This is a genomic window from Kitasatospora purpeofusca, from assembly GCF_036010405.1.
Taxonomy (GTDB): Bacteria; Actinomycetota; Actinomycetes; order Streptomycetales; family Streptomycetaceae; genus Kitasatospora; species Kitasatospora purpeofusca.
This window is the reverse complement of sequence record NZ_CP108561.1, coordinates 8,072,065-8,187,407: the sequence shown is the minus strand read 5'-3', so window position 1 is coordinate 8,187,407 and position 115,343 is coordinate 8,072,065. Positions and strand designations below refer to the sequence as shown.

Genomic DNA, 115,343 nt, shown 5'->3' with positions numbered 1-115,343 from the left:
GCGGGCGCCCCGCGCGGCCGGGCCACTGGAACTGGAGGACGGTCACCCGGTCGGGCAGGTCCTCGATGTGCTGAAGCCCGGCCCGGTGCCGGAGTACACCGGCCCGGCGGGGCTGTCGGAGCTGTCCCCGTGGTGGCCGCCGACGACGGACGGCCCGGCGGCCGGCGACGCCCCACCACTGCTGGACCGGCACGCCTACATCGCCGGGCTCCCGCGGATCCGGGCCAAGGCACGGACGGTGTTCACCGACCCGGAGGGCCGGGTCCTGCTGGTACGGCTGCGGCCGTGGGACCTTCCCGGCGGCGAGGTACCGCACTGGACGCTGCCGGGCGGCGGTGTCGAGGCGGACCGGGAACTGCCCCGGGCGGCGGCGCGGCGGGAGGTCAGGGAGGAGTTGAGCTGGTCCCGCGAGCCGGGTCGGCTGCTGGCCCTGGACTGGATGCCGGGGCGCGCGGCGGATCCGGCCGCGGACAGCGACACCGCCCGCCTGGTCTACCTGTTCGACGGGGGCACGGTGGACGAGGAGTTGCTGTCGTCGATCGTGCTGGCCCCCGAGGAGCTGGTCGAGTGGCGGCTCTGCGCGCCTGCGGAGGCACGGGCGCTGCTGGCGCCCGCGGTCTGGGCGCGGACGGCGGCCGCGCTGGCGGCACGGAACCGGCCGGGCGGCCCGGCCGAACTGGTCGGCGGGTACCCGGCCGGCTGAGCTCCTGGTCTTGCCCCGGGGACGGGCGGCGTCCCACCGGTCCCCGGAGCCGCCCACGGACGACGCCGCACCGGCGGCCGACCGGACCACTGCTCGGTCCGGTCGGCCGCCGGGGAGCACAGCCACCGGTCGGCCGCCGGGGAGCACAGCCACCGGACGGGCGCCGGTCAGACCTCCAGCTCGGCCTCGACCTTGGTGAGCTGGTGGCGGGCCATCGCCAGGTTCGCCCGGCCCTTGTCCAGTGCCAGGTAGAGGAAGAGACCCTTGCCGCTGCGGCCGGTGAGCGGGCGGATCAGGTGGTACTGGCTGCTGAGGGTGATGAGGATGTCCTCGATCCCGTCACCCAGGCCGAGCATGTCCATGGTGCGCATCTTGGCCCGGACCACGTCGGTGTTGCCGGCGGCGGCGACGTTGAGGTCGAAGCCGCCGGGGCCGTCGAGGGTCGCGAGCGCCATGCCGCTGTTGTAGTCGACCAGGGCCGCGCCGATGGCGCCCTCGATCACGGTCATGGCCTGCTTGAGCGCGCCTGCGGCGTCGGTCATGTCACTGTCTCCAGTTCGTCGGTGCGTCAGTACGCCGAGAAAGTCGGTATATCGGTAGAGCGGTTGAGCGGTTGAGCGGTAGAGCGGTAGAGCGGTGCATCGGTGGAGCGACAGGGCAGTACAGCGGTCGGTCGACGGATCGCCCCGCCGGAAGGCCCGGGGCGGGTGTCAGTACTCCCGGGCGTCCTTGGGCAGGAGCGTGTCGTTCAGGAGCGCGGTGATGCGCTGGGCGGAACGGCGGGCCTCCAGGTGCAGGCGGCCGACGTTCGCGTCCGGGTGGGCGAGGAGGGTGAGCACGCAGCTCCCTCCCGCCGCGTAGGTGGCGACATAGCCGTGCTCACCTCGGACCAGGGACTCGCGGAACTCGCCCTGGCCGGTACTGTCGGCGAGCCGTTGGGCCAGGCTGAGCGAGGCCGCGGTCATCGCCGCCAGGCCCGAGGGCTCGGTCCCGTGGGTGTCGTGGGCGACCAACAGGCCGTCCACGCTGGCCACCAGACCTCCGGCGAGGTGCGGTACCCGGTGCTTGATGGCGCGGAGTTCGGCCAGCAGCTCGGTCTCCAAGGCGATCAGTTGTCTCCTTCCGACACGCTGCTTGAGCGCCCGCCTCATGGCCGTGCGGGGGGCGTCGCGGGCGGGGAGTGGTTCAAAGTCTGGCCTCCAGAAGGGTTCGGACCCGGATCAGCAGCGCTATGTCGGGGTCGGCGGCGGTGAGCGGGAGGGCGGTGGTCCTCGGCCCGGACGCGGCCTGCGCCGGTACGGACGGAGCCGTCGGAGCACGCGGGACCGTCGGAGCGGGCGGGGACGGCGGGGACGGCGCCGCGTGGCCGGTGAGCGCGGCGAGCGCCGCACCGGGAACGCGCCGGTGCAGACCGCGGGGCCCTCTCGGCACCGGCACCGTGCCGACCGTCCCGACGCCCGTGCCCGGCCCGGCCCCCGGCCCGACCCCCGCCGCGCACCCGGCTACGGCTCCGACGGCGGGGCCGGCTCCCACGACGGCTCCGACACCGGCTCCGACGACGGCGCCGGAGCCGGTCCCGGCGAGCAGTCCGGCGGCGGCGAGGCGGCGGACGTCCGCCGCGGTCGCGAACGCGGACCGGCCGAGCAGCCGGGCCAGCTCCGCGGCGGTTCTCCGCCCGTCCGCGCGGTCCAGCAGCTCGTACTGGCGCCGGGTCGGCGGCCGCACCCGGCGGGCGTGGCGCCCGGGCGCGGGGGCCTGGCCGGCGGTCCGGCGCAGCGGGACGGTGTCGAGCTGCTCCGAGGGCCAGATCCGGTCGAGCAGGTGCCGCCGCCGCTCGGCCTCGCGGCGGAGCCGGTGGGCGCCGACCGCGGCCACCGGGCCGAGCCAGTGCCGCATGCCCGGGGCGAAGGTCCAGGAGACGAGGGTGGCTGGGGTGTCGATCAGGAAGCAGGCGGCGTCGTAGAGGGTGCCGAGGTGGCAGAGTTCGAGTTCGCCGCGGGTGAGCCGGCCCTGTTCGACCAGGGCTTCGCCGACCCGGGCGTACGGGCCGAAGCGGTGGACGGCCTCCCGCCAGGTGTCCGGGTCGAGCCGGCCGCTGGTGGTGAGCAGGGCGGCGAGGTCGGGTGCCCGGTCGGACTCGGCGTGGGTGACCAGGCCGTCGACGAGGTAGACGGTTCCGGCGGGGCCGCGCAGGGCCCCGGTGGCCCGTTCGGCGGCGAGCCGTTCGACGGCCGCGCCCGGGGTCCAGTCGGGGTCGACGGCGACCGGGAGCACGGGCGCCACCGGGCCGGCCGGTGGCCGGAAGCCGACCTGGGTGCCGGTGGTGGCGGCGAGGTCGTCGGTGACGGCGGTGCCGGCGGTGCCGGTGGTGGCGGCGGGGGCGTCGGTGACGGCGGTGACGGCGGGGCCGCTGGTGACGGGGTTCGTCATCCGAGCACCAGTTCCTCGGCGAGCGACTGGAGCCGGTAGCGGGCGCCGGCGAGGTTGCCCTCGGCCCGGTCCAGCCAGAGGTGCAGGACGAGACGGCTGTCGAAGACGGTATCGATGAAGCAAAGCAGGTGGTAACTGCGGCCCGCAGTCAGGATGATGTCCTGCAACGGTGCCTTGCCGTCCTCCGCAGCGGTGAAGGTGGCTCCCTCGACGGCCGCCCGGACCAGGTCGGTCGCCTCGGCGGCCGTGGTGTCGTGGTCGCCGGTCGGACTGACTCCGACGCTGCCAAGGGCGAGTCCGCTGCTCCAGTCGATCAGACCGGCGGCGCGGGCCCCGGCGATCGCCATCGCCTGGGACAGGCACTCGTCGATACCCGGCACTCGGGCTCCTTCGGAGGGGTTCGGGGAGGAAGCGGCGCAGGCCACGGCGCAGGGCGCGGCCGTCGGGCGCCGACCGGACCGCCACGACGAGTGGCGGGTTCGACACGGAAGGCTACTGCCGGAACTCGTACGACGAACATTCCAATGGCATATTCACACCACAACCCGGTGTTTTCGGCCATCCTTTGACGTCTCGTCAGATCACTGGACCCACCATCACCGCTGCCCGGACGCCCGTACGCCGTACGAACGGACGATCCACCTGGCACGGCACCTTGGCCGATTGTCGGCCACGCCGATGGGTTTCGAGCCACGAGTGCGATAGGACCGAAGGCAGCCGGACCGCCCGCGCCGCCCGGACCGCCTCGCCACCCGGACCCCCGGGGCCGCTCCGGCGCAGCACGACGAAGCGGCCGCCCCCCGAGGGGGACGACCGCTTCCGTTGGAGCGCCAGGCCCGGGTCGCACGGACTCTCCCTACTGAAAGTAGGGCGTGCTCTGGTAGCACCGCTGACGCATGTTCGATCCGATCCGATCCCCGCTCCGCGAAGATCGTTTCCTTTCGACGTGATGAACAGTAGCAGGCGATCGCACCTGGTCAGAAATCGGTTCACCGACCCCGCCCCGGGTTCCCGCCCACTCCTTTATTCGTATAGATGTTCGATTCCAGGCGTAGGCTGGAGCCATGAGCACCACCGCCGCCGTCCACCGCCAGCCGTCCCTGTTCGACGACCCCGGGCCGGCCGGGCCGGTCCTCGGGCCGCTGGCCGGGGTGCGCCGGGAGGTCCTGGGGGCGGGCGCCTGGGTGGACGTGCTGCCCGGCTGGCTGCACGGGGCCGACCGGCTGTTCGAACAGCTGGCCGCCGAGGTGCCCTGGCGGGCCGAGCGCCGCGAGATGTACGAGCGGACCGTGGACGTCCCCCGGCTGCTCGCCTCCTACCGGGAGGACGACCCGCCGCCGCACCCGGTGCTGGGCGCGGCCCGGGCGGCACTGAGCGGGTACTACCGGCCCGAGCTGGGCGAGCCCTTCCGCACGCTGGGGCTCTGCTACTACCGGGACGGCCGGGACAGCGTGGCCTGGCACGGCGACCGGATCGGCCGCGGGGAGCGCGAGGACACCATGGTGGCTATCCTCTCGGTCGGCGAGCCCCGGGCCCTGCTGCTGCGGCCCCGCGGCGGCGGGCCGGTGGTGCGGCACCGGCTGGGGCACGGCGACCTGCTGGTGATGGGCGGCTCCTGCCAGCGGACCTGGGAGCACGCGGTGCCCAAGACGGCCCGGCCGGCGGGGCCCCGGATCAGCGTCCAGTTCCGGCCGCGCGGCGTCTCCTGACGCCCACCGCAGAACCGCCGCACAGGGCGGCCGGCGTTACGCCCCCGCCAGGGCCGCCCGCAGCCGGGCGATGTCCTCGGCGTCCTTCGCCCGCCGGGGGCGGCGCGGGTCCCAGACCGGCATCATCCGCTTGATCTCGATCTGCGCCTCGGCGGCGACCACCGGGCAGACGAGTCCGTCGAGCCGCCCCGGCGGACCGTCCAGCAGCCCGGCCGGCCAGGCCGTCCCGGCCCAGGGCCCGCCGGCCGCCAGCACCCGGCCGTCCGGCGCGAGGTCCACCAGGGCGAAGCTCGACTCCAGGCCGTCCTTGACGAAGTCCAGCTGCTGTTCCGGCGGGGCGCCCTCCAGCGGCGCGTAGCCGAGGGCGCCGAGGCCGGCGGCGAGCGCGGCGGCGTCGGCGGCCGGGGCGAACCAGTCGATGTCCTCGTGGTCGCGGGTCCGCGCACCGAGGAAGAAGTCCATCGCCCAGCCGCCCCGCAGCCAGACACGTGCGCCGAGACGGCGGGCGAGGCCCACCGTCTCGGCGATCTGCGCGAGTTGCCCGTCGGCACGTTCCCGGTCCATGGACCCCACCTCCACGGGCCCGGACGCTACACCCGCCGCAGCCCCTCCGTCGCGGCGTTTTCCGCCGGAGGACCGACCCTGCCGGGTCCAGGGCGCGTCTTTCGGATCACGTCGGACAAGCGGGCGTCGTTGGGGTGCGTGCATCGGCGGCGCCGAGGAGGGAGTCCATGCGGAGCATCGGCGACCGACGAGAAGCCGGCGAGGTGCGTGCCCCGGCGGCGACCGCCCGGCGCGATCCGAAAGACGCGCCCTAATCCTTGACGGCGCCGGCCAGTCCGGAGACCAGCTTGCGCTGCACCGCGATGAAGAAGATCAGCACCGGCACGGTCATCAGCGTCGAGGCCGCCATGATGCCGCCCCAGTCGTTCTCGTCCGGCTTGAAGAACACCAGCAGCGCGGAGGGCAGGGTCTGGTTCTCGGTCGCGCTGATGATGAAGGTCTTGGCGAAGACGAAGTCGTTCCACGCCGCGATGAAGGAGAACACGCTGGTCGCGGCCAGCCCGGGGGCGACCAGCGGCAGCAGCACCGTCCAGAGGATCCTGGCCCGGCTCGCGCCGTCGATCTGCGCGGCCTCCTCGATCGACACCGGCACCGCGGCGACGAAGCCCCGCATCATCCAGATCCCGAACGGCAGCGAGAAGGCCAGCTGCACCAGGACCAGCGAGGCCAGGGTGTTGAGGCCGATGCCCGGCGCGAACCGGCCCGCGTCGCGGAACATGAAGAACAGCGGGATGGTGAGCGCCTCGACCGGGATCATCTGGGCGATCAGGAACATCACCATGATGGTGGTGCGGAAGCGGAACCTGAACCTGGTCACCGCGACCGCCGCGAGGAAGACCACCAGTGCGGAGAGCACCACCACGGACAGCGCGATCACCAGGCTGTTGACGAAGTACCGCCCGAAGCCGTCCACGCTCAGCACCTGGCGGAAGCTCTCCAGGGTGGGATGGGCCGTCCACGGCCGGGGGTCGAGCGACTGCACCTCGCCCTTCGGCTTGAAGGCCGACAGCACCATCCAGAAGATCGGGAAGGCGGTGACGACGGCCACCAGCAGGGCGGTGGTGTTGGCGCCGAGGCGCCAGCGGCTACGGGCGTTCACAGTTCGTTCCCCGTCCTGCGCAGCGAGCGGATGTAGAGGACGGTCGGGATCACCAGGACCAGCAGCATGATCACGCCGATGGCCGCGCCCAGCCCGTACTGGGAGGAGGCGAAGGCCTTCTGGTAGGCGTAGACGTTGAGGACGAGGTTCTGGCCGGCGATGCCGCCGCCCTCGGTCATCACATAGATCTGGGTGAAGACCTTGAAGTCCCAGATGACCGACTGGATCACCACGATGGTCAGGATCGGCCGGAGCATCGGGGCGGTGATCCGGCGGAAGGTGGTCCAGGTGTTGGCGCCGTCCAGCGCCGCCGCCTCCAGCACCTCGCCCGGGATCGCCCTGATGCCCGCGTAGAGCGTCACCATGACGAACGGGAAGGAGTGCCAGACGACGACGGCGCCGACGATCAGGAAGGCCGTCCACTTGTCGTAGAACCAGTTGAACTCGTGGAAGCCGTCCAGGCCGATACTCACCAGGGTCTTGTTGACCAGACCGAGGTTGGTGTCGAACAGGAAGCTCCACACCGTCGAGCCGGTCATCGCCGGCGCCGCCCAGGCCGCCATCGCGGCGGTGGTCAGCACCAGCCGGGGCACCCGGCCCACCCTGGTCAGCAGCACCGCGAGGGTGGCGCCGACGGCCAGGGTGGCGACCACGCAGAACGCGGCGAAGCCGAGCGTCTGCGACAGCACCGACCAGAACTGCCCGTCGCTCAGGATCTTCCGGTAGTTGCCGAGGCCGACGAAACTCGTCGGCACGCCGCCGGAAGCCTGCGCCTGCCCGAAGTTCAGGACGGACAGCAGACCGAGCTGGTAGATCGGGTAGGCGACCAGCGGGATCATGACGACCGCCGCCGGCAGCAGGAGCAGCAGTGGGGTACGGCGGCGGCCGCGCGGGGGCGCGGCCGCCGCGGCGCCCCGGCGCCGCCCGCTCGGGGAGGGCGGCGCCGCCGGGGCGGTCGTGGTGGGTGCGGACACGTGCGGGACCTGCTCTCTGGATTCCCGGGGCGGGCTCAGCGGGCGGCGAAGGCCGAGGTGATCTGCGTGGCGGCGTCGCCCGAGGCCTTCGCCACGTCCGCCCTGCCGGTGACGACCTGCTGGAGCATGGTCGGGATGACGGCCTGCGCGTCGATCTGCGCCCAGGCCTGGTCCAGCGGGACGAAGCGGGTACCGGCCGCGATGGTGTCGGTGAACGGCTTCAGGAAGGCGTCCTTGGTCGCGACCTTGGCGTTGACCGACTTCAGGGTCGGCAGGTTGCCCATCGCGTCGTACATCTGCTCCTGGTAACCGGGGCCGGCCAGCAGCTGGGCGAACTGCACCGCCAGGGTGCGGTGCTTGGCCGCCTTCATCACGCCGAGGTTGTTGCCGCCGGCGAAGGCCGGGGCGATGCTGCCGGCCTTGGCGCCGGGCAGCGGGACGACCGCGTACTTGTCCTTGGCCGCACCCGCGTCCACCTTGCTGCGGCTGGAGTTGGGCAGGATCGCCATGGCGGCCTTGCCGGCCGCGAACAGGTCGACGGTCTTGCCGCCGGTGAGGTCCGCGCACTGCTGCGCCGGGCAGCCGGCCTCGTCGAAGAGGTCCGTGTAGCGCTTCACCCCGGCCTGCGAGGCGGCGGAGCCGATCGCGGCCTTGAACTTGTCGCCGTCCTTGGTGGCGATGTCGCCGCCCGCGTCCCAGACGAAGGGCAGCGCGCCGAAGGTGTACTTGCCGCCGATCGCGATGCCGAAGGTGTCGGAGTGCGCGGCGTGGATCTTCCGGGTGGCGGCGACCAGCTCGTCGTAGGAGGTCGGCGCGGCCAGTCCGGCCTCGGTGAACAGGTCGGTGCGGTAGTACAGCGCGCGCACGCCGACCCACCACGGCAGGCCGTAGGTCTTGCCGTCGAGCACGGCGGTCTTGGCGATCGCCGGGTCCAGGTCGCCCTTGGCCGCCCAGGTGTCGAGGTCGGCGCCGATCTCGGCGAGGCCGCCGGCCGCGACGTAGCCGGGCAGGTCGGTGTTGCCGAACTCGACCAGGTCCGGGGCGCTGTTGGGGTCGTTGAACGCGCCCTTCATCTTGGCGGCGCGGGCCGAGGCGTCGGTGTCGATGTAGCTGACGTTGACGGTGACGCCCTGGTGCGCCGACTGGAACTCGGTGACCGCCTTGGCGACCACCGCCTCCTTGGCGGCGTTGCCGGCCTCGTTGTACAGCCAGACCTGCAAGGTGCCGCTCTTGTCGTCGGCGGCCTTCTCGCCGGCCGGGACCGCGGTGCCGGGTGAACAGGCGGCGGCGGCAAGACAGGTGGCGGCGAGGACGGCGGCCGCGGTGGTCCGTCTGACGATACGCATGGGTGGGAAGCCTCCCCTCCCGACAGCTGCCGCCGGGACGCGCCGTCGTGGACGGGCACGTCGCAGCAGGCCCTGACCGGGGCCGATGGTGGATGTGGGGGTGGTGACGCGGGTGGGTACGGCAGTGCGGCCGCCCGTCCGGGCGGCGTCGCCTGCTCGATGCCAGGGACGTTAGGCGGGGGCGCGGACGCCCAACAAGAGCCGATTCGGGAAGTTTTGCAGTGCACAACGCTGTATCGAAAACGCGGCCCGCATGCCCGCAGGGGGTACGGTTCGACAACCGCCGCAGTCGGACGGCGGAACGAGAGGGGAACGGACCGATGACGGAGCAGACCGCCGCCACCACCGGGAAACCGCAGAAGGCGGCGGGCGAGCGCAACCAGTCGTCGTCACTGCGCCGCGCACTGTCGGTCCTCGGCTACGTCCGCGACCACGGCGACGGGCGCGGCGTCCCGCTCGCCCAGCTCGCCGAGGCACTCGACCTCAACAAGTCGACCGTGCTGCGGCTGACCGGCCCGCTGCTCGACGAGCACCTGCTCGACCGCGACCGGGAGACCGGCTGGTTCCGGCTCGGCCACGGCTCGCTCCGGCTCGGCCAGGCCTACCTGTCCACCCTCGACCTGCGCAGCGTCGCCGCCGAGCACCTGCGCCGCCTCCAGCGCGAGGCCGGCGAGACCGTCCACCTCACCGTCTGGCAGGCGCCCGGCATCGTCTACCTTGACAAGGTCGAGGACGAGACCAACGTCCGGATGGCCTCCCGGGTCGGCAGCCGGGCGCCCGCCTACTGCACCGCCACCGGGAAGGCGATCCTGGCCTGGCTCCCCGAGGAGGCGGTCACCGAGGTGGTCGCGGCCGGGCTGCGCCCGGTCACCGCCTGGACCATCTCCGACGAGCCCCGCCTGCGCGCCGACCTCGCCCGCATCCGCGCCCGCGGCTACTCCATCGACGACCGCGAGAACGAGCCCGAGGTCCGCTGCGTCGCCGCCCCGATCTTCGACCACACCGGCGAGGTCACCGCCGCCCTGTCGGTCTCCGGCCTCACCTCCCGGATGACCGCCGCCCGGGTCCGCGCCCTCGGCCCGGTGGTCGCCCAGGTCGGCCTGCGGATCTCCCGCGAACTCGGCTCCGACCGCCCGGTCGGGTGACGCGAGCGGGCCCGCGCCGGCGTCCGGACCCGGGAAGGGGCCGGGGAACGCGAACGGGCCCGGCACCTCTTCAGGTACCGTGCCCGTTCGACCGTGGAGCGCCAGGCCCGGGTTGCACGGACTCTCCCCGCTGAAAGCGGGACGTGCTCTGGTAGCACCGCTGACGCCTGACGAGAGATCATTCCCTCGCGACAGGAAGAACAGTACCAGTCCGGAACACCCGCCCGAACCGCAGGAGAACCACCCATGTCCGTCACGATCCCGGCCGAGACCGTCGAGTACGCCCCCGGCCGGTTCATGGACGTCCACCGCCCGCCGACCGGCCCAGCCGGGCCCTGGCCCGTGCTCCTCCTCTGGCACGGGAAGGCCCCCGACTCCCGGTTCGAACTCGCCCCGCTCGCCCGGGAGGCGGCCGGACACGGCCTGCTGGTGCTCACCCCGGACTGGCGCTCCGACGCGGCGGACAGCGGCCGCGCCGACCTGCTGGCCTCGCTGGAGCACACCCACCGGCACGCGGCCGACCACGGCGGCGACCCCGCGCTCGGCCTCGTCCTGGCAGGCTGGTCGATGTCCGGCCGGGAGGCGATAGCCCTCGCCACCCACCGCGACCTCCCCGAGGACCGCCGCCCCACGGCGGCCGTCGGCATCGCCTCCAGCTACGCCCGCCCGGCGGTCACCACCGGCGAGGCACCGCTCGCCGCCCTCGCCGACCGCCCCTCCCCCGTCCCGCTGTTCCTGGTCCACGGCACCGGGGACGACCTCGTCCCCGCCGACACCACCCGGGCCCTGGACACCGCCCTGCTGACACCGGCGGCCGAGTTCCTCCAGCCCGACACCGACCACGCCGGGGTCGTCCTCACCGAGTACGACCCGGCCCTCGGGCACTGCGTCGCCGCCCGTGCACCGCACGCCGTCGAGGCCGGCCGCGCCACCGCCGCGCTGCTGGCCCGCGCCGCCGGACTCCCGGCCCGGGGCTGACGGGAGCGGGCCCGGGAACGGGCCCGCTCCCCGGACCGCTCTCCTCGTTCGGGAGCGCGTCCGGGACGCGAACAGGAACGCGAACGGGCCCGGTACCTGAAGAGGTACCGGGCCCGTTCGACCGTGGAGCGCCAGGCCCGGGTTGCACGGACTCTCCCCGCTGAAAGCGGGACGTGCTCTGGTAGCACCGCTGACGCCTGACGAGGGATTCTGTTCGTTCGCTTCCCTCGCGACAGAGAGAACACTACCAGGTCGGAGCGGGTGCGCCGGACCACGAACGGATGCCGCCGCCGAACCGCCGTGCCATCACAGCTTCATAACGTCACGTCAGCTGAGTGGATGTGACATTGCACATATCACATCATGCTCACCATGAGAAAAGTCCTCACCTTACTGTCCGCCGCCACCGCCATCGCCGTCCTCGGCGGCTCCGCAGCCGTCGGCGTCGAGCCCGGGGCCGACGGGCTCGACGACCGGAGCGTGCTCTCCGACACCGGCCAGGGCACCCTGGCCTGGAGCTCCTGCGAGGACCCGGCCACACCGGCGCTCCAGTGCGCGATGCTCGACGTGCCGGTGGACTACTCCGAGCCGCGCGGCCGCAAGATCAAGATCAAGCTGAACCGGCTCCCGGCCACCGCGCCCAAGGACAAGCGCCAGGGCCCGATCCTGCTCAACCCCGGCGGCCCCGGGAACTCCGGCCTCTGGATGCCCGCCTTCATCGCCGGACAGATCCCGGCCGACGTCGCCTCCACCTACGACTGGATCGGCTTCGACCCGCGCGGCACCAACGGCAGCGAGCCCCACGTCGTCTGCGACCCCGACTACTTCGACGCCGAACGCCCCGACTACCAGCCGGACCAGGGCACCGCGAAGGCCTGGCTGAAGAAGGCCGCCGGCTACGCCTCCGACTGCGCGGCCGACTGGTCCTGGCTGCTCCCCCACATGACCACCGTCGACAACGCCCGCGACATGGACAGCATCCGGCGGGCACTCGGCGAGTCGAGGATCAACTTCTACGGCGGCTCCTGGGGCACCTCGCTCGGCTCCACCTACGGACAGCTGTTCCCGTCCCGGGTGCGCCGGATGGTGCTCGACAGCATCGTCGGCCCGACCACCACCTGGTACGAGCACAACAAGCTCCAGGACAAGGAGCACCAGCGCCGCTTCGAGGCCTTCACCGCCTGGACCGCCAAGGCCGACTCCGTCTACCACCTCGGCACCGACCCCGCCGACATCCAGCGCGCCTACGACCAGGTCGAGGCCGCCCTGCGGACCGACCCGCTGGACGCCGCCCCGGCCGTCGGGAAGATCGGCCCCGCCGAGTTCGAGGACACCTTCTACGGCGGCGGCTACAACTTCCTCCGCTGGCCCCGGATGGCCACCGTGCTCTCCGCGTACGTCACCCAGCACGACACCCGGCCGCTCGCCATCGCCTACAACCGCTACGCGGCCCCCGGCGCCGACGACGGCTCCTTCCCCGCGTACAACGCGGTCCAGTGCACCGAGAACGCCTGGCCGCGCGACTGGGAGTACTGGAAGAAGGACCAGGCCAAGGTGGACGCGGTCGCGCCCTTCTACACCTACAACAACATGTGGTACAACGCCGCCTGTATGTTCTGGCCGTACGAGGGCAACCGGGCCGGCCGACTGAAGATCACCGGCAAGGGCCTGCCGCCCGTGCTGCTGTTCCAGTCCACCGAGGACGGCGCCACCCCCTACGAGGGCGGGCTCGCCATGCGCGACGCACTGCCCAGCGCCAAGCTCGTCGTCCAGGACGGCGGCAGCTTCCACGAGATCCTGTTCCACGGCAACGCCTGCCTGGACGACACCTTCACCGCCTACCTCCGCGACGGCAGCCTGCCCGGCGGAAAGGGCCGGATCGCCAAGACCTGCGCCCCCGGCGCCGAGCCCGCCCCGGTCTACGTGACGCCGCCCCCGGCCGCCAAGTCCCTCACCGGGGCGACGGGTTCGCCCGACGCCGCCCCGCTCTCCCCGACCGACCCCGAGGCCGTCCGGGGCGTGCTCCGCTGACGGAGCGCTGAACGACGGAAACGCGAACGGGCCCGGTACCTGAGAAGGTACCGGGCCCGTTCGATTTGGAGCGCCAGGCCCGGGTTGCACGGACTCTCCCCGCTGAAAGCGGGACGTGCTCTGGTAGCACCGCTGACGCCTGGCGAGGGATTGTGTTTCTCTCCCTCGCGACAGGAAGAACACTACCAGGTCAGAACGGGTGTCCGAACCGCGGGGAAAGGGCGGGTGACTGCGGGTCACTCGTAGACGACGTCGCCGGCGAGCGTGAAGCCGAGGTCCTGGAGGCGGCGGGCGGTGTCGGCCGGGGAGTGCCGGTCACCGCTCAACCGAAGCACGTCGGCCAGGGACAACGGCCGGTCGGGGAGAGACCAGCGGTCGCTACTGGTCAGCATGAAGGACTCGGCGCCGTGTGCCGTCGCCATGCCCGGCGGAAGCGGATGGCCAAGCACAGCCAACCGCGCCGCGACCTCGCCCGGTGGCACCTCCAGATCGCCAGCAGCAGCAAGGACATGCCAGATCCCCGCCGGTTCGTCCGGCTTCAACCATGGCGCCTGGCCGTCCCGCCGTTCACTGAGCATCAGCAGGTCCTCGGAATCCACGGCATCGGGCAACCCGACACCCTCCGGCAGACGGTGGCCGAAACTCACCAGTCGGGCCGCGACCTCGGCCGGTGGCCGCCCCAGCGCTCGCGCGGCCCGGAGCACGTGCCCGATCGGCACCGACTCGTCGGGCAGCAGCCACGGACCCCGCCAGTCGAGCTCGGCGCTGAGGACCAGTCGGTCGTCCGAGAGCACCCGGTCCGGCACCGCGGCGCCGTCCGGCACGGGATGACCGAGCAATGCCAACCGATCGGCCACCGCCAACGGTGAGCATTCCAACTCGGCTGCACACCAGAGGACATGGCCCATAGGCGCCCGCACGCCGAGCACGGTCAACTCCGGCTCGTGCTCGTCGTCCTCGTAACCGTTGAGAAGGACGAGGTCGCCATCACCCAAAGTCGACGGGATCCACACACCGTCCGCCACCTGGTGACCGAGCTCCCGCAGCCTGGAAACGACGTCCCCCGGTGCCCGGTCGAGCTCGCCGGCCACCGCGAGTACGTGCCAAGCCGAGACCGCCTCACCGGCATCCAGCCACGGTCCTTCCGGCGCGAGGTAACGGCTCAGAAGCATGTAGTCGTCATCCTCGACGGTCTCCGGCACCAGCGTTCCCTCGAAGGGGTGCCCGAGCGCGGCCAGACCGTCGATCACCTCACGAGGTCGTCGATTCGTTGCCTGGGCCACCACGAGTACCTTCCAGAGCGGCACGGATTCCCCGGGGGACAGCCATCTCGGGTTCTGCCCCGGCTCGGGCACCAGCAGGCTCTCGGCATCAGGAGGCAGGGGGAACTCCAGATGGTCGGTCCAGCCGACCCCGAGTGCTTCGAGCCGCGCGACCACGTCCTGCGGCGACCATTTCAACTCCCGAGCGGCGAAAAGGACATGCCCGAGCGGCACCGGCTTCGTGGCACAGAGCCAGGGGGCCCTGCCGTTGACGCTGCGGCTCAACACCAAGAGGTCGTCGGCAAGGACCTTCTCCGGTACCGGCTGTCCCTCCCTCAGGAAGTACCCGAGTTCGGCGAGCCTGGCAGCCACCTCGGCGGGACGGCGGCCCATCCATTGGGCAACAGAGAGCACATGCCCGAGCGGCACCGGCTTCGCCGGATCCACCCAGCCGTCCGCCTCCAGCCTCCAGGACCGATCGCCGCCCTCACGGCGGTGCCGTCGTAGGAGTCCCTCGTCGGTAGGCCTGGCAACCGCCAGATCGCTCCCGCCGATCACGGTCACATCGGGGACACCACCGGCGGCGGCCCAGCAGAGTGTCCGCCAGTTCATCAGGTGCTCCGGCATCTCGTACCCCTCACGGACCATGCGCGACAAGGGCCGCCGCCGGTCTTCCGACGCCAACAAGCGAGCGTCCGTCGGAAAGCAACCGAGAACGGTGATGTCCTCCTTTCCTCCTTCCACCAGCCAAGGGCCGTACCGTTCGGTGACCGCCGCCTCCAGAACGGCGTCGGCGAGGTTCGGGTGATGATCGACCAGCTCGGAGAGCCACGTGTGATCGAGCATCGTGCAGCCCTCGCGCAGCAGCGTCGGAATCTGCTGGTGCAGCAACCCGAGCGCGTGGGCCTCGTCGTGGCCCAGGGTCCGGGTACGATCGACGGTCAGTCTGGGTGCCCGGGTACCGCTCAGATCGATCACGGCCCCGAAGAATCTCAGACCCGCCCAGAGCCCGTCGGCCAGGATTCCGCCCCAGGCACCGGTCCACCACACGTCGGCGCGGTCCGTGGCGGCGACCCGCACCTCCTTCGCCCGCACCGCACCATCGGCGTACGGGTCCTCCGCCCCCAAGGGCGCGAACGGCGACAGCACCCCCGCCTCCCACTCCAGCCGCTCCCCCGCGTCCTCCGCCGTCACCTCGTACGGCGCGATCCACAGCAGCCGCCCCAGCAACCCCGTGCACGACGGCGCCGCGTCCGGGTTCCGCAGGTGCAACCGCACCACGGTCCCCGCGTCGTGCCCCCGTCCGAGATTGCGGATGCGGAAGACCGAGCCCGGGCCCGCGATGTCCACCTGGAGGCGGTCGCCCGGGTGGCCGTCGCGGTCCAGGCGGCAGGTGGTGACCGAGATGTCGTCGGCCATCATGAAGTAGCTCAGCACACCGATGCCGAAACGGCTGTTGGGGTGGAACTCAATACCCTCGGCCCGCCACGCCGCCTGCTCGTCGAGGAACTCGGGCAGGTCGGCGAAGCGCATGCCCGCGTACGAGAACACCTCGCGCAGTTCGCGCTCGCCCATGCCGATGCCGTTGTCCCGGCACTCCAGGTAGGCCTGGCCGCGCTCGTCCACGCCCCGGTGGAAGTCGATCCGGCCCGACCACGCCGGCACCTGCGGGTCGTGGCGGCGGAGGTAGGTGGTGCGGGCGTCCCGGTAGCGGCAGGCGTCCAGCGCGTTCTGGTACAGCTCGCGGATCGCCAGCGCCTGGTCCCCGTAGAGCTGTTCCCCCATCAGGAGTTCCTGGATCCGGTCGTCCGCGAGCCGGAACCGCAGGTCGGTGGACTCGTAGATGGGCCGCCCCCGCTCGTCGGCGGCGGCGTGGACCTGGTCGGCGGTCGCGTGGACCGGCAGGTCCTGGAGCGGGGCGAGCTGGGGGTCGGCGCCGGCGTGGAGGTCGATCGCGCCCAGCAGGGTGTCCAGCGCGGCGGCGTGCTGGCGGAGCGCCAGGCCCACCGCGGGGTGGTGGCAGGCGGCGGTGAGCACCCTGGTCCGGCCGCGCGGGTCCCAGCGCGCGCCCTGGATCGTTCCGTGCAGTTCGGCGAGGTCGACCGCGTACGAGATACCCAGGTGCTCCACCACGACGTCCGGCAACCGCAACGGATCGACGGCGAGTTGGTGCGCGACGGCGAGCAGCGCGCCGAGCAGTTCCTCCCGGACGTACTGCTCCGCCTCGGTGGCGCCGGCCAGTTGGCGGACCGGGCGGATCGCGGTGGTGTCGTAGGAGGTCCGGAGCGAGCGCAGCAGGCTCGGGAGGGCGTCCAGGGCGAACAGTTCGGCGACCAGGTCCCGGTCACCGGGTGCCGTGAGGTGCTCGGTGAACGCGCCGACCGGTCCGCGCAGGTCGGTCAGGACGTTCTCGTGGTGGCCGCCCGGCCTGCCCGCGAGCCATTGACGGAACAGCCACCAGGCGATGCCCGCCGCCCCCGCCGGGTCGCCGCCGCGCCCGGCCTGGGCGGCGCGCCGGACCAGCCGCGCGCGGCCGGTGGCGAACTGCTCGTAGCCGGCCCGCAGCGGGGAAGGAGCGGCGGACGGGGCCAGGTCGGTGGGCCGCACGGCCAGCGCCTCGACCGCGACCCGGTTCGCGCAGGCCACATGGGCGAAGGGCGCGACCACCAGCAGCGCCGCCTCGGCCGGGGCGAGCGCCAGCTTCTCGGCGTTGAGCACCTTCGACAGCAGCCAGCCCAGCCGGCCGGACATCCGCTCCGCGAGGTCGGTCAGCCGCCACGGGTCCTCGGCCAGGGCCCGGTCGTCGGCGGCCGCCAGCGGGGCGAGCCGCTCGACCAGGGCGGTCACGGCCGTGCGCATCGCCTCGGCGCCGGGGCCGTCGGCCACCTGCCGCCAGGCCGGGTGCTCCCGGGCCCGGACCACCCAGGGGTGCTCCCCCGCCGCGCCGGCGGGTTCGCGGTCCGGCCGCTCGAACAGCACGAAGCCGTCGAGCTCGCCCTCGGCGCGGACCCTGACCTGCTGGCGCGGGCACTCGTGTTCGCTGGTGAGCGCGTCCACGGCGGTCTGGAGCTGCTCGTGGAGGTCGGCGAGGGTGCTCGGGCCGGTCTCGCTCGCCACCACGGTGCTGAGCGCGCGCGAGAAGAGGCTGAACGTGGTCCCGCCCGCCGTGGCGTAGCGGGCGCGTTCGCCGGGCGAGCAGGCGTAGACGTGGCAGTAGTGCCGCCGCCCGACCCGGCGGACTTTCGCCTCGGACCAGCCGACGGCGTTGCTCGGCGCCATCTCCCGCATGACGATGCCCTCGCGGCAGGCGTCGACGAGGACGGCCACGTCCCCCGCCAGGCTCTGTTCGACGTACGGGGCGAAGTCGAGCGCCAGGCACTTGCCGCGGAAGTCCCGGGCGCTGGTGAGCGCTCCCTTGGGGACCAGGTAGTCCGTGCCGTCGTGGTGGATGCCGTGGCCGCTGAGGTAGACCAGCAGCGTCTGTCCGGCGGCGGCCTGCTGGAAGAAGGTCTCGACGGCGGAGTCGATGCCCTCCCGGTCCGTCTCGTCCGGCTCGTGGACGACCACCTCGTAGCCGGCCGAGGACAGCGCCTCCTCCAGTTCGACGAGGTCGTCCCGGACGAACGGGAGGTCGGTGATGTGCTCGTCACGGTACTTCGGCACGCCGATCAGCAGTGCCCGGAAGGAGCCCTTCACCGTCCGCCCGTCGTCCGCGCCGGCGGGTCGATCGTCACGACCGCATGCTTCGCCTGCTCGAACAACGCGTTCCCCATCCCCGGCGGCTGTCAGCGAGATGACACATCATAGGTCGCTCCGCCGGGGCCGCCGGGTCGTCAGGCCGCGAGGTCGTACCGCCTGCCGGGGCGCGGCCCGCGCGGGGCCGCGAGGAGGGCGGTGGCGAGGGCGGCCGAGGTGAGGAGGAGCACGTGGGCGGCCTCGGCGGCCGGGGCGGCGAGGCCGAGGGCGCCGTGCCGGTGTTCGACGAAGCCGTTGTGGAAGAGCCAGGCCGCCGGGCCGATCAGCGCGGCGGCGGAGGGGCGGGAGCGGCCGCCGACGACGGCGCAGAGGGCCGCGTAGGCGGCGAGCGCGACCCAGGTCGGGCGGAGTTCGCCGAGGACCGCGAGGGCCGGCAGCAGGGCGGCGGACGCGGTGAGGGCGATCGCGGCGGACATCGCCGGAGCGAGACGGGCGGTCACACCGTCACCGTCAGCCGGGTCCGGGGGTGGCGCTCCATGGCCTCCAGTTCGCGCTGGAGCGGCGGTTTCGGGACGGCCAGCACCGGGCAGGCCGCGTGCCGCACGCAGTAGGCGGTGATCGACGGGTGCAGGGTGCGGGCGAGCAGGCCGCGGGGGCCGGCGCCCAGGACGAGCAGGTCGTCCGGCCGGTCGGCGCAGTGGACCAGGGCCTGACCGGTCTCGCCGCGGACGGCGACGCTGCGCAGTCGCACGCCCGGCCAGGTGCCGCCGAAGGCCTGGTCGAGGGCTTCGCGCAGCCGGGTCGCGGCCGCGTCGCGGCAGGCGGACAGGAGCGGCGGGCAGGGCGCGCGGCGGTAGCCGAACTCACCGCCGACCGGGGTCCAGCAGTGCACGGCGAGCACCTCGGCGTCCAGCCGGCGGGCCTCGGCGACGGCGCGGTGCAGGGCGGCGAGGCTGCCGAGCGAGCCGCTGACGCCGACCACGATCCGGCCCCGGCCGTCGTCCTCCGGCGTGCCCGACCCGCTGGGGCTGGCTGTCGGCTCGTCCGCCATGGCGCTGTCCGTCCTTCCGAACCGGTCCCCGGTCGCTGATGACCGGTGTCGTCGGTGCCAGCCAAGCCCGGTGGAGGGGGGAAGGGCGGTTCGTTGACGGAGCTCTGACGCGGGCGGGGCCGGTCCGTACGGGTTCCTGACGCGGGGCCGGTCAGGCGGTGGGTGGCGCCTCCGCCCGTGCGTCGGCCGCCCAGAGCTCGGCGAACATCCGGTCCAGCCGCTCCTCGCCGACCGGCGGGACGGGCAGCGGGTGGGCGGCCCGGGTGCGGAAGCCGTCGAGCAGCAGCGCGAGGTGGCGGCGCCACAGGTCGGGGCGCAGTTCGGTGGCCGCGGGCAGGGACCGGCAGAGCGCGCCGAACACGAACAGCAGGTCCGTGGTGACGACGTCGGCGCGCATGGTGCCCTGTTCCTGCGCGCGGGCGACCAGCGAGCCGACCGTCGCGGCGTTGCGACGGCTGATCCCGAACAGCCCGGGGGCGGTCTGGACGGCCCGGGTGACCAGGTCGTTGATCCCCCGGTCCGCAGCGACCAGTTCGAGGATCCGCTCGAAGTACCCCTCGATCGCGCTCCAGGCGTCCTCGGTGGCCAGCGCCTCCGCCCCGGCCTCGGCGACCAGGTTCGCGGCGTTCGCGAAGACCTCGCCGACCAGGGCGTGGCGGGTCGGGAAGTGCCGGTAGAGGGTGGCGTTGCCGACACCCGCCTCCTTGGCGATCTGGTCGAGCGGGACGTCCAGCCCGTGCCGCGCGAACAGGTCGCGGGCGGTGGCGAGCAGGAGGTCGCGGTTGCGCCGCGCGTCGAGCCGCAACCGCGTGGGGGGACGAGGGCCACCGTCGGGACCGCCCGGAACACCGGGACCGTCGGGAGCGTCGATGCCCGTCCTGCTCACTGCCATGCCCCGACCCTAACAACGCGGGACGCCACCGCCCGCCCGGCCCCGGGCGGGTGGCCGGGGCACCACCGGAGGAAGAACAGGTAGTGGTGAGGGGGCCGGAGAGCGGGCCCGACCTGCGGTGACGCCGGGCATCCCAGAGTGCTGGGGGCTTTCGGGCCCCGGACGGGCGACCCCAGGATGCCGGTGACCGCGCCGTCCCCCGACCGGGAGTCCACCCCATGCTTCGCCTCGCCGCCCGGGCCGCCTCGGCCCTCGCCCTGGCCTCCGCACTGGCCCTCACCGTCACCACCCCCGCTCTCGCCGACCCGCCGCAGCCGGCCGCGACCGACCTCGTCGGGGTGGGTTCGGATGTCACGGAACAGTTGTTCAACCAGTTCTCCACCGACTACAACGCCTCATTGGCCGCCACCGGGGACACCGCCTCGCCACGGCTGTACAGCTGGGACTCGACCGGGTCGTCGATGATCACGACCAAGGCGGGAGCGACCACGATCAACCGGCCGTACAGTTCCAGCACCGGGAACACGGCACTGGCCGGCACCACCAGCAGCACCGTCGACTTCTCCCGCAGCGACCGCGCCCCACAGATCGACGATCCGACCACGACCCTGTTCGTGGTGATGGCGAAGGACGCGGTGAGCTGGGCCGCACCGACGGGCGGCAACGCCCCCGCCGGCCTCACCAGGAGCCAGCTGAACAGCATCTACGCGTGCACGATCACCAACTGGCGCCAGATCGACCCGGCACTGCCCGACGCGACCGTCCGACCGGTCCTTCCGGCCCGCGGATCGGACACCCGGCGGACGTTCCTGCAGGCGCTGGGCCGCTGGGGTCTGCCCGACGCGGCCGGTCCCTGCGTGCTCGACGTCGACCGGGCGAACCAGGGCACGGACGCGGTCCTGCACGACCCGAACGCGCTCGTCCCCTACTCCGTCGGCCACTACGTCGGCCAGGCGTTCGGCGGGCACACGCGTCCCGGCGACGAGCCGGGCCTGCTGGTCCCCCGCGCCATCGACGGGGTCCCCCCGGTGGACCAGGTGAACCACCGGATCAACCTCCCGTTCGTGACCGGCACCTTCGGACACGTCCTGTACAACACGGTCCGCAGCGCCGACTGGTACGCCACGGACGCGCACGGCAACGCACTGCGTGCCGTCTTCGGCCCGAGCGGGTGGATCTGCCGGTCGAACGGCGGCGCCCCGGCCGTCCGGAGCTACGGTTTCCTCACGCTGCCGCCCGGTCCCTGCGGCTCGACCACGCACAGCTGACCGTCGCCCGGACGCCCTCGGCCCCGGACGCTCCGTGCGTCCGGGGCCGAGGGCGTCGACGGCGTACCGCTCAGCGCCGGGCGCCCGGGCGGAGCCAGACGGCCCAGGTGAGGGCGGAGCAGCACAGGTAGGCGACGAGGAAGGCCAGATAGGCGCCGTCGCCGTTGCCGCTGCTGAGGAAGGACTGCCGGAAGGCCAGGTTGACCAGCACCCCGCCGAAGGCGCCGATCGCGCCGGCCAGGCCGATCAGCGCGGCGGTGCGGCGGCGGGAGGCGGCCTCGGCGGCGGCCGGGTCGGCGCCGTCGGCGACGGCGAGGCGGGCCCGGCCCTCGTAGTGGGCGGGGATCATCTTGTACGTCGAGCCGTTGCCGATGCCGCTGAGGACGAAGAGCGCGATGAAGCCGGAGAGGAAGAGCGGCAGCGAGCCGGCCCGGGAGGCGGCCAGGACGACGGCGGTGCCGGCGCCCATCGCGACGAAGGTGACCAGGGTGACCCAGGGGCCGCCCCAGCGGTCGGCGAGCCGGCCGCCGACGGGCCGCAGCAGGGAGCCGAGCAGCGGGCCCAGGAAGGTGAGCGCGGCGGCCTTGACCGGGGTGTCGAAGCGGTCGTGGAACTGCACCTGGAGCACCTGTCCGAAGGCGAACCCGAAGCCGATGAACGAGCCGAAGGTACCGATGTACAGGGTGGAGACGGCCCAGCCGTAGGGGTCGCGGGCGACCTCGCGCAGCGAGCGGTCGGCGGGTGCGCCGGGCTCGCGGGGCGGGGTCGGCAGGTTGTCCATCCGGCGCCAGGCGAGCGCGGCGGCGGCCAGGATCAGCGGCAGGTAGATCAGCGGCAGCAGCCGGGGGTGGGCGACACCGGCGGTGGCGAGCACCAGCAGGCCGAGCAGCTGCACGGCGGGGACGCCGAGGTTGCCGCCGCCGGCGTTGATGCCGAGGGCCCAGCCCTTGAGGCGGTGCGGGTAGAAGGAGTTGATGTTGGCCATCGAGGAGGCGAAGTTGCCGCCGCCGACACCGGCGACGCAGGCCACCGCGAGCAGGGTGCCGTAGGAGACGCCGGGGGTGAGGACGAGCGCCGCCAGGCCGGTCGGGACCAGCAGCAGCAGGGCGCTGACCACCGTCCAGGTGCGGCCGCCGAACCGGGCGACCGCGTAGGTGTACGGCAGCCGGAGCAGGCCGCCGAGCGCGGTGGGGAGGGCGGTCAGGGTGAACTTGCCGGCCGGGTCGATGTGGTACTCCGGGCCGAGGAAGAGCACCAGGACGGACCACAGGCTCCAGACCGAGAAGCCTATGTGCTCGGAGAGGACGGACAGGATCAGGTTGCGGCGGGCCGTGCGGGCGCCGGTGCGCTCCCAGAACTCGCGGTCCTCCGGGTCCCAGTGGGTCAGGGTGGGGGCGCCGGCCGTCCGGGCCGGGCGGGTACCGAGGGCGGTGGTCATGCCCGCTCCTCCTTCGGGGAGTTCCGGGAGTCCCGGGGGGTCCGGGAGGTCCGGGGCTCGGTCGCCGCGGCGCGGACCGGCCACCGGCGGAGCACCGCGGGGGTGCCGTCGGGGGCGGTGTCCTCGTCCAGGCAGCGGCCGTCGGTGAGGTCGAAGGTCTGCTTGTACATCGGCGAGGCGAGCGTCGGCCGGCCCTCGCGGCTGCCGAGCAGACCGCGGGAGAGCACGTGCGCGCCGCTGAACGGGTCGCGGTTGTCGACGGCGTACAGCGCGCCTGAGCGGTCGACGAACAGCGCCACCTGGGTGTCGGCGGGGGGCAGCAGGACGGCGACGCCGCGGCCCGGTTGCAGGTCGTCGAGGCTGCAGACGGGCTGCCAGCGGGTGCCGTCGTGGATCTCCACGGTCACTTGGCGAGCACCTCCAGTCGGGGTCCGGCCACGAGGACCGGGGCGGGGGCGGGGAGGACGTGGCCGTCCTCGTCGGGGCGGGCGGGGCGGATCTGGCCGCGTTCGGGGACGAAGGTGACGGCGGGGTCGGGGGTGCCGGGAGCGTTGACGAAGGAGGCGAAGCGGCGGAGCCGGTCCGGGTCGGCCAGCGTAGCGGCCCACTCGTCCTGGTAGGAATCGATGTGGCGGGCCATCAGGGCGTCGAGTTCGGCGGCGATGCCGAGCGCGTCGTCGAGGACGACCGCGCGCAGGTGGTCGAGGCCGCCGTCGAGCCGCTCCAGCCAGACCGAGGTGCGCTCCAGCCGGTCGGCGGTCCGGATGTAGAACATCAGGTAGCGGTCGATGGTGCGGATCAGGGTCTCGCGGTCCAGGTCGGCGGCGAGCAGGTCGGCGTGCCGGGGCGTCATGCCGCCGTTGCCGCCGACGTAGAGGTTCCAGCCGGCGGAGGTGGCGATGATGCCGAAGTCCTTGCTCCGGGCCTCGGCGCACTCGCGGGCGCAGCCGGAGACCGCCGACTTCAGCTTGTGCGGGGAGCGCAACCCCCGGTAGCGCAGCTCCAGTTCGATGGCGAGGCCGACCGAGTCCTGGACGCCGTAGCGGCACCAGGTCTCGCCGACGCAGGACTTCACGGTGCGCAGGGCCTTGCCGTAGGCGTGGCCGGACTCGAAGCCGGCGTCCACCAGCCTGGCCCAGATGGCGGGGAGCTGGTCGACGCCGGCGCCGAACAGGTCGATCCGCTGGCCGCCGGTGATCTTGGTGTAGAGGCCGAAGTCGCGGGCCACCTCGCCGATCGCGATCAGGCCGTCCGGGGTGATCTCGCCGCCGGGCACCCGGGGCACCACCGAGTAGGAGCCGTTGCGCTGGAGGTTGGCGAGGAAGTGGTCGTTGGAATCCTGGAGGGCGGCCTGTTCGCCGTCCAGGATGTGGCCGTTGGAGAGGCTGGCCAGGATCGAGGCGACGGTCGGCTTGCAGATGTCGCAGCCCTCGCCGGTGCCGTGCCGGTCGACCAGCGCGGAGAACGTGGTGATGCCGGTGACCAGGACGATCTCGTACAACTCGGCGCGGCTCTGCGGGAAGTGCTCGCACAGGCCGGTCCCGACCTCGGCCCCCGCGGCGGCGAGCTCCTCGGTGACGACGGTGGTGAGCTGCTTGAGGCAGCTGCCGCAGCCGGTGCCGGCCCGGGTGCACTTCTTGACCTCCGCGACGCTGCCGCCGCCCTGCTCCCGGACGGCGGCGCGCACGGCGCCCTGGGTGACGTTGTGGCAGGAGCAGAGCACCGCGTCGTCGGGCAGCGCGATCGGGCCGGCGGCGGCGGACCCGGCGGGCAGCACCAGTTGTTCGGGCGGCACGGTGAGCGGCCGGCCGGCCGTCGCCAGCGGGCGCAGGGTGCCGTAGGCCTCGGTGTCGCCGACCAGGACGCCGCCGAGCAGGGCCCCGTCGGTGCCGATCACCAGCTTGCGGTAGACGCCCAGCCGGCCGTCGCTGTAGAGCACGTCGAGCGCGCCCTCGGCGGTGCCGTGCGGGTCGCCGAAGCTGGCGACGTCGACGCCGAGCAGCTTGAGCTTGGTCGAGGTGTCGGCGCCGGTGAAGCCGGGACCAGGGCGGCCGGCGAGTTCGCGCGCCGCCGTCTCGGCCATCTGGTAGCCGGGGGCGACCAGTCCGTAGACCCGGCCGTCGGCGGCCTGGGCGCACTCGCCGACCGCGAGGACGGCCGGGTCCTCGGTGCGGCAGCGCTCGTCGACGACGATGCCGCCGCGCGGGCCGACCGCCAGGCCGCAGTCCCGGGCGAGCTGGTCGCGGGGCCGGACACCGGCGGAGAACACCACCAGGTCGGCGGCGAGTTCGCGGCCGTCGGAGAGGAGCAGGCCGCGCACCGCGCCGTCCGGGCCGGTGGCGACCCCGCTCGCGGCGGCCGCGGTGTGGACGGTGACGCCGAGCTCCTCGATCTTGCGGCGGAGCAGTTCGCCGCCGCCCTCGTCGACCTGGACGGCCATCAGGCGGGGGGCGAACTCGACCACATGGGTGGTGAGTCCCCTCGCCCGCAGCGCGCCGGCCGCCTCCAGGCCGAGCAGGCCGCCGCCGACCACGATGCCGGTGCCGCCGCCCGCCACCACGGCCTTCGTGGCGTCGGCGCGGATCGCGTCGAGGTCCTCGATCGTGCGGTAGACGTGGCAGCCGACGGCGTCCCGACCGGGCACGGGCGGCACGAACGGGGCCGAGCCGGTGGCCAGCACCAGCTCGTCGTACCGAAGTCGGGCGCCGGAGCGGGTGGTGACCGTGCGGGCGGCGCGGTCGACGGCGGTCACCGGGTCGCCGAGGCGCAGCTCGATGCCGTGCTCGGCGAGGAAGCCGGGCGGGCAGAGCGTGAGGTCCTCGGGGGTGCGGCCCTCGAAGAGGGAGCTGAGGTGGACGCGGTCGTAGGCGGGGCGGGGCTCCTCGGCGAGCACGGTGATCCGCCGGCGCCGGGCGCCGGGCTGCTCGGTCCAGGCCTCCAGGAAGCGCTGGCCGACCATGCCGTGGCCGACCAGGACGAGGTCCAGCGGCGGCTCGGGCGGCTCGGCCGTGTGCGACGTCATGCGTGACTCCTCGGGTGGTACGGGGCTGGGGTGCGGAGGGGGCCGGGGGGGGTGCGGGGGCGGTGGGGGCTGCGGGGGCGGTGAGGGTGTGGGGGCGGTGGGCGGCGCGGGTCCGGTGGGCGGCGCGGGTCCGGTGGGCCCGCTCGCCGGTGTCCCGGGGTCGTGCCGAGAAATTTCGCCGGTGGTCGTTTCGCCTCCGGGTCCGCCGTGTTGCGCCCGCGGTACGCCTGCCTCACACCGGGCACCGCCCGACGTGCGGCTTCGGACATCCCCCGTAACGGGAGCGACCGGTTCGCTAACTCCGGGGAGACGGAGGGGCAATCAGCCCGTAACGAGCGACCCGCACCCTTTCGGCCATGGCAACAACCACCCTCACCGGACCGCGCCCCACCCCGCGGCCCGGGCCCCTCACCGGCTTCACCATCGGGGTGACCGCCGCCCGCCGCCGGGACGAGCTGACCGCGCTGCTCACCCGGCGCGGCGCCCAGGTCGTCGAGGCGCCGGTGCTGCGGATCATGCCGCTCGCCGACGACCTCGCCCTGCGCCGGGCCACCGAGTCCTGCCTGACCGGGCCGCTCGACTACGTGGTCGCCACCACCGGCGTCGGCTGGCGCGGCTGGATGAGCGCCGCCGAGGGCTGGGGCCGGGGTGCCGCCCTCGCCGACGCGTGCCGGCGGGCCGTCGTCCTCACCCGGGGCCCCAAGGCCACCGGCGCCGTCCGGGCCAGCGGCCTCGGCGAGGGCTTCTCCCCCGGTTCCGAGGCCACCGACGAACTGCTGACCTGGCTGCTCGCCCGCCCCCTGGCCGGCCGGCGGATCGCCGTCCAGGAGCACGGCGTGCGGCTCGACGACTTCGCGGCCGCGCTGCGCGAACGCGGCGCCGAGGTGATCTCCGTCCCGGTCTACCGCTGGGCCCCGCCGGACGACCCGGCCCCGGTGCGACGGCTGGTCGACCAGACCGTCCGCCGCCAGGTCCACGCCCTCGCCTTCACCAGCGCCCCCGCGGTCGTCGCGTTCGTCGAGACGGCCGCCGCCGACGGCCTGCGCGACGCACTGCTCGACGCACTGCGCGGGGACGTCCTGCCGGTCTGTGTCGGCGCGCTCTGCGCCCGGCCGTTCGCCGACCTCGGACTGCCCGCGGAGTTCCCCGAGCGCGGCCGGCTGGGCTCACTGGTCCGGCTGCTCGCGGAGACCCTGCCGAGCCGGGGCCGCCGCGAACTCGACCTGGGGAGCGTCCGGTTGACCCTCCAGGGGAACGCCGCCCTGGTCGACGGGGAGAGTCGCCTGCTCAGCCCGCGCGGCGCCGCCGTGCTGCGCGCGCTCGCCGAACGCCCCGGGCACGTGCTCAGCCGCGCCGACCTGCTGCGCACGGCCTGGCCGGACGCGGCCGCCGACGAGCACGCCGTCGAGGCGGCGGTCGGGCGGCTGCGGGCGGCGCTCGGGCCGCACGGGAAGCTGATCCGCACCGTGCCCAAGCGCGGCTACCGGCTGGCGGCTGCCTGATGGGGGCGGGGGTAACGGGGGCGGGGACTGTGACGCTTACCGGGACGCGGCGTCCGTCGGACGGGAGCCGACCGGTCCTGCTCGCGGTCGCGCACGGCAGCCGCTCCGCCGCCGGAGTCACCGCCAACCGGGCGCTGCTGAGCCGGGTCCAGGTGCTGCGCCCGGGCCTCGACGTCCGCTGCTGCTTCCTCGACCTCGTCCGGCCCACCCTGCCGGAGGCGCTCGCCGCACTGGACGGGCGAGCGGCGGTACTGGTCCCACTGCTGCTCGGCGGCGGCTACCACCTGCGGGTCGACCTGCCCGGGGCGCTCGCCGCCGCCGGGCTGACCCGCCTTCCGCTCGCCCGGGCGCTCGGCCCCCACCCACTGCTGGCCGCCGCGCTCGCCGACCGCCTCGCCGCGGCCGGTCGCCCGGCCGGCGCCGGGCCGGTGGTCCTCGCGGCGGCCGGCTCCTCCGACCCGGCCGCCAACTCCGACACCGCGCGGACGGCCGAGCTGCTCGCCGACCGCCTCGGCGACGGCAGCCAGGTCGTCCCCGCCTATCTGTCCGCCGCCCGCCCGAGCCCGCGGGAGGCGGTCGCCGCCCTGCACGCCGCCGGCCACCGCCATGTCGCCGTCGCCACCCATCTGCTCGCCCCCGGCTTCTTCGCCGACCGCGCCGCCGCCACCGGCGCCCACTGGACGAGCGCCCCGCTCGGCACCCACGAGGCGCTCGCCCGGCTGGTCGCCCTGCGCTACGACGAGGCCCGGGTCGAATCGCTCGCCGCCGCCCGCTGACCGGCTCACCGGCTCACTGCCTGACCGCCTGACCGGCCCGGCGCAGAGCGCGGCCCACGGAGCGCGGCCCGTCCGCGGCCTCCCCCGGGGCTGTCGGCCTCCTCACACCCGGCGCCCAATCCCCCACCGCACTCTCCCCGCCCCCTATGGTGATCTTCCTCGGCACGGACACGGACCGGACGATGGGGTGGAGCAGTTGAGCATGTCCCTCACGGCACATCAGCTGATCGGACTGCTGGTCGACCCCGGCTCCTTCGTGAGCTGGGACGATCCGGTGACCACCGAGCCGCGCGACCCCGAGTACCGGGCGAGCCTGACCCGCGCCCGGGAGCGGACCGGCATCGACGAAGCGGTCGTCACCGGCATCGGCCGGATCGGCGGGGGGCAAGCGGCCCTGATCGCCTCCGAGTTCGGCTTCCTCGGCGGGTCGATCGGTGTGGCCACGGCCGAGCGGATCACCCGGGCCGTCGAACAGGCCACCGCTGCCCGGCTCCCCCTGGTCGCCCTCCCCGTTTCCGGCGGCACCCGGATGCAGGAGGGGTCGGCGGCGTTCCTGTGCATGCTGCGGATCACCGCCGCCGTCCAGGCCCACCGGGCGGCCGGACTGCCCTACCTCACCTATCTGCGCAACCCCACCATGGGCGGGGTGTTCGCCTCCTGGGGCACCCTCGGCCACCTGGTCCTCGCCGAACCGGACGCCCGTCTGGGCTTCCTCGGCCCGCGCGTGTACGAGGAGCTGCGGGGCGTCCAGCTGCCGCCCGACGTGCAGCGCGCCGAGACCCTCGCCGAACGCGGCCTGGTGGACGCCGTGGTCGCGCCCGAGGAACTGCGCGAGGTGCTTCGCCGCTCCCTGGCCGTCCTCACGCGGCGCGCCCTGCCCTCCCCTTCCGCCGTTCCTCCGACTCCCGTCCCCCCGACCCCCGCCGACCGCCCCGACGCCTGGGAGGCCGTCCTCCGCACCCGCCACCCCGACCGCCCCGGCACCCGCGAACTGCTGCGCCGCACCACCGAGGAACTCGTCCTCCTCGACTCCCCGGGCGGCCGCGACGGAGCCCTGGTCCGGGCCCTCGCCGTCCTCGACGGCCAACCCGCCGTGGTCGTCGGCCAGCAGCGCCGGGCCGGTTCCCAGGAACGCCCCTTCACTGCCGCCGATCTGCGCTCCGTCCGCCGAACCGCCCGGTTCGCCGAACAGCTCGGCCTCCCCCTCGTCACCGTCGTCGACACGGCGGGCGCCGAACTCTCCGTCCAGGCGGAGCTGGACGGCGTGGCCGTGGAGATCGCCCACTGCCTCACCACCCTGCTCTCCCTGCGCACCCCCGTCCTCGCCGTCCTCCTCGGCCAGGGCTCCGGCGGCGGCGCACTCGCCCTGCTCCCCGCCGACCGCGTCCTCGCCGCCGGCAACGCCTGGCTCGCCCCGCTCCCCCCGGAGGGCGCCTCCGCGATCGTGCACCGCGACGGCTCCCACGCCCCCGAGCTCGCCCGCGCCCAGGGCATCGGCGCCCACGACCTCGCCGCCGTCGGCCTGGTCGACACCGTGATCCCCGAGCTTCCCGACGCCGCCGACGAGCCCGCCGCCTTCTGCGCCCGCCTCGGCCACGCCGTCTCCACCACCCTCGCCACCCTCGCGGCCACTCCCACGTCCGACCGCCTCGCCGCCCGCACCGCCCGCCACCGCCGCCTGGGCGACCTCGTCCTCTGAGGCCGGAGGCCGGGCTTCGAAGGCGGCGGCCTTCGAACCGTGGCCCTGTGGTGCCGGTCTCAGATCAACGGCGACGTGGCGTGCCGACGGCGCGGCCCTGGGTGACGGGGGCGGCATTCAAACGGTGAGTGCGCTCACAAGGAATCCGTCGGCACGACGGCCGGTAGTGCTCACGGCCGGTGCGGTGCGGACGCGGAATCGGCGCAGGTCAGAAGCGCCTGCGGGCGGCCTTCGAATCGACGGCGCGCGAGATCGCTACGACGCGGCGTCGTAGCGGAGGGGTCTTGGCGATGGCCGATCCCGTCTGCCAACAATGGCTCTCGTCGCCAGCCGTACCCGGTACCTGTCCCACCGGAGTGCGGCTCTTCACGAACTACTGCCGGTGCGCGCCCCGCGACCGTTAGGCCCCTGTCCGGCCACGGTCCGGGCGGGGCGAGCACCGGCCCAACCTGATTGAGGTCTTGTTCTTCATGCCCACTTTCAAGCTTCGTATGCGTACCTCCGCCGCTCTTCTCGCCGGTGCCGCCGGTCTGACCGCCATCGGCGCCGGTGTCGTGCCCGCCACCGCGTCCGCCGCGACCGCCTCCCCGCAGGCCATCGCCGCGCAGATCGTGCCGGCGAACCAGCTCTCCTCGTTCAACCAGATCATTTCCCACGAGTCCAGCTGGAACGTGACCGCGACCAACCCGAGCTCGGGTGCGTACGGCCTGGCGCAGGCGCTGCCGGGTTCCAAGATGGCCACCCACGGCTCCGACTGGAAGACCAGCGCCAACACCCAGATCCGCTGGGCGCTGGACTACATGAACAGCCGCTACGGCAGCCCGAACGCCGCCTGGACCTTCTGGCAGAACCACCACTGGTACTAAGCCGACCCGAGGAATCCTCCACGGCGACGGCATCCGGACCAACTGTCCCCCCTCACCCCGGGGTCGGACAGGGACCACCGGGGTGACCGAGGCCCGGCCGCGCGCGATCCGCGCGGCCGGGCCTTCGGCCGTTCCTGCTCCTCTCCTCCTTTCTGCCGTTGCCGCCGTTCTGCCGTTCTTCCGTTGCCGCCGATCTGCCGTTCCCACCGGTCGTGTGTCCGCCCACCGTGTCGTGCCCAGCCGATATATTCGGGCCGAGACGAAGTCCCGCCACCGTTCGGGCCGTGCCCGGCCCCGCCCCGCCCCGTTCGAGGAGCACCCGGTGCCCAAGCCCCCGCGCCCGGCGACCGCCACCACCCGGACCGTGGCGCAGGTCAACCAGACCGTGCTGCTGGAGGTACTGCGCCGCAACGGCTCGCTCTCCCGGCAACGGCTGGCGGCCGAGAGCGGACTGTCCACCGCGACCGTGCACCGCCTGGTCGAGGCGCTGCGCACGTCCGGGCTGGTGGTCGTGGAGCCCGAGCGCGCGCCGTCCAGCGGCGGCCGGCCGCCGCAGCTGATCCGCTACAACGCCGGGGCGCAGACCGTGCTGGCCGTGGCGCTGCGACCGCGCCGCGTCGTCGGCGTGGTCACGGACCTGCACGGCAGGGTGCTGCACGAGGCCGAGCGGCCGTGGGCGCCGGCACTGGGCCCCGACCGCACCCGCGAACCGTCCGCCGAGGAACTCACCGGACCACTGCTGGCCCTCGTGGACGGCCTGCACGGCTGGGCCGCGCGCCACGCGGGCACCCCACGCGCCCTGGTGGTCGGGGTGCCCGGGGCGGTCCGGGACCGCGGCACCGGACTGGTGGAGTTCGCGCCGGTACTGGACTGGCCCGGGCTGCGGCTGCGCGCCCCGCTCCAGGAGCGGCTGGGTGTGCCGGTGGCGGTCGAGAGCAATGTCGACCTGGTCGCGCTGGCCGTCCAGCACAGCGAGGCGGGCGCGGGCGTGAGCGACCTCGTCGCCGTGACGATCGGGATCGAGGTCGGCGCCGGGATCGTGCTCGGCGGCCGGCTGCACCGGGGGCGGCTGGGCTCGGCCGGCGCCCTCGGCCACCTGATGACCGACCCCCGGGCCCTGGAGCGTCCGGCCGGGCGCACCGGCGACACCCAGGCCCGGATCGGTGACCGGGCCGTCGACCTGCGGATCACCGAGGCCGGACTGGCCGTGGCCGGGACCTCGTCCGAGCGGGTCGCCGAACTGTTCCGGCTGGCCCGGGAGGGCGTGCCGGCGGCGGTGCGCCTGGTGGACGAGTTCACCGACGACCTGGCCCTGCTGGTGGCGCGGACCATCAGCGTCCTCGGTCCCGAACTCGTCGCCCTGGGCGGACGGCTGCTCCGGGAGAGCGGTGGCGGGATGGTGCCCGCGATCGAGTCCCGCCTCCAGGGCCGGGTGCCGGTGCTGCCGCAACTGGTGACGGTCCCGGCCACCGCCACCGAACTGGTCGGCGCGACCTCGGCCGCCGTCCGGCTCGCCGACGGGGCCACCTTCATCACGCGCTGAGCCGGGTCGGCGCGCTGCCCTGCCCTGCCTGGGGCCGTTCCCCCGAGTATTTCTTGGTGTGACAGAAACCGCCGGTGGCTGTTCACCCCAGGTGGACCGTGTTGGACTGCCTTGGACCGCGTTGGACCGCGGTCGGCACCCCGGGCGCTCGCGCACACCGGCCGGCAGACGACCGACGCGCTGGCCACCGCCCGAGCCCGCTACCGCCGGGCGTACTGCGCCCAGCCGCTCTGCGCACCGTCCCGGACGGCCTGCTCACCGGTCGGCTGCCCAGTGCCACCGGAGGCACTGAAGCCACTGCGGACGGGGCCGCCTCCGAGCCGGCTCCGGGCCGGGTGTTCGCCGAGGCCGGTTACGACTGCGGGTACACCGGCTCGTGGCAACTGCCCGAGCCCGAAGCGCCCGGCGGCCCCGGTGTCGCCGCGGGCGAGGTGAGCGAGCGGCTGGTCCCGGTCGGCGAGGACCTCCTGCCCACGCTCTGCGACCTCACCGGAGTCCCACTGCCGCCCGACCTCGCGGGCCCGACCGGCCCCGAAGGCCCGACCGACCGGACGGGGCCCGCCGGTGCGACTCCTTCGCCTTCGGCCGAGCGCAGAATGCTCGCACCGGAGCCGCAGGAGAAGGTGGTGGTGGAGACCCGCTGGGAGCAACTCTTCGACCTCGCGGCGGACGCCCGGAACGCGGCCCTGCTCGACCGCTTCCGCGTGCTGCTCGTCGATGCACCGCGCGGGGGAGGGGGACCCGTTCGGACGCTTCGTCCCCGTGGCCCCCGTGCGCGACGCCCCCGCGCCCGACGCCCCCGCGCCGAACGGCGGCCGACCCCGGCGCGGGCCGGACCGAGTGCGCAGCGGCGTCAGTCGGACTCCGCTGCCAGGCCCAACAGTTCACGGGTACGGCGGTACTTCGCGGCCAGCCGTTCGGCGGTCGCCGGGTCGAGGCTCGCCAACCGGGCCGGGTCGGAGTTGTGGGCGAGGTCGGCCCGCTTGACGACGAGGGCGCCCGGCGTGGCGAGGATGCGTGCGGTGTACTCCTCCAGCGGCTCGCCGGGGCGCTTGGTGAGCGCGTCCACGATGGCCTTGGTGGTGTCGCTCAGCGCGGCTTCGGCCAGCCACTCGCGGGTCAGCGCGTCGTCCTCGACGGCATCGTGCAGCCAGCCGGCCGCGACCTGTTCGGCGCTGCCGCCCCGCGCCGCCACCCCGTGGGCGACCGCCGCCAGGTGTTCGGCGTACGGGTGCCCGTTCTTGTCGGTCTGTCCCGCGTGCGCGTTCCGGGCGATCCGCTCGACCTCGGCCAGGCTCAGGTAGTCCACGCCACCCATCGTAGGCACCCGACCCGGCCGACCGCGCGGGGGCCTGCCCATCGACGGTGTGCGGGCGACTGATTGACTTCCGAGGTCCCACCACCGCGGGCGGCAGGATCCACGGCCGTCCGCCCGACCAGCATGCCGACGACCGCCCTGACGGCCGCACTGACGACCACTCCGACAACTGCGCCGAGGAAGCCATGCCCAGCCTGCACCCGCTGCTGTCCGGTTTCGCCCCGATCTGGGCCCTGACCGGTGTCGGTTACGTCCTCGGCCGCAGCAGACTGCTCGGCGACCAGGCCGAGCAGGTGCTGAACCGGTTCGTCTTCCACGCGGCCATGCCCGCCGCCCTGTTCCTGATGATCGCCCGTACACCGCTGGACCGGTTCGCCAACCCCTCCATGCTCGCGTTCACCGCGAGCACCGTGGTGGCGGGCGGGCTCGGACTGTTCGCCTCGTACCGGCTGTTCGGCCGAGCGCTGCCGGAGCGGACGCTCGGCGGGATGGCCGCCGGGTACGTCAACTCGGCCAACCTCGGCATCCCGGTGGCGGTGCAGGTCCTCGGCGACGCCTCCTTCGTCGGCCCGGTGGTGCTGTTCCAGATCCTGGTGGTCACCCCTGCGGTGCTGACCGTGCTGGACTCCGGCCGGGCGGGCCTGCGGGCGGCGCTCACCCTGCCGTTGCGCAATCCGATCCTGCTGGCGGTGGGTTTCGGCGTCCTGCTCTCGGCGACCGGCTGGCGGCCGCCGGCCGAGCTGAATCGTTCCTGCGAACTGCTGGGCGGTGCCGCGGTGCCGACCGCCCTCGTGGCGCTCGGCCTGTCGATCTGCCACCCGCCCGAGGTCTCCGGCACCTCCCGCTACCTGGAGGTCGGGACGGCGGTCGCGATCAAGAACATCGTCCAGCCGCTGACGGCCTGGGCGGTCGGCGCCCTCGTGCTCGACCTGCCGCCCCACCAACTGCTCACCGTGGTGCTGTTCTCGGCGCTGCCCACGGCGCAGAACGTGTTCACCTACGCCCGTGAGTACAACCACGGCGCCGTCTTCGCCCGGGACTCCGTGCTCGCCTCGACGCTCGTCTCGATGGCCACCCTGTCCCTGGTCGCCTGGGCGCTCGGCCCGGCGTAGCCGGTCCCCCTACTCCGCCCGGGCCGAGGCCACCACGCCGGTCATCGCCACCAGGAACCTTCGCGCCACGGCGAGTTCCGCCTCCCCGAAAGCGCCCATCGCGGCCATGAGATCGGCGACCAGACCGCCGAAGAAGGCCTCGCCGAGCTCGACCGCACGCTCCTCCACCAGCAACCGGACCTTGCGGCGGTCCTCCTCGTCACGCTCGCGCCGGATCAGCCCCGACCGCTCCAGCCGGTCGACCAGCCCCGTCGTCCCGGCCGAGTTCAACCCCAACGCCGCACCGAGCCGCCCCGGGGTCACCACAGCCCCGGACCGCCCGGCATCGAGCAGATGGACGAGCCCCCGCAGATCCGTCGGATGCAAGCCGTTCCGCGCGGCGAACTCGGCACCGAACAGGTCGAGTTCGGACGTCAGCCCGCGCAGCAGTCGGATCAGCTGCGTCGGCGTCTGCGACGGCTCCACCTCATCGCCCCTTCCCCGGAGTCCCTGAACACGCCCAGAACCCCACCCCTACCCCCACCTTCCCCCACCCACCCCGGCCAATACTCGCCACCACCCCGCCACTCGGCACAGCCGGTCCGACGCCGCTGCCCACCGGGTCCAACGCCGCGAGGAAGGGTCGACAGGAAAGGTCGACAGGAAGACCACCACCGCGTTCCGGGACCGGCCGCACAGGTTCCTCACCCGGACCGGGACTACCGCGGACAAGTCGCACACCCGCTCAAGGGCGGCCCGCCACGCGTGGGGAGAGGACTGCCGCCGTCGCACCCGTGCCTCTCTCCTGCCCCGCGCCCCGAGGTGTCCCGGCAGTCGCGTCCGTCAGGGCGCTCGCCGGGCCGGTGGCGGTGGCCTCCGCCGGGCAAGCGAGCGAGCATGGTCGGCGGAAACCGTCGAGGTCGACACGGAGGTGGCGATGAGGGTCGTGTTCGTGCACGGGGCATGCGTGCGGGACGGGTCGTGGTGGTGGCACCGAACCGCCGGACTGCTGCGGGAACGCGGGGTGCCGAGCGTGGCCCCGGAGCTGCCGAGCTGCGGCGAGGCCGGCCTGACCGCCGGTGCCGACGGCCCGGGGCTGCCCGAGGACGTGGCGGCGGTACGGCGGGTGCTGCAGGCCGACGACGGGCCGACCGTCGTGGTCGCCCACAGCTACGGCGGAATCGTCACCGCGGAGGCCGCCGCGGGGATCGGATCCGTGCGCCATCTGCTGCTGGTCTCCAGCTACCTTCCCGAGATCGGGCAGAGCCTGTCGGACTTCGGGGACGACGGCCCCGCCCCCTTCCTCGAGGTCGATCCCGCCACCGGCACCTTCGGCGTTCGGCCCGAGCTGCTCGTGGACACCTTCCTCCAGGACTGCGCCCCCGAGGACCAAGTGCGGGCAGCGCACCACCTCGCCCGGCAGAGCACGCACGTCATCACGCAGCCGGTCGGCGCGGCCGCCTGGCAGCAGGTGCCCTCGACCTACCTCGTCTGCGCCCAGGACCTCGGTACTCCGCCCCGGCTGCAACGCGACTTCGCCCGCCGGGCCGGCAACGTGGTCGAACTCGACGCCGGCCACCACCCGTTCCTGTCGCGGCCTGCCGCGGTCCGGGACCTGCTGCTGAGCCTGTGACAGCAGCCGTGTCCCGGCCGTTCGCCCGAACGGGTCAGTGGGCCCCGCTCAATAGATCAGGTACCCGGGGCGGTGCCCTTCGTCGTCGATCTCTCCGGTCGCCTGTGCCCGTAGCTTGCGCGAGAGTGCCTCCAGAGCCCGGGAGGCCGCGACCTCCTCGCCGATCCTGGCGAGCGGACGGTCCTCCCCGCTCTTGGTCGCCTCCCCGTGCGCCGTGAGACCCGGCGCCCTGGCGCCCGTCAGCCTCGCCTGGCATCCGGTGTGAACGCCGTCCTCCTCGAAGCTCAGCTCCACATCCCACTGGTTGTGCATGCCACACCTCCTGGCGCCGGCGCACGTCGCGCCCGCTCGGGCCGGCCCGGGCAGTGCTCCCGTGGCGGCCGCTCACACCAGCGTGCGCCCGTCGGCACAGGAGCGGCAAGCGGACCCGGGGCAGGCCCCGCAGGCGGCGGGGGCCGGAGGCGGCCCGGAAGCGGCGGGGGCGCCGGAGGCAGCCCGCAGGCGACGGGCCCGGCGCCACGCCCGGGCCGTTGCGAGGGTCTGCGCCCCACCCCGGCGGTAGGCTGGCCACAGCGCGCCAATGCTGCGGAAACCCTGCTCCGGAACACCTGAACCCGCCTGGGCGCACCCCGTCGAGGCCCCGGAGCCCGGCGGTGCGGCGCGGTCGGCAACCATCGGGCGGTCCATCCGTGGCGGTCTTCCTCCTGGCATTGAGTGCCGCCTGCTTCCTGGGCCTCGGCTTCGTCCTCCAGCAGCACGCGGCACAGCGGGCCCCTCGTGCCGACCTGCTGCGCTGGCGTCTGCTGCTGGACCTGCTACGGATGCCGGAATGGCTGCTCGGCACCGGATTCATGGTCATCGGGCTGATCCTCTCCGCGCTCGCCCTCAACCAGGGCGAGGTCTCGCTGGTCGAACCGCTGCTCGCGACCAACCTCATCTTCGCGATGGCGCTCGCCAGAGTGCTGACCCGCCAGACGCTCGGACGCTCCGGCTGGGCCGGGGTGGTGCTGCTGGCACTGGGCGTGACGGTGTTCATCGTGGCCGGCCGCCCCACCGGCGGAGGCCCGCCGGCGAGCGAACTGCGGCACTGGCTGGTGATCGGGACGGTGGTCGGGCTGACCCTGCTGCTGGTCTCGTTCGCCCGCCGACTGCCGCTGTTCGAGGAGGCGACCCTGCTCGCGCTCGCCGCCGGCCTGCTCTACGGGCTCCAGGACGCGCTCACCCGCACCACCACCCAGCGGCTCGACCATCAGGGACTGGACGCCGTCCTGCGCAGCTGGCAGCCGTACGCCGTGGTCGTGGCCGGTGTGGTCGGCCTGCTGCTGGTGCAGAGCGCGTTCGAGGCCGCACCGCTGCGAATGTCCCTCCCCGCGCTGACCGCCGCGCAGCCGATCTCCGGCATCGCCTGCGCGGTCGGCTTCCTCGGCGACCGCCTCCGGGTCACCCCGGGCGCACTGGCCTGGGAGGTGATCGGTCTGATCGCCATCGTGATCGGTGTCGTGGTGATCGGCCGCCACCCCGCCCTGCCGGGCAGCACCGGAAGCGGCGGCAGCGGTGGCACCGGCGGCAGCGGTGGCAGTCCGGAGCCGGTAGGTCCGGCCGAGCGCCCGCCCGAGGCCTCCACCGAAGACGCCCCCGATCCCGGCTCCAGCGCCGGCCCCAGCGCCGGCCCTGGCACCGGAGGCACCACCGGCACCGGCTGATCGCCGGCCCTCAGGACCGTTGACCGACCGACCCGCCGACCACCGGAGACCTCATGTGCTGGAGCGCCCAGGCGGACCTCGTCGTCGGCAGCGCCGTGACCGCCGTCGGCGTGCTCTGCCTCGTGCGCGCCCACCGCGCCGGCCGACCCGAACGCCTGCCGCTCGCCGCTCTCCCGCTCGTCCTCGGGGTGCACCAGCTGATCGAGGCCGCGGTCTGGTTCGGCACCGACGGCGACCTGCCGGCCGCACCGGCCGGCTGGGCCGCACCGCCTGGGCGGTGATCGCCCTGCCCCTGCTCCCGCTCCTGGTCCCGATCGGCGTCCGCTGCGCCGCCCGGGTCGACCGCCCTCGGCGGAGGCTGCTGACCGGACTGGTGGTACTCGGCCTCCTCGTCGCCGTGCCCTTGGCCCACACCGTCGCCACCCATCCGGTCGACGCCACCGCTTATGCCCACACGCTCGCCTACAGCCTCGGCGCCCCGTACCCCGCCCTCCTTCTCGCCGGCTATCTCCTCGCCACCGTGGGCTCGCTCCTCCTCAGCGGCGACCGCCGCCTGCGCCGTCTCGGCCTGCTGACCGGAATCGGCGCTCTGGTCTGTGCCCTCCTCTGGCAACTCGCCTTCGTCTCCACCTGGTGCGCCCTCGCCGCCCTCGCCTCCGTCCTTCTCCTCCGCTGGACGGCCTCACCACCTCCCGCCCCTCGCCCCCGGAACTCGTAGCCCGTGCGCCCGTGACCGGGGAGCGTCCCGTCGTCCGGTCGTCCTGCGGGGGGCATCCGGCTGGCCGGGTGGCCGGGGGCTGCCCGGCCGTGAGGCCGTGAGGCCGTGAGGCCGTCAGGCCGTCAGGCCGTCAGGCCGTCAGGCCGTCAGGCCGTCAGGCCGTGAGGCACGGCCCCGCTTGCGGTCCATCTCCCGCCACTCGGGCCGCAGGCCTGACAGGGCGGTGGTGGCGATGTACAGACCGCCGCACGCGAGCAGCACCGGTATGAGCCCGACCATGGACACGGCCGCGCCGGCGAGCAGGCCGCCCAACGGGATCCCCGCCCACGAGAGCGAGTCGCCCAGCGCGTTGACCCGGCCCAGCAGGTGGCGGGGCACCCGCTCGAACTGGACGGCACCGAGGACCGGGTTGAGGAAGCCACCGCCGAAGCCGCTGACCACGAAGACCGCGACCACCAGTCCCATCGGCACGTCCATGGCGAGGACGAGGAAGCGTGGGGCACCGGCGAGCAGGAAGCCGACGAAGAACACCGTCCGGCGCGGCAGCCGGTGGGCGACCACCGCCGCGATCAGGCTGCCGACGACCGCCGCGATCCCCCAGGCACTCCCGGTCAGACCGATCGCGGCCGGGCCGCCGCCCGTCTCCCGGGCCCAGACGGGCACCAGCACCGTGAGAAACGCCGCGTCCAGGAGGTTGGTCACCGCGACCGTCACGATGACGGTCAGCAGCAGTGGCTCGCCCCGCAGGAAGGCGAATCCCTCCCGGAACATGCGCCAGTAGCCGACCGGCCGGTCCCCGTCGACGGCTGCGGCGCCGCCTCCCGTCGGCGCGGTCGTCGACCCGGAGGCCTCCGGCGCAGCGGCCGCGCGGCCCATCCCCCGGGGGAGCGCGACGGCGATCACCAGCGAACCGAGTGCGAAGGCGACCGCGTTGACCGTCAGACCGGCCATCGGGCCGAGCAGGGCGATCAGCCCGCCGCCGACCGCCGGACCGATCGTGGTGGCCAGCCGCTCCGTCACCCCGGACAGACCGGTGGCGCGCTCCATCGGGATCCGGCCCCGGTCGGCCGCCTCGGCGACCATGACCTCCTTGGCCAAGTCCCCCGGGCCTCGGGCGGCACCGATCATGGCGACCATGACCAGCAGGAGCCAGAACGGCAGCAGGCCGAACGCGTGCAGCAGAGGGACCAGGCCCGCCGCGACGGCGCTCACCGCGTCCGTCGTCCAGGAGACGACGCGCGGACCGAGCCGGTCGATCACCGGGCCGGTGAAGACCTTGACGAGCACATACGGCGCCAGCTCGACGAACGCGACGACTCCCGTCATCGTGGCGCTGCCGGTCGTGGCCAGCACGAACCACGGCAGGGCGATCGCCGAGACCCGGGTTCCGGTGAGCGAGACGGCCATCGCCGTCAGCACTCCGACGAGTGGCCGGAAGCTGCGCGGCCCGGCGGCCGGGCCCTCGGTGGCCGGGCCGTCGACGGTCGCGGTCGTCGACCCGGGCGACGGCACCCGGGGCGGAATCGTGGCGTCCGAGGTCATGTCCGGTCCTCCGACGTGTCGTCGTCGATGCTCTGCGGCTCGGGAAGCACCTGGACGACCACGGCCACCCGGTCCGTTCCCTCGGGGACGGGACCTCCCGGGTCGATGCGGCGGTAACGGGCGACCACCGCCGACATTTCCCGGGCCAGATCCCGGGCCTCCTCCGGGGTCAGCTGGAGCACCATGTCGCTGAAGTCCATCGCCTGCCGCCACTCCGGCGTCATCGTCTCGTAGGCATTGAGCGCCGTCTGTGCCGTGAGGGTGTGGGCCGCGACGATCGACCGCAGATAGCCGAGCGCGGCCTCCGGGTCCTCCTCCGCCAGGCTGCTGTCCGTCCACCACGTCACCTGGTGGACCGACTTCCACCAGCGATCCCGGGCGTTGCCGCGCTCGGTGTCCTCGGCGACGAAGCCGGACGCCGCGAGCTGGCGGAGGTGGTAGCTGGTCGCTCCCGAGTTCAGCCCCAACTGCTCGGCCAGCTTGGTGGCGGTGGACGGGCCGTTCTTCCGGAGCAGCCCGATCAGCTGCACCCGCACCGGGTGGGCCAGGGCCCGCAGGCCCTTGGCATCGATCACTACATCGGTCTGCGGCTCCGGACTGTGCGGCCACCGGCGGTCATCGGTCATGGCAGTACTGTAGAACCGCAAAGGGTTCTTCGCAAAGGGTTTTTGCGAAGAACCCTTTGCGGTTTCGAGCAGGGGCCGCGCACCACCGCAGGACCGGAGGTCGCCGGCCGCGACCGGGGACGGGGGCCGGGCCGGGCCTCAGTCCCGCGCGACAGCCAGCACCAGGACCAGGGTGAGTCCGCCCCCGGCCGTCTGCTCCACCCTCAGCCTGCCCCCGGCCGCGCGCACCAGCGCCGATATCGACGGCCCGACCGGCTCCGGCCCGCCCGTCCCCCGCCGGGGGGCGGTCGCCTCCCCCGCACCGCCCACGGCCCAACCGCTCCCGCCGCCACTGCCCGGACCGCCGATTCCGCCGCCCGGCGCCCAGCCGGCACCCGGGATGCCCGGCTCGCCGTACATCCCGGCGAGCAGCCACCGACGGGCGTCCGGCGGCTCCGACGCCCCCCGGTCCACCACCCTCAGCTCGACCCGGGCGGGATCGGCCGTCCACGCCTCGGACCCGCCGAACGCTCCCCCGGTGAACGCCCCCTTGCCGAGGGAGCCCTTCCCGGCAGCCCTGCGGCCGAACACCCCTCCCGGCCCGACGCCGCCCCGAGCACCCAGCAGACCGTCCGGCCCCGGCAGCGGATCGGCCCGGACCAGCACCCTGGCCCCCGTCGGACTGCGGCGGATCGCGTGATCGACCAGCCCGGCCAGGGCCGCCTCCAGCCGCGGGGCGTCCGCGATCACGACCGGCAGCCCCACCGGGAGCCGCACCACCACCGAGGCTCCCCGGCCACCGCCCCGCAGCACCCGTCCGACCACCTCGGCCACCTGCACGTGCCTCGCGTCCGGCACACAGCCGCCGGCCCGGTCGATCCAGCGCAACCGCTCCAACTCGGGCCGCGACAACAGCTGCGGCCCGGCCATGCCGCCGACCGCGGACCGCCCCGGACTCCCGGCACCCACCGTCCCGATCGGCGCGGCGATCATCGCCCCTGGCCGGTCCGGCTCCGGTCGGCCGCCCCCACCCACGCCCTTGAGCAACCGCGCGCCCGCCAGCGCCCCGGACCGCCCGAGCGGGCCGAGCCCGCCCAGCACCCGGGCACCCGACGCGACGTAGCCCCAGAGCTTCCCGCCAGCCATCGTCCTGCCCCTCGTCCCTCTCGGACCCGGACCGCCACGCCGTGGCGGACCGGTGCGGGCCGCTTCCCCGGCCCTGCGCCAAGCCTGCGCCCCCGCCGCCCGGGTGACAATCCGGCCCCGGTGCCACACCAGCCGCTGCTACCCCGCCGACCAGCGGGGCCACCCTCCGGCAACCGGCGGGAGCACCACACCGGCGCGCGCCGGTCCGGACGCGCCCCCGTCTCGGCCCGCCGAACCCTTCCGCGCACCTGCCGCGACTCCCCCGCTCCAGCCGACGGACGCCCGCGGACACCCGGCCCGATCCGACCGGCGAACCTAGACTGACCCCATGGCCCGGCTCAACGACAAGGTCAGGGAGCTGCTGCAGGAGTACGCCGATCTGATCTCGATCACCGGCGGCGACGCCTTCCGCGCCCGCGCCTACGAGAAGGCCGCCCGAGCGGTCGGCGGTCACCCCGCGGACATCGACGGCCTGGACGTGAAGGGGCTCCAGCAGATCCCCGGGGTCGGCAGGTCCACCGCCGAAAAAATCGCCGAGTACCTCTCCGGCGGGCGGATCGAGGCATTGGAGACGCTCCGGGCCGAGATCCCGACCGGAGTGCGCGCGATGATGTCCGTCCCCGGCGTGGGACCGAAGCGCGCGCTCGCGCTCTACCGCGACCTCGGCATCGCCTCCGTCGACGAACTCGCCGAGGCGATCCGCGCCGACCGACTGAGCGAGGTCCCCGGCCTGGGCGAACGCAGCGGCGAGAAGATCCTGCACGGCATCGAACTGATCCGGCAGTCCGGCGGCCGGACGCTGCTGGACGCCGCCACCGCGCTGGCCGACCGGATCGTCGCGGCACTCGCGGCCGTGCCGGGGTGCACCCGCTGCGCGTACGCGGGCTCGCTGCGCCGGATGCGCGAGACGGTCGGCGACATCGACGTCCTGGCCACCGCCGAGGATTCGGCACCCCTGATGGCCGCGCTCACGGCGCTCCCCTACACGGCCGAGGTGATCGGCACCGGGCCGACCAAGACCTCGATCCGCACCACGGACGGGATCCAGGTCGATCTGCGCGTGGTCCCGGAGGAGGACTGGGGAGCCGCCCTGGTCTACTTCACCGGCTCGAAGGCGCACAACATCAAGCTCCGGACGATGGCGGTGCGGGCCGGCCTGAAGCTCTCCGAGTACGGGCTGTTCGACGCCGAGGGCGGCGAGAAGATCGTGTCGGCGAGCGAGGAGGAGGTGTACGCGGCGCTCGGCCTGCCCTGGATCGCGCCGCCGTTGCGCGAGGACCGTGGTGAGATCGAGGCGGCCCTGCGCGGCGAGTTGCCGGAGCTGGTGGCCGAGACGGACCTCCGCGGCGACCTGCACACCCACACCGACCTGACCGACGGGCTGGCCACCCTGGAGGAGATGATCGACACCGCGGCCGCCCGCGGCTACGCGTACTACGCGGTCACCGACCATGCCCCCGACCTGGTGATGCAGCGGATGACGGACGAGAAGATGCTCGCCCAGCGTGAGCAGCTGCGCGAACTGGCCGAGCGGCACCGTCGGATGCGACTGCTGCACGGCACCGAGCTGAACATCGGCCCGGACGGCACCGTCGACTGGTCGGCCGAGTTCCTGTCCGGTTTCGATGTCTGCGTGGCCTCCGTCCACTCCCACTTCGGCGCGGACCGGGACGCCCAGACCCGTCGGCTGATCCGCGCCTGCGAGAACCCGCACGTGCACATCATCGGCCATCTCACCACCCGCCGGATCGGCCGACGCGGGCCGATCGACGTCGACCTGGACGCCGTCTTCGCCGCTGCCGCCCGGACCGGGACCGCGATCGAGATCAACAGCTCGCCCCAGCGCCTCGATCTGCGGGACGAGGACGTGCTCCGGGCCAAGCGCCACGGCGTGAAGTTCTCGATCGACAGCGACGCGCACGCCACCCCCCACCTCGCCTATCCCAGGTACGGGATCGGCACTGCCCAGCGCGCATGGCTCACCGCCGAGGACGTGATCAACACCTGGCCGTGGCAGCGCCTCAAGCGGTTCCTCCGCAAGGACGCGCTCCGTACCTGAGCGCCCGACCGACCGGGGCAGCGCGACCAGAATCGGAAAATTGTCTGATTTGTGGGAATTTTTCCCGGATGCCCCTGGTGCGACGGCCACCTGAGGCGCATCATGGTGGTGGACCTGCGAGGTAGCCGAGGAGGTTCGACCGCAGGAGGCAGTGGCGACAGATCGAGACGGATCAGGGTCTGCCGCTGGTACCTCGGTCGACGATCGAACTACTGGCCGGAGGACGGGACGTCCGGAGGCCACCCCCACCTCGCAGGTTCCGCATGTCCGGCCGGACCCCTCACCGGCCGGACATTCCGCGCCGATCCGCCGGTGGTCCGGCAACGGTCCCATCGCTACGGTGCGGTCGACACCGCGTACCCCATCTCCCACGCGTGCACGGCGATGCCCACCCGGTTCTGCACGCCAAGCTTGCGCTGGATGCTTGCCACATGCGTCTTCACCGTGCCGGGGGAGATGAAGAGTTCGGCGGCGATGTCGGCATTGGTCCGGCCGCCCGCGACATGACCGGCGATCTCCACCTCGCGTTCGGTCAACGGCGCGGCGGGGGCCGACCGGCGGTCCACCCTCCGGGGTGCGGTCACATGCTGGAGCAACCGCACGGTGACCGCCGGGCTGATCAGGCTCTCCCCTCCCGCCGCCGCCCGGACCGCCTCGGCGAGCAGGGCCGGACCTGACCGCTTCAGCAGGAACCCGGAAGCCCCGTACCTCAGCGCCGGATAGACGTACTCGTCCAGGTCGAACGTGGTCAGCACCACCACTCGCACGGGCGTGACCGCCCCCGGACCGGCCAGGCGCCTGGTGAGCTCCAGGCCGTCCATTCTGGGCATCCGGATGTCCACGAGCGCGACGTCCGGGCGCAGCTCCGCAGCGAGTTCGAGCGCGGCGACCCCGTCGGCCGCCTCCCCGACCACGGTGATGTCGGGCTGGGCCTCCAGGATCCGCCGCACGCTCCGGCGGACAGCTTCCTGGTCGTCCGCGATCAGGGTGCGGATGGGCTCCGGGTTCGAACTCGTCACGCACGGAAGTCTCGCACGACGGGACTCGGGCGAACCCTGCCCCCTTGACGTCCTGACGTCCGGTCACCGTGCGACCGGTGGAGACCGAGGCGGGTGCGGCGGCCATGGCGGGCCCTCCTTCTGACGCGGGACACGGTCGATCACGACTACGAGCATCGCCGCTCACCGGGCCGCTGCCATCTGCCGAACGGCACCCTTCTACGGCCGATTTCTCCCCGCGCCCCTGCCGTTCGGCCTAGCGAACCGGCAGTTCGCAGCTCGTCCGCCAACCCAGCGGCCGCAACGGAGCGGGCTCCAGCGGTCCGGACTCCAAGGTCCCACCGTGCACAGCGAGGCGTTCCGCAAGGCCCGGCAGACCGCTTCCGCCACCATCTCGAAGGCGACGCAACCCACGAACACCGCCCGGCGCCCTGCCGTCGTTGCTCACCGACACCCGTACCACCGCGCCCGCCCCGCCCTCGGCCGCTCCGGTCTCCACCCGGACGACCGCCTCTGCGGCCCCCGGTGCGTGCCGTCGCACATTCGTCAGCGCCTCCAGCACGACCGCGTACGCGGCGCCCTCCGCTTCCGGCGACAGCAGACCCGTGGCCTCCCGCGCACCTTCAAGTCGGGCCCGGGTCGGACCGGTCCGGTCGAAACGGCCCACCAGCTCCGGCAGGTCGGCCAGCCCGTACACCCGGGTCGCGCCAGTCGCGCCAGCCGGGACCCCGATCGCGCCCGGCGAGTCCGCTCCGCCGTCCCCGCCGCCGTTGTCGCCGTCCTCGTGCGGCTCCCTCAACGCCCCCACCATCGCGTCCATCGAGTCCAGCGCGCGCAGGCCGGCCTCCTCCAGACGCCGCAGCAGCGCCGCCGTCTCCTCCGGTCCATGGTCCCCCGGCAGTTGACCGGCCTGGGCCTCCAGCACGATGCCAGTGATCTCGTGCGCCACGAAGTCGTGCAACCCCCGCGCCACCTCCAGACGCTGCTCACGCCGCGCCTTCGCCACCGCGCGCTCGCGCCGCGCGTCCAGCACCCGCAGGTACAGACTCGCGCCGACCACGACGGCCAGCGGCACCCCCGAGGTCAGGACCGCCAGCACGGAGGCGGTCCAACCACCGTTCGGGGTCCGGACGGTGAAACGCAGCGGCACAACCACCACCGCCGTGACGGCCAGGGCACCCGCCGGCCCGGCCCACCGGCCCCGGGCGCGCCGGACCACCCGGCCCGCCAGGATCAGCAGGGCCGCCCACTCGAACGGCAGCCAGAAGGCCGGCAGCCGGTACGGGCCGGGGTAGACCAGGTCGAGCAGCAGCGAGGCGGCGGCCACCCCGCTCACCGCACCGATGAGCGTCACCCGCCCGCTCGGCCACCTCACCGCGGCCACCAGCACCGCCCCGGCGGCCATGACGGCCAACAGGAGCGCGGCGGCACGCTGACCGGGGTGTGCCAGCAGCACAGGGGCGAGCACGACCAGTGCGGCCACCACCCCCACCGGCCCTCGGAGCGCCGTGGGACGACTCGCGCCGCGGGGCGGGGGGACGGCGGGAACAGCGGACCGGCCGCGGACCGTGTCCACCGAGGAATCAGCAGGCATACGTCCGACCCTAAGGTCGCGGCCGCCGGCCGGCCGACGGCCCCCGACCGGGCCAACTCCTGCCGAAGAGGGCCGAATCCACCACAAGCAAGGTCAAACTCCCTCGTCCGAGGGAGGTACGAGCCCCAGAAAGGGGGGATGTTAGTCCGTGACCGAACAGAGAGCCGGGCCAGTTCGACCAGGACTCACGAGAGGACGCCCTCCCATGCGCTTCCGCATCAGCACCACAGCCGCCGCAGCAGCCGCCTACCGGCCTCCGAGGCACCCGCCCGGGACCACTGCGGCGAGGTACGGTTCTTCGGGACCGACACCGGTACCCCCCGGGCCGTCGCACCGGGCCCACCCGCTGCCGCGCGCCGGTGCCGCCACCGCCCGCTCCAGCTCGCCGCACGGATCCGGAGAACCAAGCCGATGCCCACCCGCCACCGTCCGTCCTCCGGCCCGGTCCGGGCACACATCGCCCCGTCCCCCGCCGCCGGCAGCACGACGGCGACGACGACGGTCGGCCGCCGATGAGTGTCGCGTCCGACCTCGGACAGCTCGCCGCCGTCGGCCCGTACTTCGCCCTGGACACGGCCGAGGCTCCCGGGCAGAGCCCGCCGCCGGGCTTTCGACCGCTGCGGGAGTTCTACGCCCCGGGCCAGGACGGCCTGTTGGCGGGCCGGGTTCGGGAGGTCGGCCGGCGGCTCGGCACGGCCGAGGCGCGGGTCGCGGCCTCGATCCTGCACCTGGGTCTGGCCTCCCGGTTCTGCTCGGTGGGCCTCGCCGCCGCCGTGCTGGTCGGCGATGTGCCCGACCTGACTCCCGATGAAGCGTGGGTCCGCGTCCCCGAGCAGGGGCCGATCGACCTCTGGGCTCCCTACCCGCCCACGTCGACGGCACGGCCCGCCTCGGAGGGCGCGTGGACGTCGGCCGATCCGGGTCGACTCGCCGAGCGGTTCCGCCGGACCGTCGTCGAGGGGCAGTTGACGGAGCTGGCGGCGGCCGTCCGCTCCGCGGTCCCGCTCTCCGACGGGCTGCTCCGGGGGAACGCGGCCTCCGCCCTGGCCGGCGCTCTGCGCATGCTGGAGGCCCACCTCGTGCAAACGGCTCCCGACAGAGCCTCCGCAACCCCGGGGCTGGCCCGGTCCCTGGTCGCCCATGTGCTCGACCACCCGCCCCTGGCCGGCACCGGAACCCTGACCGTCGGCGGCGCTCGGTCCGGCACCGGGTTCCGACGCACCAGTTGTTGCCTCTACTACCGGGTCGGTCCGCAGGCCGGTGTCTGCGGCGACTGCTGCTTCACCCGTCCACCACGCCGCCCCTGAGTCGAAAGGAGCCAGAAGACGGCCGGATGCCCGGACCGTCCGGCGGACCACGCCGCAGCCCCGGCGCCCTACCGCTGCAACGTCGCGGCCAGCAGGTTGGGGTCGCTCCTTGAGAAGAAGGCCGCGCTCGGCACGAACACCCGGTCACCCCGGATCCCGACCGAGGTCGGATTGGAAAGACCGTCCGAGGCATCGAGCACGGTGTGCCGAGTACCGTCACCGCGGAGATAGACGGCCTCGCTGGAGGTGTTGAGCGCTGCGATCAGCTCGTCACCGACCCCCACGAAGGCGAAGTCGTCGAGCCCCGCGAGCCCGTCGGCGCGGACCTCGACCGGGCCGGCGGAGCCGTCCTGACCGATCGGGATTCGCAGCAGCGAGCCACTGTCGGTGTTGCCGACCCAGACGGCGCCGCGGTGCACCTTCAGGCCGTTGGCACCGAAAGCGCCGGTGGGCCTGAGGCGGGCGTCGTCGGACCAGACCACCGGGTCGCCGCCGGCCGTCGGCACGACCCGGACCAGGCCGAGCGCCGAGTCGGCGGAGTACAGCACACCGGCGTACTCGTCCAGCGCGAGGCCGTTGGGCAGGCTGTTCGCGGGGAGGGCCGCGATGCGCTCCGGCTCACCGCCGGGGCAGAGCCTCCAGATCCCGGTGAGGTCCTCGGTGCCGGTGGCGTAGGCGAAGTAGAGCGTGCCGTCGTGGGCGCGGGCCAGGCCCGAGACGGCGGCGGCGCCGATGACCGGGGTCGCGGGGTGTGCGGGTGCGGGCATGTCGGCCAGGACGGTGATCCGGTCGTCGCGGTCGAGGTGGACGACCTGGCGGGCGAAGGACAGGGTGAGGTCCACCGAGCCGTCGGGTTCGACAGCGATGTTCTCGGGCTGGCGGCCCTGGGCCAGATCGAAGTGGGCGACGATCCGGGGATGTGAGAGCGGTGGCGCGACGGCGACAGCCGGCGTCGCGGCGAGCAGCGCCAAGGCGACGGCGGTGACCGGCACTGCTCCCAGCACCCGGTCCGCGAGGACGGCACGGGAAGTACGGGCGACCGAGGACGCAGGAGACGCACAAGAGCCCTGAGGTGCCGGGGACTTACGGACAGAGCGGAAGGGGCGAGGCACAGTGGTACTCCTCGGGGGCGGCGAACGGACGGGGCGGCGTCCCCCGTCGGCAGAGCACGCCCGATCCTGCCATCCGGGAGGCAGCGGACTGTGCCGCCACGCAGATCACCCGACACACCGCACCGGGGACGGGGGCGTGCGTCCCGACAGCTGGGGCCCGCAACCGGCTTGTCCAGGGCCGGTCGCGGGCCGCCGACCCCCACCCGGAGTCGATGCCCCTGTCACCGGGTGACGTTCTCCCACAGAGTTGACGGACAATCAGATCGCGACCGTCGACTCCTCCATCTCCTCCTCCGCGCCGGGCCCCTCCCCGCGCGACGGCCCGACTCCGCGCGCCGCACCGACCGAGCCGACCGGACCACCAGCACCGCCGACAACCCCCGCGCCGACCGCACCCGACGCCACCGCCCGGCCGCGCCGTTCGTTCAGCGCGGCTCCGACCACGAGCACACCGGCGACCGCCAACCACAGTGCCAGCGTCAGGAGGTGACCACCGAAGCCGGCACGACCGTCGAAGTAGAGCAGACTGCGGGAGCCCTCCAGGAAGCCCGCACCGGCCCAGAAGGAGTGCAACCCGCCGAAGAAGCCGTTCTGCAACTCCGGCCGGTACACACCGCCGGAACTGGTGAAGTTCAGCATCACGAACAGCACCATCATCGCCAGCGTGGTCCACCGCTTGAGGAAGGTGTGGAGGCCGATGCCGATCCCGATCACCCCGGCCGAGTAGAGCCAGCCGAGCGCCCAGACCCCGGCCAGGTCGTGGTCCACCACATGAAAGACGGGCCCTGCGGTGAGAATCCCGATCACGCTCACCGCCAAGGACACGCCCAGCCCGACCAGCACCCGGATCCGCATGGCCAGAGCCGCACCCGCCGCGCCGACCACCGCGACACTGCCGTAGGAACCGATGCTGAGCGCGACCAGCAGGAAGAACAGGCCTTGACCGGTGGGATCGCCCTCGCTCGGGGCGGTGAGGTCCGTGACGGCCAGGGGGACGCCCTGCTGCGCGGTCACTCGCTGGAAGACCTTCTCGGCCGCCATCGCGGAGGTGTCCGAGTTGGCCTTCGCGACCAGGAGTTCGGGGCGGCTCGCATCGGGGAGGAAGGCGCCGACCAGGTCCCGGTCGAGCAGTCCCTGTTCGGCGGCGGCCCGGTCCGGCAGCGAGGTGACGTCGAGCGCGTCGCCCGCCCGGCCCTGCACCGCCCCGGCCAGGGCCCGCGCCTCCGGGGTGGCACCGACGACCGCGACCTTCAGATGGTGCGGCTCGGGCTGGTGGAAGGCGCCCTGGTACGCGAGCGCCATGCCGAGGCACATCAGCAGCGGGGTGAGCAGGTGGAACGCCAGGTGCTTGAGCGAGTGCCCCACGGCGGGTGCTGCGGCTGTGGTCCGGGGTGTGCTCATGAAGTTCGGTCCGTCCTCCGGCGGTCGCCAGCGAAAGAGACAATAGAAGATGGTAAATGCAACCATCTGGATGCAGTGTACAACCACTTCGGGGGCAGGCCGAAGCCCGCCCCCGATCGGCCGCACCCCGCAGGGAGGTGGCACCAACGCCGGGCCCGTCACCCCAAGCCGGTCACCCCAGGTCGAAGACCCCGTACGAGAACCCGTCCGCCCGCAGCTCACCGGCCGCATCGACCCGCACGCCCTGAACCTCCAGCGGGGTGACCCCACCCGCCCGACCCGCCCCACCCGCCCGGTCGCCCCGGCCGAACACCCCGACGCCGTCCAGCAGCCCGTCGAGCGGGAGAACCGCCGGCTCCCGCCGCGGGTTGATCACCACCAGGTACCGCCCGGCACGGGTGTACACCAGCGGGTACCCCGCGTGCCGGACCTCCACCGAGCCCCGCGCCCCGAGCCCCGGGTGCTTGCGGCGCAGACCGATCAGTCGCCGCACGGTGTGCAGCAGCGAGGTCGGGTCGGCCCGCTGGGTGGCGACGTCCGGCCGGTGCGGGTCCGGATCCACCGGGAGGTAGAGCCGCTCCGCCGGGGCGGCCGAGAAGCCCGCGTTCGGACCGGGCGCCCACTGCATAGGCGTACGCGAGCCGGCCCGGTTGTACGTCGGGCCGAGCACGCTGCCCTCGACATCGGGGAGGTCCGGCACGTAGCGCATGCCGATCTCGTCGCCGTAGTACACCGCGGGCAGCGTGGGCCAGGTCAGCACCAGGGCGAAGGCCGGGGCGAGTTGCTCGGCGGTGCGCGGGCCGGTCGCGAGCCGGGAGAAGTCGTGGTTGGCGGTGGGGAGGGCGATGTGCCCCACGCCCTCCGTCAGTTGGGCCGCCGAGCGCCAGGCGTCCAGGAACACCCGGGGCGTGCCGCGCCCCTCGGCCTCGAAGTAGCACGGGCCCTGCTTCCAGAACTCCTCCACCGTCCCGGCGTTGTTGTTCCAGAGCGAGCGCAGCGGCAGACCGTGGTCCGTGCCGCCGAACTGGAGCAGGAAGTCCGCATGGAAGCCTGCGGCGACGGCGGCCGCCGGATCGCCCCATTCGGCGAACAGCGCGGCCTGCGGGTGGTCGCGGTCGAGCCAGTCACGCAGCTCGGTCCAGAGCTTGCCCGTCTCGGCGAAGCCCGGATCGTCCTTGACCAGGGAGGACGCCATGTCGACCCGGAAACCCGCCAGTCCCAGGCCGAGCCAGTGCGCCATGATTTCGCGCAACGCGGCGCGGTTGGCGCGGGGCCCCTCGGCGTCGACGGGCTGGCGCCAGGGCTGTTCCGGGTCCTCGCGCCCGTAGCCGAAGTTGAGAGCCGGCTGGCACTCGAAGAAGTTCGGCCGGTACCACCCGGCCCGGCTGCCCGGGGAGGCGACGAAGCCGTCCACCGGCCGGTCGGACCAGATGTAGCGGTGGTCGGACGGATCCTCGGCCGAGGCGCGGAACCAGGGGTGCTGGTCGGAGGTGTGGCCGGCGACCAGGTCCAGCAGGATCCGGATGCCCTTGCGGCCCGCCGCCTCGACCAGGGCGGCGAGGTCGTCGGCCGTGCCGTAGCGCGGGGCGGGTGCGAGGTAGTCGGTGACGTCGTACCCCGCGTCGCGGAACGGCGAGGCGAAACACGGGTTCAGCCAGACCGTGTCCACGCCCAGCCAGGCGAGGTGGTCGAGGTGCTCGGTGATGCCCGCGAAGTCGCCGACACCGTCGCCGTCGGAGTCGGCGAAGGTCTGGGGGTAGATCTGGTACAGCACGGCGTCCGTCAGCCAGTCGGGGCCGGGGCGGGTCGAGGTCATGGGTGGGATCCTCCTACCGGGTGCCGAGGGGCTACCGATTCTCGTCGATTCCCCGTCGCCCCAACAGTCCGGCTCGGCCACTCCTGGACCGGCGCGGGACTCCTGGAAGGAGCCCCCAGCCGTGCCGCGCGCCCTCCCGAGCCTCTCCCACTCCTTCGCGCCCCACGGTTGGCGCCCGCCGAGCCGGGCCTGCCGCCCCACAGCACGTCGCGCATCGGCCATGCCGCGCGTCGCACACCTCGCACGACACGCATCCGGTCCGGACCGGCCGTGCGCGGGGCGGCACACCTCCTCGCCTCCCCGCGCACCGAACCCCCGCGCACCGAATCTTCCCGTGCCAGCCCCCGCCCCACGCCGGTCGCCCCGCTACCGGAGCGCGCAGGCCTCTGTGAACGCCCGGGCCCGACGGGTGATCTCCGCCCAGTCCCCGGCCGCGACGACCTCCGGCGGCACCACGTCAGTGCCGGCGCAGACGGCGAGTGCTCCGTGCGCCAGGAAGTCCGCCGCGTTCCCCGCGTTGACACCGCCGGAGGCGACCAGCGGGACATCGGGGTACGGGCCCCGCAGATCCTTGAAGTAGCCGGGGCCGAACGCCCGGGCCGGGAAGATCTTCACCGCCGCCGCACCGAGGTCGACCGCCTGGGCGACCTCGGTCGCGGTGAGAGCGCCGAGGATCACCGGCACTCCCGCCGCGTGGGCGACCTCCGCCACTTCGGGACGCAGTCCGGGCGTGACCAGGAAGGAAGCCCCGGCGGCGAGCCCCTGCTCGGCCTGCTGGGCGGTGAGCACCGTCCCGACCCCGACCCGGTGGCCGGCCTGTGCCGCCCGGTGCAGGTGGGTGGTCACATCAGGTGTGGTGAAGGTGAATTCGGCCCAGGTGATACCCCCCTCGGCGAGCGCGGCGCAGAGCGCGGCGGCATCCGGTATCCGCGGCGCGCGGACGACCGCGACCACCGGCGAGGCGGCGAGCGCGGCCCGGGCCGCCTCCGCCATGGCGGCAGCGGAGGGCGTGCGGCTCCCCCGGCCCGGGCTCCCGGATCCCGGACCCGCAGGCGTCCGATCCACGAAACCCGCTTCGACCGACTGCGCTTCGACCGACTGCGGCTCGACCGGCCTCGCCTCGACCGGCCTCGGATCAACTGAACTCGAATTCACGGCGTGCGCTTCCATTCCACTCGGATTCACTGGGCACTCGGATTCACTGGAACCCCTGATTCACGGGGCACTCTGATTCACGGGGCACTCGGCACGGAACCCGGCCCCGCCCCGCCCCGCCACCGGCGAGTTCGGCTCCGCGGCACGCGGCCGTCATATCGCCTCCGCCCCGCGCCCCGTCCGGCGCAGCGCCCGACCGGGCCGCGCGCCCGTGGTGCGGCCCTGCTCCACCACGGCCACGCCGTTCACATAGACGTGTTCCACACCGACGGCGGGCCGCCTCGGCTGCTCGAACGTCGCCGCGTCCTGGACGCGCTCGGGGTCGAAGAGGACCAGGTCGGCATGGAACCCGGGGGCGATCCGTCCGCGCCGGTGCAGCCGCAACCGGGCCGCCGGCCGACCGGTCATCCGGGCGACCGCTTCCTCCAGCGTGAGCACGCCGGACTCGCGGACGTACCGGGCCAGGTAGCGGGGGAAGGTGCCCCAGGCACGCGGGTGCGGGCGCGCGCCGACCAACAGCCCGTCGCTGCCGACGGTGTGGACCCGGTGGCGCATGATCGCCCGGACGTTCGCCTCGTGGCCGACGTGCTGGAGGATGGTGGTGGCCAACTCGTCGCGGAGCAGCAGGTCGAGGAAGATCTCCGTGCCGCTCCGGCCCTGCTCGGCGGCGAGTTCGGCGACGGTCCGGCCGACCGCGTCGGCGAGCTCGGGGGCCCGGACGCCGGAGAGTTGGATGGTGGCCCAGTCGGTGACCACGCCGTGGCAGCCGTCGCTGCCCTTCTCCTCCACCTCGTACCGGATCCGCTCCCGCGCGGCCGGATCGCCGAGCCGCACCAGAGTGGCCTGCGGTCCGCCTTCGGTGGCCCAACTGGGCAGCAGGGCGGCCAGGGTGGTGGATCCGGGCAGGTAGGGATAGCTGTCCAGGGTGAGGTCCACGCCGTCGTCGAGGGCCCGGTCGAGCAGGGCCAGCAGTTCACCGGCGCGGCCCTCGTTGACACCGAAGTTCATGGTGGCGTGGGTGAGGTGGAGCGGGCAGCCGGACCGCCGGGCGATCTCGACCATCTCCTCGTAGCCCTCCAACGCACCTGCCCCGTAGGAGCGTTGGTGGGGGGCGTGGAAACCTCCGAAGCCGGCGACGACCCGGCAGAGTTCGACCAGTTCGGCCGTTCCGGCGTACATCCCCGGGGTGTACGTCAGGCCGCTCGACATCCCGACCGCGCCCTCGACCAGCCCCTGCGCCAACAGCTCGCGCATCCGGTCGAGTTCGGCGGCGCTCGGGGCCCGGTTCTCCCAGCCCATGGCGAGCATGCGCAGCGAGCCGTGCGGCACCAGGTAGCAGGCGTTGACGGCGGGGCAGGTCCGGTCCAGCCGGTCCAGGTAGCCGCCGACGGTGCGCCAGTCCCAGTCGAGGTCGTCCGGATCCCCGTTCCAGCCGGCGATCTGGCGGCGGAGCGCGGGCAGGGTGGTGTCGTCGACCGGCGCGTAGGAGAGGCCGTCCTGGCCGAGGACCTCGCAGGTCACGCCCTGGGTGACCTTGGCGGGGTGCTCCGGTTCGCGGAGCAGGGCGAGGTCGGAGTGGGCGTGCATGTCGATGAATCCGGGTGCCAGGACCAGCCCGTCCGCATCGACCGTCCGCGCCGCGCCAGCACCCGACCGGCCGACACCACCGGCACTCCGCCCACCACCCGACCCGCCCGACCCGCCCGGCGCCCCGACCTCGACGATCACCCCGCCGGCGATCCGCACGTCCGCCCGGTACCGCCCGGCCCCCGTGCCGTCCACCACCGTGGCGCCGCGGAACAGCACGCTCCCACCGCCGCTGGTACTCATCAGAAGAACGTCCTGACCAGCCCGGTCACCTTGGGCTCGGCCGCCGAGGCATCGTCCAGCACCGGGATCAGCGTCCACTTGTCGAAGGCGGTGCACGGGTGCGAGATGCCGAGCCGCAGCACGGCGCCGACCGGCGCGAGGTCGCCCGCGTCCCGAAGGAACGCGTGCTGGTCGTTGAGCGCGGTGATCCGCGCCGCCGTGCCCGTCAACTCCGCCCCGCCCCGGACCAGATGCGGTTCCGGCAGTCCCTCGTCGAACGGCAGGTCGCGCTTGCCCGCATCGAGCAGCGCCAGCTGCGGCTCGGGCCGGGACACCACTCGCGCCCACCCGTGCAGCGCCCCGCGCAGCGCTCCTCCCCCACCGGCACCCGACGCCTCCGCACCCCGGGCGAGCGGCGAGATCCCCCGGTAGAAGCCGTCGTCGTGCGCGAGGTAGGCGCCCGAGCGCAGCACCACGAAGGCCTCCGGCAGCGCCCCCAACTCTTCGGCCACCAGGTCGAAGTAGGCGCTGCCACCGGCCGTGACCACGGGCGGGGCGTCCTCGGCGTACCGCCCGGCCAGCCGCCCGTGCAGCTCGGCCAGCGACCGCAGGTACCCGCGCACCGTGCCGAGCCCGCCCTCGCTCGCGTCGTGCGCCAACGCACCCTCGTACCCGCCGATACCGGCCAGCCGGAGGGTCGGCGCGCGGCGGACGGCGTCCGCGATCTCCACCGCCCCGTCGACGGTGCGCGCACCGGTGCGGCCACCGGGGCCGCCGAGTTCGACCAGCACCTCGACCGGACGCTCGGCACCGGCCGCGCGCAGTGCCTCGTCCATCAGTCGGACGCTCTCCACCGAGTCGACCCAGCAGGCGAAGGCGAAGTCGGCGTCGGCGGCGAGCTCTCCCGCCAGCCAGCGCAGGCCCGCCGGGTCGAGCAGGGAGTTGGCGAGCAGCAGCCGCCGCACACCGAAGGCGCGGGCGACCCGGAGCTGCGGCAGGTTGGCGAGGGTGATGCCGTGGCTGCCCGCGTCCAGCTGCGCCTGCCAGAGCGCGGGGGCCATGGTGGTCTTGCCGTGCGGGACGAGCGCCACGCCGGCGTCCGCGCACCAGCGGGCCATGGTGCGCAGGTTGTGGTCGAGTGCGCCCGCGTCGAGCGTGAGCAGCGGGGTGCCGAGGTCGGCCAGGGTGGGTCCGGTGGCGAGGTACTGGCGGACGGTCAGGCCGTCGGCGGCCGGCGGCAGCGCCTTGAACCGCCAGTCGAGCACCTCCTCGGCGAGTGCCGCCACCGCACCGGCGTCGATGCCTGAACCACCACCGCCGGGGCCGCCCGGGCCGCCGGTCCCGCGACCGCCGCCACCACTCCCACTGCCGTCGCTGCCACTGCTCGCGAAGGTCTGGTCCACCGTCTTCCTCCATCTGCCATGTTGCAACATGTGCAATGAGGGTTGCACATGCTGGCAACACGGTTCTAGCATCGGCGCCGGACGAAGGTCAACGACAGCCGCCCGCCGCACGCGGGTCAGCCAGGCTCGCCGCAGCACCCCCACCCGGCCGGGCCGCAGTACTCCGAGGAGCCCAGCAGATGCCACGCCAGGACGCCGCCGCGAGCGAGGCCACCCCGTCGCCCGGCGATCCGACGGCCGCACCGCACCGCACACCGGCCACCCAGGAGCCGTCCCCGACGCCACCCCGGACGCAGACACCGACACCCGCGACACCCACCGCACCCACGACGCCCGCCGCGCCCCCCGCCCCCCTGGCCGTCTGCCTGGGCGAGTCGATGGCCGTGCTCCTCCCCGACCGCGCGGGCCCACTGGAGTCCGTGGAGACTTTCCGGCTCGCCGTCGGCGGCGCCGAGTCCAATGTGGCCGGTGCCCTGACCGCCCTGGGCGTGCCGAGCGCCTGGATCAGCCGGGTCGGCGACGACGGCTTCGGCCGCCGCCTCCTCGGCGAACTGACCGCCCGCGGGGTGGACGTCTCCGCCGTCGCGGTCGACCCGCACCGCCCGACCGGCGTCTACCTCAAGGAGGTCGGCGGCACCACCGGCGACCGCCACGACCTCGGCCCGGGACGGAGCCGGCTGCACTACCACCGGCGGGGTTCGGCGGCGGCCGCCCTCTCCCCCGAACTGCTGGACGACCCGACGGCTGCCCGTCTGCTGGCCGGGGCCCGGCTGCTCCACCTGTCCGGCATCACCGCCGCGCTCTCCGACGACTGCCTCGCCCTGCTCCGCACACTGCTGGCGGAACGCCGCCCCGGCCGACTGGTCAGCTTCGACCTCAACTGGCGTCCGGCGCTCTGGCGCGACCGTGACCTCTCGGTGCTGCCGCCCCTGCTGGACGCGGCCGACCTGCTGCTGCTCGGCGCCGACGAGGCCGAGTCCGCCTTCGGCACCGGGGATCCGCACGCCCTGCGCCGCCTCTTCCCGTCGCCGGCCACCGTCGTGGTCAAGGACGAGGCCCGGCTGGTGACCGCGATCGGGCGCGACGGCACGGCCGTCGCCGAACCGGCGCTGACGGTCGAGGTGGTCGAGGCGACGGGCGCGGGCGACGCCTTCGCCGCCGGCTACCTGGCCGGCACCGTACGCGGCCTCGACCAGCGGCGCCGCCTGCGACTGGGCCATCTGAGCGCGGCCTGCGCGCTGACCACCCACGGGGACCAGGCCGAGCTGCCGCCCGACGCGGTGGTCGACGCCCTGCTCGACGCCTCACCAGAGGCCTGGGCTGCCACCCGGGTGTCGGCGGATGGCATCGTGTCCCCTGCGCTCCCCGCAGCGCTCACCAGCACGGACGCCTCCCCCACCGACCCGCCGCCCCTCTCCCCCGCCCGCTCCCCCGCCCCTTCCCCCACTGCCGCACACGCCCACCGCTCCTCGCCCGTCGCGCCAGGGGGCGGTGCTCCCGACCCTCGACCGGCCGCCACCCCGGCCCTTGGAGCGCCATGAGCCAGACCGTCACCCGCGCCCTGCGCATCCTCGCCGAGCTCGGCGAGGGCGAGCGCTCCCTGGACCAGTTGGCCGAGGTGCTCGGTGTGCACAAGACGACCGTGCTCCGGCTGCTCCAGAGCCTCGAAGAGGAACGATTCGTCTACCGCGACGCCGGGTACCGCTACCACCTGGGCGCCGGCCTGTTCGCGCTCTCGGGGCTCGCCCTGGAACAGCGCGGGGTCCGCCGGATCGCCGCACCGTACCTCGCCGAACTGAACGCCGGCACCGGCCAGACCGTGCACCTGGCCGCGTACGAGGGTGGCGAGGTGGTCTACATCGACAAGTACGACTCCCGGCACCCGGTGCGGATGTACTCGCGGATCGGCCTCCGGGCCGCCCTGCACAGCGCCGCGGTGTCCAAGGTGCTGCTCGCCGACCTGCCCACGCCCGAACGGCGGCGGGTGGTGGCCGGCATCGACTTCACCCCGCACACCGCGCGCACCCTGACCACTCCCGAGGCACTGCTGGCCGAGCTGGAGAAGGTCGCCGCCCAGGGCTGGGCACAGGACCACGCCGAGCACGAGGCGTTCATCAACTGCGTGGCCGCGCCGATCCGCGACGCCAGCGGCCGAGTGGTCGCCGCCGCCTCGATCTCCGTCCCGGACGTCGTGCTCCCGTACGAGCAGGTGCTGGAGCTGCTGCCCCAACTGCTCGCCACCGCACGGGCGATCTCCGCCGACTGCGGCCAGCCCCCGCGCCACTGAAAACCACCGCACCACGACACCACCGCACCACCCACCGCCCCTACCCCCTCCCCCGTCGAGGAAGTGAGCACACATGAGCGTCCAGAACGACAAGACCGAGATCCGTACCGACGGCGCCCCCGCCCCGGCCTGGATGTTCTCCCAGGGCGTCCGCAAGGGCCCGATCCTCCAGGTGTCCGGCCAGGGCCCGCAGGACCCGGCCACCGGCGAGTACCTCCACCACGGCGACGTGAAGGCGCAGACCCGCCGCACCCTGGAGAACGTCAAGGCGATCGTCGAGGCGGGCGGCGCGACCGTCGAGGACGTGGTGATGTTCCGCGTGTACCTCACCAAGCGCGCCGACTTCCCGCTGATGAACGAGGTCTACGCCGAGTTCATCGAGGAGAACATCCCGCCGGGCGGCGTGAAGCCCTGCCGGACCACGATCTTCTGCGAGCTCCCGCAGGAGCCGATGCTGGTGGAGATCGACGCCCAGGCGGTCGTCGCCTGACCCGCACCCACCATCCGTACCGGAAGGGCCCCGACGCCGGGCAGTTTCTAGGGGTCGTTGCAACACGTGGTCGTGTGTCTAGGCCGCGATGAGTTTAGCGAGGCGCTCGGCTGGGGTTTCCCAGCCGAGCGTTTTGCGTGGGCGGCGGTTGAGCTGGTCGGCGACGGCGGCGAGGTGTTCGGGGGCGTGGAGGGACAGGTCCGTGCCCTTGGGGAAGTACTGCCGCAGCAGGCCGTTGGTGTTCTCGTTGGAGCCGCGCTGCCAGGGACTGCCCGGGTCGCAGAAGTAGACCGGGACGGCGGTGGCGACGGTGAAGCTCTTGTGGGCGGCCATCTCGGTCCCCTGGTCCCAGGTCAGTGAGCGCTTCAGTTCGGCCGGGAGGGTCCGGACGGTGGCGACCAGGGCGTCGCGGACGGTCTCGGCGGTGTGGTCGCCGGGCAGGTGCAGCAGCATCACGTAGCGGGTGGAGCGCTCGACCAGGGTGCCGATCGCCGACTTGTGGTCCTTGCCGATGATCAGGTCGCCCTCCCAGTGGCCGGGCACTGCCCGGTCGGCGGCCTCGGCGGGGCGTTCGCTGATCATGACCATCGGGTCGATGAAGCGCGGTTGCCGGCGGTTGGCCTGCCGCTGGGGCCTGCGGCGGGCGCGTCCGGTCCGCAGGGCGCCGGCGAGAGTGCGGCGGAGCTCGCCCCGGCCCTGGACGAAGAGGGCCTGGTAGACGGTCTCGGGCACGACGTGCATCTCCGGCCGGTCGGGGAACCTGGTCCGCAGAGCCTGGCATATCTGCTCCGGGCTCCACTTCTCGTCCAGCAACTCCTGCACCGCCGAGCGCAGTTCCGGGTTCGAGAGGATCTTGCGGGGCTGGGGCGGGGCCGGCGGGCGTCGGCACGGGCCTGGGCCGCGTGCGGCCGGTAGGCACCGCTGCCGAGATGCCCGTTGCGGCGCGTCTCCCGGCTGACCGTGGACGGGCTGCGGCCCAGCTCCGCGGCGATCGCCCGGATCGTGGCCTTCTCCCGCAGGCGGTCGGCGATGTGGATGCGTTCGTCCTCGGTCAGGTACCTGGACGGACCGGAAGGCGGCACCACCGCGTTGATCGGTGGAGCCGCCTTCTGCCGGCGGTCCGCGCTGCGGCCGTCGCGCCACTTGCGGCCGGTCCTGCTGTCGATGCCGATGATCCGGCACGCCTGCACGTTGGTGTGACCCTGCTCCATGAGCCGGGAGTATGCCTCCCGCTCCCGGCTCAGCCTCACAGGCCCCTGGGCTGTCCGGTCCTCACGGATCTCGAAGTCCAATGCATCCCCTGAACTGGGGTGTTGCAACGACTCCTAGAACCTAAGCCGAGTCGGGGCCCTTCGCGCGCTTCCGCGCCACCCCACTCCGACCCCACCCCGACGCCACTCCGACCCCACCCCGACGCCACTCCGCCCCGCCCCACCGACACCCGCCGTGCCGGCACCTTGCCCTCATCCCCCCGATTCATTAGGTTAGGCTCACCTAACTACAAGGTCAGCTCGTCCGCCGGAGGTCCCGATCCCATGAGCCCGCACCCGCAGCACGATGCCGAGATTCCCGAGCCCACCGCCGCCGAACGGATCGGCAGCCTGCTGACCGCCACCTCCTCGGTGGTCCTCCGCGCCGGCGGCGAGCAGCACGAACTCTCCACCCCTGTCTCGGTGCACGGCTCCCGGCTCCGGCTGCGCGCGCCGCTCGACTCCCCGGTCACCTCCGCCACCGCCCGCGAGCAGGACGGCCTCGCCGTCGTGCTCGACCTCACCGACATCGCCCCCGTGGCCGTCCGGGACCGGGTCCGCGGGCGTCTCACCCTGGCCGGCCGGCTCCACCTGGCCCACCTCGCGGACGACGGCCTCAGCGTGCACCTCCGCCTGGACGTCGCGCACGCCGTGCTCTCGACCCCGTACGGCACCACCGCGATCACCGGCGCCGACCTCGCGGCGGCCGCCCCCGACCCGCTGGCCCGCTACGAGGCCGGCCTGCTCACCCACCTCGCCGACGACCACCCCGACGCGCTCGCCGTGCTCACCCGACTGCTCGACCCGGAGCTGCTCGCCGACCGCCCCGAGATCCGTCCGCTCGCGCTCGACCGGTACGGCCTGGTGCTCCGACTGGACCAGCCGCACGGTCACCGCGACGTCCGCCTGGTCTTCCTCGAACCGGCCCGTGACGCCGACGAGTTCGGCCACCGGGTGCACCAACTGCTGTCCGCCGCCGAGCAGGAGCCGGCCGCCCACCGGTCCTGAAGCCCCGGTCCTGACCCACCGGCCCCGCACCACCGGCAGCCGAACCGGCCTTCTCCCAAGCACCCCTGACCCCCGATCAGCCCTCCACTCCCCCGGCACGACGACGGCCGGCCCGGCCCACGAGATCTCTCTCGCGGGCCGGGCCGGCCGGCAGGACGGGCGTGTCCCGCGCCCGTCGATCCACTCAGGTGCGGCGTCCACCCGGTCCAGCGGTCACCCGACATGACCATTCCGGGAGGTCGTTTCGCCCCGCACCCAGCGGTGGCAGTTGATCCGACCGAGGGTCAGATCGCGACGCCGTGCGCCCGCAGGTAGGCGATCGGGTCGATGTCCGAGCCGTACTCCGAGCCCGTGCGGATCTCGAAGTGCAGGTGCGGGCCGGTCACGTTGCCGGTCGCACCGGAGAGGCCGATCTGCTGGCCGGCGGTGACGGTCTGGCCGATGGACACGCCGATCGAGGACAGGTGCGCGTACTCGGCGTACTTGCCGTCGGCGAGCTTGATCTCGACCTCGTTGCCGTAGGCGCCGCCGTTGCCGGCCTTCACCACGGTGCCGGACGCGACCGCGCGCAGCGGGGTGCCGGTGGCAGCGACGAAGTCGGCGCCGGTGTGGTGGCCGGAGGCCCACATCGAGCCGGCCACGCCGTAGGCGGTGCCGAGCTTCGGGTTGGCCAGCGGGGCGAAGAAGCCGGAGGTGGCGGCGACCGGAGCCGCGGTGGCCGGCTTCGCGACCGGGGCGACGACGGCCTGAACGGCGGGCTGGGCAGCGGGCTTGACGGCGGGCTTGGCAGCCGGGGCCGCCGGCTTCGCGGCCGGAGCGGCCGGCTTCACCGAGTCCTGCGAGGCCTGCGCCTTGGCGGCGGGGGCGGCCGGCTTGGCAGCCTCGGCCGGAGCGGCCGGCTTGGCGGCCTCGGCGGCCTTGGCGCCGAGCGCGAGCTGCTGACCCGGGTAGATGAGGTTCGGGTTGGCACCGATGACCGAGCGGTTGTGCTCGAACAGCGCCTTCCAGCCACCCTCGACGTTCTTCGCGTCGGCGATCTTCGACAGGGTGTCCCCGCCGACGACCTTGTAGTCGACCGGAGCGGCCTCGGCGGCAGGAGCGGCCGGAGCGGTCTCGGCAGCAGCGGCCGGCGCGGCGTCGACGCTGGTGGCGCCGGTCCAGGTGCTGGTCTGCTGCGTGTGGCCGGCGGCCGGGGCCTCGTGCGCCTGGGCGGTGACGGTGGTCACCAGCGGGAGGGCGAAGGCGGCGCCGGTGACGGCGGTGGCGATGCCGATGCGGACGGCGCGGGGCATGGCGATACGACGAGCCTGTGCGGGCATGGAAATGTCCTCTCCGACGCCTGCGAGGTGAGCTGTCGGGTTCGGGCTGGAGTTGCCCGGCCGCAGAGAAATGCGGCTTCACCCCAAGCCGGACCGTCAATTCGGTTCCGGCGACTTACCTGTGGGTCCCCCGCTCCTGCCGTACAGAGTTCGTTGCGAACCACCGGGCAGCGGCAGGACTAGGCGTTCCACCCGGTGGCCACCCGGGCTGACGCCGGGCGGTCGCTGAACTAAAACCCATCCGTTCGGGTGAAGCAATGTCGATCTCCGGGACCCGGGACCAAAGTCCGGAACACCGTGACGCTCCGCATGAGAGACGTGCACAGTACGCACACAATCCATTCACTGCGCGCACGTGATCCACCACCCTCCGCCGATGTCGTCATCAGTCCGCACACGATCACTCACGGAACGGACATCCCCGACACACCCCCGGTGACCCTTGTCACGTCGGCCCCGGGAGCCCCACCATGGGCCGTGACCACCACCGATGCCGGCACCCTGCGGTTGGGCACCGCGCAGGGACGCTGGGTACTTCTGGCGACGGTGCTCGGCTCCAGCATGGCGATGCTCGACGGGACCGTCGTGAACGTCGCACTGCCCCGGATCGGCACCGATCTCGGCGCCCAGCTCGCCGCCCTGCAATGGACGCTCAACGCCTATCTGCTCACCCTGGCGGGCCTGATCCTGCTCGGCGGCGCGCTCGGCGACCGGTACGGGCGGCGCCGGATCTTCCTGCTGGGCGTGGTCTGGTTCGCCGCCGCGTCCGCCGCCTGCGCCGCCGCGCCGACCATCGAGGTGCTGATCGCGGCCCGCGCCGTGCAGGGCATCGGCGGGGCGCTGCTCACCCCGGGCTCGCTGGCGATGCTCCAGGCGGTGTTCCATCCGGACGACCGCTCAGCGGCGGTCGGCCTCTGGTCCGGCCTCGGCGGGGTGTCGGCGGCGGTCGGCCCGTTCCTCGGCGGCTGGCTGGTGGACGGCCCGGGCTGGCGCTGGATCTTCCTGCTGAACCTGCCGCTGGCCGCGATGGTGATCGCGGTGGCCGCCCGGCACGTCCCGGAGAGCCGGGACGAGAGCTCGACCGGGCGCTTCGACGTGCTCGGCGCGGTACTGGCCGCGCTCGCGCTCGGCTCCGTCACCTATGCGCTGACGGCCGCCGGGAGCGGCCTCTCCGCCACGGTCTGGGTCACCGGCGCGGCCGGCCTCCTGCTCGGCGCCGCCTTCATCGTGGTCGAGCGCCGCACCCCGGAGCCGATGCTGCCGCTGGGCCTGTTCTCCTCACGGCTGTTCACCGCCGTCAACCTGGTCACCCTCGCCGTGTACGCGGCGTTCAGCGGGGTCTTCTTCCTCCTGGTCGTCCAGCTGCAGATCGTCTCCGGCTTCTCCCCGCTGGTCTCCGGACTGGCCCTGGTGCCGATCACCGTGATCATGCTGGCGCTCTCCGCCCGGGCGGGCCGGCTGGGCAAGCGGATCGGCCCGAGGCTGCCGCTCACCGTCGGCCCGCTGCTGTGCGCGGTGGGCGTGCTGCTGATGCTGCGGATCGGTCCCGACGCCTCCTACTGGACGGACGTACTGCCGGCCGTCGCGGTGATGGGGAGCGGGATGGTGCTGCTGGTCGCTCCGCTGACCGCGACCGTGCTGGCGGCGGTCGAGGTACGGCACGCGGGCATCGCGAGCGGGGTCAACAACGCCGCGGCCCGGGCGGCCGGTCTGCTGGCGGTCGCCGCACTGCCCGCGCTGGCGGGTCTGAGCGGAGACGCCTACCAGGTGCCGTCGGCGGTCGACTCCGCCTTCCGCACCGCGATGTTGATCTGCGCCGGACTGCTCGTGGCGGGCGGACTCACGGCCCTGGTCGCCGTGCACGGCAACGTCCTGGCCCCGGAGGACCACCACCCGGTGGCCGAACCGGACTGCCGCTACGCCTGCGGCACCAACGCCCCGCCCCTCGACCCGGGCCACCCGGCCCCGGAACGGGGCTGAGCCTCCCGGCGGAAGAGGGCCCCGGACGCACCGCGGGCCCCGCCACCCGAACGGTGGCGGGGCCCGGTGACCGGGGTCGGACAACCGTCAGAGGATGTCGCCCGGCGCGTACTTGGCGGCCTCCGGGTACGCGGCCGCGACGGCCTCGACCTGGCGGACGACCTCGGCGACCTGGGCGCCGGCCGCACCGGTGAAGGACAGCCGGTCGGCCAGCAGCGCGTCCAGCCCGGCCCGGTCCAGCGGGATCCGGTCGTCGTTCGCCAGCCGGTCCAGCAGCTCGTTCTCCCGGGCCCCGGCCCGCATCGCGAGCGCGGAGGCGACGGCGTGCTCCTTGATGACCTCGTGCCCGGTCTCCCGGCCGACGCCCGCGCGCACCGCGCCCATCAGCACCTTGGTGGTGGCCAGGAACGGCAGGTAGCGGTCCAGCTCGGCCTCGACCACGGCCGGGAAGGCGCCGAACTCGTCGAGAACGGTCAGGAAGGTCTCCAGCAGGCCGTCGAAGGCGAAGAAGGCGTCCGGCAGCGCGACCCGGCGGACCACCGAGCAGGAGACGTCGCCCTCGTTCCACTGGTCGCCGGCCAGCTCGCCGGTCATCGACGCGTAGCCGCGCAGGATCACGGCGAGGCCGTTGACGCGCTCGCAGGAGCGGGTGTTCATCTTGTGCGGCATCGCCGAGGAGCCGACCTGGCCCTCCTTGAAGCCCTCGGTCACGAGCTCGTGGCCGGCCATCAGGCGGATGGTCTTGGCCAGGCTGGACGGCGCGGCGGCCAGCTGGACGAGGGCGGTCAGCACCTCGAAGTCCAGCGAGCGCGGGTAGACCTGGCCCACGCTGATCAGCACGTTGTCGAAGCCGAGGTGGCCGGCGACCCGGCGCTCCAGCTCGGCGAGCTTCTCGGTGTCGCCGCCGAGCAGGTCCAGCATGTCCTGCGCGGTGCCGACCGGGCCCTTGATCCCGCGCAGCGGGTAGCGGGCGATCAGCTCCTCCAGTCGGCGGAAGGCGACCAGCAGCTCGTCCGTGATCGACGCGAAGCGCTTGCCGAGGGTGGTGGCCTGCGCGGCCACGTTGTGCGAGCGGCCGGCCATGACCAGCTCGGCGTGCTCGGCGGAGAGCCGGCCCAGGCGGACCAGCACGGCGACCGTGCGGTCGCGCACGTGCTCCAGGGACTGCCGGATCTGCAGCTGCTCGACGTTCTCGGTCAGGTCCCGGGAGGTCATGCCCTTGTGGATCTGCTCGTGGCCGGCGAGGTCGCTGAACTCCTCGATCCGGGCCTTCACGTCGTGCCGGGTGATCCGCTCACGGGCGGCGATGGAGGCGAGATCGACCTGGTCGATCACGCGCTCGTAGTCGGCGACGGCGGTGGCGGGCACCTCGACGCCGAGGTCCTGCTGGGCCTTCAGGACGGCGAGCCACAGGTGGCGCTCGAGGACCACCTTGTGCTCGGGGGACCACAGCTGGGCCAGGGTCGCCGAGGCGTACCGGGAGGCCAGGACATTGGGGATCTGGGGCTTCGCGCTCACGCTTCGCAAGCCTAACAGCCGAGGTCAGCCCGACCCGCGCCGGACCGGCCCCCGCGATCCGCGGGCGACGGGAGCAGCCCGCGGACAGCCCGGGAGCGGCCTCGTACCCGGACGGCACCCGGCCCGTACCCGGAGGGCACCCCGCCCTGCACCCGGCCCGTACCCGGACGGCACCCCGCCCTGCTCCGCCCTACTGCCGGCCGCTGAGCACCGGCAGCACCTGGAGGCAGATCGAGTGCAGCGCGCTCCGCTGCTCCTCGCTGAGGGTCTCGAAGGACTGGTGGGTGCGGCTCATCTCACCGCGGACCAGCGACAGGATCTCCCGGCCCTGCTCGCTGATGACCACGATCTTGACCCGCCGGTCCCCCGCCGAGGCTTCCCGGCGGGCCAGGCCCAGGGCCTCCAGCCGGTCGACGATCCCGGTCACGTTGGAGGCGTCGCAGCCGAGCCGCCCGGCCAGCGCGCGCATCGGCACCGGCTCCTGGACGGCGCCGAGCGCCTTGGCCTGCGAGGAGGAGAGACCGTGCCTGGCGGCGGCGGCCGCGAAGTCCTGGAAGTACGCGGCACCGACGGCGGCCAGCGCCTCCATCAGCTCGGCGTTGGTCGGTACGGTCGTGGTCGCTGTCGAACCCATGAGGTCAGCCTACGACCGAGTGCTTCAGTATCTCAAGCTTTGATCACGGCAAAGATCCGGCAGTCAACCGCCGCACCCGTACCGAAGGCCCGACCGCCCGGGTCCTCAGAGCACCAGCTGGTCGAACAGCCGGCGCAGCTCGGTCTCCGGGTCCGAGGTCAGCCCGGTGTGCACCGGCCCCGGCTGCACCACCGCGCTGCGCGGGGCGGTCAGCCAGCGGAACCGCTGCCCCGGGTTGTCCGAGGCCGCCGGACCGGCCTGCGGTCCGCCCTCGCAGACCGCCTCGATGCCCTGCAGCGCCCGCCGCACCCCGGACACGTCGGCCACCGGGTCCAGCGCCAGCAGCCGCGCCTGGTCCAGATGGGTCCTGGCGGCCAGGTGGGCGCTCTGCCGGCAGTACAGCAGCACGCCCACGTTGACGCACTCACCGCGCTCCACCCGGGGCACCGCCCGGATCACCGCGTACTCGTAGTCGTGCAGCTCGGCGACGGGCGGCAGGGCCGACCGGATCGGCTCGGTCATGCGGACACCTCCGGCAGCCAGTCGCGCGGACCGGCCAGTCGCTCGGTCAGCTGGGTGCGGTACGCCGCGCGCACCGCCTCGGGCGAGTCGAAGCCGGGCTCGTCCACCAGCCAGACGTCCGGGATCCGCGCCACCGCCTCCTCGATCGCCGCCTCGGCCAGCGGCGCGAGCGCCTTGTCGGCGGCGAGCAGGTCCGGCTCGGCGCGCAGCAGGGCGTGGTCGGAGGCGTCGTACGGCCGGCGGATCCAGGCGGCGGCACCGGGCCAGTGGTGGTGGAAGATCAGGCTCGCGCCGTGGTCGATGAGGCGCAGCCCACCGGTGGCGACCAGCAGATTGGGGTTGCGCCAGGAGCGGTCGACGTTGCCGATGAGGGCGTCGAACCAGAGCACCTGCCCGGCCAGCCCGGCGTCCACCTCGAAGCAGAGCGGGTCGAAGTTGAGCGCGCCGCTGACGAAGGCCATGCCCAGGTTGAGGCCGCCGCTGGCGCGCATCTGGTCCTGGATCTGCGGGTCCGGCTCGCTGCGGGCCAGTACCGGGTCCAGGTCGACGGTCACCAGCTCGGGCACCGGCAGTCCGAGCCGCCGGCCGAGTTCCCCGGCCAGCACCTCCGCCACCAGCGCCTTGCGGCCCTGCGCCGCGCCGACCCATTTCAGCGCGTACAGCCGCCGGTCGTCGGCCTCGACCAGGCCCGGCATCGAGCCGCCTTCTCGCAGTGGCGTCACATAACGGACCGCCGTCACCTCGGGGAGCACGGCGCACAGCCTATCGGGCATATGCACGCGGCGGGTGTCGCCCGACCCGCTCGCCCGCCCGGGTCGCCCCGGTGGCAGCCCGGCCCGCTCGCCCGGGTCGTCCGGCTCCCCCACCCGGCCCGGCCGCACAACCCGACCCGCTCGCCCGCCCGGGTCGCCCCGGTGGCAGCCCCCGCCGCTCCGTGCGAACGTGGCGGACAGTAGCCGGGGACCGCTGCAGCCGCGACCCGCAACCGGCCACGACCCGCATCGGCCATGACCCGCACCACCGCACTCGCACCGCCGCACCCGCACCGCCACCTCCGCGCCCACCGAGGGCCGCGCCGTGACGGAACGGCCCCCGGCGCCACGACCCGCGGCGGAACGACCTGCACTGTGAGGGACGCACGATGGAACGAGCCCGGATCCTGATCGTGGGCGGCGGCTTCGCCGGACTGGAGTGCGCGCGCCGGCTGGAGCGCAAGCTCTCCCCGGCGGAGGCGGAGATCTCCCTGGTCACCCCGTTCAGCTACCAGCTCTACCTGCCGCTGCTGCCGCACGTGGCGGCCGGTGTGCTCACACCGCAGTCGGTGGCCGTCTCGCTGCGGCGCTCGCTGCGCCGCACCCACATCGTCCCCGGCGGCGCGATCGGGGTGGACCCGGCCGCCAAGGTCTGCGTGGTGCGCAAGATCACCGACGAGGTGGTGGCGCAGAAGTACGACTACCTGGTGCTGGCCCCCGGCAGCGTCACCCGCACCTTCGACATCCCCGGTCTGACCGACTACGCGCGCGGCATGAAGACCCTCGCCGAGGCGGCGTACGTCCGTGACCATGTGATCGCCCAGCTGGACCTCGCCTCGGCCACCCCGGACCAGCGGGAGCGCGAGTCCCGGCTCCAGTTCGTGGTGGTCGGCGGCGGCTACGCCGGCACCGAGACCGCCGCCTGCCTCCAGCGTCTGACCACGGCCGCCGCCCACCGCTACCCGAGGCTCGACGCCCGGCAGATCAAGTGGCACCTCATCGACATCGCCCCCAAGCTGATGCCCGAGCTCGGCGACGCCCTCGGCACCGCGGCCCTGGAGGTCCTGCGCGAGCGCGGCATCGAGGTCTCGCTGGGCGTGTCGGTGGCCGAGGTCGGCGCCGAGTCGGTGAAGTTCACCGACGGCCGGGTGCTCCCCTGCCGGACCCTGATCTGGACGGCCGGCGTCGCCGCGAGCCCGCTGATCGCCACCCTGGACGCGGAGACGGTGCGCGGGCGGATCGCGGTGACGGCGGAGATGCGGGTGGCCCCGTTCGAGGGCGTGTTCGCGCTCGGCGACGCCGCCGCCGTTCCCGACCTCGCCAAGGGCGACGGCGCGATGTGCCCGCCCACCGCCCAGCACTCGGCCCGCCAGGGCCGGGCGGTGGCCAACAATGTGATCGCCGCGCTCCGCAACCAGCCGCTGGAGCCCTACTACCACAAGGACCTGGGCCTGGTGGTGGACCTCGGCGGCAAGGACGCCGTCTCCAAGCCGCTCGGGGTGGAGCTGCGCGGCGTGCCGGCGCAGCTGGTGGCGCGCGGCTACCACCTGATGGCGATGCGCACCAACGCCGCCAAGTTCCGGGTCGGCGCGAACTGGCTGCTCAACGCGACCGCCGGCGACGACTTCGTGCGCACCGGGTTCCTCGCCCGACAGCCCGCCCGGCTCCGTGACTTCGAGTACACGGACGCCTATCTGACGCGGGACCAGGTCAAGGAGCACACCCAGGCGCTGCTCGCCAAGGGCTGACCGGAGGCGGCGGTCGCACCGCACGCACGTTGCCCGGCCCCCCGCCGCACAGACGAGGGGCCGGGCAACGCCCGTTTTCCGGCGGCTACTTCGCCGTCAGGTACATCCCGTTGGCGTCCTGTCCGGCGGTGTTGCGGCACCCCCAGTCACCGCTGGTCCGCCCGTACAGCAGGGTCAGGCAGCGCCCGAGCGCCTGCTGCGCGTAGTAGTTGGGGTGCAGCGACTCCTGCAGGGTGCCCTGCGAGGTATTGAGCCCCCCGTCCAGGAACCGCGCCCACTCGCTGGTGGTCGCGGACGGCGCGCTGGTCGAACTGGCCTGCCGGGTCGCCTTGGAGCAGACCTCGCGGCCCTGGAGCATGTCGCTCAGGTCCAGGAACTGCACGCCCTTGGCCTTGGCGACCCCGGCGAGCGCCCGGGAGATCTGCGGCACCAGCGAGTCGCGCGCCCAGTCCGCGTCGCCGTTCCAGAGCGGACAGCCGCCGGTGTCGGAGCGGCTCCAGCCGCTCTCGGGGTAGCGGATCTCGGCGGCGCGCGGGATCGGCGAGGGGTAGGACTGCAGCACGATCCGGTAGTCCCCGGCCGCGTACCCGGCGCCCGCCATCACGGCGCGGATCTCGTCGAGCGCCTTGCCGACGCCGGCCATCGCGGCCGGCATCCGGCCGTCGACCGCGTCCTGCTGGTCGTCGTTGCAGTAGGAGTACCAGACGAGGTAGTCCTGCACGCAGGTCGAGATCACGTCGCCGAAGCCGAGGTCGTTGCCGCCGATCGACAGGGTGACCAGCTTGACGTTGTTCACCCGGGCCACGGCGGCGAGTTGGTCGGCCTGCGGGGCCTCGCCCTTGAACGGCTGCCCGCCGTTGGCGGCGCGGAAGACGTTGGCGGCGACGGCCCCGGAGCAGGCCAGGTTGATCTGGGCCTGGGCCACGGTCGGCGCGCTGCGCACCTCGGCCACGTCCGAGCGGTCGCACCCGCTCGCGTAGGTGGCACCGTAGATCCGGCTCGGGTCGTAGCCGCTGCCGGTCCAGGCCCGGTCGGTGCCGGCCCGGTTGCCACCGCTGGTGACGGAGTTGCCCTTCCAGCGGCCGGCCTCCCCGGAGATGTAGCTGTCGCCGAGGCTGACGCTGGCGGTCGGGCCGCTCGGTGCGGCGGCCCGGGCCGGGGCGGCGGTTCCCGCCACGATTCCGGTGGCGGCGAGCGGCAGGGCGAGCGCGGCGGCGAGCAGCCGTCCGCGCCACCGGGCGTTGGTGCGGGAAATGCTCGAACGGTTTTCGGGCACGACGGAACTCCAACGATCGGTCTCGCCCGCAGGTGGGGGCGGGGAGACACGGGGTGAGGGTAGGCCGCCGGCCGGTGGCGCGTTGAATCTGACATGCCCGCGCTTGTTACCGCTAGGTATCTGCAGTGAATTTCTCGGCTTGTTACCAATCGGTACTGATCGGCTCGACTATTTCGGGTCGGTCAATGGCGAGGTCAATTTCGATTCGATCCGGATCGAATCGAAATTGACCTCGCCATTGACCTGGAATCCAAGGCCCGCCATTCCCCCCGGAGGTGGGGCCCGACCGATTCAGACCGACCGCGACGGCGCCCCGTCCGCCCCCGCCCCGGCGATCCCGTGCCACCCGCTCAGCACGGACGCGAGATCCTCCGCCAGCCGCCCGGCGTCGGCCGGGTCCAACTGGGCGACCGTGACCCGCAGCCCGGGCGGCGACTGGAGCCGGTAGCGCGCGCCCGGCGCCACGACCCAGCCGCGCTGCACCAGGGCGGCCAGCGCGACAGCCTCGTCCGGCACCGGCACCCAGACGTTCAGCCCGCTCGCCCCGTGCGCCGCGACGCCGCGCGCAGCCAGCTCGCCGATCAGCGCCCCCCGGCGCGCCCGATAGGCGTCGGCCACCCGCCCCGCCGGCGCGGCGTCGGTGCGCCAGAGCTCGGCCACCGTGTGCTGGAGCAGGTGGCTGACCCACCCGGCGCCGAGCCGCTGGCGCCCGAGCACCCGTCCGACGGTGTCCTCGTCTCCCACCGCGACCGAGAGCCGCAGGTCAGGCCCGTAGGCCTTGGCCGCCGAGCGCACCACCGCCCAGTGCCGCGAGCCCGCACCGGCCAGCGGGTGGTAGGGCTGATCGACGATGCCGTGGCCGTGGTCGTCCTCGATCAGCAGCACGTCCGGGTGGGCGGACAGGACGGCGCGCAGCTCCTCGGCCCGCCCGGCGGTGAGGGCGGCGCCGGTCGGGTTCTGCGCCCGGCTGGTGACGACCACCGCCCGGGCGCCGCCGTCCAGCGCCTCGGCCAGCGCGCCGGGCAGCGGGCCCGCGTCGTCGAGCCGGACCGGCGCCGCGCGCAGGCCGAGCGCCGGCAGCAGGTCCAGCAGGCTGCCCCAGCCCGGATCCTCGACGGCGACGGCGTCACCGGGGCGCAGCCGGGTGACCAGGATCCGCTCGATGGTGTCCAGCGAGCCGGACGCGACGGCGATCGGGCCGGCGGGCAGGCCGTCCGCGGCGAAGGCCGCCCCGGCCAGGGCGAGCAGTCCGGGGTCGGCGGCCGGGTCGCCGTAGCGGACCGGTTCGCGGCGGGCGGCCTCGGCGGCGGCCGCGAGGGCAGGGGTGAGGTCGGGCAGCAGCGCCGGGTCGGGGTTCCCGTGGGAGAGGTCGCGGGCGTGCGCCGGGACGGGCAGCCGGATCTCGTCGCGCGGGGTGTGGGCGGGGCGCGGTCGGATCCGGCTGCCCTTGCGGCCGGCGGTCTCGATCACCCCCCGGTCGCGGAGCAGCCGGTAGGCGGCGGCCACGGTGTTGGGGTTGACGCCGAGTTCGGCCGCGAGGTCGCGCAGCGGCGGCAACGGCGTCCCGGGGGCGAGCTGTCCGCCGCTGACCCCCCGCTCGATCTCGGCCGCAATCTCGCTGGCACGCCGACCGGTCATCCGATAGTCTCCTAGCACAAAACAGAGTATGCACTAGTACATAGAGGTTGTCATGTCGACCGTACCGGACAACGACACGTCCTACGCCCGCACCGCGCGCACCACCCCCACCCGCTACAAGGACCGGGCCACCTGGGAGCGCGAGGCGATCCACGCCGTCCTGGACGCCACCTACCTCTGCCACCTTGGCTTCGTCGTCGACGGCGCACCGGTCGTGCTGCCCACCATCCACGCCCGGGTCGGCGACCGCCTCTACGTGCACGGTTCCACGGGCAGTCGGCCGCTGCGCGGCGCCCGCGGCGAGCAGGGCCTGCCGGTCTGCCTCACCGTCACCCTGGTCGACGCGCTGGTGCTGACCAAATCGGCCTTCAACCACTCGGTCAACTTCCGCTCGGTGGTGGCGCACGGCACCGCGCACCAGGTCACCGACCCCGAGGAGCTGACCGTCGCGCTGGACGCCCTGGTCGACCAGGTCGTGCCCGGCCGCTCCGCCGAGGTCCGCCCCGCCAACGCCAAGGAGCTCGCCGCCACCGCGGTGATCCGGCTCGACCTCGACGAGGTCTCCGCCAAGAGCCGGACCGCTCTCGCCGCCGACGACACCGAGGACCTCGACCTGCCGTACTGGGCCGGCCTGGTCCCGGTCACCGGCGGATACGGCACGCCCCTGCCGGACGCCTCCACCACCGTGCCGCTCCCCGCCAACCTGCGCGCGCTCACGGCGCCGAGCCCCTCCCCCGACCCCGGCACCGACTCCGCCCCGAGCACCGGGGCCGCCGACTCCACCCGCTCCGCCGGCTGACCGGGGGCCCCGATGCTGATCCGTTCCTGGGACCGGGGCGACGAAGCCGAATGGCGCGCCTGGCTCGCCGAGGGCCGCGACTTCGGCCTGCTCGCCGCCAACGGCGGGCCGGGCCAGGGCCCGGTGCTCGTCCCCACCCACTTCCTGCTGGACGCCGACCGGGGCGAGATCCTGCTCCACCTCGCCGCCCCCAACCCCCTGCTCTCCGCCGTCCGGGCCGACCCGGAGGTCACCCTCGCGGTCACCGACGACTACGCCTTCGCCCCGGGCCACTGGCGCGGCGAGCCCGGCACGCCGACCAGCTACTACGCCTCGGTGCACTTCCACGCCACCGCGTCACTGGTCACCGACCCGACCGGCAAGGCGGAGATCCTCAACCGCCAGCTGGCCCACTTCCAGCCGGAGCGCCCGGACGTCCGGGTCACCCCCGGCGAGGGGGAGTTCTCCCGGCTGCTCCCCGGTCTGACCGCGCTGCGCCTGACCGTCCGCGAGGTCCGCGCCAAGTTCAAGTACGACGACAAGAAGCCGGCCGCCGAGCAGTACGCGATGGCCGACCGGCTCGCCGAGCGGGACCGGGGCGCGGACGCCGGGGCGCGCGTCCAGCTGCTGCGCCGCAACGCCCGCCGCTCCGGCGCGGTCCGCAGGCCGCGCCCCGGACCGGTTCCCCCGGACCGCTCAATCAGCTGACGCTCCGTCACCCGTTCGGCCCATTCATCGCGACGCCACCGCCCGGGCACTGGTCGAATGTGAGCCGAACCCTGCCCGCCCGGCCGCGCGGACGGGACCGTCGACCCGGGGAGCGTGCGTGTCCAGGACCCAGACCCATCCGGCATCCGGCGAGGCGCACCTCGGGCACGTCGTCTTCATCTCGGCCGCCGCCGCGATGGGCGGGTTCCTGTTCGGCTACGACAGCGCCGTCATCAACGGCGCGGTGACGGGCATCCAGAAGCACTTCGGGGTCGGCAACGGCACGACGGCCTTCGTGGTCGCGATCGCCCTGCTCGGCTCGGCGGCCGGGGCGGTCGTGGCCGGGCGGCTCGCCGACCACCTCGGCCGGGTGCGCACCATGCTGCTGGCCGCGGCCCTGTTCGCGATCAGCGGCCTCGGCTCGATGTTCCCGCCGAACCTGGAGCTGCTGGCCACCTGGCGGGTGGTCGGCGGCGTGGCGATCGGCATCGCCTCGGTGATCGCGCCGACGTACATCGCCGAGGTCGCCCCGACCGCCTACCGGGGGCGGCTGGCCTCGTTCCAGCAGATGGCGATCGTGCTCGGCATCACCGTCTCCCAGCTGGCCAACTGGGCGCTCAACCAGGCCGCCGGCGGCGAGTCCACCGGCCACCTCGGCGGTATCCAGGCCTGGCAGTGGATGCTCGGCGTGGAGACGATCCCGGCCCTCGTCTACGGACTGATGGCGATGTCCATCCCGGAGTCGCCGCGCTACCTGATCGCCGACAACCGGGAGGAGCAGGCCCGCAAGGTGCTGCTGGAGGTCGAGGGCGAGGGTGTCGACCTCGACGCCCGGGTGACCGAGATCCACTCGGTGCTGGCCTCCACCCACAAGCCCCGGCTCAAGGACCTGCTGGGCGGCCGGTTCGGGCTGCTGCCGATCGTCTGGGTCGGTATCGGCGCCTCGGTGTTCCAGCAGTTCGTCGGCATCAACGTGATCTTCTACTACTCCTCCTTCCTGTGGCAGTCGGTCGGCATCAACGAGTCGAACTCACTGCTGATCAGCCTCTCCACCTCCATCGTCAACGTGATCGGCACGGTCATCGCGATGGCCCTGGTCGACCGGATCGGCCGCAAGCCGCTCGCCCTGGCCGGCTCGGCCGGGATGGCCGTCGCGCTCGGCACCGCCGCCTGGGCGTTCTCCTACCGGCAGGGCACCGGCGACTCCGTCACCCTGGACAACACCTACGCGACGGTGGCGCTGGTCGCCGCGCACGTCTTCGTGTTCTGCTTCGCGTTCTCCTGGGGCGTGGTGGTCTGGGTCCTGCTCGGCGAGATGTTCCCCAACCGGATCCGCGCGCTCGCGCTGTCGGTCGCCGCCTCCGCCCAGTGGATCGCCAACTGGGCGATCACCGTCAGCTTCCCCGACCTGGCCGACTGGAACCTCTCGGCCACCTACGTCATCTACGCGGTCTTCGCGCTGCTCTCCATCCCGTTCGTGGCCTTCTGCATCAAGGAGACCAAGGGCCGCGCCCTGGAGGAGATGGGCTGACCACCCGCCCGCCCCGGCACCGACCCCCGTCCAGTACCGGCCCGAACCCAGCACCGGCCCGAACCCAGCACCGGTCCGAACCCAGCACCGACCCCGACCCCCACCGGACCCGACCCGCCGCCGCCGCGCCCGGCGGCCCGTCCCCCGAGAGGAAGCCATGCCTGACCAGGGCGGCTCCCGGCAGAACATCACCTTCCCCAGCGGCGGCCGCCAGGCCCACGGCTACCTGGCCCGGCCTCCCCAGGGCGTCGGCCCCGGCCTGGTGGTGGTCCAGGAGTGGTGGGGCCTGACCCCGTACCTGGCCGACGTGGCGGACCGGTTCGCCGCCGAGGGCTTCACCGCCCTCGCGCCGGACCTCTTCGGCGGCGCGACCACCCACGACAGCGCCGAGGGGGCCCGCCTCAAGCGCGAGCTGCCGGTCGAGCAGGCGGTGCGGGACCTCGGCGGCGCGGTCGACCTGCTGCTCGGCCTGGACGGCGTGGTCGGCGACGCGGTCGGGGTGGTCGGCTTCTGCATGGGCGGCGGTTTCGCCCTGCTGCTGGCCGCCGCCGAGGGCGACCGGGTGGCCGCGGCCGTCCCGTTCTACGGCCTGCCGCCCGACCCGGACTTCGAGTACCGGGGCCTGACCGCCCATGTGCTCGGCCACTACGGGGAGGAGGACCAGTACATCCCGATGGCCGCCGTCGACGAGGCCGCGATCCGGATCGGCGAGGCCACCGACGTCCGTCCGGAGTTCCACTTCTACCCGGCCGGACACGCCTTCATGAACGAGGAGAACGTGCTCGGCACCTACGACCCGCTCCAGGCGGCGATCGCCTGGAAGCGCACCATGGCCTTCCTCTGGGGCCACCTGGGCTGAGCCCCGAGGACGTCCCGGCGTCGGTCCGTTTATCGGATGGACACGGACCACCCGCCCCGGCATAGTCGCGGAGTGCAGAGCCGAACCCCGCCCCCGCCCGCCGGCCGCTTCGCCTGGGCGAGTCGCAACTTCCGGATCCAGACCGCGGCCACCGTGGTCAGCGGCCTCGGCAACGCCGGCGCCCCCATCGCCACCGCCTTCGCGATCCTCGACGGCGGCGGCTCGACCGCCGACGTCGGCTACGTCACCGCGGCCCGGCTGCTGCCCACCGTCCTGCTGCTGGTGATCGGCGGCGCGCTCGCCGACCGGCTGCCGCGCCACCACGTCATGGTCGGCGCCAACCTGTTCAGCGCTGTCTCCCAGGGCGCCCTCGCGCTCCTGGTCCTGACCGGCGAGCCGACGCTCTGGCAGCTGATGCTGTTCTCGGCCGGTGCCGGCGCCGGGTACGCCTTCTACTCCCCCGCCTCCGGCGGCATGATCCTGGAGAGCGTCACCCCCGAGCACGCCGCCCGGGCCTTCTCGGTCTACAGGATGGGCTTCAACGGCGCGCAGATCGGCGGCGCCGCGCTCGGCGGCGCGCTGACCGCGGCGGTCGGCGCCGGGTGGGTGCTCGCCCTGGACGCCGCCTGCTTCCTGGCCGCCGCCGCGCTGCGCTTCCTGCTCGAACCGCAGGCACCGAGCGCCCCGGCCGAGGGCGGCGGCGGGATGCTCCGCGACCTGCGCGAGGGCTGGCACGAGTTCTCCTCCCGCCGCTGGCTCTGGGTCGTCGTGCTCCAGTTCTCGGTGCTGGTCGCCTGCGTCGGCGCGGTCGAGGCGGTGTACGGGCCCGCGGTGGCGAAGGAGCAGCTCGGGGGCGCCCGCGACTGGGGCCTGGCGATGGCGGCCTACGGCGTCGGCCTGGTCGCCACCGGCGTGCTGATGGTCCGCTGGCAGCCGCGCCGGATCCTGCTGGTCGGCAACTGGGGCGTGTTCCTGTTCGGTGTGCCCGCGTTGGCCCTGGCGGTGTCCGCGCCGCTGCCGGTGCTCTGCGCGGCGATGTTCCTCTCCGGTGTCGGCGTCACCGTCTTCGGCGTCAACTGGATGATCGCGCTGCAGCAGGAGATCCCGGCCGAGGCGTTCTCCCGGGTCGCCGCCTACGACGAGCTCGGCTCGCTCTCGCTGGCACCGCTCGGCACCGCCCTCGCCGGACCGGCCGCCGACCTGCTCGGCCTCCCCGGCGCGCTCTGGACCTGCGCGGTGGTCTGCCTGGTGCTCAGCGCCGCCGTCCTGCTGGAGCCGCAGGTCCGCCGGCTCTCCCGACGCCCCACCGGACCGCCCGCCGACGTCCTCCCGGAGCCCGTCGCGGCGCAGTGAGCCCGGAACACACCGCGGTGAGCCCGGACGCAGCGCGGTGAGCCCGGGTCGCGGCCCGCTCCGCCGGATCGCCGCCCTTCCGAGCGCCCCCGGTGCGCCCCCATGTGCGCCCTTCGCCGGGCAACCCCCGGGCAACCGCCGGGGACCCCGGCTCGTCCGACCAGGTGACGACGCACGAGACCTGGGGGGCGCCCGATGCCGAAGCCACTGCTGTTCCTGGACGTCGACGGCGTACTCAACCCGGTCTGCCCCCACCCCGGAGCCGGGTTCGACGCCCACACCCTGCTCGGCTACACCGTGCTGCTCTCCGCCCGCCACGGCATCTGGCTGCGCGAACTGGCCGGGACGTACGAACTGGTCTGGGCAACCACCTGGGAAGAACACGCAAATTCCCACATCTCCCCGGCGATCGGCCTGCCCGAGCTGCCCTTCGTCCGCTTCACCGGCTACGTCCCGCAGCCCGGCGACCCGCGCGTCCCGCTGATGGAACTCTTCTCCGCCCGCAAGTGGGCACCCCTGCTGCGCTACGCGGCGGGCCGCCCCTTCGCCTGGATCGACGACGTCATCCCGCCCCGCCTGGTCCGCGGCTCGCTCTGGCGGCGCGACCGGGTGCTGCTGCCGATCGACCCCGGCGAGGGGCTCGAACGGCGCCACGTGGACCGGCTGCTGGCCCGCCCGCCGCGCCCCGGCGCACTGTCCCCGGTCAGGCGCCGGACAGCCGGCTGACGCGCCCGGACAACCCGCTGACGCTCCCGGCCAACCCGCTGACGCTCCCGGCCGGGCGGGGCCCTCCCCGGTCAGGGAGTGGGCAGCCAGCTCACGTGCCCGGCCAGCAGCGCGTACCCGACGAACGCCACCGTGTCGATCAGCGCGTGCGCCACCACCAGCGGCATCACCCGCCCCCACCGCCGGTACAGCAGGCAGAACACCACACCCATCACGATGTTCCCGACCAGCCCGCCGACCCCCTGGTACAGGTGGTACGAACCGCGCAGCAGCGAGCTCGCCACCAGCGCGGCCGGCCACGTCCAGCCCAGCTGCGTCACCCGGCGCAGCAGGTAGCCGAGGACGACGACCTCCTCCAGGATCGCGTTCTGCCAGGCCGAGAGGAGCAGCACCGGGATCCGCCACCAGACGTCGGGCAGCCCGGAGGGCGCGACCGTCAGGTTGTAACCGGCCGCCTGCGAGCCCAGGTAGAGCACCAGCCCGGAGCCGCCGATCGCCGCCGCCACGGCCGCGCCCCGGCCGAGGTCGCGGAGTTTCTGCCCGAGGTCGAAGCCCAGCACCCGCAGCGACACGTCCTCGCGGACCAGCAGGTAGCCGACCAGCACGACCGGCATCAGCCCGCGGCCGATGTAGTAGAGCTGCCAGACCAGGTCGAGCCAGGGCCGGCCGGGCGCGCGCGAGCCGTTCAGGGTGGCCACCTGCTGGCCGAGCTTCAGGGTCTCGGTGAGCGAGCCGGTGAAGCTGATCAGCGCGCCGATCCCGCTCGCCCCGAGCGAGAGGCCGAGGACAATCAGCAGTTCCGCACCGAGCAGCCGACGGGTCGGCTTCGCGGTCTCCGGTGCGGTCGGAACGGTCGTCACGGGGGTGCTCCAGCGCGGACGGCGGCGGGCGGACGGTGCTCCGGCCACCGCCGGACGGCGGCGGCGGACCGGAGCGGTCATCCTTCCACAGCCCGCCGCGCGGGCCCCGAAGAGGATCCGGGGGGATCCGGGAGGATCCTCGAAGCTCAGCCGACCGGCCAGGTGTGCACCGGCTCGCCGCCGCGCATGTGCTCCATGTAGCGCCTGGTCATCGCCGCGAGCGCGGAGGAGCGGTCCGTCCCGTACTGCTCCCGCAGCCGGTGGAAGGTCGCGCTCTGCCAGGCCGCGCCGTTGGTCCGGCGCAGACAGCGCTGCTCGATGATGCCGAGGTAGCGGTCCCGGTCGGCCGGTTCCACGCCCCACGCGTCCAGTCCCTGGTGGGCGATCGGCAGCAGTTCGTTGAGCACCAGGTCGACGGCGGAGATCGTGGTCGTCCCGCCGCCGCGTCCGGACCGGCCGGACCGGGGCCACTGGAACACCGCGTCGATGCCGTGCCGGGCCGCCTGCCGGAAGTTCTCGTCGGCCAGCTCGAACGGCAGCCTGGTCCAGATCGGCCGGGACTGCTCGGCCAGTACCCGCACCACGCCGTAGTAGAAGGCGGCGTTGGCGAGCGTGTCGACCACGGTCGGCCCGGCCGGCAGCGCCCGGTTCTCCACCCGCAGGTGCGGCACGCCGCCGCTGACGTCGTAGACGGGCCGGTTCCACCGGTAGATGGTGCCGTTGTGCAGCCGCATCTCGGCGAGCCGCGGCACCCCGCCCGAGGCCAGCACCTTCGCCGGGTCCTCGTCGTCGCAGATCGGCAGCAGCGCCGGGAAGTACCGCAGGTTCTCCTCGAACAGGTCGTAGGCCGAGTCCACCCAGCGTTCGCCGAACCAGGTGATCGGCCGCACGCCCTGGGCCTTGAGCTCCGCCGAACGGGTGTCGCAGGCCTGCTGGAACAGCACCGGCCGGGTCTCCCGCCACAGCTCCCGGCCGAACAGGAACGGCGAGTTGGCGCCCAGCGCGAGCTGCGGCCCGCAGATCGCCTGGGCGGCGTTCCAGACCGAGGAGAACCGCTCCGGGGTCACCTGGAGGTGGAGTTGGAGCGAGGTCGCGGCGGCCTCGGCGACCATCGTGATCGAGTCCAGTTCGAGGCGCTCCACGCCCTCGATGTCCAGCGTGATGTCCTCGCCGCGGGCGGCCAGGATCTGGTCGCTGAGCAGGCTGTACCGCTGGTTGTGGGACATCGCGTCGAGCCCGGTGTGGTCGAGCTCCAGGGTCGGCAGGATGCCGACCATCACGATCCGCGCACCGGCCTCCCCGGCCCGCCGGTCGGCGTAGCGCAGGCCGGTGTCGATCTCCTCGCGCAGCTCCTCGAAGACGTGTCCGGCGAGCCGGTGCGGCGCGATGTTGACCTCGATGTTGAAGCGGCCGAGCTCGGTCTGGAAGTCGGCGGAGCCGATCGAGGTGAGCACCTGCGCGTTGTTAAGCACCGGGAGGCCCTGCTCGTCGGCCAGGTTGAGCTCGATCTCCAGGCCCATCACGGCCTTCGGACGGTCGAAGCGGTCCTCGCGGAGCATCCGGCCGAGCGTCTCCAGGCAGGACTGGAGCTTGCGGCGGTACATCTGCCGGTCCGACAGTTCCGCTCGAGTCGCCACGACCTTCTCGCCCATGGTCCCCTCCTCCTGAGCCGGCCGGCCCTCGACCGTGCAAGCATCATGCCCACCCCGAAGATCGATACCCGAATGCTTCGAATGGCTTGCAATGCAAGGGAACTGACGCCTTTTCAGCTCAACTGCCGACTTGCCCGACGCCACCGCCTGTGATAAACAGGTCACCCTGCGCACCTGTTCGAGTAGAATTCGCACTGCGCCACGGCGCGGCCGGTCATCGCCCGAGACCCGAGGACGGCCGCCCGCGCCGGCACCGCGATCCTGCCCAACCGGACAAGGCCCAGGTCCCGTCACCGCCGACGCACCCGCCATGCCGGTATGCCGCACTCGCACGCCGATCTCGCACGGAGAGGCGACCTTGCCATGACTCTGCAGACACCCCAGCCCCCGCCCAGTGCCCTGCGCGCGGTGCTCGCCGCGCTCGACTCGGAGACAGCGCTGCGCCAGCCGGCCGCCGCCGCGCTGCGCCGTCCGACCGGGCCGCTCCTCCCCGCACACCCGCTCGCCGTCCACGTCCTGGACGGGCCGCGGGCCGAACTCGCCGCCGCCCGCCGGACCGGCTGGCGCTTCCTGATCAAGGACGGCACCGAGGTCGCGGCGGCGGCCGAGGTGGTGCAGGGGTCCGAGGGCCATTCCTTCTCCCACTTCACCGCCGGCCCCTATCTGGACTCGACCGTCAGAGCGCTGCGCCAGGCGTGGCAGCTCGCCCAGTCCTCCCGGACCCGCTGCCAGCCGAGGCTGCTGACCTTCCCGGGCCAGTACGCGACGGCGCTGTGGCTGCACAGTCCGGACGGCGGTCCCGGCGCCGATCTGCTGATCCCCCTGGCCCCGGCACCGATGGGGGTCACCGCGCACCGCGCCCACCCGGCCGCCGAACTGCTGCCGGTACTGGCCCGGGGCCCGCTCGCCCGCTCGCCGCTCGCCCGCCCGGTGCTGCTCGGCACCCCCGCCGATCCGGCGCGGCTCGCCTCCGGGGCGCTCTGACCCGTCGCCGACCATCCGGCCGGACCGGTCGCCGAGCATCCGCGCGGACCCACTCGATCGGCTCACCCGTCCGGACCCACCCTTCCGGGCCATCCGATATGACCCGGAAGGACCGTCCGTCCCATGGCCCGTCCGGCATCGATTCCGGCCGCTCACCACCTGAACGGGTGATCTCTGGCCGGGGGTTGTGGCGCGTGTCACGAAATCGCTGCGCGCGGGTCCCGGGATGCCGACACTGGGAACCAGCGTGGAAGGACCCCCTGTCCTACCCACTTGAGCGCCGGTCCACACCTGGCCCGGCGCAGGACAGGATCCGACCGCCGCGGCGGCGCCCGACGGCCAGCCGGCGGCACCGCACCACGGGGAGGATCGCGGAGCGAAGCGAGGGTACGCGTATGTGCCAGCACCGTCCTGAGTGTCCGTCGGCCGAGTCCGAGGACCGCGAGGCCGCCGTCCCGGTGGCCTGTCACCCGGAACAGGGGTGGAGCCTGCTCTGCAACGGCGTCCTGCTCTTCGAGGACACCGGCGAGCTGCTGCCCGACGGCCGGGTGATCGCCCCGCGCCGTCCGGCCGCCAGCGCGGTCTGAGCCGCCGGGCCGACCCTGGGACGACGCACCGGCCGCACCCCGGCAGCACCGGCCGCACAGGCCGCGGCCACCGGATCGGCCGAGCACCGCAGGGCACCATCACAGGGCAGCACGGAGCACCACAGGGCAGGGCCCCGGCGGAAGCTTGGGTTCTAGGAGTCGTTGCAACACCCCAGCTCAGGGGATGCGATGGACTTCGAGATCCGCAAGGACCGGAAGCCTCAGGGGACCAGGAAACTGACCGCTGAGCGGGAGGCATACTTCCGGCTCATGCAGCAGGGCTACAGCAGTACGGAAGCCTGCCGGATCGTCGGCGTCAACGTCCGGACCGGCAAGAAGTGGCGTAATGGCCATCACTCGCCCGGTGGGCAGAGGAAGGCGGTACCTCCCATCCATGTGGAGGTGCCGCCTTCCGGTCCGTCCCGGTACCTGCGCGAGGCCGACCGCATCCACATAGCAGACCGGCTGCGGGAGAAGGTCGCCATCCGCAAGATCGCCGCCGAGCTCGGTCGCAGCCCCTCCACGATCAGCCGCGAGATCGCGCGCAACCGCCACCCGGTCAACGGCCAATACCGGCCGCACGCCGCACAGGCCCGGGCCGATGCCCGCCGGCCCCGACCCAAGCCCGGCAAGATCGGCCAGAACCCCGAACTGCGGGACTTCATTCAGCATCATCTGGGCAGGAAGTGGAGTCCGGAGCAGATCTGCCAGGCTCTGCGTGCACAGTTTCCCGATCGACCGGAGATGCACGTGGTCCACGAGACGGTCTACCAGGCCCTCTACGTCCAAGGCCGCGGCGAACTGCGCCGGGAACTGGCCGCCGCCCTGCGGACCGGACGCGCCCGGCGCAAGTCGCACCGCCAAGCGGCCTGCCGCCAGCCGCGGTTCGTCACCCCGATGGTCATGATCAGCGAGCGCCCCGCCGAGGTCGAGGACCGGGCGGTGCCCGGCCACTGGGAGGGCGACCTGATCATCGGCAAGGACGGCGGATCCGCGATCGGCACCCTGGTCGAGCGCGCGACCCGCTATGTGATGCTCCTGCACCTGGCCGAGGGCCGAACCGCCGAGCAGGTCCGCGACGCCCTGGTGACCATCGTCCAGACCCTGCCCGGCCACCTGGTGCGCTCGCTGACCTGGGACCAGGGCTCCGAGATGGCCGCCCACGGCTCGTTCACCCTGGCCACCGACATCCCGGTCTACTTCTGCGATCCCGCCAGTCCCTGGCAGCGCGGTTCGAACGAGAACACGAACGGCCTGCTGCGGCAGTACTTCCCCAAGGGCACCGACCTGTCCGCCCACAGCCCCGAACAGCTGGCCGCCGTCGCCGCCGAACTCAACGGCCGCCCACGCAAAACGCTCGGCTGGGAAACCCCAGCCGAGCGCCTGCATAAACTGCTCGCGGCCTAGACAACCGACCACGTGTTGCAACGACCCCTAGAAACCGCCAAGCACCGCCGGGGCCCTGTCGCATGGCCTTCGCCGTCCGCTCAGGACGGCGCGCCGGGATCAGACGCCGTACTCGTCCATCGGCGGGCAGGAGCAGACCAGGTTGCGGTCGCCGTACGCGCCGTCGATCCGGCCGACCGGCGGCCAGTACTTGTCCGCCGGGTTCACGCCGGCCGGGAAGACCGCCTCCTGCCGCGAGTAGCCGTGCGCCCAGTCGCCGGCCAGGGTGGCGGCGGTGTGCGGGGCGTTGCGCAGCGGGTTGTCCTCGGCGTCCCACTCGCCCGAGCCGACCTTCTCGATCTCGGCCCGGATCTCGATCATCGCGTCGCAGAACCGGTCGATCTCGTACAGGTCCTCGGACTCGGTCGGCTCGATCATCAGGGTGCCGGCGACCGGGAACGACATGGTCGGCGCGTGGAAGCCGTAGTCGATCAGGCGCTTGGCGATGTCGTCCACCGTCACGCCGGTCTCCTTGGAGAGCGGGCGCAGGTCGATGATGCACTCGTGCGCCACCAGGCCGCCGGGGCCGGTGTAGAGCACCGGGAAGTGCGGGGCCAGCCGCTTGGCGATGTAGTTGGCGTTCAGCACCGCGACCTGGGTGGCGCGCTTGAGGCCCTCGCCGCCCATCAGCCGGACGTAGGACCAGGAGATCGGCAGGATGCCCGCCGAGCCCCACGGGGCGGCCGAGATCGGGCCGACACCGGTGGCCGGGCCGGCCTCCGGCTGCAGCGGGTGGTTCGGCAGGTACGGCGCGAGGTGCTCGCGCACCGCGACCGGGCCGACGCCGGGGCCGCCGCCGCCGTGCGGGATGCAGAAGGTCTTGTGCAGGTTCAGGTGCGAGACGTCCGCGCCGAACTTGCCCGGCTTGGCGAGGCCGACCAGGGCGTTGAGGTTGGCACCGTCGACGTAGACCTGGCCGCCGGCCTCGTGCACCAGGCCGCAGATCTCGGTGATCTGGGTCTCGTACACGCCGTGGGTGGACGGGTAGGTGACCATCAGCACGGACAGGTTGTCGCGGTGCTGCTCGATCTTGGCCTTGAGGTCCTCGACGTCGACGTCACCGTCGACCAGGGTCTTGACCACGACCACCCGCATGCCGGCCATGACCGCGGAGGCGGCGTTGGTGCCGTGCGCGGAGGACGGGATGAGGCAGATGTCGCGCTGGGTGTCGCCGTTGCCGTGGTGGTAGGCGCGGACGGCCAGCAGACCGGCCAGCTCGCCCTGGGAACCGGCGTTCGGCTGGATGGAGACGGCGTCGTAGCCGGTCACCTCGACCAGCTGCTGCTCCAGGCCGCGGATCAGGGTGAGGAAGCCCGCGGCCTGGTCGACCGGGGCGAAGGGGTGCAGCTGGCCGAACTCCGGCCAGGTCACCGACTCCATCTCGGTGGTGGCGTTGAGCTTCATGGTGCAGGAGCCCAGCGGGATCATGCCCCGGTCCAGCGCGTAGTCCCGGTCCGACAGACGGCGCAGGTAGCGCAGCATGGCGGTCTCGGAGCGGTGGCTGTGGAAGACCGGGTGGGTCAGGTACTCGTCCTCGCGCAGCAGCGCGGCCGGCAGGCTGTCGGCGTTCTCCGCCACCTCGACGGCCTCGACGCCGAACGCGGCCCAGACGCCCGCCAGGTCCTCGCGGGTGGTGGTCTCGTCGGTGGAGACCGAGATCCGGTCATCGCCGTCCTGGAAGACGTTGATGCCGTTGGCGCGGGCGGCGGCGGCGATCCCGGCGGCGCGGCCCGGGACGACCGCGGTGACGGTGTCGAAGAACTCGCCGTGCAGCAGCTCGACCCCGCCGGCCCGCAGGCCCTCGGCCAGCGCGGCGGCGTAGCGGTGGGTGCGGCGGGCGATGTCGGCCAGGCCGTCGGGGCCGTGGTAGACGGCGTACATCGAGGCCATCACGGCGAGCAGCACCTGGGCGGTGCAGATGTTGCTGGTGGCCTTCTCGCGGCGGATGTGCTGCTCGCGGGTCTGCAGGGCCAGGCGGTAGGCGCGGTTGCCGTGGGTGTCCACGGAGACGCCGACCAGGCGGCCGGGCAGCGAGCGGGCGTACTCGGCGCGCACGGCGAGGTAGCCGGCGTGCGGGCCGCCGAAGCCCATCGGCACGCCGAAGCGCTGCGAGGTGCCGCAGGCGATGTCGGCGCCGAGCGAGCCCGGGGACTTCAGCAGGGTGAGCGCGAGCAGGTCGGCGGCGACGGCGACGATCGCGCCGAGGCCGTGGGCCTGCTCGATCACCGGGGCGAGGTCGCGGACCGCGCCGGTGGCGCCCGGGTACTGGAGCAGCACGCCGAAGACGCCGCGCTCGGCGATCTCGGCCGGGATGCCCTCCGACAGGTCGGCGACGACCACCTCGACACCGGTCGGCACGGCGCGGGTGTTGATCACCGCGACGGTCTGCGGCAGGGTGTCGGCGTCGACCAGGAAGACACCGCCCTTGACCTTGGTGACGCGGCGGGCCAGGGCCATCGCCTCGGCGGCCGCGGTGCCCTCGTCCAGCAGCGAGGAGCCGGAGGTGGGCAGGCCGGTCAGGTCGGCGACCAGGGTCTGGAAGTTGAGCAGCGCCTCCAGGCGGCCCTGCGAGATCTCCGGCTGGTACGGCGTGTAGGCGGTGTACCAGGCCGGGTTCTCCATGACGTTGCGGAGGATCACCGGCGGGGTGAAGGTGCCGTAGTAGCCCAGGCCGATCATCGACCGGAGGACGGAGTTGCGGTCGGCCAGCTCGCGCAGCTCGGCCAGGACCTGGGCCTCGGAGCGGCCGTCGGGCAGGTCCAGCGCGGTGATCGAGCGGATCGCCTCGGGAACGGCGGCGGTGGCCAGCTCGTCCAGCGAGCCGTAGCCGATGTGGGCCAGCATCTTCTCCTGCGCCGCGGCGTCGGGGCCGATGTGGCGGTTCTCGAAGGGGCTGGCCTGTTCGAGCTCGGTGAGGGTCGCGGGGGTGGTCGGGCGTCCCGAGTTCGGCTGGGCGTTCATGGTGGTCGAGGCCTCCTGGTCACGGACCGGCGGGGGTGCGCACGCCGGGCTGCCTCGCCGCTGCGGACAACAGCGGAGGACCCGGTCGGACGAACCCGACAGGCCTCCCCCTCTGTCATCGGGACCTGAGAGCTTCGCCCGCGCGGAGCGCCGTGGGACGCCCCGCCGGCTTGCACCGTCGGTGAGGGTGGGGTCCGCCGGCTCCCTCGCCCGCGTTCCTGCCCTGCTTTCCAGAGTGACCTATCCCGCACGGTACGGATGCCTGAGAGATTCCGGGGAGGAGTTGCTCCTTCGGCGCCCCGACCAGCGGTTTCCACTGCCGGGGACTCTCCCGCGCGGGCTCGGCGGTCGCGCCCAGGGTACCAGCGGGAGGCCCGGCGATCACGGGTGCGTCCGGTCACTTCGCCGCCGGGGCCCGCTCGCCCGGCCTGCCCCCAACGGCTCAGCGCCGCGCCCGTCCGGCCCCGCCCCGGTCGCGCGGGTCCGGTTCATGGCTTTTGGTGTGAAGTGGCGGACCGGGCGGGCGGGCCGGCCGTCGTCCTGCGGGAGTTCCGCAGGATCACCGCACTGGAGGAAAGAGTGCAGACCGACATCGACCCCCGGGACCTCATCGGCCACAAGGCGGTCGACCGCAACGGGGACAAGATCGGCACCATCGACGAGGTGTATCTCGACGACGCCACCGGCCGCCCCGAGTGGGCGGCTGTGCGGACCGGCATCTTCGGCCGGGACGCCTTCGTCCCCCTGACCACGAGCGAGTTCTCCGGCGACGAGCTGCGGGTGCCGTACGACAAGTCCCTGGTGAAGGAATCACCGGACTTCGGCGTCGGCCAGCACCTGTCGCCCGCCCAGGAGCTTCAGCTCTACCGCTACTACGGGCTGGACACCCCGGTGGACGGCCGGCCGTCGGCGGGTGACGGCTCGGGCTCCGAACCGTCCGACCTCGACTTCGGCACCACCGCCGACCGGGGCACGGCAGCCGGCACGGCCGCTGTGGGCGCGGCCGCCGCCAACGCCGCGGGCACCACCAACGGCACCAGCAGCACCCATGGCACCGGCACGACCAACGGCACGGGCACCGCGCATCCGGCCAAGCCGCTCGGCCTCCACCAGTCCCCCACTCCCGTCCCGAGCCCGGCCGCCGACCTCGGCAAGCCGTCCGACCCCGCCCCGGAGGCCCCCGTGCGGACCCTCGCCACGCCCCTGCCCGCCACCACGACACCCGCAGCGCCGCAGCAGGCCGCCGAGCCGCGCCCGCACACCCCGGCGGCCCCCTCGACGGCCCCGGCCGCCGTCCCCGCCGCGGGCACCGCGCGCCCCGAGGCCGACCCCGCCGCCTCCTCCCCCAGCGGCCCGGTGGAGATCACCTGCCGCGAGGAGCGCCTGGACATCACCACCGAGTGGCATGTGCTGGGCACCGCCAAGCTGCGCAAGTACGTCACCAGCGAGCCGGTGGAGCGGCGGGTCGCCGTGGTCCGCGAGCGGGTCCGGGTCGAGCGGATGCCGGTCGGGGACGCGGAGCGGGCCGCGCTCAGCGAGAAGGACATCGCCGAGGCGGTGGAGGAGGTGACCCTTCGCGAGGAGCGCCCGGTGGTCCGCAAGTACCTGGCGCCGATCGAGCGGGTCCGTCTGGTGGTCGAGCGGTACACCGCCGAGGAGGTGGTCCGGGACGAGCTGCGCCGTGAGCACGTCGAGGTCCACGACAACACCTCGGCCGCCTCGACCCCGGTGCCGTCGGCCGCCCATGCGCCGGCGCGTCAGGCCGCCCACCCCGCGGTCGAGGACCAGGCCCGCCCGGCTCCGCTGCGGCCGCTCGCCTGACCCGACGGAACAGCAGGACCCCGGCCGATCATGGCCGGGGTCTTTCCTTTTTGCCAAGGCTTAACCAATGAATATTTGACACACTGAAGTATCTCCCTGCATGGTTACTTCAGTTCATTCACTATGTACGAGAGGAAGCAACCGTGAGTGAGGCACCACAGCCCACCACCACGACCGAGAAGCAGAGCAGCGCCCGGGTCCTGCCGGCCCTCATCCTGGCGATGCTGTCGTTCAGCGTGGTGCAGACCGCGGTCGTTCCGATCCTGCCCTCGCTCGCCAAGGAACTGAGCGTCTCCGGCTCCAGCATCACCTGGCTGATGACGGCCAATCTGCTGTCCGCCGCCGTGCTCACCCCGCTGCTCGGCCGCTTCGGCGACCTGCGCGGCCGCAAGCCGATGCTGCTGATCTCGCTCGCCGGCCTGGTCGCGGGCTCCGCGCTCGCCGTCTCGACCCACTCCTTCACCTGGCTGGTCGTCGCCCGCGTCCTCCAGGGCGCCGGCGGTGGCGTCCTCCCGCTGGCCATCAGCATCGTCCGCGACGAGCTCCCCAAGCAGAAGGTGACCGGCGGCGTCGCCGCCATCAGCGCCTCGATGGGCGTCGGCAGCGGCCTCGGCCTGGTCGCCACCGGCCTGCTGCTGGAGCACTGGAGCTACAAGTCGATCTTCTGGATGGGCCTGGCCTTCGGCCTGCTCGCGATCGCCCTGGTCGCCTTCCGGGTGCCCAGCGACCCGATCACCGACAAGGAGGGCGGCGCCGACCCGCTCGGCGCCATCACCCTGGCCGGCTGGCTCTCCGCCCTGCTCGTCGCGGTCAGCCAGGGCAACCACTGGGGCTGGACCTCCACCAAGACCCTCGGCCTGTTCGCCGTCGCCGCCGTGGTCGCCCTGCTCTGGGGTGTCATCGAGGTCAAGGTCAAGCACCCGCTGGTCGACATGAAGATGATGTCCCGCCCGGCCGTCGCCTTCACCAACCTGGCCGGCCTGCTCATCGGCTTCGGCATGTACGGCTCGTTCATGGTGATCAGCAACTTCGCCCAGACCCCGGAGAAGTTCGCCCACTACGGCTTCACCGCCACCGTGCTGCACGCCGGTGTGATGCTGCTGCCCTCCGCCCTCGGCTCGATGGTCGCCGCCCCGATCGGCGCCGTGCTGATCGCCCGCCGCGGCCCCCGCCTGCCGCTGGTCCTCGGTGGCGTCCTCGGTGGCGTCGCGATGGCCTACCTGGCCCTGCGGCACAGCCACGAGGGCGACATCTACCTCTCTTCGGCCATCTTCGGCCTCGGCATCGGCCTCGCCTTCTCGGCCATGCCCGCCTACATCAACGGCGCCGTCCCGGTCGAGCAGAGCGGCATCGCCAACGGCATGAACGCCGTACTGCGCACCGTCGGCGGCGCGATCGGCACCGCCGTCATGGCCGCCATCCTCACCGGCGACACCATGAAGCTGCCGATCCCGATCGCGCTGCCCACCCTGGACGCGTACAAGCACGCGTTCTGGACCGCCGCCGTGGTCTGCATCGTGGCCGGCGCCGTGCCGTTCCTGATCCGCACCGTCAGGCCGACCACCGCGGTGGCCTCCGGCAACACGACGGCGGACCTCTCCTCCGGCCGCGAGCCGGTCAAGACCGACGCCTGACGAGGCGTCCCGCCCCGCGCCCAGGGACAGGGCGCGGGGACCGGACCAGGACGGTCGCCGAGGGCATCGCGACCGTCCGCGGCCCGGAACCGAAGCGGCCCCACCCGGCTCCCCGCCGAGTGGAGCCGCTTCGTTCCCGCACCCGGCGAGGGGCACCGCTCAGCCCTCCCCCGGACCCTCCCCCACGCCCTCCGCGTCGTCCCCCTCCTCGCCCCCGGGCCACCCCGGACGCAGCGGCAGCGGCCTGGCCGGCTCCAGCGCCGGATCCTCGACCCGGAAGGTCCGCACCCGGCCGGGCCCGCTCCACGGCGTCTCGAACCGGACCGTCACCCGCCCCACCCCGCTGCCCTGCACCCACCCCGGCCCGTGCTCGGCATGCCGCACGTCCTGCCCGGGCAGCCAGCGGCGCACCGGCACCGCCTGCTCCTCGGCCGGCTCCGGCTCCTCCTCCGCACCCGCCCCGGCCTCGGCCCCCGCCGCCGCCTCGGCTGCCTCCTCCCGGACGGCCTGCGCGAAGAGGTCCTCCTGGGTGTAGTCGGCCAGCTGCGCCACCCCGACGCCCAGCAGCCGCACCCCGCCCGTGATGTCCACCTGCGAGGCCAGCCGGCGCGCCGTCTCGACCACCACCGCCTCGTCGTCCGTCGGCCCCCGCAGCGTCTCCGAACGGGTCAGCGTCGAGAAGTCGAACCGCCGCACCTTCAGCACCACCGTCCGCCCCGAGCGCCCGGCCCCGCGCAGCCTCCGCACACAGCGCTGCGCCAGCGCCTCCACCTCGCGCAGCACCCGGTCCCGGTCGGCCAGGTCGACCTCGAAGGTGTCCTCCACCGACACCGACTTGGCGTCCTGGTCCGCCACCACCGGCCGGTCGTCCAGCCCTATGGACATGGCGTGGACACCGACGCCGTGCGCCTTCCCCAGCAGCTGCACCAGCTCCGCCTCGCCCGCCTCCGCGAGCTCGGCCACCGTGTTCAGCCCCGCCCGCCGCAGCACCTGCTCGGTGGCCGGGCCGATCCCGGGCAGCGCCCGCACCGGCATCGGCCCGAGCACCGCGCGCTCCTGCCCCGGCTCGATCAGCACCAGACCGTCCGGCTTGGCCTGCTCGGAGGCGATCTTGGCCATCAGCTTCGACCCGGCCACCCCGACCGAGGCGGTCAGCCCGGTCCGCTCCACGATGTCCGCGCGCAGGTCCTCGGCCAGCGCCAGCAGCAGCCGCTCCCCCGTCCCGTGCTCCGCCTCGGCGAGCACAGGCCCGTACGGACCGGCCTCCAGGTCGACGAACGCCTCGTCCAGGCTGAGCGGCTGCACCAGCGGCGACAGCTCCCGCAGCAGCCCCATCACCAGCCCGCTCGCCCGCCGGTACGCCTCGAAACGACCGGCCAGGAAGGCCGCGTTCGGACAGAGCCGGCGCGCCTGCGCCATCGGCATGGCCGAGTGGACCCCGAACTTCCGCGCCTCGTAGGACGCGGTCGACACCACCCCGCGCCCGCCCAGCCCGCCGACGATCACCGGCTTGCCGCGCAGGCTCGGCTTGGCCGCCTGCTCCACCGCCGCGAAGAAGGCGTCCATGTCGAGGTGGATGATGCTCGGCAGTGACCGCACCCGCCGATCATCCCGCACGGGTCCGACAACGTGTCCGAACCCGGCCGCCGGGGGTCAGCCCACGCCCGCGCCGCCGCCCCCACCGGCCGCGCCGGCGTCCGCCAGCGCCCTCGGCACACCCGGCTCCGGCGGCCCGAGGAACAGCGGGTCCGGCCGCAGCCAGGCGTTCAGCAGCGCCTTCCCGGCCCCCGGGACCTCCCGGAAGCCGCCGTACAGCCAGGTGAGGTCCCTGACCTCCGGCACGCCCACCGCGTACGAGTCGATCCCCGCCGCCTCGCAGAGCGCCAGCGCCCGGCGGACGTGGAAGTCCTGACTCACCAGCACCGCCCGGTCCACCCCGAAGATCCGGTGCGCCCGGGTGCAGGAGTCCCAGGTGTCGAAGCCCGCGTAGTCACCCACCACCCGCACCTCCGGCACCCCGTGCTCGACCAGGTACCGGCGCATCGCGTCGGTCTCGTCGTAGCTGCTCCGGCCGTTGTCGCCGGTCACCAGGATCGCCCGGACCTTCTGCCGCTCGTACAGCTCCACCGCCGCGTCCAGACGGTGCGCCAGGTACGGCGAGGGCTTCCCGTCGAACAGCCCGGCACCGAACACCACCGCCACCGGCGCCGACGGCGCGCTCGCCACCGTCCCCACCCGGTCGCCGGCCGAGATCCAGAGCCAGGCGCTCGGCGCGAGCGCCAGTGAGCAGCCGAGCGTCACCAGCTGGAACAGCCGCCGCTGGGCCGAACGCCGGCGCAGCCGCCGGCCGAACCCCACCGCCCTGCGCGCCACCAGTCCGGGAATGCCGGAACCGAACCGCACGTGCCCTCCCTCGTCTCGGCTCACCGGGCACGACGATGCCGTGGGCCCGGACGGTTCCCCGTCCGGGCCCACGGCATCGTTCCGAAGTCCCCGCGTCGCGCGGGAGAGTCCCTACACCGCGCGGTTGCGCCGCTGCGCCAGCTCGTCCGCCGGATCGTGGCCGACCACCGTCTCACCGGTGTCGGTCCGCTCGGCGTGCAGCCGGGCCAGGGTCAGCTCCAGCTCCCGCCAGACCGCGCCGACCGCGATGCCGAACACCCCCTGGCCGCCCTTCATCAGATCGACCACCTGCTGGGGCGTCGTGCACTCGTACACCGTCGCGCCGTCGCACATCAGGGTCAGCCCGGTCAGGTCGGCCACCTCGGCCGAGGCCTGCAGATGGGCGACCGCCACCCGGATGTTCTGCAGCGAGACCCCGGCGTCCAGCAGCCGCTTGACGATCTTCAGCAGCAGGATGTCGAGGAAGCTGTAGAGCCGCTGGCTGCTCGCGGGGTACACCGAGCGCACGCTCGGCGCCAGCAGCCCGGTGCGGGCCCAGTAGTCCAACTGCCGGTAGGTGATGCCGGCCGCCGTGCAGGCGGTCGGCCCTCGGTAGCCGATCAGCTCGGAGGTCGGCGCGAGCCGCTCGATCGCCGGCGGGCCGGGCTGCACGGCCGGGAACCGGCTCACCCTGGGCAGCTCCGTCCGGGGCAGTTCGGTCACGGTGCGGGCGGTGCGCGGCAGATGCACGGTGCACAGGCCTCCCGTGGCCACTTCGTCGCCAGTGCCGGTCATGCCTACCTCCGTCCACTCGTGCTGCGGGCAAACCGGGCCGCGGGTGTCGGACACCCGGGCAGCCCCTCCTGACGGTAGGCAGTCCCCTATGGCCCGTCAACGATCGCCACGCCGGGCCGAACAGACCACATCACTCAGGCGGGTGGTTTTTCGTGCCCCCAGTGTGGGTAGGTGCGCGTTTTTTGGCAAAACGGCCATCGCCCGCGAGCCCTAAACCCGGGAGCGGGAACCGCACGGACGACCGCCACCGAGCCGTCGGCGAGCTGCCCCGGGGGGCCACCGCGGGACGGCGGCGGGACTACTGCGGGCCGCTGCCGCCGAAGTCCTCCGGCGAGACCTGGTCCAGGAACTCGCGGAACTTCTCGACCTCGTCCTCCTGCTCGTCCGGGATCGCGATGCCCGCCTCGGCGAGCACCTCCTCGCTCCCGTAGATCGGCGTCCCGGTGCGCAGCGCCAGCGCTATCGCGTCGGACGGCCGGGCGCTGACCTCCACCCCGCCGGCGAAGACCAGCTCGGCGTAGAAGACGCCCTCGCGGAGGTCGGTGATCCGAACCTCGGTGAGCTGCTGGCCGAGGGCTTCCAGGACGTCCTTGAAGAGGTCGTGCGTCAGCGGGCGCACCGGCGTCATGCCCTGCTGGGCGAAGGCGATCGCGGTCGCCTCGCCCGGGCCGATCCAGATGGGCAGGTACCGATCGCCCCCGACCTCGCGGAGCAGCACGATCGGCTGGTTGGAAGGCATCTCCACCCGGACACCCACGACGTCGAGCTCATTCACACACGCAACCCTATGGCTCCCGACCCGGATATGAAAGCGCAGCGCCGACGGCGCTGGTCAGGGCCCCGGCGAGGTGCGTGCTCAGCCGGCGACCGCCGGTCCGACGCGATCCGCAGGAGAGGGCCTACGGACGGGCCCGCAGACCCGCCTGCACCATGGCCGCGTGCAGCCGTACCGAGAGTGTCGCCAGCTCCCGGGCGGTCGCCTCGGCGTGCGCCCGGGTCTGCGGGTTCCGGTGCCGCCGCAGCGGCGCCACGATCTGCTCGACCAGCGCGATCTCCCGGTCCGCGGCGGCCTTCATGGCCCGCAGGTGCCGGGGCTCCAGCCCGAACCGGCCGAGCTCCGCGACCAGCCTGGCGACCTGCAGCGCCTCGCCGTCGTACCCGCCGTCCGGCCCCGGGGCGACCAGCCCGTAGGCCTCCCACTCGGCCAGCGCGGCCTCGCCGGCCTCGGCGGCCGCCAGCAGTTCGGCGCGGCCCAGCCGCACCCCGGTGGCGACCTCGGACCCGGCGGTCAGCTCGCGGTCGGCCTCCTCCAGCGGGCCCGGCCGGGTGTCCGCGGCGGGCAGCGCGGGCGGGGCCTCGCCGCGCTCGATCGCGTCGAGGTGCTCGCGGATCACCCGCAGCGGCAGATAGTGGTCGCGCTGCATCCTCAGCACGTAGGCCAGCCGCTCGACGTCGGCCGGACTGAACTTGCGGTACCCCGAGGGCGTGCGCTGCGGCTCGACCAGCCCCTCCGCCTCCAGGAAGCGGATCTTGGAGATGGTGACCTCGGGGAAGTCGTCACGCAGGAAGGCCAGCACCGCGCCGATGCTCAGCAGTTCGTCGCCGCCGCGCCGCCGCCCGACGGGCCGGTCCGGACGGGCCGGCTGCCTGGGGGCCGCGACCACGCCCCGCGCGCCCTGGTCCGGCCTGGGACCGGACGACGCGGGGGTGGCCGCCCCGAGAGGAGAGGAAGGGGTGTTCGTACTCACTCGGGCTCCTGCCGACGTTGGTTTCAGTACCCCCGGTTGTGGCTGGCGAAGAAGACCAGCCGGTACTTCCCGATCTGGACCTCGTCACCGTTGTTCAGGCCGACCTCGTCGATCCGCTCCCGGTTGACGTAGGTGCCGTTGAGGCTGCCCACGTCGGCGACGGTGAAGCCGCCGCCCGGCGTCCGGCGGAACTCCACGTGCTTGCGGGAGACCGTGACGTCGTCGAGGAAGATGTCGCCCTGCGGGTGGCGGCCGGCCGTGGTCTTGTCCGAGTCCAGCAGGAAGCGGCTGCCGGAGTTCGGGCCGCGCTGGACGATCAGCAGGGCCGAGCCCGGCGGCAGCGCGTCGATCGCCGCCAGCACCTCGGCCGAGAGCGCCGGCGTGCCGGTCCCGGTCGTGGTGTTGGGGTCGTACGACTCCAGGCCGGAGATCGAAATGGTCGAGGTGGTCTCGGCCGATCCCTCGGGCAGCAGCCCACCGCGCAGCGCCGTACCGCAGTTGGAACAGAACCGGGCCGAGGCCGGGTTCTGGTTGCCGCACCTGGGGCACGGAGTGGGGCCAGCCATGTTCACAGCCTCCTGGCGCGGCACACCCGACGGGTTGTGCCCGGCGTACGGGTCCGGAGCAAACCCTCCACCAGAGGTTGAGGGTGCTGACGGGAAACCTATGCGCGGCGCGCCGGAGGGGTCAACCGACGCGCCGTAGCCCGCCTGATTCCCCGCGTAGTGGGCCCCGGCGCCGTCCCGGAACATGGGGCGCTCGGCGTACTCCGCGCCCTCAGGGGCGGAGCGCATGCCCGGCACACCGGGCTCGTCGTCACGGCGGTGCAGCGCGGTCGGCGCCTCCGCGGCGGCCGCGTCGCGGCCCTTGTTACGACCGAACAACTTCGAGAAGAAACTCACGGGCGAATCCCCTTGCGTGTGACAGACCCGCCCGTGGGGCAGGGTGAGAACCTCGGACAGACTGCGGGCCCGGTCGTGGATCGGGCCGGCGGGAGTGGCACTCCGAGTGTGCTGGTCACTTCGGAGCCGGCTTGGCGTACTGCGGCGTCTTCAGATCGACGAGTGCGTCGACGACCACCTTCTGCTGCTGGGAGATCGTCGCACGCGCCTGGTGGCTCTCCAGAGTACGGACGACACCCCCCGGGATGTTCAGCGCGGGGGTGAGGTCCTGCGGGTTACCCACGACAGTGAAGCGATAAGGAGCCGAGACCTTCTTGCCGTCGATCTGCACACCGCCGCCGGACACGTCCGTGAAGAAGGTGTTGACCACCACGCGCACATCGTTGATCTGAATCGCCTCCGCCCCCGCCGCTCGTAGTTCCTGCAGGGTGTCCAGCAGCATATCTGCCTTCACCTGCCCTTGGGGATCATCGACCGTCAGTACGATGCCCGGACCTGTGGCCTTGACGGTCCCGGCGAGCACGCCGAGTTCCGTCACCTTCTTCCTGGTCTGCTCCTGGGCTTCCTTGGCCTGGTTGGAGCTGTTCTCCAACTTGGCCAGGGACTGCTCCAACTCCGCCTTCTCCTGCTGGAGACGCTGCTGACGGCTGTCCAGTTCGTCGAGGATACGAACCAGGTCCTCCTGGCGCGCGCCGCGCAACTGGCTGTGGTGGTCATTGGTCGAGCGGACCTGGATCGCGAGCCCCAGACCGAGCGCGAACAGCAGCACGGCCACCACCAGCTGACCGCGCGACATCCTCGGCGGCCACAGCGCCGCCTTGAGCCGGCGCCGTCCGGAGTGGCGGTCCACCGCCCGCGCGGACACCGACATCGGCGCGGGCTCGACCTCCTCCGGATCCGCCTCGAACCCGGGCTCGTCCTCGGGCTCGGACTCGCATTCGGGCTCCGGCGCGGACTTGGGTGCGGGCGCGGACTTGGGTGCGGGCACGGACTTGGGTGCGGGCACCGGCAGAAGCTCCGGCGCGGGCACCGGCAAAGGCTTCGACTCGGGCTTCGGCGCAGGCTCGGGCTTCGGCACGGGCTCGGGCGAGGGCGCAGGCCCGGACACGGGCACCGCCCCTGGGGCGCGCCCGGCCTCGGCCCCGGGGACCGGCCGCGTCACGGGCCCGGGCACTCGCTCGGGCTCCTGGACACGCTCGTGTACGCGCTCCGGCTCCGGCTCGACCTCGGCCTCGGGGGTCCGTCCGACCGGTCCGGCCGGGCGACCGCACGGACGCCCGGGCACCGGCCCCTCGCGCTCCCCGGCCCGCTCCGCAACCGCGCCGTCCTCGCCCCCGACGGCCACCGTCCCGTCCGGGGACCTTTCCCCTTGCTTCTCGTCCCGCACGACTTCTCCCGCCGATCCGTCCACTTCCTCCTCCGCCGCGCGCCCGCGGCCCGGCTCAGGCGCGGAAGACATGGCGCCTGATCGCGGCCGCGTTGGAGAAGATGCGGATGCCGAGGACGACGACCACGCCGGTGGACAGCTGCGAGCCGACCCCCAGCTGGTCGCCGAGGAAGACGATCAGCGCCGCCACCACCACGTTGGACAGGAACGACACGATGAACACCTTGTCGTCGAAGATGCCGTCCAGCATCGCCCGGACGCCGCCGAAGACCGCGTCCAGCGCCGCCACCACCGCGATCGGCAGATAGGGCACCACGGCATCGGGTACCTCGGGCTGGACGAAGAGTCCGACGACGACGCCGATCACGAGACCCAGTACGGCAATCACGGTGTAGCTGCTCCAGTCGCTGCGGAGGACGACCCGGTGGTCGTGGTGGACGGGCGGGAGCCCTTGGCGGGCGGGGAGGACGCCGGGGGCGGTGAGGTGGTGGCTCTGGCCGGTGTACTCGGTGAGCGCTTGGCGGGGGTCGACCCGCTCGGCTTCGCCGAGGGCGAGGCCCCGGCGGACGGATCGGAGGAGGCCGGGGCGGACGGCGACGGCGAGGGGCTCCCGGACGCCGAACCGCTCGCGCCACCCGTCGGAACACCGGTCGGCGAGGCCTCGGGCCCCGCGGGCTGCGCGGTCCGCAGGCTCACCCCGACGGCCGCGGGCAGCGTCAGACTCTTCTGGGCCGACAGGGTCGACTTGATGCCGTACTTCTCCTGCAGCAACCGCAGGTACTGACCGGCCATGGCACTCTCGAAGGCTGCCAGCAGCCTCGGTCCGTCCCCCAGCGCCTGCACGGTGTACGGCGGCACCAGCGGCCGGTTGTCCACCAGGACGGCTTCGCCGGCCGCGCGGATCGCCGAGAGCGCGGTGAGCCGCTGCCCGTTGATGGAGACCGCCTCCGCACCCGAGGCCCAGAGTCCGTTCACCACCAGCTGGAGGTCCCGGTCGCGCAGCCGCCCGCTGTTGGAGAAGCCCTGCCCGGCACGCGGGTCGACGTTCCCGCCGGCACCCGTCCCGGCCGCGTCCTCCACCACCAGCTTCATACCCGGGCCGGTGACCTCGCCCAGGCCGACCGCGCCGGCCAGCGCCGCCGGGTCGCCCTCGCCCGGGGCGAGCGCCTGCCGCTGGGTGCTGTCGACCTTCCGGCGCAGGTCCTGGACCTGCTGCTGAAGGTGGTCGGCCGAGCCGTTGGCGTCGTTGATCCGGTGGATCAGGGCATCGCGCTCCTTGGCCAGGGTCGGCTCCGCCTTGTGCGCGTTCACCGCCCCGACCGTGACGACCGCGCCGACCAGCGCCAGCCCGGCCCCCAGGGTGATCAGCCCGCGCACCGTCCCCGGTATCCGGTACGGTCCGTCCCCGCCCCGCGCGGCCGCCGCCTCGGCGTAGCCCTCGTCGAGGCTGTGGTCCATCACATTGGTCAGCAGGGACATCGAGGCATCCGGACGGTTGTACCGTCCACTGCTGGCACCCTGCCCCGGCGTCGCTGACATGCCGACCATCGTCCCATGTCGCGCGAGGGCCCTGCGCACGCCCCCTGACCTGCAAATATTCCAAATACGGCGGAACGCGACCAACTGCCCGAAACGGACAGCGGGGCGGAGCGGCAACCGCCACTCCGCCCCGCCCCGGACTCAGCGCCCGGCGCTGTCGACCACCGCCGCCCACTCGTCGAGCAGGGCCTCGGTCGCCGCGTCGTCCGGTCCCTCCGCCCACAGATGGGTGACCGCCTCGGCCGGATCGGGCAGCACCAGCGTCCACCGCCCGTCCGCCTCGACCACGCGCACACCGTCCGTGGTGTCCAGTTGCCGGGTACCGGCCGCCTCGACCACCGAGCGCATCACCATGCCCTTCGCCGCCCACGGCGTCGCGATGTCCCGGCGGCGGATGTGCGCCTGCGGGATCCGCGCGTCGATCTGGCTCAGGGTGAGCTGGGTCCTGGCCACCAGGCCGACCAGCCGGACGAAGGCCGCGGCGCCGTCCAGTACCCCGCTGAACTCCGGCACCACGAAACCGCCCCGGCCGTCGCCACCGAACACCGTGCCCTCGGCGGCGGCCGCCTTGGCCAGGTCGTCCGGCGTCGTCGTGGTCCAGATGACCTGCGTGCCGTGGTACGCCGCGACCTGCTCGGCGATCCGGGTCGTGGTGACCGGGAGCGCGACCTGCCCGCTGCGGCGCTCGGCCGCGACCAGGTCCAGCAGGACCAGCAGCGCCCGGTCGTCGTCGATCACCCGGCCGAGCTCGTCCACGAAGGCCACCCGCTCGCCCACGGGGTCGAACCGCACGCCGAAGGCGGCGCGCGAGGACGCGACCAGCTCGCCGAGCCGGGCCAGCCCGGCCCGCCGCTCCTCGGCGTCCTCGGTCGGCCGTGCCTCGTCCAGCCCGCCGGAGACGGTCAGCGCCTCCACGCCGAGCCGGCCGAGGATGCTCGGCAGTACGAGCCCCGCGCTGCCGTGCGCGGTGTCGACGACCACCTTCAGACCGGCCTCCCGCACGCCCGTGGTGTCCACGGCCCGCAGCAGGTTGCCCGCGTAGCCGTCGAAGACGCTCGACGGGAAGGTCAGGTCGCCGATCTCCCCCGGGAACGCGCGCCGGTACTCCTGGCGTGCGTAGACCCGGTCGAGCTTGCGCTGCCCGGCCTGGGACAGATCGGCGCCGCGCTCGTCGAAGAACAGGATGTCCAGCGAGTCCGGCACCCCGGGGGTGGTGCGCAGGAAGATCCCGCCGGCACTGCCCCGCGCGGTGTGCTGCCGCGCCACCGGCATCGGCACGTTCTCCAGGTCGCGGACGTCGATCGCGCTGGTCTGCAACGCCGAGATCATCGCCCGCTTGAGCGCCCGCGCGCCACGCGAGTGGTCACGCGCGATGGTGACGGTCGCACCCTTCTTCAAGGTCGTCGCGTACGCCCCGGCCAGCCGGACTGCCAGCTCCGGGGTGATCTCGACGTTGAGGATGCCGGAGACACCGCGCACCCCGAACAGGTGCTCCTGCCCCCGGGACTCCCAGATCACCGAGGTGTTGACGACCGCGCCGGCCTCGATGGTCTTGAACGGGTAGACCCGGACGTTGGCCCCGATGATCGACTCCTCGCCGACCAGGCACTCGTCGCCGATCACGGCGCCGTCCTCGATCCGCGCGGCCCGCATCACATCGGTGTTCTTGCCGACCACACAGCCCCGCAGATTGCTCTGCGGCCCGATGTAGACGTTGTCGTGCACGACCGCCTTGTGGAGGAAGGCGCCGCGTTTGACCACGACGTTGCTGCCGAGCACGGTGTGCTCGCGGATCTCGACGCCCGCCTCGACCTTGGCGTAGTCGCCGATGTACAGCGGACCGCGGAGAATCGCCTCCGGGTCCACCTCAGCCCCCTCGGCCACCCAGACGCCCGGCGAGATCTCGAAGCCGTCGAGCTCCACCTCGACCTTGCCGTCCAGGACGTCCGCCTGGGCCTTGCCGTAGCTCTCGTGGGTGCCCACGTCCTCCCAGTAGCCCTCGGCCACGTAGCCGTAGACCCGCTTGCCCTCCTTGAGCAACTGCGGGAACACGTCGCTCGACCAGTCCACCGACTCGCCGGCCGCGACGTAGTCGAAGACCTCGGGCTCCATCACGTAGATACCGGTGTTCACCGTGTCCGAGAAGACCTGCCCCCAGGTCGGCTTCTCCAGGAAGCGCTCGACCCGGCCCTCGTCGTCGGTGATCGTGATACCGAACTCCAGGGGATTCGGCACCCTGGTGAGACAGACGGTGACCAATGCGTTCTTGCTGCGGTGGAACTCGATCAATTCCGAGAGGTTGAAGTCCGTCAAAGCGTCGCCGGAGATCACCAGGAAGGAGTCGTCCTTGAGGGCGTCCTCGGCGTTCTTGACACTCCCCGCAGTGCCGAGTGGGGTCTCCTCGTTCGCATAGGTGAGATGCATGCCCAGCTCTTCGCCGTCACCGAAGTAGTTCTTCACCAGTGAGGCCAGGAACTGGACGGTCACGACGGTGTCGGAGAGACCGTGCCGCTTCAGCAGTCGAAGCACATGCTCCATGATCGGCATATTGGCGACCGGGAGCAGTGGCTTCGGCATGCTTGAGGTCATCGGGCGAAGTCGAGTGCCTTCGCCCCCTGCCATAACTACGGCTTTCATTACGGGTGCGTCCTCCTTCGCGGTGGTGGACCGTTCAGGTCCATCAAACCGTTCCAGTGGAGGTCTACCCGGAAGGTATCGTCCGACGCACCGCGGCGAGGTGGGACTTCTCTCAGATCACGTCTCAGACCGTGGACGGCGAGGAGGTCGCGCGACCGCGGATGATCTGTCGCACCTGAACGGCGTAAAGAATGGCGGCCCACCAGTACAGCGTGGCACCCCACCAGATGAACGCCCAGCTGACGATCTCGGCCGGCCGGGCGATCCAGCTGTCCCCGGCACCGAGCAGCAGAAGCGGAAACCCGTACATCAGATTGAATGTCGCGGCCTTCCCCAGGAAACTCACCTGCAACGGTCCGTAGCCGTGCCGGTTGAGAATCGGCAGCAGCGCCGCGATAAACACCTCGCGCGCCAGCAGGATCGCCGTCACCCACCACGGCAGGATCTCACGCCAGGTCAGACCGACCAGGGTGGAAAGCACGAAGAGACGGTCCGCCAGCGGGTCGAGCAGCTGCCCCACCCGGCTGATCTGCCCCCACCTGCGCGCGAGTTTCCCGTCCAGGTAATCACTGATGCCACTGAGCATCAGGATCAGCAACGCCCACCCGTCGTTGTTCGGACCGTCGAACACCGGCCAGAGGATCAGCCAGAGGAACAGCGGAACACCGACCAGCCGGCCCATGCTCAGCAGGTTGGGGATGGTGAGGACGCGATCGGTCTGGACCCGCGTCTCCTGGACCTCCACCCGGGGACCTCCTGTCACGTATGGCAACTTTTCACGTCGACCTTACAACAGAAAAGCCCCCGACCGATTACCGGCGGGGGCTCTTCCAGAAAATTTGTTCGGCGGCGTCCTACTCTCCCACAGGGTCCCCCCTGCAGTACCATCGGCGCTGTGAGGCTTAGCTTCCGGGTTCGGAATGTAACCGGGCGTTTCCCTCACGCTATGACCACCGAAACACTATGAAACTGTCAACCGCACCCACACCGTGACCTTGGTATGGGGGTCGTTGTTTCAGAACAACACAGTGGACGCGAGCAACTGAGGACAAGCCCTCGGCCTATTAGTACCGGTCAACTCCACCCCTCACAGGGCTTCCATATCCGGCCTATCAACCCAGTCGTCTACTGGGAGCCTTACCCTCTCAAGGAGGTGGGAGTGCTCATCTCGAAGCAGGCTTCCCGCTTAGATGCTTTCAGCGGTTATCCCTCCCGAACGTAGCCAACCAGCCATGCCCTTGGCAGGACAACTGGCACACCAGAGGTTCGTCCGTCCCGGTCCTCTCGTACTAGGGACAGCCCTTCTCAACACTCCTACGCGCACAGCGGATAGGGACCGAACTGTCTCACGACGTTCTAAACCCAGCTCGCGTACCGCTTTAATGGGCGAACAGCCCAACCCTTGGGACCTACTCCAGCCCCAGGATGCGACGAGCCGACATCGAGGTGCCAAACCATCCCGTCGATATGGACTCTTGGGGAAGATCAGCCTGTTATCCCCGGGGTACCTTTTATCCGTTGAGCGACGGCGCTTCCACAAGCCACCGCCGGATCACTAGTCCCGACTTTCGTCCCTGCTCGACCCGTCAGTCTCACAGTCAAGCTCCCTTGTGCACTTACACTCAACACCTGATTGCCAACCAGGCTGAGGGAACCTTTGGGCGCCTCCGTTACTCTTTAGGAGGCAACCGCCCCAGTTAAACTACCCACCAGACACTGTCCCTGATCCGGATCACGGACCCAGGTTAGACATCCAGCACGACCAGAGTGGTATTTCAACGACGACTCCACCATGACTGGCGTCACGGCTTCAAAGTCTCCCACCTATCCTACACAAGCCGAACCGAACACCAATATCAAGCTATAGTAAAGGTCCCGGGGTCTTTCCGTCCTGCTGCGCGAAACGAGCATCTTTACTCGTAATGCAATTTCACCGGGCCTATGGTTGAGACAGTCGAGAAGTCGTTACGCCATTCGTGCAGGTCGGAACTTACCCGACAAGGAATTTCGCTACCTTAGGATGGTTATAGTTACCACCGCCGTTTACTGGCGCTTAAGTTCTCAGCTTCGCCCCGACGAATCAGAGCTAACCGGTCCCCTTAACGTTCCAGCACCGGGCAGGCGTCAGTCCGTATACATCGCCTTACGGCTTCGCACGGACCTGTGTTTTTAGTAAACAGTCGCTTCTCGCTGGTCTCTGCGGCCACCCCCAGCTCTGGCAGCAAGTGCCGTCACCAGGAATGGCCCCCTTCTCCCGAAGTTACGGGGGCATTTTGCCGAGTTCCTTAACCATAGTTCACCCGAACGCCTCGGTATTCTCTACCTGACCACCTGAGTCGGTTTGGGGTACGGGCCGCCATGAAACTCGCTAGAGGCTTTTCTCGACAGCATAGGATCATCCACTTCACCACAATCGGCTCGGCATCAGGTCTCAGCCTTGATGAGTGACGGATTTGCCTATCACTCGGCCTACACCCTTACCCCGGGACAACCACCGCCCGGGCTGGACTACCTTCCTGCGTCACCCCATCGCTCACCTAGTACAGACTTGGTCCAGCGGCTCCACCACGTCCCTTCGTCCGAAGACTCCGGGCCGGCTTCACGGCTTTAGCATCACCTGGTTCAGCGTTGGCGCTTCAAAGCGGGTACGGGAATATCAACCCGTTGTCCATCGACTACGCCTGTCGGCCTCGCCTTAGGTCCCGACTTACCCTGGGCAGATCAGCTTGACCCAGGAACCCTTGGTCAATCGGCGCAAGAGTTTCCCACTCTTGTATCGCTACTCATGCCTGCATTCTCACTCGTGTACCGTCCACGACTGGTTTCCACCGCCGCTTCACCCGGCACACGACGCTCCCCTACCCATCACAGCAGGCGTTGGCCCTATATGCTGCAATGACACGACTTCGGTGATGTGCTTGAGCCCCGCTACATTGTCGGCGCGGAATCACTTGACCAGTGAGCTATTACGCACTCTTTCAAGGGTGGCTGCTTCTAAGCCAACCTCCTGGTTGTCTCTGCGACTCCACATCCTTTCCCACTTAGCACACGCTTAGGGACCTTAGTCGGTGTTCTGGGCTGTTTCCCTCTCGACCATGGAGCTTATCCCCCACAGTCTCACTGCCACGCTCTCACTTACCGGCATTCGGAGTTTGGCTAAGGTCAGTAACCCGGTGAGGCCCATCGCCTATCCAGTGCTCTACCTCCGGCAAGAAACACGTGACGCTGCACCTAAATGCATTTCGGGGAGAACCAGCTATCACGGAGTTTGATTGGCCTTTCACCCCTAACCACAGGTCATCCCCCAGGTTTTCAACCCTGGTGGGTTCGGTCCTCCACGAAGTCTTACCTCCGCTTCAACCTGCCCATGGCTAGATCACTCCGCTTCGGGTCTTGGGCATGCAACTGTATCGCCCTGTTCGGACTCGCTTTCGCTACGGCTACCCCACACGGGTTAACCTCGCTACACACCGCAAACTCGCAGGCTCATTCTTCAAAAGGCACGCAGTCACGAGACACACAGCAAGCTGCATGTCCGACGCTCCCACGGCTTGTAGGCACACGGTTTCAGGTACTATTTCACTCCGCTCCCGCGGTACTTTTCACCATTCCCTCACGGTACTATCCGCTATCGGTCACCAGGGAATATTTAGGCTTAGCGGGTGGTCCCGCCAGATTCACACGGGATTTCTCGGGCCCCGTGCTACTTGGGAGTTCTTCAAACGAGCCGTACAGATTTCGTCTACGGGGGTCTTACCCTCTACGCCGGACCTTTCGCATGTCCTTCGACTACCTGTACGGTTTCTGACTCGCCGACCGGCCGGCAGACCGGTCAAGAAAAATCCCACGACCCCATCAGCGCAACCCCTGCCGGGTCTCACACGCTCATGGTTTAGCCTCATCCGGTTTCGCTCGCCACTACTCCCGGAATCACGGTTGTTTTCTCTTCCTGCGGGTACTGAGATGTTTCACTTCCCCGCGTTCCCTCCACATACCCTATGTGTTCAGGTATGGGTGACAGCCCATGACGACTGCCGGGTTTCCCCATTCGGAAACCCCCGGATCAAAGCCTGGTTGACGGCTCCCCGGGGACTATCGTGGCCTCCCACGTCCTTCATCGGTTCCTGGTGCCAAGGCATCCACCGTGCGCCCTTAAAAACTTGGCCACAGATGCTCGCGTCCACTGTGCAGTTCTCAAACAACGACCAGACACCCACACTCGACAAGTCCGAAAACTTGCCTCGCATGAGACCGGCATCACTGAAGCAACAGCCTCACGGCCGTTCCCTCAGGACCCAACAACGTGCCCGACACACCCGATCAACAATCCGTTTTCCACGCCGAAGCAGTACTGACGGATGCCAACCAAGTGTGCCGAATAGTCAACGTTCCACCCATGAGCAACCGTGCAGGACATTCGCCTGCAAGCGGCACATTGCTCCTTAGAAAGGAGGTGATCCAGCCGCACCTTCCGGTACGGCTACCTTGTTACGACTTCGTCCCAATCGCTGGTCCCACCTTCGACGGCTCCTCCCCTTACGGGTTAGGCCACCGGCTTCGGGTGTTACCGACTTTCGTGACGTGACGGGCGGTGTGTACAAGGCCCGGGAACGTATTCACCGCAGCATGCTGATCTGCGATTACTAGCAACTCCAACTTCATGGGGTCGAGTTGCAGACCCCAATCCGAACTGAGGCCGGCTTTTTGGGATTCGCTCCGCCTCGCGGCATCGCAGCCCTTTGTACCGACCATTGTAGCACGTGTGCAGCCCAAGACATAAGGGGCATGATGATTTGACGTCGTCCCCACCTTCCTCCGAGTTGACCCCGGCAGTCTCCTGTGAGTCCCCATCACCCCGAAAGGCATGCTGGCAACACAGAACAAGGGTTGCGCTCGTTGCGGGACTTAACCCAACATCTCACGACACGAGCTGACGACAACCATGCACCACCTGTATACCGACCACAAGGGGGCGACCATCTCTGGCCGTTTCCGGTATATGTCAAGCCTTGGTAAGGTTCTTCGCGTTGCGTCGAATTAAGCCACATGCTCCGCTGCTTGTGCGGGCCCCCGTCAATTCCTTTGAGTTTTAGCCTTGCGGCCGTACTCCCCAGGCGGGGAACTTAATGCGTTAGCTGCGGCACCGACGACGTGGAATGTCGCCAACACCTAGTTCCCAACGTTTACGGCGTGGACTACCAGGGTATCTAATCCTGTTCGCTCCCCACGCTTTCGCTCCTCAGCGTCAGTAATGGCCCAGAGATCCGCCTTCGCCACCGGTGTTCCTCCTGATATCTGCGCATTTCACCGCTACACCAGGAATTCCGATCTCCCCTACCACACTCTAGCCTGCCCGTATCGAATGCAGACCCGGGGTTGAGCCCCGGGCTTTCACATCCGACGCGACAGGCCGCCTACGAGCTCTTTACGCCCAATAATTCCGGACAACGCTCGCACCCTACGTATTACCGCGGCTGCTGGCACGTAGTTAGCCGGTGCTTCTTCTGCAGGTACCGTCACTTGCGCTTCTTCCCTGCTGAAAGAGGTTTACAACCCGAAGGCCGTCATCCCTCACGCGGCGTCGCTGCATCAGGCTTTCGCCCATTGTGCAATATTCCCCACTGCTGCCTCCCGTAGGAGTCTGGGCCGTGTCTCAGTCCCAGTGTGGCCGGTCGCCCTCTCAGGCCGGCTACCCGTCGTCGCCTTGGTAGGCCATTACCCCACCAACAAGCTGATAGGCCGCGGGCTCATCCTGCACCGCCGGAGCTTTACACCCGGGACCATGCGGTCCCAGGTCATATCCGGTATTAGACCCCGTTTCCAGGGCTTGTCCCAGAGTGCAGGGCAGATTGCCCACGTGTTACTCACCCGTTCGCCACTGATCCACCCCGAAGGGCTTCACCGTTCGACTTGCATGTGTTAAGCACGCCGCCAGCGTTCGTCCTGAGCCAGGATCAAACTCTCCGTGAATGTTTACTCGGCCCAATGATTAGAAGGGGCCGGTCTACACTCGCGTCGAGCGGCACGGCAACCACCGGAATTGGGCGGCCCCGCGCACTGCGTCCTCGCTAGTGTTTTACTTCAAAAGGAATCTCCAACCCCGGAACAAGTCCGAGGCCGGGGATGTCAACATATCTGGCGTTGACTTTTGGCACGCTGTTGAGTTCTCAAGGAACGGACACTTCCTTCAGGCGGCTTTCACACCGGCCCTCCGGGCGCTTCGTTCTTTCGTGTTCCCAGCCTATCAGATCCGTTTGCCGTTGTTTAACCGGCGCTTTTCGTTTCTGAAATCTGGTGTTAACCGTCGACTTGCGGCGACTCGACCAACCATAGCGGGTCGTCGGGCCGAGCGCGAATCGGGCCGCGCCGGTGTCACCCGGTCGGACGCGTGATTTGTTGCTCTCGCGAGCATATACAGCAATGGTCCCGATTCGCCAAGATGCCTGTAGAGTGCGGCGCATCGACCAAGAGGACTAGACCACTAGTGGTCGCCGAGATGACTGACTGGTGAGGGCGGACGGCGCGGCCGACCACCCGGAATGTCAGCGGATGTCCGAAGTTGACATGATTTAGGCTTCAGTCGATCACCCCGCCGCGTTCGCGGCCGCTCGCCTGTACTGCGCACTTGGGAGGCTCATCCATGACCACTGTGACGTCGCCGCTGACCGGCCGGGTCGTAGGGCTCGCCGGCGTGCCGGACCCCGTGTTCTCGGGTGCGATGGTCGGCCCCGGCACCGCGATCGACCCGGTGCGTCGGCCGACCGAGGCCGTGGCCCCGGTCGACGGCGTGGTCGTCTCGATGCACCCGCACGCGTTCGTCGTCGTCGACGCGGACGGACACGGGGTCCTGACCCACCTGGGCATCGACACCGTCCAGCTGAACGGCGAGGGCTTCGAGCTGCTCGTCAACAAGGGGGACACCGTCACCCGCGGCCAGGCCGTCATCAAGTGGGACCCGGCCGCCGTCGAGGCCGCCGGCAAGTCGCCGATCTCGCCGATCGTCGCGCTGGAGGCCGCCCCCGACTCGCTCGGCGAGCTGCTGGAGAGCGGGGAGGTCGCCGTCGGCGACGCCCTGTTCAGCTGGAGCTGACCTCTCCCCTCTTACAGGACACACCCGCCCCACCGCTCCGGTCGGGGCGGCCCGGCACACAGCGGTACCCGGCGGGGCCGCCTCTCTCACGGAGAAAGACATGGAGAAGACGCTGCGAGGCGTGGGTGTCAGCCACGGAGTCGCGATCGGCCAGGTGCGGCACATGGGCACCGCGGTGCTGGAGCCCCCGGCCACCCAGATCCCGACCGAGGACGCTCCGCGCGAGCAGGCCCGCGCCCAGGCAGCCGTCGAGGCCGTTGCTGCGGACCTGAACGCCCGCGGCAACCTGGCGGGCGGCGAGGCCCAGGCCGTGCTGGAGGCCCAGGCGCTGATGGCGCAGGACCCGGAGCTGATGGCCGACGTGTCCCGCCGGATCGCGGTCGGCAGCAGCGCCGAGCGCGGCGTGTACGACGCCTTCGCCGCCTACCGGGCGCTGCTCGCCTCTGCCGGGGAGTACCTGGCCGGCCGGGTCGCCGACCTGGACGACGTGCGGAACCGGATCGTCGCGCGCCTGCTGGGCGTCCCGATGCCGGGTGTGCCGGACAGCGACGAGCCGTACGTGCTGTTCGCCCGGGACCTCGCGCCGGCCGACACCGCGCTGCTGGACCCGACGCTGGTGCTCGGCTTCGTGACCGAGGAGGGCGGGCCGACCAGCCACAGCGCCATCCTGGCGCGGGCCATGGGCGTACCGGCCGTGGTCGCGCTGCCGGGGGCGGCCGACGTGGCCGAGGGCACGGTCGTCGCGGTGGACGGCAGCTCCGGTGACGTGCTGGTCGAGCCGAGCACGGAGAAGCAGGAGGAGCTGCGCCGGATCGCCGCCGAGCGCAGGGCGGCGCTGGCCGCCTCCTCCGGTCCGGGCGCGACCTCGGACGGGCACCGGATGCCGCTGCTGGCCAACGTCGGCGGTCCGGGCGACCTGCCGGCCGCGCTGGAGGCGGGCGCCGAGGGTGTCGGTCTGTTCCGCACCGAGTTCCTCTTCCTGGACGACTCGGCGAAGGCTCCGACCGAGGAGAAGCAGGTCGAGGCGTACCGCAAGGTGCTGGAGGCGTTCCCGGAGGGCCGGGTCGTGGTCCGGGTGCTCGACGCGGGCGCGGACAAGCCGCTGGACTTCCTGACCCCGGCCGACGAGCCGAACCCGGCGCTGGGTGTGCGCGGTCTGCGCACCCTGTTGGAGCACCCCGAGGTGCTCCGGACCCAGCTGCGGGCGCTGGCGACGGCCGCCGAGGGCCTGCCGGTGCACCTTGAGGTGATGGCCCCGATGGTGGCCGACCGCAAGGACGCCAAGGACTTCGCCGCGGCGTGTCGCGAGGCCGGGCTGAGCGCCAAGTTCGGCGCGATGGTGGAGATCCCGTCGGCCGCGCTGCGGGCGCGCTCGATCCTCCAGGAGGTCGAGTTCCTCTCCCTGGGGACCAACGACCTGGCCCAGTACGCCTTCGCCGCAGACCGCCAGGTCGGTGCGCTGGCCCGGCTGCAGGACCCGTGGCAGCCGGCGCTGCTGGACCTGATCGCGTTCGCCGCCGAGGCCGCGCAGGCCGAGGGCAAGAGCTGCGGCGTCTGCGGCGAGGCGGCCGCCGACCCGCTGCTGGCCGTGGTGCTGACCGGTCTCGGTGTCACCAGCCTGTCGATGGGCGCGGCGTCGATCCCCTATGTGCGGACGGCGCTGGGCAAGTACACACTGGCGCAGTGCCGCCGGGCCGCCGAGGCGGCGCGGGCGGCGGACAGTGCCGAGGAGGCGCGGGCCGCGGCGCAGCAGGTGCTGTCGGGCGAGTAGCGGTCGCGGGACACAGCGACTGAGCACAACGGCAGAGCATGCCGAAGGGGCCCGCTCCACCACCTGGTGGAGCGGGCCCCTTCGGCGTGTCGGGGGGGTCGGTCACTCGGTGGTGGCGGCGCGCTCGCGCTCCTGGCGGAGCTGCTCGAACCAGCGCAGGTGGTCGAGGTTGTCGACGGAGCCGGGGTTGACGGCCTGGTCGAGCGGGGTGCCGGAGAGCAGGCGCTTGACCGGGACCTCGATCCGCTTGCCGGTGAGGGTGTGCGGCAGGCCCCGGACGGCGATGACCTCGTCGGGGACGTGGCGCGGGGAGAGCTCGGTGCGCAGCGAGGTGCGGATGCGGCCGATGAGGTCCTGGTCGAGCTCGGCGCCGGGGGTCAGGACGACGAAGAGCGGCATCCAGTAGCCGCCGTCGGGCTCCTCCAGGCCGATGACCAGGGATTCGGCGATCTCGGGGAGGCGCTCGACGACCTCGTAGATGTCCGAGGAGCCCATCCGGACGCCCTGGCGGTTGAGGGTGGAGTCGGAGCGGCCGTGGATGACGACGGTGCCGCGGGAGGTGGCGGTGATCCAGTCGCCGTGGCGCCAGATGCCGGGGTACACGTCGAAGTAGCTGTCGTGGTACCGGGTGCCCTCGGGGTCGTTCCAGAAGCCGGTGGGCATGGACGGGATGGGCTTGGTGACGACGAGTTCGCCGACCTCGTCGGTGAGCGGGCGGCCGTTGACGTCCCAGGACTCGACGGCGGCGCCGAGGCTGGGGGCCTGGATCTCGCCGAGGTGGACCGGGAGGGTGGGGACGCCGCCGACGAAGCAGGAGCAGACGTCGGTGCCGCCGCTGACGGAGGCGAGCCAGACGTCCTGCTTGACCTCCTCGTAGATCCAGCGGAAGCCGTCGGGCGGCAGCGGGGAGCCGGTGGTGCCGAGGCAGCGGACGGCGGAGAGGTCGAGGTCCCGGCCGGGGTGGAGGTCGGCCTTGCGGCTGGCGATGACGTAGGCGGCGGAGGTGCCGAGCACGGTGGCGCGGGTGCGTGCGGCCACGGACCAGAAGGCGCCGGTGTCGGGGTGGCCCGGGCTGCCGTCGTAGGTGACGACGGTGGATCCGACGAGGAGGCCGGCGAGGAGGAAGTTCCACATCATCCAGCCGGTGGAGGTGTACCAGAGGAAGCGGTCCTCGGGGCCGAGGTCGAGGTGGAGGCCGGCCTGCTTGAGGTGCTCGACCAGGATGCCGCCCTGGCTCTGGACGATGGCCTTGGGCAGGCCGGTGGTGCCGGAGGAGTAGAGGACCCAGAGCGGGTGGTCGAAGGGGACGGCCTCGAAGACCGGCTCGGTGTCCTCGGCGGTCAGGTCGTCCCAGGCCAGGGCGCCCTCGGGGGCGGGGGCGCCGAGCAGGGGGACGTGCACGACGGTGTGCAGGGTGGGGAGTTCGCGGCGGAGTTCGGCGACGACCTCGGTCCGGTCGTGGTCCTTGCCGCCGTAGTGGTAGCCGTCGACGGCGAAGAGGACGACCGGCTCGATCTGCTGGAGGCGGTCGAGGACGCTGCGGGCGCCGAAGTCGGGGGCGCAGCTGGTCCAGACGGCGCCGACGGCGGCGGTGGCGAGGAGGGCGACGGCGGCCTGCGGGATGTTGGGCAGGTAGGCGCCGACGCGGTCGCCGGGGCGGACGCCGCGGGCGCGCAGGGCGGCGGCGAGGGAGCCGACCTGTCGGCGGAGTTCGGCCCAGGTGAGGACGAGCGGCTCGTCGGTGGTCTCGTCGAGGTGGAGGACGGCGGGGCGGTCGGCGTTCTCGGCCTGCTCGCCGGCGCGCAGGGCGTGCTCGGCGTAGTTGAGGCGGGCGCCGGGGAACCAGCGGGCGCCGGGCATCGCGGGGTCGGCGAGGACGGCATCGGGGGCCTGGGTGAAGCGGACGTCGAACCACTGGGTGACGGCGGTCCAGAAGCGGTCGAGGTCCTCGACCGACCAGGCGTGCAGGGCGGCGTAGCGGGCGGCGGCCTCGGCGTCCGAGGCGGTGGGTGCGAGCGGGGCGGCCGGGGCGCCGTGGTGCTGGGCGGCCCAGGCCTGGAAGGCCACGATCCCGGTGCCGGCGGCACGCTCGGGGTTCGGGCGCCAGAGCGGCTGGTCCTGGGGTGGGGTGCTCACGGTGGTGGTCTCCCGGCCGGTGATGAGGGCGGACGGGGTCGCTTGTGGCAGAGCCCGCGTCCGGTTGGGGGCTGTCGGTGCAGACCCTGCCATGTGAGCGGCCGGGGCGCCAGGGTCTGCCCGGCGCGGCCGCCGCTGGTCAGGGGCGGGTGAATTCGCCGTTGAACCAGGAGCGGGAGACACGGGTGTGGAAGGGGAAGGCGAGCGGGGTCTCGGGGGTGGAGAGCTGCCAGCCGTCGGTCTCGTCGGTGGGGACGGAGGGCGGGAGGTCGGCGAGCGGGCGGGCGGGGAGGAGCCCGAAGAGGCAGAGGAAGCCGCCGCGGGTGTCGGAGTCGGTGGCGACCAGGGTGATGTCGGTGTGCTCGGCGAGGATGCCGGTCTCCTCGCGCAGCTCGCGCACGCAGGCCTGCTGCCAGCTCTCGCCGTAGTCGATGTAGCCGCCGGGGAGGGCGAGTTCGCCGTAGCCGGGCTCGATGGTGCGGCGGATGACCACGAGGCCGGGGGCGCTGTCGCCCCAGGTGACGGGGAGGAGGGTGACGACGACCGGCAGCGGGTTGCGGTAGCTGATCTCGGTGCAGGCGGAGCACGTCCGGGGCCAGCGGTCGGTGCCGGGCGGGTAGGGGGATCCGCAGAAGTGGCAGTGGGAGTTGGGCTGCTGGCGCACGGTGCCGGCCTCTTGAGTCGTCATGGCCGGATGGTAGTGCGGGCGGCCGGGAGCGGGGTGGTGGTCAGGTGATCGGGCCCGGGGAGGGCTCCTGGAGCGGCTCCTCCGAGGGCTCCTGGGGCTGCTCGCCCTGGGCGGGGCGGAGGAGGGCCGGGTGGAGGAGTCTGGCGTCGCCGGCGTGGTAGGTGCGGGCGCGGGGGCCGCCGCGGGCGCCGCCGCGCTCGGTGGTGGTGCCGGTGCTCTCGACGAAGCCGGGGACGGAGAGCACCTTGCGGTGGAAGTTGCCCGGGTGGAGCTTCTCGTCCCAGACGGCCTCGTAGACGGCGCGCAGCTCGGGAATGGTGAAGTCGTGCTGGAGGAAGGCGGTGGCCAGCGGGCTGTACTCGATCTTGGCGCGGGCGCGGTCGAGGCCGTCGGCGAGGATCCGGGCGTGGTCGAAGGCGAGCTCGATCGGGGTGGGTTCCCCGGCGGCCGGGGGCGCGGCCGGCTCGGTGGGGCCGGTGCTCCCGCCGACGCCACCCCCGTGGGTGTCGGCGGGAGCACCGGCGGACTCGGGCCGGTCGGCGGGCCGGAGGTCGAGGTCGGCGACGGGGTGCCAGGCGGCGTGGGCCGCGTCGCTGCCGGCCTGCGGATCGGGCAGGTCGGGGGCGAAGGCGAGGTAGGCGACCGAGATCACGTGCATCCGCGGGTCGCGGTCGGGTACGCCGTAGCTGCCGAGCTGTTCGAGGTGGATCCGGCTGAGGGCGGCCTCGGCGCCGACCGTGCCGGGCAGGCCGGTCTCCTCCGCGAGCTCGCGGGCGGCGGCGTCGTCGAGGCTCTCCTCGCCGGCCCGCAGGAAGCCGCCGGGCAGGGCCCAGCGCCCCTGGTAGGGCGGGAGGGCGCGCTCGACGAGCAGGACGTGGAGACGGCCCTGGCGCAGGGTCAGGGCGACCACGTCCACGGTGACGGCGACCGGGGTGTAGGCGCGCGGGTCGTAGGCGGCGAGCCACTCCTGCTCGGTGGTGTCCACGCCGTGCGCTCCTCTCCCCCGCCGGGCCCGCAGTGACGGGCAGCCGTCCTTCTCGGTCTGAGCACAACGTAGCGATCACTTGACTCTGCGGCAAACGGTTTTCCACCCCGGCCCCGGTCGACCGCTCCTACGCTGTGACCAGGGCGTCCTCCGGAGCGGCCGGGACGCCGCCCGCCCCGAGGAGGACGTGATGGACCGGACCGTCGGAGCCGCCGCCCCTCCGCCGCCGGACTCGGCAGCCCCGGACTCGGCAGCCCCGCCGGACTTCGCGGCCGCGCTGGCGGCCGGGCCGCTGGTCCTGGACGGCGGGCTGTCCGAACGGCTGGCCTCGGCCGGGTTCGACCTGACCGACGCGCTGTGGTCGGCCCGGCTGCTGGCGGACGCACCGGAGGCGGTCGTGGCGGCGCACCGGGCGTACTTCGAGGCGGGCGCGCGGGTGGCGATCACCGCGAGCTACCAGGCGAGCTTCGCGGGCTTCGCCCGGCGCGGGGTGGGCCGGGCGGCGGCCGCCCGGCTGATGGCCGGCAGCGTGGAGCTGGCCCGGGAGGCGGCCCGCG

91 protein-coding genes, 3 rRNA genes, 1 pseudogene and 2 riboswitches (2 of these 97 only partly in view) are annotated in these 115,343 nt (G+C 72.6%); of the genes and pseudogenes, 38 read left to right on the top strand and 57 right to left on the bottom strand.

The window, feature by feature from the left end; all coding sequences use genetic code 11:
* A protein-coding gene (locus tag OG715_RS35720) for an NUDIX hydrolase (RefSeq protein ID WP_327064182.1) crosses the window boundary here: on the top strand, positions 1 to 703 show its 3' portion. Its footprint begins 452 nt before the window's first position; 703 of the gene's 1,155 nt are visible here — the last part of the coding sequence; the start codon falls outside the window, past its left edge; the stop codon is at positions 701 to 703.
* Positions 704 to 870: 167 nt separating this feature from the next.
* Here the strand turns inward: OG715_RS35720 and OG715_RS35715 are convergent, their stop codons facing one another.
* The 4 genes from OG715_RS35715 to OG715_RS35700 all read right to left on the bottom strand — a co-directional run bounded on the left by OG715_RS35715 (position 871) and on the right by OG715_RS35700 (position 3,513).
* The gene (locus OG715_RS35715; protein ID WP_266273136.1) at positions 871 to 1,245 is read right to left on the bottom strand and encodes a hypothetical protein; all 375 of its coding nucleotides are present in this window, start codon (positions 1,243 to 1,245) and stop codon (positions 871 to 873) included.
* A 168-nt stretch (positions 1,246 to 1,413) separates the two neighbouring features.
* On the bottom strand, positions 1,414 to 1,854 hold the full coding sequence (locus OG715_RS35710; RefSeq protein WP_051742631.1) for a roadblock/LC7 domain-containing protein: 441 nt from the start codon (positions 1,852 to 1,854) through the stop codon (positions 1,414 to 1,416).
* A 34-nt stretch (positions 1,855 to 1,888) separates the two neighbouring features.
* Positions 1,889 to 3,133, bottom strand: a complete 1,245-nt coding sequence (locus tag OG715_RS35705) for a hypothetical protein (protein ID WP_266273137.1) — start codon at positions 3,131 to 3,133, stop codon at positions 1,889 to 1,891.
* The gene (locus OG715_RS35700) at positions 3,130 to 3,513 is read right to left on the bottom strand and encodes a hypothetical protein (RefSeq protein WP_030396327.1); all 384 of its coding nucleotides are present in this window, start codon (positions 3,511 to 3,513) and stop codon (positions 3,130 to 3,132) included. The genes OG715_RS35705 and OG715_RS35700 overlap by 4 nt, the downstream gene beginning before the upstream one ends.
* Before the next feature lie 684 nt (positions 3,514 to 4,197).
* Here OG715_RS35700 and OG715_RS35695 point away from each other — a divergent pair.
* Positions 4,198 to 4,842: an alpha-ketoglutarate-dependent dioxygenase AlkB gene (locus tag OG715_RS35695; RefSeq protein ID WP_266273138.1), complete on the top strand. Its 645-nt coding sequence runs from the start codon at positions 4,198 to 4,200 to the stop codon at positions 4,840 to 4,842.
* Between the two features lie 36 nt (positions 4,843 to 4,878).
* On the opposite strand, the gene OG715_RS35690 is transcribed toward OG715_RS35695, so the two are convergent.
* The 4 genes from OG715_RS35690 to OG715_RS35675 all read right to left on the bottom strand — a co-directional run bounded on the left by OG715_RS35690 (position 4,879) and on the right by OG715_RS35675 (position 8,825).
* Positions 4,879 to 5,406 carry a nucleotidyltransferase domain-containing protein gene (locus OG715_RS35690; RefSeq protein ID WP_266273139.1) on the bottom strand — a complete coding sequence of 176 codons (528 nt, stop codon included), beginning with the start codon at positions 5,404 to 5,406 and terminating at the stop codon, positions 4,879 to 4,881.
* Positions 5,407 to 5,656: 250 nt separating this feature from the next.
* Positions 5,657 to 6,505, bottom strand: a complete 849-nt coding sequence (locus tag OG715_RS35685; protein WP_266273140.1) for a carbohydrate ABC transporter permease — start codon at positions 6,503 to 6,505, stop codon at positions 5,657 to 5,659.
* Complete coding sequence (locus tag OG715_RS35680; protein WP_266273141.1) at positions 6,502 to 7,479, bottom strand: carbohydrate ABC transporter permease; 978 nt, start codon at positions 7,477 to 7,479, stop codon at positions 6,502 to 6,504. The genes OG715_RS35685 and OG715_RS35680 overlap by 4 nt, the downstream gene beginning before the upstream one ends.
* Positions 7,480 to 7,514: 35 nt before the next feature.
* Entirely contained in the window at positions 7,515 to 8,825 is a 1,311-nt protein-coding gene (locus OG715_RS35675) for an extracellular solute-binding protein (protein ID WP_266273142.1), read from the bottom strand.
* Between the two features lie 320 nt (positions 8,826 to 9,145).
* On the opposite strand from OG715_RS35675, the gene OG715_RS35670 reads away from it, so the two are divergent.
* From OG715_RS35670 to OG715_RS35660, 3 genes are all read left to right on the top strand, one after another.
* Positions 9,146 to 9,970 carry an IclR family transcriptional regulator gene (locus OG715_RS35670; RefSeq protein WP_266273143.1) on the top strand — a complete coding sequence of 275 codons (825 nt, stop codon included), beginning with the start codon at positions 9,146 to 9,148 and terminating at the stop codon, positions 9,968 to 9,970.
* 246 nt (positions 9,971 to 10,216) lie between these two features.
* Positions 10,217 to 10,948, top strand: coding sequence for an alpha/beta hydrolase family protein (locus OG715_RS35665; protein WP_266273144.1), 732 nt, complete (start codon positions 10,217 to 10,219; stop codon positions 10,946 to 10,948).
* Between the two features lie 372 nt (positions 10,949 to 11,320).
* Complete coding sequence (locus OG715_RS35660; RefSeq protein WP_266273145.1) at positions 11,321 to 12,979, top strand: alpha/beta hydrolase; 1,659 nt, start codon at positions 11,321 to 11,323, stop codon at positions 12,977 to 12,979.
* A 236-nt stretch (positions 12,980 to 13,215) separates the two neighbouring features.
* On the opposite strand, the gene OG715_RS35655 is transcribed toward OG715_RS35660, so the two are convergent.
* From OG715_RS35655 to OG715_RS35640, 4 genes are all read right to left on the bottom strand, one after another.
* Entirely contained in the window at positions 13,216 to 17,937 is a 4,722-nt protein-coding gene (locus OG715_RS35655; RefSeq protein ID WP_266273146.1) for a wHTH domain-containing protein, read from the bottom strand.
* 137 nt (positions 17,938 to 18,074) lie between these two features.
* On the bottom strand, positions 18,075 to 18,437 hold the full coding sequence (locus tag OG715_RS35650) for a hypothetical protein (RefSeq protein ID WP_266273147.1): 363 nt from the start codon (positions 18,435 to 18,437) through the stop codon (positions 18,075 to 18,077).
* A complete protein-coding gene (locus OG715_RS35645; protein WP_266273148.1) occupies positions 18,434 to 18,988 on the bottom strand; it encodes a universal stress protein in 555 nt (184 codons plus the stop codon). The genes OG715_RS35650 and OG715_RS35645 overlap by 4 nt, the downstream gene beginning before the upstream one ends.
* A 151-nt stretch (positions 18,989 to 19,139) precedes the next feature.
* Positions 19,140 to 19,880 carry a TetR/AcrR family transcriptional regulator gene (locus tag OG715_RS35640; protein WP_266273149.1) on the bottom strand — a complete coding sequence of 247 codons (741 nt, stop codon included), beginning with the start codon at positions 19,878 to 19,880 and terminating at the stop codon, positions 19,140 to 19,142.
* Positions 19,881 to 20,098: 218 nt separating this feature from the next.
* Here OG715_RS35640 and OG715_RS35635 point away from each other — a divergent pair, with 218 nt between their 5' ends.
* The gene (locus OG715_RS35635; protein WP_266273150.1) at positions 20,099 to 21,148 is read left to right on the top strand and encodes a substrate-binding domain-containing protein; all 1,050 of its coding nucleotides are present in this window, start codon (positions 20,099 to 20,101) and stop codon (positions 21,146 to 21,148) included.
* 70 nt (positions 21,149 to 21,218) lie between these two features.
* Here the strand turns inward: OG715_RS35635 and OG715_RS35630 are convergent, their stop codons facing one another.
* The 3 genes from OG715_RS35630 to nirB are packed head-to-tail and all read right to left on the bottom strand — an operon-like array spanning position 21,219 to position 25,608.
* Positions 21,219 to 22,586 (bottom strand): MFS transporter, encoded by a 1,368-nt coding sequence (locus OG715_RS35630; protein ID WP_266273151.1) that lies wholly within the window; start codon positions 22,584 to 22,586, stop codon positions 21,219 to 21,221.
* The gene (gene nirD / locus OG715_RS35625; protein WP_266273152.1) at positions 22,583 to 22,993 is read right to left on the bottom strand and encodes a nitrite reductase small subunit NirD; all 411 of its coding nucleotides are present in this window, start codon (positions 22,991 to 22,993) and stop codon (positions 22,583 to 22,585) included. Before nirD ends, OG715_RS35630 begins: the two co-directional genes overlap by 4 nt.
* The gene (gene nirB / locus OG715_RS35620; protein ID WP_266273153.1) at positions 22,990 to 25,608 is read right to left on the bottom strand and encodes a nitrite reductase large subunit NirB; all 2,619 of its coding nucleotides are present in this window, start codon (positions 25,606 to 25,608) and stop codon (positions 22,990 to 22,992) included. The genes nirD and nirB overlap by 4 nt, the downstream gene beginning before the upstream one ends.
* A gap of 356 nt (positions 25,609 to 25,964) precedes the next feature.
* Between nirB and OG715_RS35615 the strand changes: the two genes are divergently transcribed.
* The 5 genes from OG715_RS35615 (at position 25,965) to OG715_RS35595 (ending at position 31,994) form a co-directional block, all read left to right on the top strand.
* Positions 25,965 to 27,110 (top strand): uroporphyrinogen-III synthase, encoded by a 1,146-nt coding sequence (locus OG715_RS35615; protein ID WP_266273154.1) that lies wholly within the window; start codon positions 25,965 to 25,967, stop codon positions 27,108 to 27,110.
* A gap of 29 nt (positions 27,111 to 27,139) precedes the next feature.
* Entirely contained in the window at positions 27,140 to 27,886 is a 747-nt protein-coding gene (locus OG715_RS35610; protein WP_266273155.1) for a sirohydrochlorin chelatase, read from the top strand.
* Positions 27,887 to 28,088: 202 nt separating this feature from the next.
* On the top strand, positions 28,089 to 29,585 hold the full coding sequence (locus OG715_RS35605; RefSeq protein WP_266273156.1) for a carboxyl transferase domain-containing protein: 1,497 nt from the start codon (positions 28,089 to 28,091) through the stop codon (positions 29,583 to 29,585).
* Positions 29,586 to 30,076: 491 nt separating this feature from the next.
* On the top strand, positions 30,077 to 30,451 hold the full coding sequence (locus OG715_RS35600; RefSeq protein WP_266273157.1) for an aggregation-promoting factor C-terminal-like domain-containing protein: 375 nt from the start codon (positions 30,077 to 30,079) through the stop codon (positions 30,449 to 30,451).
* A 322-nt stretch (positions 30,452 to 30,773) separates the two neighbouring features.
* Positions 30,774 to 31,994 carry an ROK family transcriptional regulator gene (locus tag OG715_RS35595; RefSeq protein ID WP_266273158.1) on the top strand — a complete coding sequence of 407 codons (1,221 nt, stop codon included), beginning with the start codon at positions 30,774 to 30,776 and terminating at the stop codon, positions 31,992 to 31,994.
* An 853-nt stretch (positions 31,995 to 32,847) separates the two neighbouring features.
* Here OG715_RS35595 and OG715_RS35590 read toward each other — a convergent pair.
* Positions 32,848 to 33,312 (bottom strand): HD domain-containing protein, encoded by a 465-nt coding sequence (locus OG715_RS35590; RefSeq protein WP_407661056.1) that lies wholly within the window; start codon positions 33,310 to 33,312, stop codon positions 32,848 to 32,850.
* 185 nt (positions 33,313 to 33,497) lie between these two features.
* Between OG715_RS35590 and OG715_RS35585 the strand changes: the two genes are divergently transcribed.
* Positions 33,498 to 34,424, top strand: a complete 927-nt coding sequence (locus tag OG715_RS35585; RefSeq protein WP_266273160.1) for an AEC family transporter — start codon at positions 33,498 to 33,500, stop codon at positions 34,422 to 34,424.
* Positions 34,425 to 34,433: 9 nt separating this feature from the next.
* Here the strand turns inward: OG715_RS35585 and OG715_RS35580 are convergent, their stop codons facing one another.
* Positions 34,434 to 34,889, bottom strand: coding sequence for a MarR family winged helix-turn-helix transcriptional regulator (locus OG715_RS35580; RefSeq protein WP_266273161.1), 456 nt, complete (start codon positions 34,887 to 34,889; stop codon positions 34,434 to 34,436).
* Between the two features lie 451 nt (positions 34,890 to 35,340).
* Between OG715_RS35580 and OG715_RS35575 the strand changes: the two genes are divergently transcribed.
* Positions 35,341 to 36,036: an alpha/beta fold hydrolase gene (locus OG715_RS35575; RefSeq protein ID WP_266273163.1), complete on the top strand. Its 696-nt coding sequence runs from the start codon at positions 35,341 to 35,343 to the stop codon at positions 36,034 to 36,036.
* 48 nt (positions 36,037 to 36,084) lie between these two features.
* On the opposite strand, the gene OG715_RS35570 is transcribed toward OG715_RS35575, so the two are convergent.
* Complete coding sequence (locus OG715_RS35570) at positions 36,085 to 36,348, bottom strand: dsRBD fold-containing protein (protein ID WP_266273164.1); 264 nt, start codon at positions 36,346 to 36,348, stop codon at positions 36,085 to 36,087.
* Between the two features lie 377 nt (positions 36,349 to 36,725).
* Here OG715_RS35570 and OG715_RS35565 point away from each other — a divergent pair, with 377 nt between their 5' ends.
* Genes OG715_RS35565 through OG715_RS35555 form a run of 3 tightly spaced genes read left to right on the top strand, consistent with a single transcriptional unit; the run spans position 36,726 to position 38,457 of the window.
* Entirely contained in the window at positions 36,726 to 37,739 is a 1,014-nt protein-coding gene (locus tag OG715_RS35565; RefSeq protein ID WP_266273165.1) for a DMT family transporter, read from the top strand.
* A gap of 53 nt (positions 37,740 to 37,792) precedes the next feature.
* Complete coding sequence (locus tag OG715_RS35560; protein ID WP_323182209.1) at positions 37,793 to 38,020, top strand: DUF6629 family protein; 228 nt, start codon at positions 37,793 to 37,795, stop codon at positions 38,018 to 38,020.
* Complete coding sequence (locus OG715_RS35555) at positions 38,017 to 38,457, top strand: DUF6629 family protein (RefSeq protein ID WP_323182210.1); 441 nt, start codon at positions 38,017 to 38,019, stop codon at positions 38,455 to 38,457. The genes OG715_RS35560 and OG715_RS35555 overlap by 4 nt, the downstream gene beginning before the upstream one ends.
* Before the next feature lie 138 nt (positions 38,458 to 38,595).
* Here the strand turns inward: OG715_RS35555 and OG715_RS35550 are convergent, their stop codons facing one another.
* From OG715_RS35550 to OG715_RS35540, 3 genes are all read right to left on the bottom strand, one after another.
* Positions 38,596 to 39,864: an MFS transporter gene (locus OG715_RS35550; protein WP_407661151.1), complete on the bottom strand. Its 1,269-nt coding sequence runs from the start codon at positions 39,862 to 39,864 to the stop codon at positions 38,596 to 38,598.
* A 131-nt stretch (positions 39,865 to 39,995) separates the two neighbouring features.
* Positions 39,996 to 40,625: a helix-turn-helix domain-containing protein gene (locus OG715_RS35545; RefSeq protein WP_266273167.1), complete on the bottom strand. Its 630-nt coding sequence runs from the start codon at positions 40,623 to 40,625 to the stop codon at positions 39,996 to 39,998.
* 138 nt (positions 40,626 to 40,763) lie between these two features.
* Entirely contained in the window at positions 40,764 to 41,750 is a 987-nt protein-coding gene (locus OG715_RS35540) for a histidine kinase (RefSeq protein ID WP_266273168.1), read from the bottom strand.
* A gap of 328 nt (positions 41,751 to 42,078) precedes the next feature.
* Here OG715_RS35540 and polX point away from each other — a divergent pair, with 328 nt between their 5' ends.
* Complete coding sequence (gene polX / locus OG715_RS35535) at positions 42,079 to 43,809, top strand: DNA polymerase/3'-5' exonuclease PolX (RefSeq protein WP_266273169.1); 1,731 nt, start codon at positions 42,079 to 42,081, stop codon at positions 43,807 to 43,809.
* 335 nt (positions 43,810 to 44,144) lie between these two features.
* On the opposite strand, the gene OG715_RS35530 is transcribed toward polX, so the two are convergent.
* Positions 44,145 to 44,828 (bottom strand): response regulator, encoded by a 684-nt coding sequence (locus OG715_RS35530; RefSeq protein ID WP_266273170.1) that lies wholly within the window; start codon positions 44,826 to 44,828, stop codon positions 44,145 to 44,147.
* Between the two features lie 235 nt (positions 44,829 to 45,063).
* Positions 45,064 to 46,290, bottom strand: coding sequence for a sensor histidine kinase (locus OG715_RS35525; RefSeq protein ID WP_266273172.1), 1,227 nt, complete (start codon positions 46,288 to 46,290; stop codon positions 45,064 to 45,066).
* A 623-nt stretch (positions 46,291 to 46,913) separates the two neighbouring features.
* On the opposite strand from OG715_RS35525, the gene OG715_RS35520 reads away from it, so the two are divergent.
* Positions 46,914 to 47,708, top strand: a complete 795-nt coding sequence (locus tag OG715_RS35520; RefSeq protein ID WP_266273173.1) for a (2Fe-2S)-binding protein — start codon at positions 46,914 to 46,916, stop codon at positions 47,706 to 47,708.
* Between the two features lie 68 nt (positions 47,709 to 47,776).
* On the opposite strand, the gene OG715_RS35515 is transcribed toward OG715_RS35520, so the two are convergent.
* The 6 genes from OG715_RS35515 to OG715_RS35490 form a co-directional block, all read right to left on the bottom strand.
* Positions 47,777 to 48,712: an NHL repeat-containing protein gene (locus OG715_RS35515; RefSeq protein ID WP_266273174.1), complete on the bottom strand. Its 936-nt coding sequence runs from the start codon at positions 48,710 to 48,712 to the stop codon at positions 47,777 to 47,779.
* A 366-nt stretch (positions 48,713 to 49,078) separates the two neighbouring features.
* A complete protein-coding gene (locus OG715_RS35510) occupies positions 49,079 to 50,221 on the bottom strand; it encodes an ABC-2 transporter permease (protein WP_266273175.1) in 1,143 nt (380 codons plus the stop codon).
* Between the two features lie 172 nt (positions 50,222 to 50,393).
* Positions 50,394 to 52,037: an alpha-amylase family glycosyl hydrolase gene (locus OG715_RS35505; protein WP_266273176.1), complete on the bottom strand. Its 1,644-nt coding sequence runs from the start codon at positions 52,035 to 52,037 to the stop codon at positions 50,394 to 50,396.
* A 366-nt stretch (positions 52,038 to 52,403) separates the two neighbouring features.
* Positions 52,404 to 53,030 (bottom strand): bifunctional 4-hydroxy-2-oxoglutarate aldolase/2-dehydro-3-deoxy-phosphogluconate aldolase, encoded by a 627-nt coding sequence (locus OG715_RS35500; RefSeq protein ID WP_266273177.1) that lies wholly within the window; start codon positions 53,028 to 53,030, stop codon positions 52,404 to 52,406.
* Positions 53,031 to 53,345: 315 nt separating this feature from the next.
* Positions 53,346 to 55,022 carry an N-acyl-D-amino-acid deacylase family protein gene (locus OG715_RS35495; protein WP_266273178.1) on the bottom strand — a complete coding sequence of 559 codons (1,677 nt, stop codon included), beginning with the start codon at positions 55,020 to 55,022 and terminating at the stop codon, positions 53,346 to 53,348.
* Positions 55,022 to 56,404 (bottom strand): alanine racemase, encoded by a 1,383-nt coding sequence (locus OG715_RS35490; protein WP_266273180.1) that lies wholly within the window; start codon positions 56,402 to 56,404, stop codon positions 55,022 to 55,024. The genes OG715_RS35495 and OG715_RS35490 overlap by 1 nt, the downstream gene beginning before the upstream one ends.
* A 179-nt stretch (positions 56,405 to 56,583) precedes the next feature.
* On the opposite strand from OG715_RS35490, the gene OG715_RS35485 reads away from it, so the two are divergent.
* The 3 genes from OG715_RS35485 to OG715_RS35475 all read left to right on the top strand — a co-directional run bounded on the left by OG715_RS35485 (position 56,584) and on the right by OG715_RS35475 (position 59,181).
* Positions 56,584 to 57,945 (top strand): sugar kinase, encoded by a 1,362-nt coding sequence (locus tag OG715_RS35485; protein WP_266273181.1) that lies wholly within the window; start codon positions 56,584 to 56,586, stop codon positions 57,943 to 57,945.
* Positions 57,942 to 58,691: an IclR family transcriptional regulator gene (locus OG715_RS35480; protein ID WP_030397870.1), complete on the top strand. Its 750-nt coding sequence runs from the start codon at positions 57,942 to 57,944 to the stop codon at positions 58,689 to 58,691. Before OG715_RS35485 ends, OG715_RS35480 begins: the two co-directional genes overlap by 4 nt.
* Positions 58,692 to 58,764: 73 nt before the next feature.
* Positions 58,765 to 59,181, top strand: coding sequence for a RidA family protein (locus OG715_RS35475; RefSeq protein ID WP_266273182.1), 417 nt, complete (start codon positions 58,765 to 58,767; stop codon positions 59,179 to 59,181).
* Between the two features lie 78 nt (positions 59,182 to 59,259).
* On the opposite strand, the pseudogene OG715_RS35470 reads toward OG715_RS35475, so the two are convergent.
* Positions 59,260 to 60,392, bottom strand: a pseudogene (locus OG715_RS35470) (IS30 family transposase).
* Positions 60,393 to 60,716: 324 nt separating this feature from the next.
* Between OG715_RS35470 and OG715_RS35465 the strand changes: the two are divergent.
* Complete coding sequence (locus OG715_RS35465) at positions 60,717 to 61,439, top strand: DUF2470 domain-containing protein (protein ID WP_266273183.1); 723 nt, start codon at positions 60,717 to 60,719, stop codon at positions 61,437 to 61,439.
* A gap of 284 nt (positions 61,440 to 61,723) precedes the next feature.
* Here OG715_RS35465 and OG715_RS35460 read toward each other — a convergent pair whose 3' ends face one another.
* Entirely contained in the window at positions 61,724 to 62,758 is a 1,035-nt protein-coding gene (locus OG715_RS35460) for a M23 family metallopeptidase (RefSeq protein ID WP_323182211.1), read from the bottom strand.
* A 2-nt stretch (positions 62,759 to 62,760) separates the two neighbouring features.
* Positions 62,761 to 62,926, bottom strand: a riboswitch (cyclic di-AMP (ydaO/yuaA leader).
* A 309-nt stretch (positions 62,927 to 63,235) separates the two neighbouring features.
* Between OG715_RS35460 and OG715_RS35455 the strand changes: the two genes are divergently transcribed.
* The gene (locus tag OG715_RS35455; protein WP_266273184.1) at positions 63,236 to 64,738 is read left to right on the top strand and encodes an MFS transporter; all 1,503 of its coding nucleotides are present in this window, start codon (positions 63,236 to 63,238) and stop codon (positions 64,736 to 64,738) included.
* Positions 64,739 to 64,825: 87 nt separating this feature from the next.
* Here the strand turns inward: OG715_RS35455 and purB are convergent, their stop codons facing one another.
* The 4 genes from purB to OG715_RS35435 form a co-directional block, all read right to left on the bottom strand.
* Positions 64,826 to 66,265, bottom strand: a complete 1,440-nt coding sequence (purB, locus tag OG715_RS35450; RefSeq protein WP_266273186.1) for an adenylosuccinate lyase — start codon at positions 66,263 to 66,265, stop codon at positions 64,826 to 64,828.
* Positions 66,266 to 66,446: 181 nt separating this feature from the next.
* Complete coding sequence (locus tag OG715_RS35445) at positions 66,447 to 66,890, bottom strand: MarR family winged helix-turn-helix transcriptional regulator (protein WP_266273187.1); 444 nt, start codon at positions 66,888 to 66,890, stop codon at positions 66,447 to 66,449.
* Between the two features lie 105 nt (positions 66,891 to 66,995).
* Positions 66,996 to 67,412, bottom strand: a complete 417-nt coding sequence (locus OG715_RS35440; RefSeq protein ID WP_266273188.1) for a DUF3037 domain-containing protein — start codon at positions 67,410 to 67,412, stop codon at positions 66,996 to 66,998.
* The gene (locus OG715_RS35435; RefSeq protein WP_266273189.1) at positions 67,409 to 68,164 is read right to left on the bottom strand and encodes a HipA family kinase; all 756 of its coding nucleotides are present in this window, start codon (positions 68,162 to 68,164) and stop codon (positions 67,409 to 67,411) included. Before OG715_RS35435 ends, OG715_RS35440 begins: the two co-directional genes overlap by 4 nt.
* A 389-nt stretch (positions 68,165 to 68,553) precedes the next feature.
* Here OG715_RS35435 and OG715_RS35430 point away from each other — a divergent pair, with 389 nt between their 5' ends.
* Positions 68,554 to 69,912 (top strand): NAD(P)/FAD-dependent oxidoreductase, encoded by a 1,359-nt coding sequence (locus OG715_RS35430; RefSeq protein WP_030397879.1) that lies wholly within the window; start codon positions 68,554 to 68,556, stop codon positions 69,910 to 69,912.
* An 85-nt stretch (positions 69,913 to 69,997) separates the two neighbouring features.
* Here the strand turns inward: OG715_RS35430 and OG715_RS35425 are convergent, their stop codons facing one another.
* The gene (locus OG715_RS35425; RefSeq protein ID WP_266273190.1) at positions 69,998 to 71,188 is read right to left on the bottom strand and encodes a GDSL-type esterase/lipase family protein; all 1,191 of its coding nucleotides are present in this window, start codon (positions 71,186 to 71,188) and stop codon (positions 69,998 to 70,000) included.
* A gap of 291 nt (positions 71,189 to 71,479) precedes the next feature.
* Positions 71,480 to 72,844, bottom strand: a complete 1,365-nt coding sequence (locus tag OG715_RS35420; RefSeq protein ID WP_266273191.1) for an aminotransferase class I/II-fold pyridoxal phosphate-dependent enzyme — start codon at positions 72,842 to 72,844, stop codon at positions 71,480 to 71,482.
* A gap of 34 nt (positions 72,845 to 72,878) precedes the next feature.
* On the opposite strand from OG715_RS35420, the gene OG715_RS35415 reads away from it, so the two are divergent.
* From OG715_RS35415 to OG715_RS35390, 6 genes are all read left to right on the top strand, one after another.
* Entirely contained in the window at positions 72,879 to 73,625 is a 747-nt protein-coding gene (locus OG715_RS35415; RefSeq protein WP_266273192.1) for a pyridoxamine 5'-phosphate oxidase family protein, read from the top strand.
* A 12-nt stretch (positions 73,626 to 73,637) separates the two neighbouring features.
* A complete protein-coding gene (locus OG715_RS35410; RefSeq protein WP_266273193.1) occupies positions 73,638 to 74,312 on the top strand; it encodes an FMN-binding negative transcriptional regulator in 675 nt (224 codons plus the stop codon).
* Between the two features lie 118 nt (positions 74,313 to 74,430).
* Entirely contained in the window at positions 74,431 to 75,843 is a 1,413-nt protein-coding gene (locus tag OG715_RS35405; RefSeq protein ID WP_266273194.1) for a sugar porter family MFS transporter, read from the top strand.
* Positions 75,844 to 76,000: 157 nt separating this feature from the next.
* On the top strand, positions 76,001 to 76,702 hold the full coding sequence (locus OG715_RS35400; RefSeq protein ID WP_266273195.1) for a dienelactone hydrolase family protein: 702 nt from the start codon (positions 76,001 to 76,003) through the stop codon (positions 76,700 to 76,702).
* A gap of 72 nt (positions 76,703 to 76,774) precedes the next feature.
* On the top strand, positions 76,775 to 78,055 hold the full coding sequence (locus tag OG715_RS35395; protein WP_266273196.1) for an MFS transporter: 1,281 nt from the start codon (positions 76,775 to 76,777) through the stop codon (positions 78,053 to 78,055).
* Between the two features lie 195 nt (positions 78,056 to 78,250).
* Complete coding sequence (locus OG715_RS35390) at positions 78,251 to 78,781, top strand: HAD domain-containing protein (RefSeq protein ID WP_266273197.1); 531 nt, start codon at positions 78,251 to 78,253, stop codon at positions 78,779 to 78,781.
* A 71-nt stretch (positions 78,782 to 78,852) separates the two neighbouring features.
* On the opposite strand, the gene OG715_RS35385 is transcribed toward OG715_RS35390, so the two are convergent.
* On the bottom strand, positions 78,853 to 79,641 hold the full coding sequence (locus OG715_RS35385; protein ID WP_266273198.1) for a CPBP family intramembrane glutamic endopeptidase: 789 nt from the start codon (positions 79,639 to 79,641) through the stop codon (positions 78,853 to 78,855).
* 146 nt (positions 79,642 to 79,787) lie between these two features.
* Positions 79,788 to 81,293 carry a glutamate--cysteine ligase gene (locus OG715_RS35380; RefSeq protein ID WP_266273199.1) on the bottom strand — a complete coding sequence of 502 codons (1,506 nt, stop codon included), beginning with the start codon at positions 81,291 to 81,293 and terminating at the stop codon, positions 79,788 to 79,790.
* 363 nt (positions 81,294 to 81,656) lie between these two features.
* On the opposite strand from OG715_RS35380, the gene OG715_RS35375 reads away from it, so the two are divergent.
* The 3 genes from OG715_RS35375 (at position 81,657) to OG715_RS35365 (ending at position 84,271) form a co-directional block, all read left to right on the top strand.
* Positions 81,657 to 82,277, top strand: a complete 621-nt coding sequence (locus OG715_RS35375; protein ID WP_266273200.1) for a hypothetical protein — start codon at positions 81,657 to 81,659, stop codon at positions 82,275 to 82,277.
* Positions 82,278 to 82,672: 395 nt separating this feature from the next.
* Positions 82,673 to 82,864, top strand: a complete 192-nt coding sequence (locus OG715_RS35370) for a DUF5999 family protein (protein ID WP_266273201.1) — start codon at positions 82,673 to 82,675, stop codon at positions 82,862 to 82,864.
* Positions 82,865 to 83,053: 189 nt separating this feature from the next.
* A complete protein-coding gene (locus OG715_RS35365; protein WP_266271214.1) occupies positions 83,054 to 84,271 on the top strand; it encodes an IS30 family transposase in 1,218 nt (405 codons plus the stop codon).
* Positions 84,272 to 84,370: 99 nt separating this feature from the next.
* On the opposite strand, the gene gcvP is transcribed toward OG715_RS35365, so the two are convergent.
* A complete protein-coding gene (gcvP, locus tag OG715_RS35360; RefSeq protein WP_266273202.1) occupies positions 84,371 to 87,271 on the bottom strand; it encodes an aminomethyl-transferring glycine dehydrogenase in 2,901 nt (966 codons plus the stop codon).
* Between the two features lie 240 nt (positions 87,272 to 87,511).
* A riboswitch (glycine riboswitch) is annotated at positions 87,512 to 87,615 on the bottom strand.
* A gap of 163 nt (positions 87,616 to 87,778) precedes the next feature.
* Between gcvP and OG715_RS35355 the strand changes: the two genes are divergently transcribed.
* Positions 87,779 to 89,092 carry a PRC and DUF2382 domain-containing protein gene (locus tag OG715_RS35355; protein ID WP_266273203.1) on the top strand — a complete coding sequence of 438 codons (1,314 nt, stop codon included), beginning with the start codon at positions 87,779 to 87,781 and terminating at the stop codon, positions 89,090 to 89,092.
* A gap of 143 nt (positions 89,093 to 89,235) precedes the next feature.
* Positions 89,236 to 90,726 (top strand): MFS transporter, encoded by a 1,491-nt coding sequence (locus tag OG715_RS35350; RefSeq protein WP_266273204.1) that lies wholly within the window; start codon positions 89,236 to 89,238, stop codon positions 90,724 to 90,726.
* Between the two features lie 159 nt (positions 90,727 to 90,885).
* Here OG715_RS35350 and OG715_RS35345 read toward each other — a convergent pair whose 3' ends face one another.
* The 14 genes from OG715_RS35345 to OG715_RS35280 form a co-directional block, all read right to left on the bottom strand.
* On the bottom strand, positions 90,886 to 92,325 hold the full coding sequence (locus OG715_RS35345; protein WP_266273205.1) for a DNA polymerase IV: 1,440 nt from the start codon (positions 92,323 to 92,325) through the stop codon (positions 90,886 to 90,888).
* Positions 92,326 to 92,379: 54 nt separating this feature from the next.
* The gene (locus OG715_RS35340; protein ID WP_407661150.1) at positions 92,380 to 93,099 is read right to left on the bottom strand and encodes a SanA/YdcF family protein; all 720 of its coding nucleotides are present in this window, start codon (positions 93,097 to 93,099) and stop codon (positions 92,380 to 92,382) included.
* Between the two features lie 141 nt (positions 93,100 to 93,240).
* Positions 93,241 to 93,903 carry a MerR family transcriptional regulator gene (locus tag OG715_RS35335; RefSeq protein WP_266273206.1) on the bottom strand — a complete coding sequence of 221 codons (663 nt, stop codon included), beginning with the start codon at positions 93,901 to 93,903 and terminating at the stop codon, positions 93,241 to 93,243.
* A gap of 298 nt (positions 93,904 to 94,201) precedes the next feature.
* Positions 94,202 to 94,678 carry a bifunctional nuclease family protein gene (locus OG715_RS35330; protein ID WP_030303568.1) on the bottom strand — a complete coding sequence of 159 codons (477 nt, stop codon included), beginning with the start codon at positions 94,676 to 94,678 and terminating at the stop codon, positions 94,202 to 94,204.
* A gap of 124 nt (positions 94,679 to 94,802) precedes the next feature.
* Positions 94,803 to 95,495 (bottom strand): transcriptional regulator FtsR, encoded by a 693-nt coding sequence (gene ftsR, locus OG715_RS35325; RefSeq protein WP_266274582.1) that lies wholly within the window; start codon positions 95,493 to 95,495, stop codon positions 94,803 to 94,805.
* A gap of 179 nt (positions 95,496 to 95,674) precedes the next feature.
* On the bottom strand, positions 95,675 to 96,217 hold the full coding sequence (locus OG715_RS35320) for an FHA domain-containing protein (RefSeq protein WP_030397899.1): 543 nt from the start codon (positions 96,215 to 96,217) through the stop codon (positions 95,675 to 95,677).
* A gap of 451 nt (positions 96,218 to 96,668) precedes the next feature.
* The gene (locus OG715_RS35315) at positions 96,669 to 97,589 is read right to left on the bottom strand and encodes a DUF881 domain-containing protein (RefSeq protein WP_407661149.1); all 921 of its coding nucleotides are present in this window, start codon (positions 97,587 to 97,589) and stop codon (positions 96,669 to 96,671) included.
* Between the two features lie 406 nt (positions 97,590 to 97,995).
* A complete protein-coding gene (locus OG715_RS35310; RefSeq protein WP_266273207.1) occupies positions 97,996 to 98,328 on the bottom strand; it encodes a small basic family protein in 333 nt (110 codons plus the stop codon).
* A complete protein-coding gene (locus tag OG715_RS35305) occupies positions 98,325 to 99,479 on the bottom strand; it encodes a DUF881 domain-containing protein (protein WP_323182212.1) in 1,155 nt (384 codons plus the stop codon). Before OG715_RS35305 ends, OG715_RS35310 begins: the two co-directional genes overlap by 4 nt.
* Positions 99,480 to 99,620: 141 nt before the next feature.
* Complete coding sequence (locus tag OG715_RS35300) at positions 99,621 to 102,116, bottom strand: mannose-1-phosphate guanyltransferase (protein WP_266273208.1); 2,496 nt, start codon at positions 102,114 to 102,116, stop codon at positions 99,621 to 99,623.
* 124 nt (positions 102,117 to 102,240) lie between these two features.
* Positions 102,241 to 102,861, bottom strand: a complete 621-nt coding sequence (locus OG715_RS35295) for a CDP-alcohol phosphatidyltransferase family protein (protein ID WP_266273209.1) — start codon at positions 102,859 to 102,861, stop codon at positions 102,241 to 102,243.
* 96 nt (positions 102,862 to 102,957) lie between these two features.
* Positions 102,958 to 103,074, bottom strand: a 5S ribosomal RNA gene (gene rrf / locus OG715_RS35290).
* Between the two features lie 86 nt (positions 103,075 to 103,160).
* A 23S ribosomal RNA gene (locus OG715_RS35285) occupies positions 103,161 to 106,282 on the bottom strand.
* A gap of 280 nt (positions 106,283 to 106,562) precedes the next feature.
* A 16S ribosomal RNA gene (locus OG715_RS35280) occupies positions 106,563 to 108,086 on the bottom strand.
* The 16S, 23S and 5S rRNA genes sit together here, the layout of an rRNA operon.
* Before the next feature lie 670 nt (positions 108,087 to 108,756).
* On the opposite strand from OG715_RS35280, the gene OG715_RS35275 reads away from it, so the two are divergent.
* Positions 108,757 to 109,206: a PTS sugar transporter subunit IIA gene (locus OG715_RS35275; protein ID WP_266273210.1), complete on the top strand. Its 450-nt coding sequence runs from the start codon at positions 108,757 to 108,759 to the stop codon at positions 109,204 to 109,206.
* 100 nt (positions 109,207 to 109,306) lie between these two features.
* On the top strand, positions 109,307 to 110,977 hold the full coding sequence (gene ptsP / locus OG715_RS35270; protein WP_266273211.1) for a phosphoenolpyruvate--protein phosphotransferase: 1,671 nt from the start codon (positions 109,307 to 109,309) through the stop codon (positions 110,975 to 110,977).
* 102 nt (positions 110,978 to 111,079) lie between these two features.
* Here the strand turns inward: ptsP and OG715_RS35265 are convergent, their stop codons facing one another.
* The 3 genes from OG715_RS35265 to OG715_RS35255 are packed head-to-tail and all read right to left on the bottom strand — an operon-like array spanning position 111,080 to position 114,786.
* Positions 111,080 to 113,206, bottom strand: coding sequence for an acetoacetate--CoA ligase (locus tag OG715_RS35265; protein ID WP_407661055.1), 2,127 nt, complete (start codon positions 113,204 to 113,206; stop codon positions 111,080 to 111,082).
* Positions 113,207 to 113,252: 46 nt separating this feature from the next.
* A complete protein-coding gene (locus tag OG715_RS35260; RefSeq protein ID WP_266273213.1) occupies positions 113,253 to 113,801 on the bottom strand; it encodes an NUDIX domain-containing protein in 549 nt (182 codons plus the stop codon).
* 40 nt (positions 113,802 to 113,841) lie between these two features.
* Positions 113,842 to 114,786, bottom strand: a complete 945-nt coding sequence (locus OG715_RS35255; RefSeq protein ID WP_266273214.1) for an NUDIX hydrolase — start codon at positions 114,784 to 114,786, stop codon at positions 113,842 to 113,844.
* 190 nt (positions 114,787 to 114,976) lie between these two features.
* On the opposite strand from OG715_RS35255, the gene mmuM reads away from it, so the two are divergent.
* On the top strand, positions 114,977 to 115,343 hold the beginning of the coding sequence (gene mmuM / locus OG715_RS35250; RefSeq protein ID WP_266273215.1) for a homocysteine S-methyltransferase. Its footprint extends 710 nt past the window's final position; 367 of the gene's 1,077 nt are visible here — the first part of the coding sequence; the start codon lies at positions 114,977 to 114,979; the stop codon falls past the right edge of the window.

What these genes read in the sequence shown, in the direction of transcription:
- OG715_RS35715 (WP_266273136.1), bottom strand. Translation starts at nt 1,245, where the DNA reads ATGACCGACGCCGCAGGCGCGCTCAAGCAGGCCATGACCGTGATCGAG.
- OG715_RS35710 (WP_051742631.1), bottom strand. Translation starts at nt 1,854, where the DNA reads ATGAGGCGGGCGCTCAAGCAGCGTGTCGGAAGGAGACAACTGATCGCC.
- OG715_RS35705 (WP_266273137.1), bottom strand. Translation starts at nt 3,133, where the DNA reads ATGACGAACCCCGTCACCAGCGGCCCCGCCGTCACCGCCGTCACCGAC.
- OG715_RS35695 (WP_266273138.1), top strand. Translation starts at nt 4,198, where the DNA reads ATGAGCACCACCGCCGCCGTCCACCGCCAGCCGTCCCTGTTCGACGAC.
- OG715_RS35690 (WP_266273139.1), bottom strand. Translation starts at nt 5,406, where the DNA reads ATGGACCGGGAACGTGCCGACGGGCAACTCGCGCAGATCGCCGAGACG.
- OG715_RS35675 (WP_266273142.1), bottom strand. Translation starts at nt 8,825, where the DNA reads ATGCGTATCGTCAGACGGACCACCGCGGCCGCCGTCCTCGCCGCCACC.
- OG715_RS35670 (WP_266273143.1), top strand. Translation starts at nt 9,146, where the DNA reads ATGACGGAGCAGACCGCCGCCACCACCGGGAAACCGCAGAAGGCGGCG.
- OG715_RS35665 (WP_266273144.1), top strand. Translation starts at nt 10,217, where the DNA reads ATGTCCGTCACGATCCCGGCCGAGACCGTCGAGTACGCCCCCGGCCGG.
- OG715_RS35660 (WP_266273145.1), top strand. Translation starts at nt 11,321, where the DNA reads ATGAGAAAAGTCCTCACCTTACTGTCCGCCGCCACCGCCATCGCCGTC.
- OG715_RS35645 (WP_266273148.1), bottom strand. Translation starts at nt 18,988, where the DNA reads ATGGCGGACGAGCCGACAGCCAGCCCCAGCGGGTCGGGCACGCCGGAG.
- OG715_RS35640 (WP_266273149.1), bottom strand. Translation starts at nt 19,880, where the DNA reads ATGGCAGTGAGCAGGACGGGCATCGACGCTCCCGACGGTCCCGGTGTT.
- OG715_RS35635 (WP_266273150.1), top strand. Translation starts at nt 20,099, where the DNA reads ATGCTTCGCCTCGCCGCCCGGGCCGCCTCGGCCCTCGCCCTGGCCTCC.
- OG715_RS35630 (WP_266273151.1), bottom strand. Translation starts at nt 22,586, where the DNA reads ATGACCACCGCCCTCGGTACCCGCCCGGCCCGGACGGCCGGCGCCCCC.
- nirB (WP_266273153.1), bottom strand. Translation starts at nt 25,608, where the DNA reads ATGACGTCGCACACGGCCGAGCCGCCCGAGCCGCCGCTGGACCTCGTC.
- OG715_RS35615 (WP_266273154.1), top strand. Translation starts at nt 25,965, where the DNA reads ATGGCAACAACCACCCTCACCGGACCGCGCCCCACCCCGCGGCCCGGG.
- OG715_RS35605 (WP_266273156.1), top strand. Translation starts at nt 28,089, where the DNA reads ATGTCCCTCACGGCACATCAGCTGATCGGACTGCTGGTCGACCCCGGC.
- OG715_RS35600 (WP_266273157.1), top strand. Translation starts at nt 30,077, where the DNA reads ATGCGTACCTCCGCCGCTCTTCTCGCCGGTGCCGCCGGTCTGACCGCC.
- OG715_RS35590 (WP_407661056.1), bottom strand. Translation starts at nt 33,312, where the DNA reads ATGGGTGGCGTGGACTACCTGAGCCTGGCCGAGGTCGAGCGGATCGCC.
- OG715_RS35585 (WP_266273160.1), top strand. Translation starts at nt 33,498, where the DNA reads ATGCCCAGCCTGCACCCGCTGCTGTCCGGTTTCGCCCCGATCTGGGCC.
- OG715_RS35575 (WP_266273163.1), top strand. Translation starts at nt 35,341, where the DNA reads ATGAGGGTCGTGTTCGTGCACGGGGCATGCGTGCGGGACGGGTCGTGG.
- OG715_RS35570 (WP_266273164.1), bottom strand. Translation starts at nt 36,348, where the DNA reads ATGCACAACCAGTGGGATGTGGAGCTGAGCTTCGAGGAGGACGGCGTT.
- OG715_RS35560 (WP_323182209.1), top strand. Translation starts at nt 37,793, where the DNA reads ATGTGCTGGAGCGCCCAGGCGGACCTCGTCGTCGGCAGCGCCGTGACC.
- OG715_RS35550 (WP_407661151.1), bottom strand. Translation starts at nt 39,864, where the DNA reads ATGGCCGTCTCGCTCACCGGAACCCGGGTCTCGGCGATCGCCCTGCCG.
- OG715_RS35545 (WP_266273167.1), bottom strand. Translation starts at nt 40,625, where the DNA reads ATGACCGATGACCGCCGGTGGCCGCACAGTCCGGAGCCGCAGACCGAT.
- OG715_RS35540 (WP_266273168.1), bottom strand. Translation starts at nt 41,750, where the DNA reads ATGGCTGGCGGGAAGCTCTGGGGCTACGTCGCGTCGGGTGCCCGGGTG.
- polX (WP_266273169.1), top strand. Translation starts at nt 42,079, where the DNA reads ATGGCCCGGCTCAACGACAAGGTCAGGGAGCTGCTGCAGGAGTACGCC.
- OG715_RS35520 (WP_266273173.1), top strand. Translation starts at nt 46,914, where the DNA reads ATGAGTGTCGCGTCCGACCTCGGACAGCTCGCCGCCGTCGGCCCGTAC.
- OG715_RS35510 (WP_266273175.1), bottom strand. Translation starts at nt 50,221, where the DNA reads ATGAGCACACCCCGGACCACAGCCGCAGCACCCGCCGTGGGGCACTCG.
- OG715_RS35505 (WP_266273176.1), bottom strand. Translation starts at nt 52,037, where the DNA reads ATGACCTCGACCCGCCCCGGCCCCGACTGGCTGACGGACGCCGTGCTG.
- OG715_RS35500 (WP_266273177.1), bottom strand. Translation starts at nt 53,030, where the DNA reads ATGGCGGAGGCGGCCCGGGCCGCGCTCGCCGCCTCGCCGGTGGTCGCG.
- OG715_RS35495 (WP_266273178.1), bottom strand. Translation starts at nt 55,022, where the DNA reads ATGAGTACCAGCGGCGGTGGGAGCGTGCTGTTCCGCGGCGCCACGGTG.
- OG715_RS35485 (WP_266273181.1), top strand. Translation starts at nt 56,584, where the DNA reads ATGCCACGCCAGGACGCCGCCGCGAGCGAGGCCACCCCGTCGCCCGGC.
- OG715_RS35480 (WP_030397870.1), top strand. Translation starts at nt 57,942, where the DNA reads ATGAGCCAGACCGTCACCCGCGCCCTGCGCATCCTCGCCGAGCTCGGC.
- OG715_RS35475 (WP_266273182.1), top strand. Translation starts at nt 58,765, where the DNA reads ATGAGCGTCCAGAACGACAAGACCGAGATCCGTACCGACGGCGCCCCC.
- OG715_RS35465 (WP_266273183.1), top strand. Translation starts at nt 60,717, where the DNA reads ATGAGCCCGCACCCGCAGCACGATGCCGAGATTCCCGAGCCCACCGCC.
- OG715_RS35460 (WP_323182211.1), bottom strand. Translation starts at nt 62,758, where the DNA reads ATGCCCGCACAGGCTCGTCGTATCGCCATGCCCCGCGCCGTCCGCATC.
- OG715_RS35445 (WP_266273187.1), bottom strand. Translation starts at nt 66,890, where the DNA reads ATGGGTTCGACAGCGACCACGACCGTACCGACCAACGCCGAGCTGATG.
- OG715_RS35440 (WP_266273188.1), bottom strand. Translation starts at nt 67,412, where the DNA reads ATGACCGAGCCGATCCGGTCGGCCCTGCCGCCCGTCGCCGAGCTGCAC.
- OG715_RS35430 (WP_030397879.1), top strand. Translation starts at nt 68,554, where the DNA reads ATGGAACGAGCCCGGATCCTGATCGTGGGCGGCGGCTTCGCCGGACTG.
- OG715_RS35415 (WP_266273192.1), top strand. Translation starts at nt 72,879, where the DNA reads ATGTCGACCGTACCGGACAACGACACGTCCTACGCCCGCACCGCGCGC.
- OG715_RS35410 (WP_266273193.1), top strand. Translation starts at nt 73,638, where the DNA reads ATGCTGATCCGTTCCTGGGACCGGGGCGACGAAGCCGAATGGCGCGCC.
- OG715_RS35400 (WP_266273195.1), top strand. Translation starts at nt 76,001, where the DNA reads ATGCCTGACCAGGGCGGCTCCCGGCAGAACATCACCTTCCCCAGCGGC.
- OG715_RS35390 (WP_266273197.1), top strand. Translation starts at nt 78,251, where the DNA reads ATGCCGAAGCCACTGCTGTTCCTGGACGTCGACGGCGTACTCAACCCG.
- OG715_RS35380 (WP_266273199.1), bottom strand. Translation starts at nt 81,293, where the DNA reads ATGGGCGAGAAGGTCGTGGCGACTCGAGCGGAACTGTCGGACCGGCAG.
- OG715_RS35375 (WP_266273200.1), top strand. Translation starts at nt 81,657, where the DNA reads ATGACTCTGCAGACACCCCAGCCCCCGCCCAGTGCCCTGCGCGCGGTG.
- OG715_RS35370 (WP_266273201.1), top strand. Translation starts at nt 82,673, where the DNA reads ATGTGCCAGCACCGTCCTGAGTGTCCGTCGGCCGAGTCCGAGGACCGC.
- OG715_RS35365 (WP_266271214.1), top strand. Translation starts at nt 83,054, where the DNA reads ATGGACTTCGAGATCCGCAAGGACCGGAAGCCTCAGGGGACCAGGAAA.
- gcvP (WP_266273202.1), bottom strand. Translation starts at nt 87,271, where the DNA reads ATGAACGCCCAGCCGAACTCGGGACGCCCGACCACCCCCGCGACCCTC.
- OG715_RS35335 (WP_266273206.1), bottom strand. Translation starts at nt 93,903, where the DNA reads ATGACCGGCACTGGCGACGAAGTGGCCACGGGAGGCCTGTGCACCGTG.
- OG715_RS35320 (WP_030397899.1), bottom strand. Translation starts at nt 96,217, where the DNA reads ATGGCTGGCCCCACTCCGTGCCCCAGGTGCGGCAACCAGAACCCGGCC.
- OG715_RS35305 (WP_323182212.1), bottom strand. Translation starts at nt 99,479, where the DNA reads ATGTCAGCGACGCCGGGGCAGGGTGCCAGCAGTGGACGGTACAACCGT.
- OG715_RS35300 (WP_266273208.1), bottom strand. Translation starts at nt 102,116, where the DNA reads ATGAAAGCCGTAGTTATGGCAGGGGGCGAAGGCACTCGACTTCGCCCG.
- OG715_RS35275 (WP_266273210.1), top strand. Translation starts at nt 108,757, where the DNA reads ATGACCACTGTGACGTCGCCGCTGACCGGCCGGGTCGTAGGGCTCGCC.
- ptsP (WP_266273211.1), top strand. Translation starts at nt 109,307, where the DNA reads ATGGAGAAGACGCTGCGAGGCGTGGGTGTCAGCCACGGAGTCGCGATC.
- OG715_RS35265 (WP_407661055.1), bottom strand. Translation starts at nt 113,206, where the DNA reads ATGGCAGGGTCTGCACCGACAGCCCCCAACCGGACGCGGGCTCTGCCA.
- OG715_RS35260 (WP_266273213.1), bottom strand. Translation starts at nt 113,801, where the DNA reads ATGACGACTCAAGAGGCCGGCACCGTGCGCCAGCAGCCCAACTCCCAC.